113 protein-coding genes (2 of these 113 cut by a window edge) are annotated in these 115343 nt (G+C 45.7%); 63 read left to right on the top strand and 50 right to left on the bottom strand.

Annotated features, from left to right (window positions below):
• From H3V14_RS07185 to H3V14_RS07195, 3 genes are all read left to right on the top strand, one after another.
• On the top strand, positions 1–297 hold the final stretch of the coding sequence (locus tag H3V14_RS07185; protein WP_198227627.1) for a putative FMN-dependent luciferase-like monooxygenase. Its footprint begins 714 nt before the window's first position; 297 of the gene's 1011 nt are visible here — the last part of the coding sequence; its start codon lies off the left edge, out of view; the stop codon is at positions 295–297.
• Between the two features lie 42 nt (positions 298–339).
• Positions 340–924 (top strand): CMD domain protein, encoded by a 585-nt coding sequence (locus H3V14_RS07190; protein WP_198227629.1) that lies wholly within the window; start codon positions 340–342, stop codon positions 922–924.
• 68 nt (positions 925–992) lie between these two features.
• Entirely contained in the window at positions 993–1601 is a 609-nt protein-coding gene (locus tag H3V14_RS07195) for an alkylhydroperoxidase domain protein (RefSeq protein WP_198227631.1), read from the top strand.
• A 23-nt stretch (positions 1602–1624) separates the two neighbouring features.
• Here the strand turns inward: H3V14_RS07195 and H3V14_RS07200 are convergent, their stop codons facing one another.
• The 6 genes from H3V14_RS07200 to H3V14_RS07225 all read right to left on the bottom strand — a co-directional run bounded on the left by H3V14_RS07200 (position 1625) and on the right by H3V14_RS07225 (position 8229).
• Positions 1625–2410 carry a heme ABC transporter ATP-binding protein gene (locus H3V14_RS07200; protein ID WP_198227633.1) on the bottom strand — a complete coding sequence of 262 codons (786 nt, stop codon included), beginning with the start codon at positions 2408–2410 and terminating at the stop codon, positions 1625–1627.
• A complete protein-coding gene (locus H3V14_RS07205) occupies positions 2407–3486 on the bottom strand; it encodes an iron ABC transporter permease (protein ID WP_198227635.1) in 1080 nt (359 codons plus the stop codon). The genes H3V14_RS07200 and H3V14_RS07205 overlap by 4 nt, the downstream gene beginning before the upstream one ends.
• A 136-nt stretch (positions 3487–3622) precedes the next feature.
• Positions 3623–4555 (bottom strand): hemin ABC transporter substrate-binding protein, encoded by a 933-nt coding sequence (locus H3V14_RS07210; RefSeq protein ID WP_198227637.1) that lies wholly within the window; start codon positions 4553–4555, stop codon positions 3623–3625.
• Between the two features lie 21 nt (positions 4556–4576).
• Positions 4577–5620, bottom strand: a complete 1044-nt coding sequence (locus H3V14_RS07215; RefSeq protein ID WP_198227639.1) for a hemin-degrading factor — start codon at positions 5618–5620, stop codon at positions 4577–4579.
• Between the two features lie 14 nt (positions 5621–5634).
• A complete protein-coding gene (hemP, locus tag H3V14_RS07220; RefSeq protein WP_246785104.1) occupies positions 5635–5766 on the bottom strand; it encodes a hemin uptake protein HemP in 132 nt (43 codons plus the stop codon).
• A gap of 243 nt (positions 5767–6009) precedes the next feature.
• Entirely contained in the window at positions 6010–8229 is a 2220-nt protein-coding gene (locus tag H3V14_RS07225; protein WP_198227643.1) for a TonB-dependent hemoglobin/transferrin/lactoferrin family receptor, read from the bottom strand.
• Between the two features lie 107 nt (positions 8230–8336).
• Here H3V14_RS07225 and H3V14_RS07230 point away from each other — a divergent pair, with 107 nt between their 5' ends.
• Positions 8337–8510, top strand: a complete 174-nt coding sequence (locus H3V14_RS07230; RefSeq protein ID WP_178391789.1) for a hypothetical protein — start codon at positions 8337–8339, stop codon at positions 8508–8510.
• A 114-nt stretch (positions 8511–8624) separates the two neighbouring features.
• Positions 8625–9305: a BON domain-containing protein gene (locus tag H3V14_RS07235; protein WP_198227645.1), complete on the top strand. Its 681-nt coding sequence runs from the start codon at positions 8625–8627 to the stop codon at positions 9303–9305.
• Positions 9306–9864: 559 nt separating this feature from the next.
• On the opposite strand, the gene H3V14_RS07240 is transcribed toward H3V14_RS07235, so the two are convergent.
• A complete protein-coding gene (locus H3V14_RS07240; RefSeq protein WP_198227862.1) occupies positions 9865–11970 on the bottom strand; it encodes a lytic transglycosylase domain-containing protein in 2106 nt (701 codons plus the stop codon).
• 288 nt (positions 11971–12258) lie between these two features.
• Between H3V14_RS07240 and dapA the strand changes: the two genes are divergently transcribed.
• Entirely contained in the window at positions 12259–13143 is an 885-nt protein-coding gene (dapA, locus tag H3V14_RS07245) for a 4-hydroxy-tetrahydrodipicolinate synthase (protein ID WP_075914710.1), read from the top strand.
• Positions 13144–13164: 21 nt separating this feature from the next.
• Positions 13165–13641, top strand: a complete 477-nt coding sequence (gene smpB / locus H3V14_RS07250) for an SsrA-binding protein SmpB (protein ID WP_198213167.1) — start codon at positions 13165–13167, stop codon at positions 13639–13641.
• A 415-nt stretch (positions 13642–14056) separates the two neighbouring features.
• On the opposite strand, the gene H3V14_RS07255 is transcribed toward smpB, so the two are convergent.
• Together H3V14_RS07255 and H3V14_RS07260 are read right to left on the bottom strand one after the other, a co-directional pair.
• Positions 14057–14737, bottom strand: a complete 681-nt coding sequence (locus H3V14_RS07255; RefSeq protein ID WP_198213159.1) for a uracil-DNA glycosylase — start codon at positions 14735–14737, stop codon at positions 14057–14059.
• On the bottom strand, positions 14737–15330 hold the full coding sequence (locus tag H3V14_RS07260) for an NYN domain-containing protein (RefSeq protein WP_198213157.1): 594 nt from the start codon (positions 15328–15330) through the stop codon (positions 14737–14739). The genes H3V14_RS07255 and H3V14_RS07260 overlap by 1 nt, the downstream gene beginning before the upstream one ends.
• A gap of 196 nt (positions 15331–15526) precedes the next feature.
• Between H3V14_RS07260 and rpoZ the strand changes: the two genes are divergently transcribed.
• The 5 genes from rpoZ to hemN all read left to right on the top strand — a co-directional run bounded on the left by rpoZ (position 15527) and on the right by hemN (position 21223).
• On the top strand, positions 15527–15931 hold the full coding sequence (gene rpoZ, locus H3V14_RS07265) for a DNA-directed RNA polymerase subunit omega (protein ID WP_075914951.1): 405 nt from the start codon (positions 15527–15529) through the stop codon (positions 15929–15931).
• A gap of 134 nt (positions 15932–16065) precedes the next feature.
• Complete coding sequence (locus H3V14_RS07270; protein WP_075870081.1) at positions 16066–18294, top strand: bifunctional (p)ppGpp synthetase/guanosine-3',5'-bis(diphosphate) 3'-pyrophosphohydrolase; 2229 nt, start codon at positions 16066–16068, stop codon at positions 18292–18294.
• Positions 18295–18400: 106 nt separating this feature from the next.
• Positions 18401–18979, top strand: coding sequence for an orotate phosphoribosyltransferase (gene pyrE / locus H3V14_RS07275; RefSeq protein WP_198213155.1), 579 nt, complete (start codon positions 18401–18403; stop codon positions 18977–18979).
• 160 nt (positions 18980–19139) lie between these two features.
• Complete coding sequence (locus H3V14_RS07280; protein ID WP_198227647.1) at positions 19140–19817, top strand: helix-turn-helix domain-containing protein; 678 nt, start codon at positions 19140–19142, stop codon at positions 19815–19817.
• Positions 19818–19888: 71 nt separating this feature from the next.
• Positions 19889–21223, top strand: coding sequence for an oxygen-independent coproporphyrinogen III oxidase (hemN, locus tag H3V14_RS07285; protein WP_198227649.1), 1335 nt, complete (start codon positions 19889–19891; stop codon positions 21221–21223).
• Positions 21224–21286: 63 nt separating this feature from the next.
• Here hemN and H3V14_RS07290 read toward each other — a convergent pair whose 3' ends face one another.
• On the bottom strand, positions 21287–22483 hold the full coding sequence (locus H3V14_RS07290) for an MFS transporter (RefSeq protein ID WP_198220618.1): 1197 nt from the start codon (positions 22481–22483) through the stop codon (positions 21287–21289).
• A 175-nt stretch (positions 22484–22658) separates the two neighbouring features.
• Here H3V14_RS07290 and H3V14_RS07295 point away from each other — a divergent pair, with 175 nt between their 5' ends.
• From H3V14_RS07295 to panB, 8 genes are all read left to right on the top strand, one after another.
• Positions 22659–23264, top strand: a complete 606-nt coding sequence (locus tag H3V14_RS07295) for a DUF2062 domain-containing protein (protein WP_198213147.1) — start codon at positions 22659–22661, stop codon at positions 23262–23264.
• A gap of 2 nt (positions 23265–23266) precedes the next feature.
• Positions 23267–23677: a holo-ACP synthase gene (gene acpS / locus H3V14_RS07300; protein WP_198213145.1), complete on the top strand. Its 411-nt coding sequence runs from the start codon at positions 23267–23269 to the stop codon at positions 23675–23677.
• A gap of 101 nt (positions 23678–23778) precedes the next feature.
• A complete protein-coding gene (lepB, locus tag H3V14_RS07305) occupies positions 23779–24561 on the top strand; it encodes a signal peptidase I (RefSeq protein WP_371809448.1) in 783 nt (260 codons plus the stop codon).
• Between the two features lie 8 nt (positions 24562–24569).
• On the top strand, positions 24570–25277 hold the full coding sequence (rnc, locus tag H3V14_RS07310; protein ID WP_075870076.1) for a ribonuclease III: 708 nt from the start codon (positions 24570–24572) through the stop codon (positions 25275–25277).
• Positions 25270–26175 (top strand): GTPase Era, encoded by a 906-nt coding sequence (era, locus tag H3V14_RS07315; protein ID WP_198213142.1) that lies wholly within the window; start codon positions 25270–25272, stop codon positions 26173–26175. Before rnc ends, era begins: the two co-directional genes overlap by 8 nt.
• A gap of 2 nt (positions 26176–26177) precedes the next feature.
• Positions 26178–26912, top strand: a complete 735-nt coding sequence (gene recO / locus H3V14_RS07320) for a DNA repair protein RecO (RefSeq protein WP_198227653.1) — start codon at positions 26178–26180, stop codon at positions 26910–26912.
• 634 nt (positions 26913–27546) lie between these two features.
• On the top strand, positions 27547–28035 hold the full coding sequence (locus H3V14_RS07325; RefSeq protein WP_075870399.1) for a heme-binding protein: 489 nt from the start codon (positions 27547–27549) through the stop codon (positions 28033–28035).
• Between the two features lie 930 nt (positions 28036–28965).
• Positions 28966–29787, top strand: a complete 822-nt coding sequence (gene panB, locus H3V14_RS07330) for a 3-methyl-2-oxobutanoate hydroxymethyltransferase (RefSeq protein WP_198227655.1) — start codon at positions 28966–28968, stop codon at positions 29785–29787.
• A gap of 72 nt (positions 29788–29859) precedes the next feature.
• Here the strand turns inward: panB and H3V14_RS07335 are convergent, their stop codons facing one another.
• The 3 genes from H3V14_RS07335 to H3V14_RS07345 are packed head-to-tail and all read right to left on the bottom strand — an operon-like array spanning position 29860 to position 31871.
• Positions 29860–30375: a tyrosine phosphatase family protein gene (locus tag H3V14_RS07335; protein ID WP_075870070.1), complete on the bottom strand. Its 516-nt coding sequence runs from the start codon at positions 30373–30375 to the stop codon at positions 29860–29862.
• Positions 30375–30995 carry an HD family hydrolase gene (locus H3V14_RS07340; RefSeq protein ID WP_075870069.1) on the bottom strand — a complete coding sequence of 207 codons (621 nt, stop codon included), beginning with the start codon at positions 30993–30995 and terminating at the stop codon, positions 30375–30377. Before H3V14_RS07340 ends, H3V14_RS07335 begins: the two co-directional genes overlap by 1 nt.
• Entirely contained in the window at positions 30996–31871 is an 876-nt protein-coding gene (locus tag H3V14_RS07345; protein ID WP_198213130.1) for a folate-binding protein YgfZ, read from the bottom strand.
• Between the two features lie 65 nt (positions 31872–31936).
• Between H3V14_RS07345 and H3V14_RS07350 the strand changes: the two genes are divergently transcribed.
• Entirely contained in the window at positions 31937–33274 is a 1338-nt protein-coding gene (locus tag H3V14_RS07350) for a dihydroorotase (protein ID WP_198227657.1), read from the top strand.
• A 9-nt stretch (positions 33275–33283) separates the two neighbouring features.
• Positions 33284–33988 carry an HAD family hydrolase gene (locus tag H3V14_RS07355; protein ID WP_198227659.1) on the top strand — a complete coding sequence of 235 codons (705 nt, stop codon included), beginning with the start codon at positions 33284–33286 and terminating at the stop codon, positions 33986–33988.
• Between the two features lie 94 nt (positions 33989–34082).
• Here the strand turns inward: H3V14_RS07355 and H3V14_RS07360 are convergent, their stop codons facing one another.
• From H3V14_RS07360 to H3V14_RS07370, 3 genes are all read right to left on the bottom strand, one after another.
• Entirely contained in the window at positions 34083–34751 is a 669-nt protein-coding gene (locus H3V14_RS07360) for a hypothetical protein (protein WP_198213124.1), read from the bottom strand.
• Between the two features lie 14 nt (positions 34752–34765).
• Complete coding sequence (locus tag H3V14_RS07365) at positions 34766–35023, bottom strand: hypothetical protein (RefSeq protein WP_075870065.1); 258 nt, start codon at positions 35021–35023, stop codon at positions 34766–34768.
• Between the two features lie 83 nt (positions 35024–35106).
• A complete protein-coding gene (locus tag H3V14_RS07370) occupies positions 35107–35478 on the bottom strand; it encodes a TIGR02301 family protein (RefSeq protein ID WP_198227661.1) in 372 nt (123 codons plus the stop codon).
• Positions 35479–35830: 352 nt separating this feature from the next.
• On the opposite strand from H3V14_RS07370, the gene H3V14_RS07375 reads away from it, so the two are divergent.
• From H3V14_RS07375 to rarD, 4 genes are all read left to right on the top strand, one after another.
• Positions 35831–36622, top strand: a complete 792-nt coding sequence (locus H3V14_RS07375; protein ID WP_198227663.1) for an SOS response-associated peptidase — start codon at positions 35831–35833, stop codon at positions 36620–36622.
• A gap of 102 nt (positions 36623–36724) precedes the next feature.
• Positions 36725–38230 (top strand): cysteine--tRNA ligase, encoded by a 1506-nt coding sequence (cysS, locus tag H3V14_RS07380; protein ID WP_198227665.1) that lies wholly within the window; start codon positions 36725–36727, stop codon positions 38228–38230.
• A gap of 45 nt (positions 38231–38275) precedes the next feature.
• Complete coding sequence (locus H3V14_RS07385; protein ID WP_075870061.1) at positions 38276–38944, top strand: DUF421 domain-containing protein; 669 nt, start codon at positions 38276–38278, stop codon at positions 38942–38944.
• Positions 38945–38982: 38 nt separating this feature from the next.
• Positions 38983–39945: an EamA family transporter RarD gene (rarD, locus tag H3V14_RS07390; RefSeq protein ID WP_371809449.1), complete on the top strand. Its 963-nt coding sequence runs from the start codon at positions 38983–38985 to the stop codon at positions 39943–39945.
• A gap of 107 nt (positions 39946–40052) precedes the next feature.
• On the opposite strand, the gene H3V14_RS07395 is transcribed toward rarD, so the two are convergent.
• Positions 40053–40610, bottom strand: a complete 558-nt coding sequence (locus H3V14_RS07395) for a TIGR00730 family Rossman fold protein (RefSeq protein ID WP_198227669.1) — start codon at positions 40608–40610, stop codon at positions 40053–40055.
• 150 nt (positions 40611–40760) lie between these two features.
• On the opposite strand from H3V14_RS07395, the gene H3V14_RS07400 reads away from it, so the two are divergent.
• The 4 genes from H3V14_RS07400 (at position 40761) to pssA (ending at position 45331) form a co-directional block, all read left to right on the top strand.
• On the top strand, positions 40761–41768 hold the full coding sequence (locus tag H3V14_RS07400; RefSeq protein WP_198227671.1) for a LysM peptidoglycan-binding domain-containing protein: 1008 nt from the start codon (positions 40761–40763) through the stop codon (positions 41766–41768).
• On the top strand, positions 41765–43645 hold the full coding sequence (locus H3V14_RS07405) for an ABC transporter ATP-binding protein/permease (protein WP_198227673.1): 1881 nt from the start codon (positions 41765–41767) through the stop codon (positions 43643–43645). The genes H3V14_RS07400 and H3V14_RS07405 overlap by 4 nt, the downstream gene beginning before the upstream one ends.
• A gap of 120 nt (positions 43646–43765) precedes the next feature.
• Positions 43766–44464 carry a phosphatidylserine decarboxylase gene (locus H3V14_RS07410; protein ID WP_198227864.1) on the top strand — a complete coding sequence of 233 codons (699 nt, stop codon included), beginning with the start codon at positions 43766–43768 and terminating at the stop codon, positions 44462–44464.
• Positions 44465–44470: 6 nt separating this feature from the next.
• Complete coding sequence (pssA, locus tag H3V14_RS07415; RefSeq protein ID WP_198227675.1) at positions 44471–45331, top strand: CDP-diacylglycerol--serine O-phosphatidyltransferase; 861 nt, start codon at positions 44471–44473, stop codon at positions 45329–45331.
• Positions 45332–45767: 436 nt separating this feature from the next.
• On the opposite strand, the gene H3V14_RS07420 is transcribed toward pssA, so the two are convergent.
• The 10 genes from H3V14_RS07420 to rpsF form a co-directional block, all read right to left on the bottom strand.
• Positions 45768–46520, bottom strand: coding sequence for an SDR family NAD(P)-dependent oxidoreductase (locus H3V14_RS07420; RefSeq protein WP_075915877.1), 753 nt, complete (start codon positions 46518–46520; stop codon positions 45768–45770).
• Positions 46520–48010: an amidophosphoribosyltransferase gene (purF, locus tag H3V14_RS07425; protein ID WP_198213106.1), complete on the bottom strand. Its 1491-nt coding sequence runs from the start codon at positions 48008–48010 to the stop codon at positions 46520–46522. Before purF ends, H3V14_RS07420 begins: the two co-directional genes overlap by 1 nt.
• 89 nt (positions 48011–48099) lie before the next feature.
• Positions 48100–48678, bottom strand: coding sequence for a CvpA family protein (locus H3V14_RS07430; protein WP_075870054.1), 579 nt, complete (start codon positions 48676–48678; stop codon positions 48100–48102).
• Positions 48679–48817: 139 nt separating this feature from the next.
• Positions 48818–50218 (bottom strand): DNA repair protein RadA, encoded by a 1401-nt coding sequence (gene radA / locus H3V14_RS07435; RefSeq protein ID WP_198227677.1) that lies wholly within the window; start codon positions 50216–50218, stop codon positions 48818–48820.
• Positions 50219–50223: 5 nt separating this feature from the next.
• A complete protein-coding gene (locus tag H3V14_RS07440; protein ID WP_075915873.1) occupies positions 50224–51726 on the bottom strand; it encodes a replicative DNA helicase in 1503 nt (500 codons plus the stop codon).
• Between the two features lie 379 nt (positions 51727–52105).
• Positions 52106–53464, bottom strand: a complete 1359-nt coding sequence (locus H3V14_RS07445; protein WP_198227679.1) for a cyclopropane-fatty-acyl-phospholipid synthase family protein — start codon at positions 53462–53464, stop codon at positions 52106–52108.
• 247 nt (positions 53465–53711) lie between these two features.
• Positions 53712–54320, bottom strand: a complete 609-nt coding sequence (gene rplI, locus H3V14_RS07450) for a 50S ribosomal protein L9 (RefSeq protein WP_075870050.1) — start codon at positions 54318–54320, stop codon at positions 53712–53714.
• A 22-nt stretch (positions 54321–54342) separates the two neighbouring features.
• Positions 54343–55323 (bottom strand): DUF2232 domain-containing protein, encoded by a 981-nt coding sequence (locus H3V14_RS07455; RefSeq protein WP_198227681.1) that lies wholly within the window; start codon positions 55321–55323, stop codon positions 54343–54345.
• 118 nt (positions 55324–55441) lie between these two features.
• On the bottom strand, positions 55442–55690 hold the full coding sequence (rpsR, locus tag H3V14_RS07460) for a 30S ribosomal protein S18 (protein WP_075870048.1): 249 nt from the start codon (positions 55688–55690) through the stop codon (positions 55442–55444).
• Complete coding sequence (gene rpsF, locus H3V14_RS07465; RefSeq protein ID WP_075870047.1) at positions 55690–56100, bottom strand: 30S ribosomal protein S6; 411 nt, start codon at positions 56098–56100, stop codon at positions 55690–55692. The genes rpsR and rpsF overlap by 1 nt, the downstream gene beginning before the upstream one ends.
• Before the next feature lie 339 nt (positions 56101–56439).
• Between rpsF and H3V14_RS07470 the strand changes: the two genes are divergently transcribed.
• From H3V14_RS07470 to gmk, 8 genes are all read left to right on the top strand, one after another.
• Complete coding sequence (locus tag H3V14_RS07470) at positions 56440–57024, top strand: undecaprenyl-diphosphatase (RefSeq protein WP_198227683.1); 585 nt, start codon at positions 56440–56442, stop codon at positions 57022–57024.
• Between the two features lie 83 nt (positions 57025–57107).
• Complete coding sequence (fabD, locus tag H3V14_RS07475) at positions 57108–58052, top strand: ACP S-malonyltransferase (protein WP_198227685.1); 945 nt, start codon at positions 57108–57110, stop codon at positions 58050–58052.
• Between the two features lie 15 nt (positions 58053–58067).
• Positions 58068–58805, top strand: a complete 738-nt coding sequence (gene fabG, locus H3V14_RS07480; protein ID WP_198227687.1) for a 3-oxoacyl-[acyl-carrier-protein] reductase — start codon at positions 58068–58070, stop codon at positions 58803–58805.
• 352 nt (positions 58806–59157) lie between these two features.
• Positions 59158–59394, top strand: a complete 237-nt coding sequence (locus H3V14_RS07485) for an acyl carrier protein (RefSeq protein ID WP_075870044.1) — start codon at positions 59158–59160, stop codon at positions 59392–59394.
• A gap of 110 nt (positions 59395–59504) precedes the next feature.
• Positions 59505–60767: a beta-ketoacyl-ACP synthase II gene (gene fabF / locus H3V14_RS07490; protein ID WP_198227689.1), complete on the top strand. Its 1263-nt coding sequence runs from the start codon at positions 59505–59507 to the stop codon at positions 60765–60767.
• Positions 60768–61143: 376 nt separating this feature from the next.
• Positions 61144–62346 (top strand): endolytic transglycosylase MltG, encoded by a 1203-nt coding sequence (mltG, locus tag H3V14_RS07495; protein ID WP_371809456.1) that lies wholly within the window; start codon positions 61144–61146, stop codon positions 62344–62346.
• A 619-nt stretch (positions 62347–62965) separates the two neighbouring features.
• On the top strand, positions 62966–63838 hold the full coding sequence (locus tag H3V14_RS07500; protein WP_198227868.1) for a YicC/YloC family endoribonuclease: 873 nt from the start codon (positions 62966–62968) through the stop codon (positions 63836–63838).
• A 124-nt stretch (positions 63839–63962) separates the two neighbouring features.
• A complete protein-coding gene (gene gmk, locus H3V14_RS07505; protein WP_246713053.1) occupies positions 63963–64568 on the top strand; it encodes a guanylate kinase in 606 nt (201 codons plus the stop codon).
• A gap of 241 nt (positions 64569–64809) precedes the next feature.
• Here gmk and rsmA read toward each other — a convergent pair whose 3' ends face one another.
• The 6 genes from rsmA to lptF all read right to left on the bottom strand — a co-directional run bounded on the left by rsmA (position 64810) and on the right by lptF (position 72371).
• Positions 64810–65646, bottom strand: coding sequence for a 16S rRNA (adenine(1518)-N(6)/adenine(1519)-N(6))-dimethyltransferase RsmA (gene rsmA / locus H3V14_RS07510; protein ID WP_198227693.1), 837 nt, complete (start codon positions 65644–65646; stop codon positions 64810–64812).
• Entirely contained in the window at positions 65636–66649 is a 1014-nt protein-coding gene (gene pdxA, locus H3V14_RS07515; protein ID WP_198227695.1) for a 4-hydroxythreonine-4-phosphate dehydrogenase PdxA, read from the bottom strand. The genes rsmA and pdxA overlap by 11 nt, the downstream gene beginning before the upstream one ends.
• Positions 66649–67620 (bottom strand): peptidylprolyl isomerase, encoded by a 972-nt coding sequence (locus H3V14_RS07520; RefSeq protein ID WP_075870037.1) that lies wholly within the window; start codon positions 67618–67620, stop codon positions 66649–66651. Before H3V14_RS07520 ends, pdxA begins: the two co-directional genes overlap by 1 nt.
• Positions 67621–67728: 108 nt before the next feature.
• Positions 67729–70092 carry an LPS-assembly protein LptD gene (locus H3V14_RS07525; RefSeq protein WP_371809450.1) on the bottom strand — a complete coding sequence of 788 codons (2364 nt, stop codon included), beginning with the start codon at positions 70090–70092 and terminating at the stop codon, positions 67729–67731.
• Entirely contained in the window at positions 70093–71184 is a 1092-nt protein-coding gene (gene lptG, locus H3V14_RS07530; RefSeq protein ID WP_198227697.1) for an LPS export ABC transporter permease LptG, read from the bottom strand. It lies immediately after the preceding gene.
• Positions 71181–72371 carry an LPS export ABC transporter permease LptF gene (lptF, locus tag H3V14_RS07535; protein WP_198213080.1) on the bottom strand — a complete coding sequence of 397 codons (1191 nt, stop codon included), beginning with the start codon at positions 72369–72371 and terminating at the stop codon, positions 71181–71183. The genes lptG and lptF overlap by 4 nt, the downstream gene beginning before the upstream one ends.
• A 344-nt stretch (positions 72372–72715) precedes the next feature.
• Between lptF and H3V14_RS07540 the strand changes: the two genes are divergently transcribed.
• Genes H3V14_RS07540 through H3V14_RS07555 form a run of 4 tightly spaced genes read left to right on the top strand, consistent with a single transcriptional unit; the run spans position 72716 to position 75078 of the window.
• Positions 72716–74203, top strand: a complete 1488-nt coding sequence (locus H3V14_RS07540) for a leucyl aminopeptidase (protein ID WP_198227699.1) — start codon at positions 72716–72718, stop codon at positions 74201–74203.
• Position 74204: 1 nt separating this feature from the next.
• The gene (locus H3V14_RS07545) at positions 74205–74654 is read left to right on the top strand and encodes a DNA polymerase III subunit chi (protein WP_198227701.1); all 450 of its coding nucleotides are present in this window, start codon (positions 74205–74207) and stop codon (positions 74652–74654) included.
• Positions 74654–74818 carry a hypothetical protein gene (locus H3V14_RS07550; RefSeq protein WP_178391784.1) on the top strand — a complete coding sequence of 55 codons (165 nt, stop codon included), beginning with the start codon at positions 74654–74656 and terminating at the stop codon, positions 74816–74818. Before H3V14_RS07545 ends, H3V14_RS07550 begins: the two co-directional genes overlap by 1 nt.
• Positions 74815–75078 carry a hypothetical protein gene (locus H3V14_RS07555; RefSeq protein WP_143238515.1) on the top strand — a complete coding sequence of 88 codons (264 nt, stop codon included), beginning with the start codon at positions 74815–74817 and terminating at the stop codon, positions 75076–75078. The genes H3V14_RS07550 and H3V14_RS07555 overlap by 4 nt, the downstream gene beginning before the upstream one ends.
• A gap of 12 nt (positions 75079–75090) precedes the next feature.
• On the opposite strand, the gene H3V14_RS07560 is transcribed toward H3V14_RS07555, so the two are convergent.
• Together H3V14_RS07560 and H3V14_RS07565 are read right to left on the bottom strand one after the other, a co-directional pair.
• A complete protein-coding gene (locus H3V14_RS07560; protein ID WP_198213074.1) occupies positions 75091–76380 on the bottom strand; it encodes an MFS transporter in 1290 nt (429 codons plus the stop codon).
• 590 nt (positions 76381–76970) lie between these two features.
• Positions 76971–78857 (bottom strand): ABC-F family ATP-binding cassette domain-containing protein, encoded by a 1887-nt coding sequence (locus H3V14_RS07565; protein WP_198227871.1) that lies wholly within the window; start codon positions 78855–78857, stop codon positions 76971–76973.
• 217 nt (positions 78858–79074) lie between these two features.
• Between H3V14_RS07565 and ndk the strand changes: the two genes are divergently transcribed.
• Complete coding sequence (gene ndk / locus H3V14_RS07570; RefSeq protein WP_075870029.1) at positions 79075–79497, top strand: nucleoside-diphosphate kinase; 423 nt, start codon at positions 79075–79077, stop codon at positions 79495–79497.
• Positions 79498–79634: 137 nt separating this feature from the next.
• Here the strand turns inward: ndk and H3V14_RS07575 are convergent, their stop codons facing one another.
• The 9 genes from H3V14_RS07575 to H3V14_RS07615 form a co-directional block, all read right to left on the bottom strand.
• Positions 79635–80489 carry a YbaY family lipoprotein gene (locus H3V14_RS07575; protein ID WP_198227703.1) on the bottom strand — a complete coding sequence of 285 codons (855 nt, stop codon included), beginning with the start codon at positions 80487–80489 and terminating at the stop codon, positions 79635–79637.
• Positions 80490–80735: 246 nt separating this feature from the next.
• Positions 80736–81221: a molybdenum cofactor biosynthesis protein MoaE gene (locus tag H3V14_RS07580; protein WP_198227705.1), complete on the bottom strand. Its 486-nt coding sequence runs from the start codon at positions 81219–81221 to the stop codon at positions 80736–80738.
• 3 nt (positions 81222–81224) lie between these two features.
• A complete protein-coding gene (moaD, locus tag H3V14_RS07585; RefSeq protein ID WP_075870026.1) occupies positions 81225–81476 on the bottom strand; it encodes a molybdopterin converting factor subunit 1 in 252 nt (83 codons plus the stop codon).
• A 9-nt stretch (positions 81477–81485) separates the two neighbouring features.
• A complete protein-coding gene (gene pgsA, locus H3V14_RS07590; RefSeq protein WP_178391796.1) occupies positions 81486–82070 on the bottom strand; it encodes a CDP-diacylglycerol--glycerol-3-phosphate 3-phosphatidyltransferase in 585 nt (194 codons plus the stop codon).
• A gap of 168 nt (positions 82071–82238) precedes the next feature.
• Entirely contained in the window at positions 82239–84251 is a 2013-nt protein-coding gene (gene uvrC / locus H3V14_RS07595) for an excinuclease ABC subunit UvrC (protein ID WP_198227707.1), read from the bottom strand.
• Between the two features lie 2 nt (positions 84252–84253).
• Positions 84254–85018: an SDR family oxidoreductase gene (locus H3V14_RS07600; RefSeq protein WP_198227709.1), complete on the bottom strand. Its 765-nt coding sequence runs from the start codon at positions 85016–85018 to the stop codon at positions 84254–84256.
• Between the two features lie 994 nt (positions 85019–86012).
• Positions 86013–86498, bottom strand: a complete 486-nt coding sequence (locus tag H3V14_RS07605) for a hypothetical protein (protein ID WP_198227711.1) — start codon at positions 86496–86498, stop codon at positions 86013–86015.
• Positions 86499–86559: 61 nt separating this feature from the next.
• Positions 86560–87417: a 23S rRNA (adenine(2030)-N(6))-methyltransferase RlmJ gene (locus tag H3V14_RS07610; protein ID WP_198227713.1), complete on the bottom strand. Its 858-nt coding sequence runs from the start codon at positions 87415–87417 to the stop codon at positions 86560–86562.
• A 25-nt stretch (positions 87418–87442) separates the two neighbouring features.
• Positions 87443–88207 (bottom strand): L,D-transpeptidase, encoded by a 765-nt coding sequence (locus H3V14_RS07615; protein ID WP_198227715.1) that lies wholly within the window; start codon positions 88205–88207, stop codon positions 87443–87445.
• Between the two features lie 285 nt (positions 88208–88492).
• On the opposite strand from H3V14_RS07615, the gene H3V14_RS07620 reads away from it, so the two are divergent.
• The 12 genes from H3V14_RS07620 (at position 88493) to H3V14_RS07675 (ending at position 100573) form a co-directional block, all read left to right on the top strand.
• Positions 88493–89344 (top strand): DMT family transporter, encoded by an 852-nt coding sequence (locus H3V14_RS07620; RefSeq protein ID WP_198227717.1) that lies wholly within the window; start codon positions 88493–88495, stop codon positions 89342–89344.
• A 53-nt stretch (positions 89345–89397) separates the two neighbouring features.
• On the top strand, positions 89398–91563 hold the full coding sequence (locus tag H3V14_RS07625) for a molybdopterin oxidoreductase family protein (RefSeq protein WP_198227719.1): 2166 nt from the start codon (positions 89398–89400) through the stop codon (positions 91561–91563).
• 45 nt (positions 91564–91608) lie between these two features.
• Positions 91609–92625, top strand: a complete 1017-nt coding sequence (gene nagZ, locus H3V14_RS07630) for a beta-N-acetylhexosaminidase (protein WP_198227721.1) — start codon at positions 91609–91611, stop codon at positions 92623–92625.
• A gap of 81 nt (positions 92626–92706) precedes the next feature.
• On the top strand, positions 92707–93525 hold the full coding sequence (locus H3V14_RS07635; protein WP_198227873.1) for a ScpA family protein: 819 nt from the start codon (positions 92707–92709) through the stop codon (positions 93523–93525).
• Between the two features lies 1 nt (position 93526).
• A complete protein-coding gene (scpB, locus tag H3V14_RS07640; RefSeq protein ID WP_198227723.1) occupies positions 93527–94231 on the top strand; it encodes an SMC-Scp complex subunit ScpB in 705 nt (234 codons plus the stop codon).
• Between the two features lie 114 nt (positions 94232–94345).
• Positions 94346–94675 carry a twin-arginine translocase TatA/TatE family subunit gene (locus H3V14_RS07645; protein ID WP_075870016.1) on the top strand — a complete coding sequence of 110 codons (330 nt, stop codon included), beginning with the start codon at positions 94346–94348 and terminating at the stop codon, positions 94673–94675.
• Positions 94676–94738: 63 nt separating this feature from the next.
• Positions 94739–95509 carry a Sec-independent protein translocase protein TatB gene (tatB, locus tag H3V14_RS07650; protein WP_075870015.1) on the top strand — a complete coding sequence of 257 codons (771 nt, stop codon included), beginning with the start codon at positions 94739–94741 and terminating at the stop codon, positions 95507–95509.
• A 21-nt stretch (positions 95510–95530) separates the two neighbouring features.
• A complete protein-coding gene (gene tatC / locus H3V14_RS07655) occupies positions 95531–96328 on the top strand; it encodes a twin-arginine translocase subunit TatC (protein WP_075870014.1) in 798 nt (265 codons plus the stop codon).
• A gap of 61 nt (positions 96329–96389) precedes the next feature.
• Positions 96390–97667, top strand: a complete 1278-nt coding sequence (gene serS, locus H3V14_RS07660) for a serine--tRNA ligase (RefSeq protein ID WP_198227725.1) — start codon at positions 96390–96392, stop codon at positions 97665–97667.
• A gap of 21 nt (positions 97668–97688) precedes the next feature.
• Entirely contained in the window at positions 97689–98453 is a 765-nt protein-coding gene (surE, locus tag H3V14_RS07665) for a 5'/3'-nucleotidase SurE (protein ID WP_198227727.1), read from the top strand.
• Positions 98454–98457: 4 nt separating this feature from the next.
• The gene (locus tag H3V14_RS07670; protein ID WP_075914666.1) at positions 98458–99117 is read left to right on the top strand and encodes a protein-L-isoaspartate(D-aspartate) O-methyltransferase; all 660 of its coding nucleotides are present in this window, start codon (positions 98458–98460) and stop codon (positions 99115–99117) included.
• Positions 99118–99379: 262 nt separating this feature from the next.
• Complete coding sequence (locus H3V14_RS07675; protein WP_198227729.1) at positions 99380–100573, top strand: peptidoglycan DD-metalloendopeptidase family protein; 1194 nt, start codon at positions 99380–99382, stop codon at positions 100571–100573.
• Positions 100574–100649: 76 nt separating this feature from the next.
• Here H3V14_RS07675 and H3V14_RS07680 read toward each other — a convergent pair whose 3' ends face one another.
• Positions 100650–101513 (bottom strand): ATP-binding protein, encoded by an 864-nt coding sequence (locus H3V14_RS07680; protein WP_198227731.1) that lies wholly within the window; start codon positions 101511–101513, stop codon positions 100650–100652.
• 244 nt (positions 101514–101757) lie between these two features.
• Between H3V14_RS07680 and yajC the strand changes: the two genes are divergently transcribed.
• The 4 genes from yajC to H3V14_RS07700 all read left to right on the top strand — a co-directional run bounded on the left by yajC (position 101758) and on the right by H3V14_RS07700 (position 106043).
• Positions 101758–102294 carry a preprotein translocase subunit YajC gene (gene yajC / locus H3V14_RS07685; RefSeq protein ID WP_198227733.1) on the top strand — a complete coding sequence of 179 codons (537 nt, stop codon included), beginning with the start codon at positions 101758–101760 and terminating at the stop codon, positions 102292–102294.
• Between the two features lie 268 nt (positions 102295–102562).
• Positions 102563–104809: a protein translocase subunit SecD gene (gene secD, locus H3V14_RS07690; protein ID WP_198227735.1), complete on the top strand. Its 2247-nt coding sequence runs from the start codon at positions 102563–102565 to the stop codon at positions 104807–104809.
• On the top strand, positions 104809–105195 hold the full coding sequence (locus H3V14_RS07695; RefSeq protein ID WP_075915818.1) for an Mth938-like domain-containing protein: 387 nt from the start codon (positions 104809–104811) through the stop codon (positions 105193–105195). Before secD ends, H3V14_RS07695 begins: the two co-directional genes overlap by 1 nt.
• The gene (locus tag H3V14_RS07700) at positions 105192–106043 is read left to right on the top strand and encodes a squalene/phytoene synthase family protein (protein WP_198227737.1); all 852 of its coding nucleotides are present in this window, start codon (positions 105192–105194) and stop codon (positions 106041–106043) included. Before H3V14_RS07695 ends, H3V14_RS07700 begins: the two co-directional genes overlap by 4 nt.
• Before the next feature lie 107 nt (positions 106044–106150).
• On the opposite strand, the gene glp is transcribed toward H3V14_RS07700, so the two are convergent.
• Genes glp through H3V14_RS07725 form a run of 5 tightly spaced genes read right to left on the bottom strand, consistent with a single transcriptional unit; the run spans position 106151 to position 111572 of the window.
• Entirely contained in the window at positions 106151–107377 is a 1227-nt protein-coding gene (gene glp / locus H3V14_RS07705; protein WP_198227739.1) for a gephyrin-like molybdotransferase Glp, read from the bottom strand.
• Entirely contained in the window at positions 107358–107861 is a 504-nt protein-coding gene (gene moaC / locus H3V14_RS07710; RefSeq protein ID WP_198227741.1) for a cyclic pyranopterin monophosphate synthase MoaC, read from the bottom strand. Before moaC ends, glp begins: the two co-directional genes overlap by 20 nt.
• A 1-nt stretch (position 107862) precedes the next feature.
• The gene (gene trpC / locus H3V14_RS07715; RefSeq protein ID WP_198227875.1) at positions 107863–108657 is read right to left on the bottom strand and encodes an indole-3-glycerol phosphate synthase TrpC; all 795 of its coding nucleotides are present in this window, start codon (positions 108655–108657) and stop codon (positions 107863–107865) included.
• Entirely contained in the window at positions 108647–109675 is a 1029-nt protein-coding gene (gene trpD, locus H3V14_RS07720) for an anthranilate phosphoribosyltransferase (RefSeq protein WP_198227743.1), read from the bottom strand. The genes trpC and trpD overlap by 11 nt, the downstream gene beginning before the upstream one ends.
• A 7-nt stretch (positions 109676–109682) precedes the next feature.
• The gene (locus tag H3V14_RS07725; protein ID WP_198227745.1) at positions 109683–111572 is read right to left on the bottom strand and encodes a peptidylprolyl isomerase; all 1890 of its coding nucleotides are present in this window, start codon (positions 111570–111572) and stop codon (positions 109683–109685) included.
• Between the two features lie 161 nt (positions 111573–111733).
• Between H3V14_RS07725 and tpiA the strand changes: the two genes are divergently transcribed.
• The 4 genes from tpiA to H3V14_RS07745 form a co-directional block, all read left to right on the top strand.
• A complete protein-coding gene (tpiA, locus tag H3V14_RS07730; RefSeq protein ID WP_198227747.1) occupies positions 111734–112498 on the top strand; it encodes a triose-phosphate isomerase in 765 nt (254 codons plus the stop codon).
• Positions 112499–112580: 82 nt separating this feature from the next.
• Positions 112581–113063: a preprotein translocase subunit SecG gene (secG, locus tag H3V14_RS07735; protein WP_198227749.1), complete on the top strand. Its 483-nt coding sequence runs from the start codon at positions 112581–112583 to the stop codon at positions 113061–113063.
• Positions 113064–113795: 732 nt separating this feature from the next.
• Positions 113796–114437 (top strand): L,D-transpeptidase, encoded by a 642-nt coding sequence (locus H3V14_RS07740; RefSeq protein WP_198227751.1) that lies wholly within the window; start codon positions 113796–113798, stop codon positions 114435–114437.
• Positions 114438–114705: 268 nt separating this feature from the next.
• Positions 114706–115343, top strand: the start of a protein-coding gene (locus H3V14_RS07745) for a CTP synthase (protein WP_075870389.1). It continues 991 nt past the right edge of the window; 638 of the gene's 1629 nt are visible here — the first part of the coding sequence; the start codon lies at positions 114706–114708; the stop codon falls past the right edge of the window.

The following is a 115343-nucleotide window of genomic DNA, read 5'->3' on the forward strand; positions in this document are numbered from 1 at the left end:
CATGCTCTCGAGTTAGCTGAAAAAGGATTAAAAAAGGCTGCCAAACGGTTAGGTAAAGCCTTATCGAACAAGAAAAGCGACACCCTTGAAGATCTTATTGTTGCGTTTGACCAACATGTCGGAACGCCGGAAGATGTGATTGCATCGCTGAAGAAAGATACCTCGCTTAATCGTGCAACAGATGTCGTTTTTCAGGTGCACTCCGTTGATCCGCCGCACGAAGATATCATGAAATCGTTAGAACTCACGGCAAAAGAAATTGCGCCTGCATTAGGCTTGAAACTTGCCACACATTGAAACAGGATTTGCCAGGCGAATATTCGCTGTAAGGAACTAAAAATGTCCCAGCTTGATGTCATCAATAAGCTTGTTGGCTCGCCATTGGAGCTACGCAAACGTCGGCCAATTACGAAAGATCAGGCTCAAAAGAGTTATGAAGCGCTGTTTTTAAACGTCAAAGATGGCGACTTTTCTTTGCAAGGTCGCTTTGCAATTGCAACTTTTGTTTCCCGATTGCATGGCTTTGAAAAAGCTATCAAATTTTATGAAAATGAATTGAAAAAACTGCAACCGGATTGGGCGGACGTTATTCAGGAGGCAGCCGATTCTGCGAAAAGCACAGGGCCATTTGGCAGTTATCCTGATGGTCCGCTTACCAAAGAAAATACTTCCGGAAAAACGTGGAATGCTGACGCTAAAGTAAAGAATTTTTTGGGAGAAAAATTGGCAGCCGCATTGACGCATAGTCATCTTCTTGTTTTTCACCCGCGGGATTGTGAGGCACACCATCTCGAAGCATTGAAACAAGCCGGTTGGAGCAATGATGAAATCGTTACTCTTTCACAACTGGTTGCTTTTTTGAGCTTCCAGTTGAGACTTGCTCTGGGGCTAAAAGCACTGGCGGCGAATAAAAAAACAAATTAACGGCAACTTTTAAGCTTTGTTGAAAAGCTGCATAATAACCCACTTTTATAATCGGGAATTGAACGAGAATGAACACAAAATCCGTTAATTCGACCAAGAAAAGTAGAAGACCTAATGTCTTTACGCGCGAAAACCTCGATTGGATTGCTTGGATCGAACCGGTTGCGGAAGACAGTTTGAGCGAACGTCAACGCGGGGCTTTAGTCGAACCGGCTCGTGCAAAATCGGATTATTTCCGTTTGCTGGCGCGCGATCCCGATATATTGGAAGCGCGAACAAGGACAGATAAAGATATTTTTTATAATACTGTGGATGGCTTGCCCCGTGCCGAGCGGGAACTTGCGGCCGCTGCAACATCGCGCTTTAACGGCTGCATTTATTGTGCTTCTGTTCATGCCAGACATGCGGCTGTTTATTCAAAAAAACCGGCTGATGTTGACGAACTCCTCGATAAGGGGATCTCTGCCGATTTAGGAGAACGCTGGAACGCCATTGTTTCTGCTGCATCAACACTCAGTCAAACACCGCCAGTCTTCGGACAAACAGAAGTCGACGCGCTTCGTGCCGCCGGTCTTGATGATGATGAAATTTTCGATGTTATCCACGCTGTCAGTTTTTTTAATTGGGCCAACCGTTTGATGTTATCACTGGGCGAACCGGAACTTGAGCAAAAATAACATGTCTGAAGTTCATACTTCGATCATAAACAAGCCGATTGAGGGAGAACAAAAGGCACACCCTCGGCAGGTATTTTGCCAACGGTGAGCTTGCAATGATAGATTTCACGCAGCATGGGTGTGGTCAAGACTGCTGCTGGCGAACCTTCTTTGATAATATGTCCATGGTCCATGACAATAATTTTGTCACTATAATGGGCGGCCAAATTGAGATCATGCAAAATAGCAATAACGCCGCCACCCGCTTTTGAAAAATCGCGTGCAATATCCATAACAGCGAGTTGATGATAGATATCCAGACTTGCGACCGGTTCATCCAGAAATAACCAGCGTGGAATACCATTGAAAACCGGTTCCCAAATCTGGCACATTACGCGGGCAAGCTGCACACGAGCCTGTTCCCCACCAGATAATTCATGATAAAATCGTCCTTCATAGCCTGCCAAATCGACCTTCTCTAACGCCATTTCAGGCAGTCTCTTCTTAATAAAGTCGGGATCAAGACTGTTTGAAAGACCGAGCGCTACGACTTCTCTGACAAGGAAGGGAAAACTCACATCGGTTGATTGTTGAAGGACCGCTCTTACCAATGCCATTTCAGACGGTTTTTTTCGGGCTATGTCTTCGCCGTTAATTGTTATTTTTCCACTATAGGAAAGTTCGCCGCTTAAGGCTTTGATAAGTGTGGTTTTTCCCGAACCGTTGGTTCCGATAATCGTGGTTACATGTCCAGCTTGTGCCTTGAAGTTCAGGCTGTGCAATATAAGGCTTTTTCCGAGGGTGAGTTCGAGATTTTCGGTTTCGATCATGGGTTAAGTGTTCCACGTTGTTTAAGCAAAATCCACAGGAAGAAAGGACCTCCGATCAAAGCGGTGATGATGCCGATTGGAAGTTCGGCCGGTGCCACAATGATGCGCGAAACAGTATCGGTTATAATCAGCATGGAAGCACCGAGAAGTGCCGAACAAGGTATGAGAAAACGATGATCGGGGCCGATTGTGAGGCGCAAGATATGAGGCACGATAATTCCGATAAAACCAATGTTGCCACTTACAGATACAGCACCACCACACATGAAAGCGACAAGAAAAATTGTTAAATATTTCAAGCGTTGAACCTCGAACCCCAGATGTCCGGCAACAGCTTCATCAAGCGATAAGGCGTTCATTCCGCGTGAAAGAAATGGCGCAATAACAAGACCGGTTAGAATGAAGGGGCAGGCGATTGCAACACGTGACCATGTGGCACCGGCGAGTGAACCAAGGTTCCAGAAAGTTATATCTCGCAATTGGTTATCATTGGCAATGAAGATGAGGAATCCCAATATGGCCGCACATAAGGCGCTCAATGCAATTCCGGCAAGTAACATCGTGGCAACCGATGTCCGGTTATTTCTGGTTGCGATAAAATACAAAATAATGGTTGTTATCAAGCCGCTGGTAAAGGCGCCGGTGACAATCGTGAAACTTCCAAAGAAGCTTATAAAAAACGGCGGCAACAGGGATGAACCGACAATGATGATAACGGCTCCCAAAGCGGATCCGGATGATACGCCCATGATTCCCGGATCGGCGAGAGGGTTACGGAATAAACCTTGCATAAGCACGCCGGAGATAGCGAGTGCAGAACCAACCAATGCAGCAAGAATAACGCGTGGTGGCCGGATGTTGACGAGCACCAGATAATCACGTGATCTGGAACTCTCTAAAAAGCCATTTCGAATAACCGATTTTAAAAAATCGGAAATTGAAACGTCATAAGCTCCAAAAACCAGACCGCAATATACGGACGTGAAAAACAGTGCGAGGAGTAAAAATATGGCTATTTTTCCCCGAATGCTGCGATCACCTTCGACCGGATGATATGAAAACAATGTCGCTACCATGTTGTTTTGCTTATGCGTGCCTGTTCAGATAAAAAGAACGCGAAAAAGAATGAAACAGGTTTTAAGCCAATCAACCACACCGGTAAGGTTTACGTGGCGGAAGTACCTCTCCGCTTTACAATCCGGCATCATTTCGTCACTCGCTTGTATAGAGAGTTTGAATGACTTCACGTATGGCAATCGGCGTTCTTGGACCGAAGCCTAATAGATAAAGTCCGTCCATTTGTTTGATTGCCCTCTTTTTAAAAGCCGGTGTCGTCTCGATCGCAGGTATTTTATTTATATCGTCGACTGTTGTGTTCGTAGCGGAATGAGCCATCAATAAAATCAGATCCGGTCGGGCGCCGATGATGGCTTCATCGGTAAGAAGCTTATAGCCGTTAAAGCCGTCAATGGCATTTGTTGCGCCCGCCAGTTTGATGATACCATCAGCGGCTGTATTCTTTCCCGCTGCCATGAGACGCCCATTTTGTATTGTCAAAACAAAAAGGATGCGTTTCGTGTGGGGTAAATCTTTTAACAGCGCATCGTTTTTTGCAAACTCTTCATCAACAGTTGCTATCAACTGTTGCGCTTTTTCTTGTTTGTGCAACGCATGACCGATTTTTAAAATCTTTTCGTTAATTCCTTCCCTTGTAAAATGTTCAGCGACTTCAACCATCGGTACACCGGCATTTTCCAGAATTTCGATTGTCGAAGCGGGGCCACTCTGCTGATCGAGCAAAATGGCTTCGGGACGAAGAGACAAAATGCCTTCGGGCGATAAATTTCGCATGTAACCGACATCAGGCAGGTTTTGTGCCTCTGCCGGATAGGTGCTTGTCGTATCGCGGGCGATTAACCGGTCACCCGCGCCTAAAGCATAAACAATTTCTGTCAATGTTCCGCCGATTGATATGATCTTTGCGCCTTCGGGAAATTCATCGACCGGATTGGCTACCGCCTTCGCCGGAAAAAGCGCGATGAAAAGTGTTGTTAAAAACCACAGAACAATGTCTGGTCGATCAGGCCGAAAAATATCCGGCCAAACAGAACGCGCGTCATCGTTATCAACGAAAACATATTTCATCAGCATCAATTTCCATGATTGTTATGCGACTGCCATTTCCGGCGCAGGAGGAAGCTCGCTTAACAAACTGCGCCAATCCTCACGCTCCTGTTCGCCGGCACTCCGTTTTCCGAAAAATTGAATAATCATTTCGCCATTCTGGTCGAAAACTTCCAATGAACTGACATAACCGTCGCTGGTCGGTTTGCGTACATTCCAGATGCGTGAAATTCCCGATGTGAGCAGGTGCAGGTGAAATTTTTCGTCCAGAATATTGAACCAGCCGTCAATTTTTTTGAGTTTTTCAATTTTTCCGGTAAAAATCTGGATGCATCCCTTATTACCGACGAAACACATAATAGGAACTTCCCGTTCGGCAGCATTTTGCAGAAGAATTTCGACTGAATCGCCACGCACTTCATTGGCGAATTCGCTCCCAACAAGCTTCACTGCGTCGTGTCGGCCAATTTTAAGTTCTTTCAAAATGTCATGAAGCTGGTGAACGTCGGTCATTTGCCGCCAGCGATTGCGGAATTCTTCAATATCCGCATTGTGTATCGGCGAATTATTATAGGGTGTCGCTCGTAAAACCCGCAATTTTTCCTTCGTCGCATCAACCTTTAAAAAAGCGACAAGTTTATTCCATTCGTCAAGATCGGTTGTTGGTTCGGGATAGAGTTTGAAAACAGCCTCGCCATAAGCATCGAAAAACTGTAGGCTATCCACAATCCTGTCACGGACAGGCATGGTGCATACGAATGCAAATTTCCAATTGTTTTGGAAAATACGAAGATCAATTTGGCCAAGCGTCATAGAAACGTCGCTTCCGGGGAAAACATTCTGGAAATGGCCTTTCTTTTCACTCACCGCATATTCATTGCGGGTAAGAGCCATTACTTCGCCAAGCTTATGGGCGTTTTCTAGCAATAGTGGAACATCGATTTTGAGCCTTTGCGCTTTACCGGTCGGAATGAAAGCTTCAACCAGTTCGGCTTCCGAAATACCTATAGATTTTACAAATTCTCTATCCCGTAAATCCTTATCTTGCTCACGCAATGAAAGGATAGTTCCGCTCTCCAGTGTCATGGGTGTCCGCCTTTCTATTTATTCAGAATAAGTTTGCCAAAACGGGTGATTTTCAGCCGATAAACAGCCCCCTCATGATGGATCAATACTTCCTTTTTCGCGCCGAATAACGCTTTGCTTTCAATCATCATGAGAGATTGCCTCATCGGGTCTCTTAATTGCAATTCAAGGTTTCTCTGCATTCGTTTTTACCTGTCATCCATAAACATGATAATTTTTATCATGTTTTATAAAATGGCAATACACTTTTTCGTATAGTCAGAAAATGGAAGTTTCATTTTGTGTTCATGTCACAGCTCTTTCAGCTATTTTTAGAAGCCAAATTGTTAAAAGCGGTTACCTCGTAAGTCGGTCCGTTCAATCCAGCCCGCGCTCTATCGGGGATTGCGTTAGAATTTTTGTGTGAAGGAGATTTTGAATGTGCGTCCGGGCTGACTATAATAATCTTTCGGCGAAGCTGGCGCCGAAGGAAGATCGACTGCATTCCAATAACGCTTGTCAAAGAGATTATAGATACCGGCTTGTAATCTGGGGCCTTTTTTGCCAAGTGGTTGCCACCATCCGGTAAGGTCAACGAGTGTATAACCCGGAGTTTTGGCAAAATCGGAGTTTTCTTCAACTTTGTTGCGCTTTGCTGCTGCCGTCAAAGAAACATCCGATCCCCATTGTTCACGTGCATACCCCACACCGATGATCCCTTTCAGCGCTGGTATGGAATTGAGATGCTCATCATTGTCGGTGTCTTTTCCTTCAGCGTAGGCGAGAGCGGCATTGGTGTGCCAACCGTTTGAAAAAACAATATGTCCTTTTGCCTCGATACCGGAGATGCGAACGTGAGCGCGATTGATATAATTCAAGCGTTGAAGCATGAATTCACGGTTTGCACCCAAATCGATTTCATCAATAAAATTGCGGTAATAATTCGAGAAAAGGCTAATGGATCCTCCAAGATCATCATTGCCGAGCTTTGCCCCTATATCGTAACCGTTACTGGTTTCGGGTTTGAGATCGGGATTGCCGCGGGTATAATAAAAACCCGGATTGGTATAGTTCAGATAAAGCTCGGTAACGCTGGGAGCACGAAATGCCTGTGCCCATTGTGCGTAAAGCGTTACATCGTTTAATGCATCCCATTCGGCTCTAAGTTTTGGCGACAAGTGTGACCGGCTGTTATTTGGCGGATAGCCCTCGAAGCCTGCACTATGTTCATAAGCATAAGTGTCTTGCGGACGATGATCATACCAATCGTAACGTAATCCGGGTGTCAATCTCAAACGGTTAGCGAGAAAACCAATTTCATCTTCGGCAGTCAAACCGAAAATCGTGCTATTTGTATCCGGAGAATCCGATTGGTTGATGTGCATGAATTTGCACGCCATGAAAGGCCCTTTAAACGGCGGGGGAGGGCAGTTATCCTCGCCTTCAGCATATTGTTGGAATTTTGAAGATGACGCTTCGGTTGCTAAACGCAATGCATGTGTTGTCGACCCTGCTTCAAGTTTTTTCAGTCCGGCAATATTGACACCATAATCAGTGTCGCGAATTAGATTGTCCCGCATATAATAACCTTTTGGGATGGATATGCGGTCGGATTCCGATTTTTCATCGGTGCGTTGCCGTTGCCAGTAAACAATTCCATGTGCTTCATCAAGGAAGCCGCCTCCATTATAGTCGTAAGACAGAGAGAGACGCTCACGGCGTTTTTCATCGTCTTCTGTTCCCGAACCTGGGCGGTAGGTGGATGTTGACAAATTGTAGGTATCAATGTCTTTGGAAAGATTGAAACGCTCGGCAGTAAAACCAACCCGTTGGCTGCCGTCGATGTGTTGATATAGTTTGAAAAGCAAATTATCCTGATCGAATGTTGTCGGGTTCATATCGACACGGTTTGCACCATATCCTCCTCCAATGCCGTTGTTTTCACGCTGTTTCCCGCGCTTATAGCCACCCTGGAACAAGGCGTAAGTCTGTTGTGCACGCGTTGCGAATGCTTCGTTGATACGCCAACTGCGATCGGTTGAATCATAACTGCCTTTTGTCAGGCTTGCCCAATTCTTGTCAGTTGTCAAAAGGTCTTCAGGATCAAGTGTGCGTAGTGCAACGACACCGCCTAATGCTCCCGAACCGTAGAGGCTTGAATCGGCTCCATGAATAATATCCAAAGTTGAAAGCGATGAAAAATCGAATAGCGATATGCCATTTTTGACTTGTCGCGATCCGTCATAAAGCCACGGAAGACGAATACCGTCGATTGTTGTCAGTACGCGGTTCTGGTCGAGCCCCCTGATATTAAAACTGTCGCTTGAAGAATTATAGTTGATAGCAGGATCAAGCCGATCAATATCATGAACATCGTCAACCTGTTTGTCGGCTATGTCTTTGGCCGTTTTACGCTCGGTTAAAATAGTAGGACTATTGAGTTTCAATAATTCGGATTTCGATTTAACGATGACGGGATTAAGCTGCGTTTCACTATTTTCTGCCTCCTGCGCAAAAACCGACATAGGAATCACGATTGTCAGGGGAACCGCGATTGTCAGGGGAATTGCTATTGCCAGCCCTCCCGATGCAGCACATGTTTTCAGTCTCGTCCCGATCTTAAGCAGCATTACCTCGTCCCTCGCTTTTAAGAATAATATGCATATGGAAAAAGCGCCTGGCTTGCTGGATTTTTAACCGGCTGGCTGAGCAGAATTTTCAACGCCCCGAACGTTGATTGGCTGCTTATACAAAACATGATAAAAATAATCAAGAAAAACCTGTGCAGGACAGAAAACCTGAGCAAGACGGATTGGCGACGATTGGCTGCACTTATCTGCTATGCCGTAAAGATGTGGAATATGCGGGTCTCACCCAAAAAAGGCGGGAACTTGGCAAAAAGGTTTTATAAACGGGTTTGGTTTATCTTCAGGAGCGATTAACGCGGAAAGAGACGAAAAGTCATTGTATGCAAAAACCGGTTTGATTAAAACAAACGGTATCCCAATCATCATAGGAAATGTTGATGTTCATTCGTAAATTTTTCTGGCCATCACTTACAGTGATTGTTTTTATAGTCGTCATGGGGCTTTGGTTCGGAATAGGTGGGCAGGAAAGGCATCTTTCCATTGAGTTGAACGAACTTGGGGATGAAACAAATTGGCTTTCCTATGATGTGGACGGTTTTAATGTCACTTTGCACGGTTATGCCCCCGACAAAGCGGCACGTGACAATATAGTCGCAAAAGTAAAAGCACTTAAACATGTTCAAAATGTTGAATCCGATATTGTCATTCTTTCAGAGCAAAAAAACGATTATCTTATGTTCATCGTCGACGAAGACGGAATTACCGTACGGGGAACCATTCCGGTAGGTTTTGCACGGTTCAACTTGACCAATCTTATTTCGGCACAAAAGCCCGGAATGATGGTTTATGACGAAATGGATACCGGAGCCGTTATGCCGGAAAAATTCCAACGGGCCTTTACTTTCTTTTTGAAGGTTTTGCCGATGATGAACACCGGTGTCATAGCAGTGAAAGGTAATAAACTCACCCTTGATAGGGTTACTCTTTACAAGCTTAAAAATTCACCGGATGAAGATAAAAGCTTGAAATTGCCCGAAAACTATCAAATTGACGCAGCATGTATCTGGGACAAACCGAATGGAGGTTATTGGCAAAATTCCTGTGCCGAGGCGAATTGAATTTCGGTGGTTGCGTCAAAAGCCGACGCAAGGAGCGGACGCGGACGGGATTATTGCTGATGATAAATGATTGCTTTTGAAAAAACGAAAGTAAGTCAATGAGATTTAAAAAAGCCGATGAAGTATATCGGTTCTATTTTTAATAGTTAATATTTTGAAGACATGACGGCGGTAAACCGTTATCGAGTTGGCTACTCTTTCTACAGGATGAGCCGAATAATCGTTATAGCTTATGTATTTACGTTTCTTCATATTCCGTACTGTCCTATGTTGCCGGACTTTGGACAAACAACAACGATGGAACATATAGAACTAATTCTGAAGCTTATTCACCTTTTACAAAAGCATCGTTTACGCTGTCATACAGGGTAAATTGGAGAAATTATGGATATTATATATTGATTAGAGTAAAATCGTTAATATTATCCTTTTATAAAATAGTATTTAATAATATATATAATATATTAACATAGTTATATGTAATAAAATTATTTAAAGAAATTAACTCTTATAGAAATTTTACATTATAAAAACTAAAAATTGTAAAATATTTCACTTTTCAACCGTGACGGCCGGCGGTCAGGTCAACATTGATATCGGCAGTGCCGGTAAGGCGTGCTTTATAAACCTGATAGTTTTCCATGACACGCATGACATAGTCGCGCGTTTCCGAGTAAGGAATACGCTCAACCCAGTCGACAACCCAATCGACGGATTGCCCGCGCGGGTCGCCATAACGGCTGATCCATTCATTGGCGCGTCGCCCACCAGCATTATAACCGATAAATGTCAGGATATAGGAACCGTTGAAACGGTCAAGTTGCTCACCCAGAAAATGGGCGCCCAAAGTGGCATTATATCCGGCATCGGTTGCCAATTTTTCCGGCTGCCATTTGATCGAATTTTTGTTTGCAACGGCTTTTGCTGTTGTTGGCAGAAGTTGCAGCATACCCTTGGCACCCGCACCTGAAACCGCATCGGTTTTAAATTCGCTTTCTTGCCGTGCAATGGCATAGGCAAGTGCCTTGCCGGAAGCAGAAATATTGGCTGTTTCGGGAATTGCGCCGACAGGGTGGGAGAGGGAGCCTACATCCATACCCCTGATGACCGCGCTTTTGCCAATCTTCAGGCTCGTATAATGGTCACCTTTACGCTCTGCCATAACGGCGAGCATAGCAAGTTCACCGGGGCTATCAAGCTCTTCTCCGAGTTCACGATAAAGGACGCCTGCACGATCGGAATATCCTATCGCTTCAAGCCTCTTTATAGCCATGACCGGTTCGCGTGATTCAAAGCGCTGACGATCGCTTGCTGTCGGCTTCGGATAGGGAATTTCGAGCCTCTGTTCACCAAGCCGGGCTGCGGCAAGCTGCCCGTAAAAGGTAGTGCCATAATGGGCGGCACGGCGAAAATATTGAATAGCGTTGCTACGATTTCCCTGTGCTTCGGCCGTTCTACCCATCCAATAAAACCCGCGCGAAGCTGAAACCGGTCGTGACGAGATTTGCACAATGCGGGAAAAGTGTTGCATTGCCGTTTTATTATCACCCAGAAACCGGAGAGCATACCAGCCAGCATGAAATTCGGCGTCGGCCGCCAAGGTCGGACTTTCGGCCGAATGGGCTGCTACCAGTTGATAGGCGATTTTCGGCTTGTTTTCATCAAGCATTTCGCGTGATAAAACGCGCCGTTCAATCCACCAGGCATCCGGATCAACCAGCGTAAGAGCATCTTTTGGCGCCTTTAACATAAGTTTTGCCGCATCATCACATTGCCCCGAGCGGCGCAAATATTGAATTTGGGCAAAAAGATAAAGTGAATCTTTGCGGAAACTTTTATCAACCGCTGCAAGTTTTTGGCGGGCGTTAGAGTCATTATTGGCAACAGCCGCAAAACCTGCATAAAGAGATTGGGCATTCGCCAATTTTGCTACACGTTCGGCAGAAGAAATACGATTGGCATAAAGCATGGCGCGCATGCGTTGAAGATGATCTGCCGGAAGCAATGCCGACCCTGCTTTTTTCAATACCAGTTGTTCTTCCTGTGCATTGAGTTTCGCTTTATACCACCATGGTGCAAGAATTTGCCGTGCGCGTGCCGTTTGGCCCGTTTCCACCAATGCACCGCCAAGCGCTGCCATGCCTTGTGCTGTTACAGGAGTATAATTGCCAAAGCCGCTGATAATTGCTTGAGGGGAGTTCATTTCACTGGCAAGAGCACGTTCGGAATTGCGGCGCATTGCTGTCATGCCGGGCCAGTCGTGCAATTCTTGTGCTGCGTTGAATATTTCGGAACTGGGAATGCCGGGTACGCCCGACACGCCGATTGCCCAAGTCAGAATATGACGATCAAGGCTATTTCTCGGCATGTTATTGCGAATGGAAATGGCACTTGCTGCTTGTTTGCTATAAAGCGCATCAAGACCCGATTTAAGACTTCCATTAACAACGACACTGTTGGTGCGCGGGATTGCGTTCGTTACAATTGCGTCGGATTTGAGCGGTGCAACGGCTTTAGGCGTTGACGCAAAAGGACGGGCTAACGGTATAGGGGCATTGGTGTGAGAGGATGCTGCATGACTATCAGCAATCGACGTGAGCATACTCGTTGCCACGAAGAAAGAAACAGTCGTTTTTGCCAGAACACCTGACGAATATTTACGCATCATACTTTAAAAAGCCCATTTATGAATGTTTTTGTCTAAAATAACCTCTAACCGTGAAAGACGGGTTAACAAGTTATCGTTACCCAATTCCGACATGCTTGAACATTTTGTTCAATCCGATTCCTGGTTGAATACGTCATTCTTAAAAAGAAAGATTCACCTTTCATACTGAAGACGGGCGAGCAGTGTAAAATCGACTTGCGTCAATTGGATGGCGATACTATGGTCTTAAAGGCATATTGAAGGGGCGATTGCCTTAATACTGAATATATAATCAGGGAGTTTACCATGCTCAAGGGAGCACTGACCGCACTCATTACACCTTTCGACAAAAACGGCAATGTAGCCGAGAAAACATTATGTGATCTTGTCGAATGGCAGGTCAAACAGGGCATTAACGGTCTTGTCCCCGTTGGAACAACCGGTGAATCGCCGACGCTCAGCTATCAGGAACATAAACGTGTCATTGAACTTTGTGTTCGTCAGGTTGCCAAACGCGTTCCGGTTATTGCCGGTGCGGGTTCCAACAGCACTAAGGAAGCAGTCGAACTTGCCGAATTTGCAGAAAAAGCCGGTGCGGACGCTGTTCTTGTTGTCACTCCTTATTATAACAAGCCGAACCAGAGAGGGATGTATGAGCATTTTTCGACGGTTGCAAAAGCGATCTCGATTCCCTTGATCATATACAACATTCCTGGGCGTTCTGTTGTTGATATGACTGCCGATACAATGGCAAAGCTGCATCACGACTTCGAAAACATTATCGGCGTCAAAGACGCTACAGGCAAAATTGAACGTGCAAGTGAACAACGCAGAAAATGCGGCAAAGATTTTGTCCAGCTTTCAGGCGATGATAGCACAGCTTTGGGCTTCAACGCGCAAGGTGGCGTAGGGTGCATTTCTGTCACTTCCAATATTGCCCCGAAACAATGTGCAGAACTTTTTCAGGCTTGCCGTGAAAACAATTTTGCCAAAGCACTGGAATTGAATGACCGGTTGATGCCGCTTAACCGCGCGTTGTTTCTTGAACCAAGCCCTGCCGGTGTAAAGTATGCAGCCGAAAAACTCGGTATTTGCACCAGCGTTGTGCGCTCGCCGATTGTTCCTATTGAAGATGAAACAAAACACATTATTGACGCTGCATTGAAACATGCAGGCCTTGTCAACGATTAATAGCCGTCTATCTGGTACTTTATGAATAAAAAGAACAATTCTTCGGCCTACAAGGTTGTCGCAGATAACCGCAAAGCGCGTTTCAATTACGAAATTCTTGATACATTGGAGGCCGGAGTGGTTTTGCAGGGCACCGAGGTTAAATCGCTGCGTGCCCATCACGGAAATATCGCTGAAAGCTATGCGAGTTTTGAAAACGGCGAGTTCTGGCTGATCAATTCCTATATACCGGAATACAAACAGGGAAATAGATTTAATCATGACCCGCGTCGCTTGCGCAAGCTTCTGGTGTCCAAGCATGAAATGTCACGTTGGGCAAATGCTGTCGCGCGTGAAGGCATGACCATTGTTCCGTTAAAGCTTTATTTTAATGAACGGGGAAGGGTGAAGCTTGAAATAGCGCTTGCTCGGGGGAAAAAGATTCACGACAAACGCGAAACGGAAAAGAAACGTGACTGGAATCGTGAAAAAGCACGCCTCATGCGTGAACGCGGTTAACGTTCTCTATAACTCGAAAATTTATCTGATGCGCTTATTTGTTGTTTGATGCGCTTCTGTAAAAAGTTTTCATTCATAGCTTTTCGTTTTTTAGACAGAAATCAATCCGCCCTTGAAAAAAAGATTAACTAACAAGAAACGGATGCCGGAAGAAAAAATGCCGGAAGAAAACGGCCATTGGACAAGCAAAAAACTTTTATGAGCGGACGCAATCGGCAGCAGGCAAGATGACACTTTAGCCTGAAACAGCCAAAGGATGTGCTCATATTTAAAAAGCGATTTCGTCTTATCTAAAGATCAGGCTTGTCCTCAAAAAATTGCCTCTCCGACGTTCCAGAGTAGGAAGATCGGTAGCGGACAAACAGCGTTTACGTTAACACAAAGCAGATCAATTATATTCGATCATTAAATCAGACTAGTTTTGATCAAGATAATCGCGTACTGCCGAAAAAATTTCATGAAACATCATCTCGGTCAGTCGGCCGGTATTGGTGTTATATCTTGAACAATGATAACTTGGAAAAATGCGCAAATGTCCGATATCTGTGACCTTGCCATGTCCAAAGGGGTGCTGCGCAATTTTCGCACCAAGTGCGCGGACGGTTGATTGATGGGCAATTGATCCCAACGTGACAACCGCTTGCAGTTTTGGCAAATTTTCAAGAAGCGGGGCAAAAAATTGACGGCATTGGTTGATTTCCGCACCAATCGGCTTGTTTTCAGGCGGAACACAGCGCACAGCATTAACGATTGTCGCGTCAATGAGTTCAAGGCTATCGTCCGGCCTAGCCTCGAACACACCGCGGGCGAATCCATATTTCTTCAAGGTCGAATATAAAAGATCGCCGGCATAGTCGCCGGTAAAGGGACGACCTGTGCGGTTTGCCCCCCTTAAACCGGGTGCCAAACCGACAACGAGAAGGCGCGTTGCATTGGCACCGCCGATCGGAAAAAACGGTTTGACTGGTCCGTTATGCCAAAGCGGCTCTTTATTGCGCCATTCTTCGCGAAAATCATGAAGTCTTGGGCATAAGCTACAATTTTGCGGCGGCTCGGGGCATGGTTCAAGAAACGCTTTATTGGAATGCTGGAGCATCAGTAAAATTCGTCGTCACCATTGTCATCGTCACTACCGAAAGGGTATTCTTTTTGCGGTTTATCCGACGGTGCGCGTCCAATTTCCGGTTTCAAGGTTGTAAGGTCAATGAAATGATCGGCCTGTCGTCTCAATTCGTCAGATATCATAGCCGGCTGGGTTGTCAGCGTCGAGACAACACTTACCTTGCGACCTCGTCTTTGGAGCGCTTCAACAAGTGACCGAAAATCGCCATCGCCGGAAAATATCACAAAATGGTCGACTGTGTCTGATAACTCCATCGCATCGACGGCAAGTTCGATATCCATATTCCCCTTGACCTTGCGTCGCCCGGCAGGATCGGTAAATTCCCGCGCATTCTTGGTGATAACACGGTAGCCGTTATAATCCAGCCAGTCGATCAAGGGGCGGATTGACGAATATTCCTGATCCTCGATCAGAGCTGTATAGTAATAAGCTCTAAGTAGATATCCGCGCTTCTGGAATGCCTTTAAAAGTTTCCGGTAATCAATATCAAAACCCAGTGTTTTGGACGTTGCGTAAAGGTTTGCGCCGTCTATAAAAAGGGCTATTTTTTCTCTCGGGTCAAACATCGTCTTATATCCATTTTACCATAAAGGCTTAATTTACAAATTATTACCGTTAGATATGTCAGCTCTTACGGCTCTTGCCAAGATAGGAATATGGAAAAATTATCAATCACATGCGGTTTTTCTTGTTTTTTCATTTCAAATTGTATATGCCAAATGCAAATCCATCAATTTACGAACTCTGAGGAAAGGGGCATCTATGGCCCGCGTTACGGTTGAAGATTGTATTGATAAGGTTGATAACCGCTTTGAACTGGTGCTTCTGGCAGCTCATCGGGCGCGCCAGATATCGCAAGGCGCTGAAATCACAATTGATCGAGACAATGACAAGAATCCGGTTGTGGCTCTGCGCGAAATTGCTGACGAGACATTGTCACCGGCAGATCTCAAGGAAGATCTGATCCATTCATTGCAAAAGCATGTTGAAGTTGACGAACCCGAGCCGGAGCCTGCTCTCATCGGTCACAGTGATGAAACCGACGACGTATTCGGTTCCGAGACCAAGAAACCGGATGAAAAAGTTTCATTCGACCATATGTCGGAAGATGAACTTCTTGCCGGTATTGAAGGCTTGGTAGCGCCGGAAAAAAATGACGATTATTGATTGAATAATCAGCTTTCTGATTCTTTTTATGCGCTGCTGATGAGGTAGCGCATATTTTTTGTGATTTTGCTTGTTGTATCGTTTTTTCGGTTACATGATAAGCATACTGTTTGATTAAAAGGGAGTATGCCTAAATGATGCGTCAGTACGAGCTTGTCGAGCGTGTCCAACGTTACAAGCCTGACTGCAATGAGGCATTGCTCAACAAAGCTTATGTTTACGCCATGCAGAAGCATGGTTCGCAAAAGCGTGCTACCGGCGATCCGTATTTTTCCCACCCTTTGGAAGTGGCTGCAATCCTCACAGATATGCACCTTGATGAAGCAACCATTGCTGTTGCTCTCCTTCATGATACGATTGAAGATACCACAGCAACGCGCGCAGAAATCGACCAGCTTTTTGGCCCTGAAATAGGTAAGCTGGTCGAAGGGCTGACGAAACTAAAGAAGCTTGATCTAGTTTCCAAAAAGGCTATACAAGCGGAAAACTTGAGGAAGCTCCTCATCGCTATATCGGAAGATGTCCGCGTTCTTTTGGTCAAGCTTGCCGACCGGCTGCACAATATGCGCACGCTTGGTGTTATGCGCGAGGAAAAGCGCCGTCGTATTGCCGAAGAAACAATGGATATTTATGCTCCGCTTGCCGGCCGCATGGGTATGCAGGATATGCGCGAAGAGCTTGAGGATCGCGCCTTTTTTTATCTTAACCCCGAAGCTTATCGTGCAGTTACCGATCGACTGGCCGATCTTTCCGAACGCAATCGCGACCTGTTGTCGACGATTGAGAAAGATTTGACCAAGCTTTTTGCCGAACACGGAATAAAAGCCTATGTCAAAAGCAGGCAGAAAAAACCCTATTCGGTTTTTCGAAAGATGGAAACCAAAGCGCTGTCGTTCGAGCAACTATCGGATATTTATGGTTTCCGCGTCATAGTTGACAGCGTTGCAGATTGTTACCGTGCTTTGGGCATTATCCATACAACCTGGCCGATGGTTCCCGGAAGGTTTAAAGACTATATCTCAATTCCCAAACAGAACGATTATCGTTCGATCCATACCACCATTGTCGGGCCATCAAGACAGCGTGTCGAATTACAAATCAGAACACGGGAAATGGACGAAGTAGCCGAATATGGTGTGGCAGCTCATTCGATTTACAAAGATCGCGGTTCCAATAATTCTCCAAGCAAACTCGAAAACGAAACCAATGCCTATGCATGGTTGCGCCAAACGATACAGTCATTATCCGAAGGCGATAATCCGGAAGAGTTTCTGGAACATACGAAACTCGAATTGTTTCAGGATCAGGTTTTCTGCTTTACCCCAAAGGGGCGCCTCATTGCTTTGCCTAAAGGCGCAACGCCGATTGATTTTGCTTATGCTGTCCATACAGATGTTGGCGATTCCTGCGTCGGCGTAAAAATCAATGGACGCATCATGCCGCTTATGACAACGCTCACAAATGGTGATGAAGTCGAAATAATCCGTTCTAAAGCCCAAGTACCACCGGCTGCTTGGGAATCGCTTGTTGTCACAGGTAAGGCACGCGCTGCAATCAGAAGGGCAACGCGGGTAGCCGTGCGAAAACAATATTCGGGATTGGGAACACGTATATTGGAACGCACCTTCGAGAGGGCAGGAAAACAATTTTCCAAAGACGAACTTAAAAAAGTACTTCCCCGTTTGGCTCGTCTTGATGTGGACGATGTTCTAGCTGCCGTCGGGCGTGGTGAACTGCCTTCTTCGGATGTTGTTAAAGCAGTCTACCCCGATTATCAGGATAATCGCGCGCAACAAAAATCCTCAATCGGCCCGCATGAAGAAGGGTGGTTCAATATACAGAACGCTCAAGGTATGCTGTTTAAAGTGCCGGAAGGTGATAAATCCAAGCCCGTTGGTCCTTATCAGGAAGACCATGCTTTGCCAATTCGTGGTACACATGGCGATGTTCCGGTGCGTTTTGCGCCGGAAGGGGCAGTCCCTGGTGACAGAATTGTCGGTATTATGCAACCAGGAGCCGGTATCGTCATTTATCCTATACAATCACCGGCTTTGAAAGCTTTTGATGACCAACCTGAGCGCTGGATTGATGTGCGCTGGGATATTGATGCGGCAATGACAGAACGTTTTCCTGCCCGCATTACTGTTCTTGCCATCAATTCACCCGGGTCATTGGCAGAGGTTTCGCAGGCCATCGCAAGCAATGATGCCAATATTCAAAATCTGTCGATGGTCAGGACCGCTCCGGATTTTACAGAAATGATTATCGATCTTGAAGTTTGGGATTTAAAACACTTGAACAGAATTCTCACTCAACTAAAAGAAACAGCATCGGTAAGTACAGCTGAACGTGTGAATGGTTGAGTGATCCGCTTTCGGGCGGATGGTTCGGGTGAATGGAAATTGTCGGAATTTAACCGACTTGATTATGTATGGCGGGCTCTCCCGCTTGAATGACTGAGGTTTATTTATGAATACACAAGATGTGCTGGATATCTTTAAAAAAGCGGGTGCAATACTGGAAGGCCATTTTATTCTGACTTCCGGTCGCCATAGCGGAATCTATATGCAGAAGGCAAAGGTCTTTATGCATGCCGATATGACCGAAAAATTGTGTCGCGCTCTTGCCGACAAAATACGCGAAAATGTTAAAGGTAAAATAGATTATGTTGTAGGGCCGGCGATTGGTGGGCTTATCCCTTCATATGAAACATCCCGTCATCTTGGCGTGCCATCTATCTGGGTCGAGCGTGAAAATGGAAAATTCAGGCTGCGCCGGTTCGATATTCCTAAGGGCTCGCGGGTCGTGATTGTTGAGGATATTGTGACAACAGGCCTTTCCATACGGGAAACCATCGAGGCAATGAAAGAAGCAGGTGCCAATATAGTGGCCGCCGCCTGTATCGTTGATCGTTCAGCGGGAAAAGTTGATGTTGGTGTGCCTCTCATTCCACTTGCCGAATATGCTGTTCCCTCTTACCCGGCCGATCAGATTCCGCCGGAATTGGCAAAGATTCCTGCGGTCAAGCCGGGCAGCAGAAATATATAGTTGCCTTCTTAAACTTGCGCCTTATTTCAAATATTGCAGTTGAACAAAGCGGGAAAATTCAACACTATCATTCATGGAAGAAGATTTGACCTTAAAGACTGACAAATTTTGTCCTGATTGCTCTGCTAATATAAAGGATACCGAACGGTGCCAAATGTGTATGGTGCACGATTTGGCCATGTGTGCTCCGCTGCACGATGAAGATCTGGCCGAATTAGACCATCTTAAAACTCGGGAAATTTTTTCGTCTGGTGCAACACTTTTTCATGAGGGGAGAAAGCGCGAAAAAATTTATACGATTGTATCCGGCGCTGTGAGACTTGTGAAAACTCTCAATGATGGTCGCCGGTGTATTACCGGATTTGCGTTTGCCGGTGATTTTTTGGGATTTGTGGAAGCCGGTACGCATATTCTAACGGCTGAAGCGATTACGCCGGTTGTTGCCTGTGCTTTTGATCGAGATATGATTGAAGACTATTTTTTTGAGCATTCCGAAGTTCGTGATCGTGTTCTTGATATGGCAAAAAATGCGCTGCAACGCTCCTATGAAAACCAGCTTATTTTGAGCAGGTTATCACCGGTCGAAAAATTGGCACGTTTCCTCTATGATTTGATCGAGCGCATGGAGAATAACCGGTTACGGGCATCACCTCTTGCGTTACCGATGAATAGAACCGACATTGCCGATCATCTCGGTTTGACAATAGAAACGGTAAGTCGTTGTTTTTCCAAACTTAGAGTGCAAGGTGTCATCAAGCTTGTTTCGGTCAATCAAGTTGAAGTTGTCGATAAATCACAGTTGAAGCAGGTGGCCGCGATTACCTGCGAGGTTGCATAATGGCCCACCGGTGACTATGTGTTTAAAAATGTAGAATTTTAAATTCCGCTCAAAACATGGAAGGATATAAGATGAAAACGGAAACATTGTTGCATTACGCGACATTGGCAGTTCCCCGTTATACGTCATATCCGACAGCGGCAGATTTTGTTGCTGTTACCGATGAACAGCGAGCAGATTGGCTTGGCAAGATCAAGCCTGATCAAGCGGTGTCACTTTATATCCATGTTCCATATTGCCGGCAGCTTTGCTATTATTGCGGTTGCCACGCAAAAGCCACGAAGAAGGATGACGCAATTGTCGGCTATGCCGAAAGTGTCATTAAGGATATCAGACTTCAAGCACAGCATTTAAAAGGAAAATCTCGGGTTGTGCATCTTCATTGGGGCGGTGGTACGCCTTCTATCCTGCCACGCCAATCGTTTCTTTCCATTATGGAAACACTGCACGAGTTCTTCGAATTCGATAAAAAAGCCGAACATGCGATAGAGCTTGATCCCCGCACTGTCACGCATGATCTGGTCAAGACTTTGCTGGAAATAGGTGTTAATCGTACAAGCCTCGGCGTTCAGGATGTTAATCCTCAGGTTCAGAAGGCAATTGGCCGTATCCAGCCTGCAGCCATCGTTAAAAGATCTGTAGATTATCTGCGTGAGGCAGGGCTCGAACATATCAATTTCGATCTGATTTATGGTCTTCCGCTTCAAACGATCGAGACGCTCAATGATACGTGTCGCACTATCGGCGAATATCATCCCAATCGTATTGCCTGTTATGGCTATGCACATTTGCCGAAAAGACGCGCCAACCAGCGGTTGATTGATGCGGCATTGCTGCCCGGGCCACTTGAACGTTTCTATCAAGCGGCGGCCGTTGAAAAAAATCTGGTTGATATGGGGTATATTCCGATCGGAATTGATCATTTTGCGCTTCCTGACGACCATTTGGCAATTGCCGCAAAGGAACATCATCTACATCGGAATTTTCAGGGCTATACCGATGATGATTGTCCGGTTCTAATCGGCTTTGGCTGTTCTTCGATATCCGAATTCCGTGACGGCTTTGCCCAAACTGTTGCCGGTATTGCCGAATATCGCCGGACAATTGATGCAAATAAAATGGCAACTGTGCGCGGTATTGCAACCAATGATGATGACCGGCTTCGCGCCAGTATGATTGCCAAACTTATGTGTGACTTCAAACTGGATCTTTCGAAGTTCGGAGGGAAAGCAAAATTTCAAAGTGCTCTTGAGCATCTTAAGCCGATTATTGCTGACGGTCTTGCCACCGAACACGATGGTATTATTGAGATGACCGAGGAAGGGCGGCCTTTTGTGCGCGCGGTTGCAAGTCTGTTCGATGCCTATAGACAACAGAATCTGGCACAATTCAGTGCCGCCGTGTGATCTCACTTGCCTGTCAACCGGAAACCCTTTTTCGATTTTCTGATTTAAAATTTTACGTCCGGGTCAAGCGTGACCGGTGCGCAACTTTGGCAAAAATACCGCTATAAGACCAAGTGCCGGCATATAGGAGCAGATTTCAAACATGGTCTGCGAACCGACAAGATCCATTATCCGGCCAAGTCCGGCTGACGAGAGTGCTCCTATGCCAAATGATAATCCGAAAAAAAGCCCTGCAACAGTCCCAACTTTTCCTGGCATCAGTTCTTGAGCAAAAACAACGATTGCCGGAAATGCGGAAGCCAATATCATGCCGATGATGACTGTGAGAATTGCAGTAAGAGGCAAGTTGACATAGGGCAGAATGACCGTAAAAGGAAAGACACCCAGAATTGATACCCAGATAACGGTTCTGGCACCGATACGGTCACCTATCGGACCACCGAAAATGGTGCCAATGGCAATTCCTCCAAGATAGAGGAACAGCAAAAGCTGGGCTTGATGAAGGCTGACGCCGAATTTTTCCATTGTGTAGAACATATAATAGTTCTGCATGCTGGCCATGTAGACATATTTGGCAAACATCAGGCCGACAAGAACAAACAAGGCATTGCGCACTTGGGCTTTTGGAAGGTGATGCGTGTTTGCAGATGTTTTCTTCGTCAAACGTCTTTTGAGATTATTGGCATACCAATGACTGACAAAGATCAGAATAATAATGCCAAAAAACGCTAGAATTGATAGCCAACCAATCCGTTGTTGCTGGCTTATAAAAACTGCGGCAATGACCGGTCCTATGGCCGCGCCGCAATTTCCGCCGACCTGGAATATCGATTGCGCCACACCATATTTTCCGCCTGAAGCAAGGCGCGCAACCCTTGATGCTTCCGGATGGAAGATTGAAGAACCGAGCCCGACAAAGGCTGATCCGATCAACAATATGTAATAATGATGTGCATTGGCAAGCAGAAGAAGGCCGACCATGGTCGAGGCCGAAGCAAATGGCAAAGAATAGGGACTCGGCTTTTTATCGGTATAAAAGCCGATAACCGGTTGCAAAACCGAACCGGTCATTTGATAAACGGCGGTGATAATTCCGATCTGGAGAAAGGTCAGGCCATAGTTTTCGCGCAAGATCGGGTAGATTGCCGGAAGCATCGATTGCATGACATCGTTGAGAAAATGTCCACAACTCACAGCGAAGATTATGGAAATAAAAGTAGTTTCCGCTTGTCGATTCGCATCGTTGTTCGTTATGCTCATGGCTTCCTCACTCCGGTGGGAAACAATTTTTTAACTTTGAAAATAATAGCCAGCAAGCTAAAAATCTTTAAGGTAAAGTGATTGTGTTGTCGGATAGAAGCGAATTTTTCAGGTTAGGATCGTAATTTGAATATTAAAGATTGTCTCGTTGTGTTCGGGCGTTTATGAAGACAAAATGCTTTTTCGCCGACGGAAACCTGTAACTTTCTTGGAACGGATACGCTTGTGGTTGTGGCCACGGCGGTCGTTTTCGCGTTCTTTGAAATATTATGGAAAACGCCTGTTACGCATCTCTGCAACACCTCATCAGGTGGCATTGGGGCTTGCCATCGGGGTTCTTGCTGCAAGTTCGCCACTGTTCGGTTTTCATATTGTTCTGGCAGGCATCGTGACATGGCTTCTGCGTGGCAATGTTGCAGCAGCAATTCTTGGTACCATGCTTTCTAACCCGTTGACATTCTTGCCGATTGTTATGCTTGATTACAAGCTCGGACATTTCTGTTTTGCTCTTTTCGGTAATGTCGATGCAATACCACTTGCCGAAATACGGGCAATGTTTGAAGGCCTTTCGGCTTCACAAGCTTGGGGGATTCTGCTTGAAGCATGGGATACAGTGATGAAACCCATTCTTTTCGGTGGTTTGATCCTCGGATTGTTTTTGGGAAGTTTCGCCTATATTTGTGCTTATCGGGCGACAGCCCGCTTTCAAAAACACAGGCAGGAAAAAATGGCAGAAAAGGTTCGCATGCGTTTGAAAAAAGACCAGAAACAAGGCGCTTGAAAGTGATTATTGGCATTGGCAACGATATGATCGATATCCGGAGGGTTGAAAAAGTACTCGAGCGCCATGGCGAGCGTTTTATCGGTCGTATTTTTACCCCTATAGAACAAAAAAAATCGGAAGGGAGAAAAAATCGCGTTGCTTCCTATGCAAAAAGGTTTGCTGCAAAAGAGGCTTGCGCCAAAGCGCTTGGCACCGGTGTCTCGCGTGGTGTCTGGTGGAAGGATATGGGGGTTGTCAATTTGGCGGGTGGAAAACCCACAATGGAACTCACCAACAATGCAAAACAATTTCTTGAACGATTAACACCTCAAGGACACAAAGCTGTCATACATTTGACGATTACTGATGATTTTCCTTGGGCTCAAGCATTCGTTATTATTGAAGCGGTTTCTCTTGGAAAAACAGCCTGAAGCTTATACCGATAGTTGAATTCATGAACGATAGAGCGTGCTTTGTGACAAAGGCAAAACTGTAATAGCAAAACTGAAATGGCAAAACGGAAATGAATGAAATGGAAAATACTACTGTTTCCCCCAAATCCCCTAAGAGCGGGGGTGTTGGTGAATTTATCTCTATTGTCATACAGGCGCTCATTATTGCAGTGCTGTTCCAGACAATTCTTTTTCAGCCCTTCACAATACCTTCCGGCTCCATGCGGCCAACATTGCTAGTCGGCGATTATCTTTTTGTTTCCAAATATGCCTATGGCTATTCGCGCTACTCCATACCGTTTTCGCCCGATCTTTTTTCCGGACGCATTTTGGGCAGCGAGCCCAAGCGGGGCGATATCATTGTGTTCCGCCCGCCAAACAGAATAAACGACTATTATATCAAGCGGCTCGTCGGCCTTCCCGGTGACAGGATACAGGTTCGTGACGGTACGCTTTACATTAATGATGAAGCTGTACCGCGAAAGCTCGTCGGACAGATTACCGATGCTGATGTTACCGAGGTTCAAAGACCTGTCGATGTCTATCGTGAAACCATGCCGAACGGCGTGACTTATAATACGCTTGATATGGAATTTTATCCCGAACTTGATGACACTAAAGTTTTCGAAGTGCCTGAAGGTTATTACTTTATGATGGGCGATAACCGCGATCGTTCGGATGATAGCAGAATGAATGTCGGCTATGTCCCTTACGAAAATCTTGTAGGCCGTGCCAATCTTATTTTCTTTTCGATAGGAAATGGTGCGACCGCATGGAAAATCTGGCGTTGGCCAGTAGATATACGGTGGAACAGATTGTTTTCGTCTGTAAATACGATCAAATATTTTCCACCTGATAAATAGGTATGAAGATGAACCAACAAAAAGTCGAAAAACTGGAAAAATCGACAGGCCATAAGTTTCTGAACGAAGAGCGTTTAAGACGCGCACTGACCCATTCGAGTGTTCAGGATCAGACACATGGCAATTATGAACGGTTGGAGTTTTTGGGCGATAGAGTATTGGGGCTTCTCGTCTCCGAAATGCTTTTCGGTTTTTATCCCCGCGCGAGCGAAGGCGAGCTTTCTGTGAGATTGAACGGTTTGGTCAATGCCGCAACTTGTGCAGAAATTGCACAGGAAATCGGCTTGCCCGATATTGTTTATGTCGGTGCGGAAATGAAAAATCTTGATGAACGGCGTTTGGCAAATATGCATGCCGATGTTGTCGAAGCGCTTATCGCAGCAATGTATCTTGATGGTGGACTGGACGCAGTCCGTCCGTTTATCCGCCGTTATTGGGAAGAGCGTGCCAGACAATCGGGAGCAGCCCGAAGAGACGCAAAAACAGAATTGCAGGAATGGGCGCACACGCAAAATGGCGCCCAACCGCAATATCGCGTTGTAAAACGCCATGGACCTGACCATGACCCGATTTTTGATATAGAAGTGCGTGTCTCGGGATTTGCACCGGAAACGGGGCGTGGCCGTTCCAAGCGCGAGGCGGAGCGCCATGCAGCAGAAAAACTCCTTGTGCGCGAAGGCGTATGGAAAGACACCGAAAGCCAGAATAATGAATAATGATAATAAAACACATTCCGGTTTTGTTGCCTTGATCGGTGCTCCGAATGTCGGCAAATCCACTCTTGTCAACCGGTTGGTGGGGACAAAAGTTTCCATTGTTACCCATAAAGTGCAAACAACACGTGCACTTATTCGCGGTATCATCACTCACAACAATACCCAGATTGTGCTTGTCGATACACCGGGTATCTTTACCCCTAAAAGGCGACTTGATCGGGCAATGGTCACAACCGCATGGAGTGGTGCGAAAGATGCCGATATGGTCCTTGTCCTTGTGGATGCGGCAAAGGGACTGGATGAAGAAACCGAAGAGGTTTTTGCGTCTCTTTCCAAGGTAAAACAGGAAAAGATACTGGTTATCAACAAAGTGGATTCTGTGCCGCGTCCTTCACTTCTCGAACTTGCGAAGAAGTTGAATGAGGGCCAGCAATTTTCCGAAACGTTCATGATTTCGGCATTGAAGGGCACCGGCTGCGATGACCTTCTCGATTATCTGGCAAAAAAGCTACCCGAGGGGCCATGGTATTATCCGGAAGATCAGATATCGGATATGCCGATGCGTCAATTGGCAGCAGAAATTACCCGCGAAAAACTTTATATGCGACTGCATAACGAATTGCCCTATGCTTCCACGGTAGAAACCGAAAGCTGGGAAGAAAGGCCCGACGGCTCTGTAAAAATCAACCAGATCATCTATGTCGAACGCGAGGGGCAGAAAAAGATTGTTCTGGGCACAAAAGGCGAGACGATCAAAGCAATAGGACAGGCAGCGCGAAAAGAGCTAATGGAAATCCTCGAACAAAAGGTACATCTTTTTTTATTTGTCAAGGTACGCGACCATTGGAGCGACGATCCGGAACGCTATCGCGAAATGGGATTGGACTATTCAAATTAACGATGGAATGGAAAGAACAGGCGTTTATTCTTGGTACCAGACAACATGGTGAAACGAGCGCCATAGTTGAAGTGATGACCCGTTCGCACGGTCGTCATATGGGATTGGTCAAAGGTGGAAGATCCCGCAAGATGAGCGCTGTTCTCCAGCCTGGAAACAAAGTCATTGCCGACTGGTGGGCAAGGCTCGATGAACATCTCGGTATTTTTAAAATCGAGCCGGTTGATTTCAATGCTTCCCGTATGATGTTGGAACCGCATGCGCTATATGCGTTGCAATTGGCGGCAGCTCATATCAGACTTCTTCCTGAACGCGACCCTTATCCCGCACTTTATGATATATTAGAGCTTCTGATCAACAATATCGACGACGAGCTTATTACCGGCGAATTGATGGTGAGATTCGAAATAAAATTGTTGGAGGCTGTGGGGTTCGGCCTTGATCTGTCAAAATGTGGCGCAACAGGAAAACGCGACAACCTCAAATATGTCTCTCCGAAATCGGCACGGGCTATTTGTGCCGAGGCAGGAGAACCATGGAAAGACAAATTATTGCCGCTTCCGGAATTTTTGTTAAAAAGTTCCGAGCGACCAGAAAATTTTGAAGATATCAAACAAGGCTTTCTTTTAACCGGATATTTTTTAACCCGTAATGTCTGGAATGCCCGCGGAATTGAACCACCGGAAGTTCGCGCCAGTTTTGTCGAAACTCTTTCCCGCTTTTTTCATAAAGGTTGAAAGATAAATCTGTACACTTTCAAGTGTTCATAGACCGTTTGATCACGCGGAACTCAGCACGGGCTATAATAGTCTTGTATCGATTGCCATCCTCATTTTGTATGAAATATTGGAACGAAAGCGAGAATGCCAAAATTCGGGTAGAGAAAATTTGTCTGACCAATGCCTGTCCAATCATGAGCGACTCAAAAAAAGATGGTATCCGAACGTTTGTAGGCTCGTCTTTTCCAATTGGCGGGAATAGTTTTTCAATTTGTTGTCATTTTTGTTTCTGGTAATTTCTTAATTTAATAATATTAATTATAAAAATAATATGTTATTAAATTTTAATAATTTAAATATAACTAAAATAGCTTTTAATATCAATCAATGAAATTAATAAATATTAAAAAATATATATATAATTTAAAATTAAATTAAAATAATTATAGTTAATATTTTTTAATATACCCATATTCACATTATATATATCTATTTTTAAGTTAAAAATACTGACAAATTCACATTTCGAATTTGATAAAAACCATCATAAATAATCCGAAATTAGTTGTCGTGTTTTCCGAGCTTTCTGTTGCAAGAAACTGCTTTCCGATTATCATTATGGACAATGAACATCACTCTAATGGATAAACCAATGAAAAAAACGTCGAGAAAATTAATCTGTTTGGCATTTGTAGCATCTATCTTTTCTTCAGCCGCAATAGCCGAGTATACGACATCCATGCTCTCTCTTGACGATGCGCGCAGCCTGATTGCCAAAGGGCATACGTCGGCTGATACATTGAAAGTTAATGTCTGTATGGCTGTTGTTGATCCGAGTGGTAGCCTCATTACATTCGACCGCATGGATCGTGCACCTTATGGTTGTGTCGATGCTGCGATAGCAAAGGCAAAATCGGCGGCACTTTTCAGAGTGAAAACATCAGTCAATATGCAACGCGTCAATGGGGATGAACCGGCCATTGCAAATACACCTCATATGGTTCCACTCGGCGGTGGAGTACCTGTTACGAATAACGATGTTGTTGTGGGGGCTGTCGGTGTAAGCGGTGCGACAAACGCAATGGAAGTCAAGATTGCAGAAGCAATGGTTGCGGGCTACGGCGTTGTTCCTACGAAATAGATTCCGTCTTTGTTCATGTCAGAACGATTTTGGCAAATTTTAAGACGGTCAAAAAGCGCTAGCAGTTGGGCCGCTCGAAGGCCATTGGTAGCGCTTTGTCTCGGCTGGAGCTTGATTCCAGGACAAAAATCGGCAGTTGCACCGTTGTTTGATTGATTCCATATCGTAATGGCCGGACTGCCGAGATCTCTTGGAGGAAATCCATCCGCAGGGTATGAGTGCAATTCTTGCGTCATCGAACCGGCTCGTCATGAGCGATGTCTATAGAGCTTATGCAATCGTTTTTTAAATTGCTTATCTTCTATACTGTTTTCAATTTTGTTCTTGCACAGTACTTTTAAGAACCCAAGGGTGAACAAACGCAATAGTTGCAGATGTATTGTTTTTATTCCGCCACCTATGAAATTGAAAAACTGGTATGTTGCCTGACATACCGTCGTTTTTATTATTGCAGTATAAAAATAATCGTGAAGAAAAATATACAAATTTACCAGCCAAAATTTATTGCCTTGTGTCAGAAGGATTAGAACGGGCTGGTGTGATGCGGTTGTTTCAGAGACGTTGGCATTTCTTTCTGGCACGTGCAGCCGATTTTTACAGCAAATAGAAGAAACGGTCAGTCTTACCTTTCAAAACAGTCAATTGAAACACCTTCAGACGGACGGGTGCGCAGCAAATGTTTTTGAAATAATGAATGTCGTTTAAAAGGCAGGAGAGCTTCAGTAGAGCAAAAAATAAAGACGTTCATCATACAATTTCAGTCAATCGCCACCGTAAACAATCGTTAGATTTTAAATTTCAATTTTTATCGCCCCGACGCAGAAAAACAAGGAAGATCGGATTGAAAAGTCTGTTATCGCCTCGTTGACCAAGTGTTTTGCTTCTGTCAGATTTATACACCGATAGTCTATTCAAAAAGGGTGACGAAGAGTGAGCAGCTACAATAAGGAAACGCGCGTAACAGTACCGGAAATCAGGGCGAAAAAAGGTGGCAAACCAATTGTTTCATTAACTGCCTATTCCTCATTTGGCGCACGCATTGCCGACCCCTGTTGTGATTTTCTGCTTGTGGGTGATAGCGTGGGGACAGTGGTTTATGGTTTTGAAACAACTTTGCCAGTCACTGTCGATATGATGATCCTCCACGGACAAGCAGTGATGCGTGGTTCGAAGCATGCTCTTGTGGTCGTTGATATGCCGTTTGGTTCTTACGAAAAAAGTCCCGAGCACGCTTTTTCAAATGCTTCTCGCATCCTCGCCGAGACCGGTTGTGGTGCAGTCAAAATCGAGGGCGGCGCCGAAATGGCAAAGACGGTGCGCTTTTTGTCACGTCGCGGAATCCCTGTTATGGGGCATGTCGGCTTGATGGAGCAATCGGTGAGAAATCTCGGCGGATTTAAAATTCAAGGCTGTCATCAAAGTGACTGGCCACGTATTGAAAGTGATGCATCTGCCATCGCCGAAGCAGGTGCTTTTGCTATTGTTGTTGAAGGTGTCGTCGAACCTCTGGCGGCAAAACTCACACGTGATCTGTTTATCCCGACGATTGGAATAGGGGCTTCCAACCAATGTGACGGGCAACTTCTTGTGACGGAAGACATGCTTGGCTTTGGCGAAATTGTTCCGAAGTTTGTTCGCCGTTATTCCAATCTCGAAGAGCAAATGGCTGAAGCTATCAACCATTATGCAAACGACGTGAAAACACGTTTATTTCCCGGGGAAAACGAGACTTATTCAAAGCCTGACGAATAATTTACTTTTCTATTGATAACAGTAAGCGTGAAAAAAGCTAATTTTGAAGGATATATTGCCCATCCGGAGCGATTAAGCCTCGACGGGTAGGATGAAAGGCGTTCCTTCAAATGCTTCGGCACCACGGCCGATATCGAAAATAGCAGAACTCATACGCCCGCCACGATCAAGGATTTTGTCGGCAAGCTCGACCATTAATTTGTTAGGTGTGGCGGTTGGCGAATTTTTTCTCAAAAGTCGGGCAATTGCGGCTTCAGTTTTTTTCTGTTCAAGAGCGCAGGCAATGACAAAAGCTGCTGCAGTTGACCGTGAAATCCCCATATAGCAGTTTATAAGGAGCGGATAGGAACGGTTCCAGTTTTTAGCAATTTCAAGAAGTTTATAAATTTCGGTTTCACTCGGGGCAATAAGCCCTTCCTGAGGCTCGTTAATGTCATTGAATTCAAGAAAATAATGGCGATTTTCTGCAATCATAGCAGGGCGTTCCATAGGCGTGCCCTTGTTCATCAAAGTGATGAGTTCGCGTGGTTGGTAGCGTATTGCAGTCTCTGCGAGTTTCGAAAGCGGGGAAACAACAAGATATGCCATCACTGGGCTCTTTCTTTTTCAATAGCATTGAAACGGGCTAAAAACGAGCCTTCAATTTGGGGTGTAGGTCGCGCGACAAGATCAAGTCCTTGCGGTTTTATCGTTTCCGGCTCGCCGAAATACCGGATTGCTTCTTCCTTGCTGAATCCGGCAAGAGTGCTTGCTTCAAAATAGGCTGCTATTCGATCGGCTTGTTTTAATTGTTTGACGATTTTTGCCCGAAGTTCGGTCGGAAGGCCGAAGCGGATGCGGATAGCATCTTCGAGCCTTTTTTCAATTACCTCATAGCTGCCACCCATAACCGCTTTAAAAGGAGAAATCATATCGCCAATGACGTATTCGGGGGCGTCGTGGAGGAGTGCGAGTTGCTTTTCATCAGCCGCGGCATCGGGAAATAAGCGACGGTACAGTTTCTCGACCAGCAAAGAATGTTGGGCAACCGAATAGGCATATTCACCTTTTGTTTGTCCGTTCCAACGGGCGACACGCGCAAGACCGTGAGCAATGTCAGTAATTTCGACATCAAGAGGAGAGGGATTTATGAGGTCAAGCCTGCGTCCCGACAACATACGTTGCCATGCACGTGCTTCTCCTGTCCTTGTTATTTCGGCGTCAGCCATTTATTCACCTTCCGACACATCTTCCGGAAAACCGTAATTCATATTGGGTGCAATTGTCAGAGTGACCGGCACATTTTCCACGAAAAAAGGAACGTTTTTGTCAATGCCGGCCTTTACCTTGTCAATCCGCACAATTGCCGAGGCGTGTTTGCCGATGACTGTACCAAGATTGCCAATTGTTTTTCCCTCACATTCAATAGAGCCTGTGGCAGGGAGATTGTCTTCACCTTCGACGACCAACATCCTGCGGCGAATAGTGCCTCTATGGTGCATACGGGAAACCACTTCCTGACCGATATAACAGCCTTTTTTATAGGAAATGGCACCGGTTTGATCAAAATTGATATCGTGCGGGAACACCTCGCCAATTTTGAAATCTTTTCCACTTTCGGCAATTCCATATTTTATGCGCAGAAGATCCCACTGATCGGACGAGCTTTGCAAAAAGGGGAGGGCGGTTATGTTTTTCCCGTAAAAGCGGGTGACTTTTTCTTCTGCTGGAAAACGTTTATCGGCAAAACTTGAATCACTTTCTGAAGTAAGTGAATCATTTTGCCAAGAAATCCCTATAACCGATTCAGGAGCCTCACTAATTTCGACTTTCGACCGCAAACGATAAAGGGTTAGGCGTTTTTTGAAACTGTCGGCAAGGTCGGCCGAAATATCAATGACGAAACCGTCGTCAATACGACCGATCAGAAAGTCGAAAATCACCTTCCCTTGCGGCGACAGCAGCGCACCGGCCACCATTTCTCCGGCACCTATTTTTTCAACATCGGTGGTGATCAACCGTTCCAGAAAATGCGTTCTATCTTCGCCTGTAATCGTCAATACACGGCGGTTTTCGAGGGTGAGCGAGCAGTGATTTTCGACCATTTTCCTTGCCTTTCTTCTCGCATTTACGTAATCGGTATAGTTATGGGCTGCAAGGAGCAAAAGTAATGTCGAGAACATTTGATAAGATTTTTAAAGGTGGAACAGTTGTCAATCATGACGGTATTGGTCAAAGGGACATTGGCATTGTTAATGGACGCATCGCTGAAATAGGCGATCTATCAGCTTGTTCGGCTGGTGAAACGGTTGACTGCAAGGGACTTCATATTCTGCCCGGTATAATTGATAGTCAGGTGCATTTTCGTGAACCAGGTGGCGAATATAAAGAAGATCTTGAAACCGGTTCGCGTTCTGCTGTATTGGGCGGCGTAACCTCGGTTTTTGAAATGCCGAATACCAATCCATTGACAACAAGCGAGGCAGCCCTTGCCGACAAAGTGAAACGCGGCTACCACCGGATGCATTGCGACTTTGCTTTCTGGGTCGGTGGAACACATGAAAATGCCCGCGATGTGGGCGAACTTGAACGTTTACCAGGTGCTGCCGGTATAAAGGTATTTATGGGGTCATCAACGGGTAATCTGCTTGTTGCGGATGACGAAGGCGTTACAGAAATTCTGAAACACACCCGTCGTCGGGCGGCATTCCACTCGGAAGATGAAGCACGGCTTAATGAGCGCAAATATTTGCGTGTCGAAGGTGACCCAACATCCCATCCGGTCTGGCGTGACGTGGAAGCAGCACTCCGTTGCACAAAAAGGCTCGTGAAAATTGCACATAAAACCGGTGCACGCATTCACGTTCTTCATGTTTCGACAGCCGAGGAAATCGAGTTTCTCAAAGACCATAAGGATGTTGCCACTCTTGAAGCAACGCAACATCACCTGACTTTGACAGCTGATGATTATGCCCGCCTTGGTACACTCATCCAGATGAACCCGCCAATCCGTGAAAGCCGCCATCGTGCCGGTATATGGTATGGCATTAGACAAGGCATTATTGACGTTCTCGGTTCCGACCATGCACCACACACATTGGAAGAAAAACTGAAAACTTATCCGGCTTCTCCTTCCGGTATGACCGGTGTGCAGACCACAGCAGCCATTATGCTTGACCATGTCAACGCTGGCAGGCTTTCGCTGGAACGCTTTGTCGATCTTACTTCTCATGGTCCCAATCGTGTTTTCGGTATCAGCCGGAAGGGGCGCATTGCGGCCGGATATGATGCCGATCTGACAATTGTCGATTTGAAGCGTGAAGAAATTATCCGCAACGAACAAATCGGTTCCAAGGCGGGTTGGACACCTTATGACGGCAAGAAGGTCAAGGGGTGGCCGGTTGGCACGATCATTCGCGGGAAAACTGTTATGTGGCAGGGTGAAATCGTTACACCATCGACCGGCGAGCCGATCGAATTTCTGGAATGCCTACATCACACAAATTGATGCGTCAAAATGAGCATCAAAACTGTCGGTCTTGATGCCGATGATACGCTTTGGCATAACGAGAAAACATTTCGGGAGGCTGAACAATATTTTGTTCAGCTTCTTGGGAGTTGTGCCGATAAAGAAATAATTGAAAGCACACTTTTTTTGACAATTGCGCGTAACCTTGGTCTTTATGGTTACGGTTTCAAGTCATTCACACTTTCAATGATCGAAACAGCAAGCCGCGTTTATAACGAGGCTATCCCGTCTTCAAAGATGAAAGAGATAATTTCGCTTGGCCAATCCTTGATGGATAAACCGGTAAATTTGATCGGCGGCGTCGTTGAAGTGCTTGAAGCTCTCCATAAAAATTACCGTCTTCTACTGATAAGCAAAGGCGACCTCGTGGAACAAGGCCGTAAGCTCGAAAAATCGGGATTAAAAAGCTATTTTGATGCCATTGAAATTGTCAGCTATAAAGACAAAACCGTTTATGAAGAACTGTTAAAACGCAATAGAGTGAATAAGAACGAATTTGCAATGGTCGGTAATTCGTTGAAATCGGATGTTCTGCCCGCTCTCGAAGCAGGCGCATTTGCAGTCTACATACCTTACGATATTACCTGGGTTCATGAAATGGCAGATGAACCGGATGATAATGGCCGCTATTTCAAGGTCGAAAAGCTCTCCGATCTTCCTGAACTTTTAAAGACAATCAATCGGAAATCCTAAAAGCAATGATCACTAATGAATGGAACGGTGAGTTTTGTGAAATTGAAGCGCGCCATTTTAAAATAATCACTGTTCAAGTAATTGATGAAAACGACTAGTCACCGGTGATGAAAAACCGCCATTTGCCATCGGGCGTAATGCCAATTCTGAAAAAAGAATATGTGCCGATTTCTTTCATTTCTTCAAGGTCACCGGCCGTCATAATCTGGAACAACTCGACAAGCTGGGGCTTTGTAAGCTTATCAATTGGCATGGCAACGAAATAGGGCCAGACGTAAATTTCCTCGTCGTCTTCCTCGTCAAGATGCACATAACCGGAATTGAGAAGGTCAATCATGATAGCCATGGTTTCAAGGCCATCACCATCGCCGGAAAGCTTTTTGATATAATCGATCGGATCTCTGACATTATCTGAAACGGAAAGTTGCGTCGGGTCACTACTTGTGCCCAACAATGGTTTCAGATTGTTGACGTCACCACTTTTTGCCGCATCAATAATTTTTTGTCGCATCAGTTTTACTGGCGCGGGCAGTTTTTCAATGTCGTATTCCACCTTTGGCGGGGTATCATTGCTGTTTGCACTTTTGCTTTTCTTTGCTTCCGGTAATGGAATAGGGTTAGCAGCGTCATCGACTTTCGGTACGTCGGTGTGCACTTTTAAAGTGTCATCAGTTAAATCGGTTGATGCGACGTTGACAGAATTGGCAACAGGTGAATAAAGTGACAAAGCCCCCAAGAGCAAGCAAAAAACAAATGATTTCAATGAAATAAAATCCTTTATTGAATCGTTTTATGATCGCTAAGTTCACCCATTACCACTTTGTCGCGCATATGGGATAAAAAATCGAGCACCTGTTTTTCGTTACGCGCTTTTAACAAATATTTAAGCGCGGTATCAAAAGCAGCTTCGGCGAGGATTTCAGGTTCAATACCATTGGAAATACCGCCGACCCACGCTTCCGATTGAAATTCATGGGCTACATGTTTTTGTTCTTCAGCAATAATGGCCGAAAGATCAGTATTCGATTGGCTCATCAATGAACTCGTTTTATCTGTGCTGTTCAGGACGCCACATTATCATAATTTTGTTCGCTGTCAGTCTTAATAGTCAAAAAAGGTTAATTGCCGTAACGGTTCAAAAGTTCATGTGAAAGGGCTGTTCCTTCCTTGATATAACGGCGGTCAGCATCAACGGCTGCTTTTGTGCATGTATGATAATTATCTGAAAAAGCACGATAGGCATCGTTAAAAGCTGCATAGAGGCGGGCACGACGCGTTGGCGCGGGATTTTCGGCTTTGATCAGCTCTTCCATCTTGTCACGCCATAAAGGCGTTTTCTGACCGCATAGATTGCGCAAGTAATGAAGTGAACCGAGTATTTCGGCAAGCCGCAACATTTTCGCATCATATTGGGGTACCTGCTCGGCACCGGCTGGTATCGGAGTCAAAAGAAAAGCCATAATGACGAGGTTTTTCAAATACTTGTGCATGTTATCGGACTCATTTTGTTATTCAGACAAAAAGCTATCGTGATAAGGATATTTCTATAGGTCTTTTCAAAGCTTATAAGCAATGCCAAAACGTAACCGGAAATTTTGAAATGCCGGAGTTTTCGTCGATCAAGTCCTTCAGCATATATTTTGTTTTTGGTGGCTGAACCGGCTATGGTGGTCATACATTTCCTGACTTATCCAGCGAAGAAAGATTGGTCTTTTGTTGTTACGACACATATTTTTCGGTGATGGTAAGAACGTTCAGGCGATAGCAATTGCCATTTTCCGTTTGGAAAAGCCGGTTTTTTGATCGCAACAACTTTAAACTGATGAACTAAGAAGGATAGCTATGTGTGGGCGCTATGAGCTTGATGCCTCGAAAAACGAGGTTGCCAATGCTTTTGATGCTTGGATAGAAGAAGATTTCCCGAAACGCTATAATATTGCGCCGACGCAACCGATTTTGGTAATCAAGGCCCCTGAAGCCTATCGCGATACTTTGTCGAACAAACCCAAACATGATGCCTTGCTGGTACGCTGGGGGTTTATTCCGGGCTGGACGAAAAATCCTGATCAATGGCCGCTAACATTCAATATACGTTCCGAAACAGTGGCGGTGAAAAAGTCGTTTACGAATGCGCTTCGCCATCGCCGTGTCATTATTCCGGCGACAGGTTTCTATGAATGGAAAAAACAGTCTCGCGGTAGGTCACAACCTTTTTACGCTTCATTTGATGATCATTCTATCATCGGTTTTGCCGGCCTTATGGAAAACTGGAATGGTCGCGAAGGCTCGCAGATTGATACCGCTGCTATTTTGACAACAGAAGCAAAATCGCCACTTGCAGGAATCCACCACCGTATGCCTGTCATTGTCAGGCGGGAGGATATTGATAGATGGCTTGATTGCCGGAATTTTCGCCCTGCCGATGTTATGGATATTTTAAAAAATACACCAGCCGAACACCTTCATGTTTATCCTGTGTCCGATAAAATCAATAATGCTGCTTATTCAAGGAGCGATGTGAAAGAAAGGATAAATCCTGTCGAAGATTCCGGCGACAAAGCTCAACAGCAAAACAATAAGGATCAAAAACGGGGGAAAAGTCCAAAGAATATAGACCAGTTTGATCTTTTCTAAATGCGTCACTGGAATATTTAAGGATAATTAGGGTAAATGCCTTAACTGTTTTTGAATAGCTTGCCAAAGTTTTGGCCTTACCCGACAGACGAAAGACGATTGATGACCAATTTGCATTTTTATAACACGTTGACGAGAACAAAAGAGGATTTTCATCCGATAGACGCCAATAAAGTGCGCCTTTATGTTTGCGGCCCTACAGTTTATGACTATGCCCATATCGGCAATGCGCGTCCGGTCGTGGTCTTTGACGTTTTGTTCAGGTTATTGCGTCATGTCTATGGCAAAGATCATGTCATCTATGCCCGTAACATTACCGATGTGGATGACAAAATCAACGCACGCGCTGTGCGCGATTATCCGGATGTTCCGTTAAACGATGCCATCCGCATTCTGACAGATAAAACCAACAAGCAGTTTCAGGAAGACGTGGCAGCGCTTGGCTGCTTATCTCCTACAACGCAGCCCCGTGCAACAGATAATCTTGATAATATGCGCGCAATGATTGAACGTCTGATCGAGCGTGGTCATGCCTATGTCGCCGAAGATCATGTGCTGTTTTCTGTTTCCAGTATGGGAAATCATCCCCGTTATGGTGCCTTGGCACACCGATCGCTTGACGAAATGTTGGCAGGTGCCCGTGTTGATGTCGCTGCCTATAAGCGGGACGAAATGGATTTTGTTTTGTGGAAGCCCTCAAAAGAGGGGGAACCGGGTTGGACTTCTCCTGCCGGAATTAAAGTCAAAGGGCGTCCTGGTTGGCACATTGAATGTTCCGCAATGTCTATGGCAAAATTGTTGGTGCCTTTTGGTGGGGGGCTTCAATGTGATAATCCGGAAAATAATATTTTCGATATTCATGGTGGCGGAATCGATCTGGTTTTTCCCCATCATGAAAACGAGATTGCTCAAAGCTGTTCGGCCTTTGGAACAGAGCGCATGGCAAATTTGTGGATGCATAACGGTTTTCTTCAGGTCGAAGGGCAGAAAATGTCCAAAAGTCTGGGCAATTTCATCACCATTCATGATGTGTTGGAAACCAGCCTTGATGAAATTTCTTCGCAAAATGACGAAAAATTGCGCAACCAATGGGTGGGCTTGAGTGCGCGCCTTTCCATGTTGCAAACGCATTATCGCGAACCGTTAAACTGGACAGCCCAGCGCCTTGCGGAATCAAGTAGCGAACTCTATCGCTGGTATGAACTGTTGCGTCAGCAAAAAATTCGTTCATCGGATAGAACACCGGCAAGTGAGGAAGTTGTCGATGCTCTGGGAGAGGATCTCAATTGCTGGAGTGCCATCACCTATTTACGCCAATATTATAAATCGCAGGATGCTAAAGCACTCAAATCCGGCATGGAGCTCATGGGGTTGTTGCATGATGATTGGCTGGATGACGAAGACTGTTCACTGTTTAATAGACAAAGCGGAATAGATAGCGAGTATGTCGAGAGCCAAATTGCCAAACGCTTGTCATTTATCAAAGACAAAAACTGGGCTGAGGCCGATCGGATCAGAGACGAGCTTGGGAAGAAAAACATATTGCTGAGGGACGAAAAAAATCCGCAAACAGGCGAACGCGTGACACATTGGGAAATCAAACATTAATCCCGCCAGAATTCGCCACTGGCAATGATGAAGAAGGTGTAACGAATGGATTACCTTTTGGGTTATGGCTATGTGGCACTCAAACTTTTTATAGGACTTGCAGTATTTTTGCTGGTACTGAGAACAAGTGGTCGTGGAAGTCTCAGTCAAATGACGCCGACCGATTTGATCAGCAATTTTGTGATGGGCGGTATTATAGGCGGTGTCATCTATAATCCGAAAATCACTGTTATCCAGTTATTGATTGTTTTGATTATCTGGCAGCTACTCGTCATCGGTTTGAATTATCTCCGTCGTCATTCGGTATTTTTTCATAATCTTGTAGCGGGTGGTGATGTTGCATTGGTGCTTGACGGAAAATTCCAGATGGATGAAATCAAACGGCTCAATATCGATGTCAACGACTTTGCAACCATGCTTAGAATCAAGGGCTGTGCACTTCATGAAGTTGCTTTCGCGCGTCTTGAATCGAATGGAAGTCTCTCGGTTATCCGCAAGGAAGAAGGAAAAAATGCAACGCTTGTCGTCAAGAATGGCAGCATTGTTGATGGCAGTCTTGACGAAATAGGTAAAGATGAAGCCTGGCTTGAAGAGCAATTAAAGAAGAAAAAAGTTGCCATTGACGATATCTATGCCGCCGAATGGTACGAGGAAAAAAGCCGGAATGGCAGAACGCGTACTGGACTTTTTATTGTCAGAGGGACAACTTCCTGATTTTTATGAGAATCGAAAAGAGCGGGACCGTTTGACAAATGCTTATGAAAAAGCCTGTTTTGAAAGAGAGCAAGATATTTCCGGCCAATATTTCAGGCTTTTCCGCGGCACTTGGTGCTTATGTCATTTGGGGCATCTTTCCGCTTTATATGAAGGCAGTAGCTCATATTCCGGTCATGGAAGTGGTTGTTTATCGCGTTTTGTGGTCGCTTCCTATCGCACTTGGCATCATTATTGTGATCGGGCACATGCATGCCCTTCGGGATGCATTAATGCAACCGAAAATGGTGGCTATGGCGTTCCTCACATCGGCGCTGATTACGGCCAATTGGAGCATTTACATTTGGGCGATCGCTAATAACCACGCTGTTGATGCAGCGCTCGGTTATTATATAAATCCTTTGGTCAATGTCATGCTGGCACTTGTTTTTCTACATGAACGCTTGAATCCATGGCAATGGTTTTCAATTGCACTCGCTTTTGTCGCTGTTTTCATTTTGACAATAAACGCTGGTGGCCTACCTTGGGTCGCAATATTATTACCGGTGACTTTCGGATTTTATGCTTTTTTCAGGAAGTCTTTGCCCATTGGACCTACCGAAGGGTTTGCACTTGAAACATTGATTATGACCATACCGGCGCTTATTGGATGTGGATATTTTATAGCAACGGGCGAGGATTATTTCTTCCACAGTACATGGGAAGATGCGGGATTGCTCGTTTTGGCCGGTCCCTTTACTGCAATTCCGTTTATTCTGTTTGCGGTCGGTGCCAAGATGCTGAATTTGACGACATTGGGGCTCATGCAATATCTGACGCCGACATTTCTATTTTTGATCGCAATTTTTGTTTTTCACGAGCCCTTTTCGCCAGTGCAACTCTTTGCCTTTTCATTGATCTGGTTGGGCCTCATCATTTATACCGCAGCGAGCCTTTCAATGAAAAAACAAAGACAAACAAAAGAAACTATTATCGAACTTAAAAAAGTTTCTGAAAAATAAGATATATCAAGACGCTGATAGATTTTAGAAAATCCACAGACAATAAGTGTTTTCGAATCGATACGTAGAGATCGAAATCCTCTAAAGGGTTACATTCAAATCAGGCTTTAATTTTTCGAGAGAGCGGTGACAATTTTTTCTATATTGTCAATCACAAGCGGCTTAAGCCTGTGGTCGGAGTGGATGAAGCCTTGTCTTGCCATATGGTCGAGAAGAGCAATCAACGGGTTATAAAAGCCATCTATGTTTGCAAAGGCTATCGGCTTTGTATGCCGTCCAAGTTGCGCCCATGTCATGATCTCGACAATTTCTTCCAGTGTTCCAATGCCGCCGGGTAGGGCAAGGAAAGCATCGGAGCGATCGAACATCAGTCGTTTGCGCTGATGCATTGTTTCGGTAACAATGAACTCGTCAAAGAGTTCATCATTTTTATTCTTGGCTTCCTTTTTGATAAGGAAATCCGGAATAATGCCGACGACCTTTCCACCATTGCTTTTTACAGCACGGGCGACTGTGCCCATAATACCGCTCGTTCCACCACCATAAACAAGCGTAATGCCGGCTTGAGCCAGCAATTGTCCAAGCTGGTTAGCGGATTGGACATAATCAGGATTGTTCCCCGTAGAAGAACCACAATAAACACAGATAGAATTGATTTTTGTCATAGGTGATGTTTTGCCGTTTAATGAAATTCCCGTCAAGGAAAATTGGAAGATTGAGGAAAAGGATCAATTAAACGGGTTTGGTATTCCGTTTGTGTGGCAAATGGAATAGGACATAAAAAGTTTTTTATTGTGCTTTAAACAGGATTGTTCATGGCATTCTTTTTGTTGATGAAAAAATTTGCCGTAACTTTGACGCTTGCGTTTATAGCGGCGTTTGTTTTGTTTGTCGGCACTCTTCATGCTGACGAATTGAAAAATTCCGTTCAACACGAACAACTTGAAAGTCCGAGTTTCGAGAGTTTTATGTTGAATGATGAAAACTATGCAGTCATCGTCGGCAAGGCTCCCGCAAATGCCAAAGTCGAACTTATCGACGGAGCACGAAAACTTAGCGAGACAAATGCAGATGAAAAAGGCAGCTTTACACTGACATTGGAAAAAATCCTCGGTAAAGGACAATATCATTTTGTCTTGAGGGCAACAGATCAGTCAGGAAAATCATTCACGTCGCTTGAAACAGTAACGGTCATTATTTCCCATAAGGGCGAAAACGGGATGACCGCTTTTATGAATGATCCGGCAGGCCCCTCGCGCTTTATTTCCGGGGCGCCAGCCATTATCAAGATAGGTAAAAAAACCGATAAAAATTTTGATGTAACCAGAATAACTTATAAAAACAGTATTTTGACAATTAGCGGGCAGGCTGAAAAGGATATGCAAGTCATTGCAACGCTTGGAAATATGCGCCTTGGAAGTGACAAGATTAATGATAGGGGAAGTTTTTCACTTTCCCGCTTTGTGTCGCTCTTTTCGGGTGACCATGTTTTTCGTGTTGATCTATTTAATGACAGTGGCGAAAATGTCGGTTCGTTAGCCATACCTTTTCGTATCGACGAGCGTTATCGTCCGGTCAATCAGCTTTATCGTGACGGCAAACCAGTAAAAACCGTTACTGTTGAAAAGGGGGATAGTTTATCGTCTATTGCTGAAAAATTTTACGGTTCGAGCCGCTATAGAGAAGCAATATACTCGGCTAATTCGGACGCTTTAAAAAATCGTGACCATGTCACAATCGGTCAGGAATTGATTTTGCCCGAGATAGACAACCTGCAAAAATCGAAAGCAACAACTGCTCAGACTGATTTGAAAGAAAAATGACAAAACCAAACAGAGCAAAAACCGTTTCGGCCGATTCCGGAAATACATTTCGTACTATCCTCAATCTTTGGCCTTATATGTGGCCATCCGATAGGCCGGACCTGAAGCTGCGCGTTTTATGGGCAGTTCTCTATCTCGTTTTGTCTAAACTGGTTTTGATTTCGGTTCCGTATTTTTTCAAATATGCCACGAATGCTTTAAATGTCGATTATACACCACCTTCCTGGCTGCCAGCAATCTTTGCTGCACCGTTTATGATGGTTCTTGCCTATAATGTGGCACGAATTTTACAGGCTGGCTTAAACCAGTTACGTGACGCTTTGTTTGCGACGGTCGGTCAGCATGCTGTCAGGAGATTGGCCTACCAGACTTTCGTTCACATGCATGAACTGTCTTTGCGGTTTCATCTTGAAAGGCGAACCGGCGGTTTATCACGTGTGATAGAACGCGGGACAAAAGGTATAGAAGCGATTGTCCGCTTTTCAATATTGAATACAGCGCCGACCGTTCTGGAGTTCGCTCTCACTGCGCTGGTGGTCTATATCAGTTACGGTTGGCATTATATGAGCGTTGTCGCAATTACAGTCGGCCTCTATACATGGTTTACGATCAAGGCAAGCAATTGGCGCATTTCAATTCGCCGTCAGATGAATGAGTCCGATACCGAAGCAAATACGAGGGCAATCGACTCGCTTTTAAATTACGAGACGGTGAAATATTTCGGTAATGAAGACCTTGAGGCAAAACGCTTTGACAGCTCCATGGCGGGCTATGAAAAGGCAGCCATAAAAACCTGGATTTCATTGGGGTGGCTGAATTTCGGTCAGGCAGTCATATTCGGCGCCGGCATGGCAGTGATGATGTTGATGTCGGCATATGAAGTCATGCATGGCACGCAAACGCTTGGAGATTTTGTTTTCATCAATGCACTGCTTATGCAACTTTCAATACCGCTCAATTTTATCGGTTCGATTTATCGCGAAGTGCGCCAAGGTTTGACAGATATTGAAGCGATGTTTGATCTTCTGGATGTCAAACAGGAAGTGACTGATGCACCCGATGCAAAACCTCTCATCGTCAAAGAAGGCGAAATTCGCTTCAATCATGTCGAATTTTCTTACGATACAAACCGGCAAATCCTAAAAGATATAGATTTTTCAGTACCGGCCGGAAAAACCGTTGCCATAGTCGGCCCTTCAGGGGCGGGAAAATCGACAATTTCTCGGCTATTATTCCGCTTTTATGACGTCCAAAAAGGTTCGATTACGATTGATGGACAGGATATCCGTTCTGTTACCCAGAAAAGTTTGCGTCATGCAATCGGCATGGTGCCACAGGATACAGTGCTTTTTAATGATACAATCGCCTATAATATTCGCTATGGCCGTCCGGATGCATCGGATGAAGAAGTAAAAAAAGCGGCTGAAATGGCGCAAATAGGGGATTTTATCGCACAATTGCCAGATGGCTATCAGTCCATGGTCGGAGAACGCGGATTAAAGCTTTCAGGGGGCGAAAAACAACGTGTTGCTATTGCCCGTACGATTCTCAAAGCTCCACCGATCCTGATACTTGATGAGGCAACATCCGCACTTGATACGGCAACGGAACTTGAAATCCAGTATGCACTTGATGTTGTGAGCCGCGGACGCACGACTTTGGTTGTCGCTCACAGGCTTTCCACAATCATCGGTGCGGATGAAATTCTGGTGTTAAAAGGTGGACAGATTATCGAACGCGGCAAACATGATGAATTGCTCGCCAAAGATGGCCTTTATGCTTCAATGTGGCACAAACAGCTTGAAGCTTCCAAGGCAGAAGAACAATTGCGCAAAATTCGAGAGGAAGATGAATTGGGCATTGTCTCCCATCATTGACAACTATCTTGCAGACAACGATGAAACAAACTATCGCTTTTTTCACATTGATTGGATAAATAGGAACCGGCTTCGTGTTGAACGGGTGGGTACGGTGTAAGATAAATGGGGTATACACGTATGAGCATTGTGAGATCGGTTCGTAACGGTTTTGCGCCCATCCATAAGGAAGGGTACCCGTTTATCGTCGGCTTCTTCATTGTGTCTCTTGTGCTCGGCTGGATATGGGATCCGCTTTTCTGGTTCGGTCTGGTTCTCACTATCTGGTGCATCTATTTTTTCCGCGATCCGGAACGGGTCACACCGATTGATATGAACCTCGTTATGAGTCCTGCTGATGGCCGCATTTCGTTTGTCGGTATGTTTATGCCGCCAAAGGAACTTGGCTTGGGCAACGAAGAAATGATGCGTGTATCGGTGTTCATGGACATATTTTCTTGCCACATCAACCGCATTCCGATGGATGGCGTCGTAAAATCGATTGTCTACCGTCCAGGAAAGTTCGGCAATGCGGAACTCGACAAGGCAAGCGATCATAACGAGAGAAACAGCCTTGTCATTGAAACAGCCCATGGCGATATCGGCGTTGTACAAGTGGCTGGTCTTGTTGCCCGTCGCATAGTATGCTGGTCGAAAGAAAATGAACCTGTGGTCGCAGGCAAACGGTTCGGTCTTATCCGCTTTGGCTCCAGACTTGATGTTTATCTGCCTGCTCATGTAAAATTACGGGTAGCAATCGGGCAGAAGGCTATTGCCGGTGAAACTGTTTTTGCTTCATTTGACAAAAGTGCGACCATAACAGACTTTAGACTGGATTAGATTTTAATGGAGAGTTCTTCGCCTTTTTCTTCTTTTGACCCCGAGGGACACAAAAATGATGATATGAAGCCTCGCCGGTCAATTTCGATACGCTTTGTTCTTCCCAACGTCATAACGATTCTGGCGATATGCGCAGGTGTAAGCAGTATACGTCTGGCGTTTGAACACCGTTTTGAAACGGCGATTTTAATGGTTTTGCTTGCTGCTGTACTTGATGGTGTCGATGGGCGGTTGGCGCGTCTTATGGGCGGTGGTTCGTCATTCGGGGCACAGATGGACTCCTTGGCCGATGTGGTAAACTTCGGTGTCGCGCCGGCATTGATTGTCTATTCTTTTCTTCTCAATCAGGCTCATCAGGTAGGCTGGATAGCGGCACTTGTTTACTGCATAGCCTGTTGTTTGCGGCTTGCCCGTTTCAATGTCATGATTGATAACAAGCATATTCCGCGCTGGCAGAGAGAGTATTTTGTCGGTGTACCCGCTCCTGCCGGAGCGTTGTTGGTATTGCTACCGATATATCTTGGCTGCCTCGGTCTTGAACCGGGCGCCGGCTGGGCTTTGGTTTTCAGCCTTTATACGGTTGTTATCGCTTTTCTTCTCATTAGCCGTCTGCCTGTTTGGAACGGTAAAACAGTCGGTCAGCAATTGCGCCGCGATGTCGTTATACCCGGTATGCTTGTTGTTGTGATCTATGTCGGCTTTCTTGCTACTTACACGTGGCAGGTACTACTCGTTACGGCAATCGGCTATATGGTATTTTTGCCATTCAGCTTGATCGCCTATCAAAAACGTTCGGTTCGAGAAGCTGCAAAAATAACAGACGGTGTCGAAATGCCGGATGAAAACGAACAGGAAGACAAAGATTAGACTTCTGAGTCTCTTGCTGCCTGAAAACAGGCGTAAAAATTCTTGAGTCTCCGTGCTCTAATTGAAATCTCGGCGGAGTAAGCCGGATTTCGAGAACCAGAATGAAAAGTCGTTCTTCAAACCTGAAGCGCTTGCTGATATCTTAAAGCGCTTTCCAGAATTTTGTGGCCCTTTCAGTCGTCAAAGTTCATGTGAGCGTGTCTCTATCTGTTCGGCATGACTTCTATTGTCATAAATAAAATGCCTTGGAAATCTATGCCCTAGTTCAAGAATTTCGGGACCTAAATCAAATAAAGCGGCGCCGTTTCAGCGATAGATCATGTGCCACTGACACCGAAAATATTGAACGGTCTGCACCAGAAAAACGTGCAGACCGTTTTTTTAAGATAATCCTTCAGAAAAACCGCACGTCATTTTACTGCGCAGTACGGTTTTCCTAGTCGGGAACATGATAGATAAGAAAACGATTTTTACGGGCATCGAAAAACCGGCCCGTCTCTTCAAGATCGGGGGAAGCGAGCTGAACAATCTTGGCCGCAATTTCCTCGGCAGATGGCAATGTGTTCGGATCCTCTCCAGGCATGGCTTGCGCACGCATAGCGGTGCGTGTTGCACCCGGACTTGCCATATTCACTTTAACAGAGGTGTTCTTCAACTCGTCAGCCCAACAGCGCCCCAACACTTCAAAAGCAGCTTTTGAAGCCGCATAAGGCCCCCAAAAAGCTCTTGGTTTATGCACAACGCCGGAAGAAAAAAGAATTGCGCGCGCACAATCCGACTTTTTTAAAAGCGGTTCGACAGCACGGATCAGGCGCCACTGGCTGATAACGTTGATTTCAAACACATCTTCAAATGTCTTGGCTTCAACATGAGCAACCGGCGAAATGGAGCCCAAAACACCGGCATTGGCAACCAGAATATCAAGTTTATGCCAGCGTTCGTTAATCTCGTTTCCCAATCTGTCGATGGCTTCCATATCATGAAGATCAAGTGGCACCAATGTTGCAGTGGACCCTGCTTTGACGATTTTGTCATCAAGTTCCTCCAAGCCGCCGATAGTACGGGCAACGGCAATGATGTGAGCACCGCGTTTGGCAAGTTCCAGCGCGAGATGGTAACCGATACCCCGTGAAGCACCGGTTACGAGGGCGACGCGCCCTTTAAGGTCGAATGAGAGCATATTTTCCATCATCCCCCGCAATTCAACACAGAGAGCTTATGAACATTATCGGCATTTTCTTCATCAACCAGCCGTGTCGGATAATCGCCGGTGAAATAATGGTCGGTAAATTGGGGATCGGCATTATTCCTGACCTCACCTCCAACGGCCATATAAAGTCCGTCGAGAGACAAAAATTGTAACGAGTCTGCACCAATAAATTCACACATGGATTTCAAATCAGGAAATTGATTGGCTAGAAGTTTTGATGCTTCAGGAGTATCAATGCCGTAAAAATCGGGATAAAAGATCATTGGACTTGCGACGCGTATATGGACTTCTTTGGCTCCAGCTTCACGTAGCATCTGTACGATTTTGATTGACGTTGTGCCGCGAACAATCGAGTCGTCAATCAGGATAACGCGTTTTCCTTCAATAACCGGGCGATTTGCCGAGTGTTTAAGTTTAACGCCGAAGGCGCGGATTTGTTGTGTCGGTTCGATGAATGTCCGGCCGACATAATGGTTACGAATAATACCAAGTTCGAATGGAATGCCGCTTTGTTGAGCGTAACCGAGTGCCGCCGGTGTGCCTCCGTCGGGAACAGGGACAACGACATCGCCATCACAAGGGGCTTCTTTGGCGAGATAAATTCCCATATTTTTGCGTGCATTGTAGACGCTACGTCCGCCCATGATTGAATCCGGACGGGCAAAATAGACATATTCGAAAAGGCAAAGTTTTTCCGGTTTTTTATCTTTTGGCTTGATCGTTTTGATTGTGACTTCTCCGTCTTTTTGGAGCTGACAGATAATAACCTCGCCATTTTCGACGTCACGGATATATTTGGCGCCGATAATATCAAGCGCGCAGGTTTCCGAGCAGAATATAGGTTTGCCATCAAGTTCACCCATGACGAGCGGCCGGATGCCGACGGGGTCGCGAGCAGCAATAAGCTTTGAACGGGTCATCGCAATCATTGCAAAGCCACCCTCGATCTGGCGAATGGCATCGACAAAACGTTCGGATGATTTTGCATGACGCGAGCGAGCAATGAGATGAAGGACAACTTCCGAATCTGATGTCGATTGGCAAATTGCACCTGATGCAATGAGCTGGCGGCGTATTGTGAGCCCGTTGGTAAGGTTGCCATTATGGGCAATGGCAATGCCGCCCACTTCAAGTTCGGCAAAGAGAGGCTGGACATTGCGCAACGCCGTTTCACCCGTTGTCGAATAACGTGTGTGACCGATCGCACGGTTACCAGGAAGATTGGCCAAGGTTTGCGGGTTGGTGTAATGGTCGCCAACAAGCCCCATATGCTTTTCCTGATGGAAAACGTGTCCATCATAAGAAACGATGCCGGCTGCTTCCTGTCCACGATGTTGCAAGGCATGGAGGCCAAGTGCTGTTAATGTCGCCGCATCGTCATGTCCGAGAATTCCGAAGACACCACATTCTTCATGTAACGTGTCATCATCGGAATAAAAATCCGGCTCACCTAAGACCTCATTCATCATTTCGACCATCCTGTTGAGATATAAATATACTCTTTATCAAATCACCCAATATAGGCAAAAATGGGTGGCATTATGCCACCCATTTAAATTCAGTCACCCGGTTGAGCCGGACTATCGCCAACACCGCTATCGGTATTGGACGGTTCATCTTTTTTCAGAACGCTCGAGGCTTTGTCAAAAACCCAATCCGGATCTTTGGGTAACAATTCCCAAATCTGGTTGCTCAAAGAATCAAGCATCGGTTTGGTTTTTGCGTCCTTGAGCCAGGGCGCCTGATCTTCCGGTTTGATTAGCTGGTTAACAAGCAACATGGCGATAACCATGATAAAAATTCCGCGCACAACACCGAAGATAAATCCCACTGTGCGATCGAGCGCACCAATTCGGCTATCTATAATCACGTCGGCAATTTTCATTGTGATGATTGAAACAATGATGAAAACAACAACAAAGATGATTGCCAGACTGGCAATGAGTGCAATGGTCTTATTGGAAAGATAGGATTCCACAAAGGGCAGGAGGTTCTTATAAAGAAGCACAGCCGCAATAGCCGCAATGACCCATGATGCCAACGATAACACTTCCCGCGAAAAGCCACGCACCATGGCCAGAAAGGCAGAAAAGAGGATTACTACAATAACCAGGCCATCAAGGGCTGTCATGAACATCAGGCTTGTCCTTAAGTTCGCTTCAATCGGCAAAATATAATGACAGTTTCGTCAATTATGTCTTCAATGCCAGTTTGCAAAACCAATATCAATATTTCCTGCACTTTAAAAGTATTAAGCCAGCCTTTTGTCCACAAACTCAATTCTGTGTTGAAGGCGAAGGCCGCCTTTTTCCGGAAGCAATTGCTGCAACAAGTTCAGGCAAGTCTGCAAAGCTTCTCTGCCTGAAAGACGGCGATTTGATGGTTTCGGTTGTGCCTGATGGCAGAATTGCACCTTTAAATCCGAGTTTGTCTGCTTCTTTCAATCTTTGACCGGAATGGGCAACCGCACGCACCGCTCCCGATAGACTGACTTCACCGAAAAAAACATAATTCGGCGGCAGCGCAATTCCGGCAAGGGAAGAAACAAGCGCTGCTGCTACTGCAACATCGGCTGCAGGCTCCGAAATGCGATATCCGCCAGCAACGTTGAGATAAACATCATGCTGCCCGAAACGCACGCCGCAATGGGCTTCAAGAACCGCGAGAATCATAGAAAGCCGGTTGCTATCCCATCCAACCACGGCCCGTCTTGGTGTCCCGAGCGAAGTCGGTGCAACGAGTGCCTGTATTTCAACAAGGACAGGACGTGTCCCTTCCATGCCCGCGAAAACCGCTGCACCGGGCGCATTGCTATTGCGTTCACCCAGAAATAACTCGGAAGGATTGTTAACTTCTCTCAATCCATGATCCGACATTTCAAAAACACCGATCTCATCTGTCGGACCGAAGCGATTTTTCACAGTTCTTAAAATTCTATACTGGTGTCCGCCTTCACCCTCAAAATAAAGCACGCCGTCGACCATATGTTCGACAACACGAGGGCCGGCGATTTGTCCATCTTTTGTGACATGACCAACCAGTACAACGGCGGCGCCCGTTTTCTTGGCAAAACGTATCATCGCCTGTGCTCCGGTTCTCACCTGTGTGACTGTTCCGGGAGAAGAATCGACCGCTTCAGACCAAAGTGTCTGTATGGAATCGATAATGACCAGATCAGGCTTTTTTGCATTTGTAAGCGTTGCGAGAATATCTTCGACATTGGTTTCGGCAGCAAGCTCGACAGCCGAATTGGCAGCCCCTAAACGTTGCGCACGCAAACGGATTTGAGCAACTGCTTCTTCGCCGGAAACATATATAACGTGATAACCTTGGTGCGAAAGCGCTGCTGCGGCCTGCGTCAAAAGTGTCGATTTTCCGATGCCCGGATCACCACCCACAAGCAGTGCCGACCCCCTCACAAAGCCACCGCCAGTAACACGATCAAGTTCGGCAATTCCCGATTTTATCCGTGGAGCATCTTCAATAGCTCCCGAAAGCGATGTAAGGGCGACAACACGCCCCTTACGGCTGCTTTTGGCGGGTCCGCCGCCAATGCCACCGCTGGTTCCTTCTTCGACAATGGTGTTCCATTCGCCGCATGCATCGCATTTTCCGGCCCATTGAGAATAGACTGTGCCGCAATTTTGACAGACAAACTGGGTGCGTATTTTTGCCATTACAATCAGCCGAATTGCTCTGGTAGCTTGTCACTCTCGGCGAGATCCGAAAAGCGGGTATATTCGGCCTGAAACGCCAATCTTACAGTTCCCGTCGGTCCATGACGCTGTTTTGCCACAATCACCTCGGCCTTACCGAAGACTTCTTCCATCTCGGCTTGCCATTTCATGTGTTCTTCACTGCCAAGCTTGGGCTCTTTGTTTTTGATATAATATTCATCGCGATAAACAAACAGCACAACATCGGCATCCTGCTCGATAGAACCGGATTCACGAAGATCGGAAAGTTGCGGGCGTTTGTCATCACGTGCTTCAACCTGACGGGAAAGCTGCGACAAAGCAATGATCGGTATATTGAGCTCTTTGGCAAGCGACTTCAAACCGGTCGTGATTTCAGTAATTTCCTGAACACGGTTTTCCGACGCACGCTTCGAAACACCGGTCATCAATTGAACATAGTCAATCACCAGAACGTCGAGGCCATGCTGGCGTTTAAGCCGTCGCGCGCGGGCTGAAAGCTGCGCAATCGAAATGCCACCTGTCTGGTCGATATAAAGTGGCGCCTTCTGCAATCTTGTCATCGAATGGAGGAGTTTGGCAAACTGGTCTTCGGTAATATCACCGCGGCGGATTTTGGAAGACGATACTTCCGCCTGCTCGGAAATAATACGTGTTGCCAATTGTTCGGATGACATTTCAAGCGAGAAGAAACCGACGATTCCACCTTCATTCTCTTCTGCCGGAAGGTTGTTTTCTTTCGCTTTGATATAAGCATTGGCAATATTGAAAGCGATATTGGTTGCAAGTGAAGTTTTACCCATACCCGGACGACCGGCAAGGATGATAAGGTCGGAACGTTGCAACCCCCCCATTTGCTCGTCGAGTTTCTTGAGCTGTGTAGGAATGCCGGAGAGGCGGGAAGTGCGTTTTTTTGCAGCTCCCGCCATATCAATGGCTTTTTTCACAGCATCATCGAAACTTTCAAAGCCTCCACCATATTTACCGGTTTCGGCAAGTGTGAACAATTTTTGCTCGACATTTTCGATCTGTTTCGAAGGAGTAAGATCAATCGGTGCATCATATGCGGTATTGACGATCTCGTTTCCAAGATCAATCAAAGAGCGACGTGTATAAAGATCATAAATGGCACGGCCATAATCTTCTGCATTGATGATGGTGACAGCTTCTGTCGCCATGCGAACAACATAGGTATAAACCGTCATATCGCCGATTTTTTCATCAGCCGGAATAAACGGCTTGATTGTGACCGGATTCGCAAGCTTGCCGTTTTTGATCATCTCGCTCAGAACAGCGAAAATTGTTTGATGTAAAGGCTCGAAAAAATGTTCAGGCTTCAAAAAATCGGACACGCGGTCAAGCGCGTCATTATTGATAAGAATTGCACCGAGGAGAGCCTGTTCCGCTTCTATATTATGTGGAACCTGCCTGAACGGAAGTGCCTCGTCACCATTGGTTTGTCCGATGTTAAGAACTTTTGCTTCTGACATTAGTCTTTTGCTGCTCGCCTGAATTTTGTTTAATTGGAAAACTCGTCTACTTTACCCCATTGTGGGTAGTGATCGCCACTTTTTTTTCTGTTCCCTTGCATTTTTACCTGTTTCCCTCGTTCATCCCCGTTCAACACGTGGAAAAAGATAAGAAAAAGCACTGAACGCCACTATTAAAAACCATAAGGCTTGCTTGATGACCGGAAACGGCATTCGGAAGACCAAGAAATAGCCTGCGCTTCAAGGAAAAATAGCGGTCTATGAGAAGAAAAAATGCCGCATGCTTATGTACACACAGCATTTTTTTGATTTAACATGGGGGGTGGAGATAGTACAAGGAAAGTGGCTTAAAAAGTCTGCTTTTTTGCAGCCACATGACCTATTTCTTTTCTTCTTTCGACACTTTGGTTTTTCCGTGTGATTTTACCGGTTCCGGAGCAGATGCACCGCTCGTCTTTTTTGTTGTTCCGGCAGTTTTCTTTTCATCTTTCCGGATTGCTTCTATATTCGGGTCAGCGTCAATTTTTTTAAGTCTGGCTTCTTCTTCGATAATGTAATCGCGAGTCAAGGGAACAGCATCCTGCTTGTGGGCAAGCTGTATCTGGAAAACCATCATACCCTGCCAGCGGAAAGCGCTTTCGGATGCTGCGAGGTAGAATTCCCACATACGGCAAAAACGTTCGTCATAGAGTGCTTTTGCCTCGTCCCAGTGGGCGAGGAAAGCTTCGCGCCAAGCCTTTAATGTTTCGGCATAATGCAACCGTAATATCTCGATATCGGTAATGACAAGGCCACTTTTTTCAATGACCGGTATAACTTCCGATAATGATGGAATATAGCCACCGGGGAAAATATATTTGGCAATCCACGGATTCGTTGCCCCCGGTTCGCCCGAGCGGCCGATTGAATGGAGAACGAAGCGGCCATCGGGTTTCAACAATCTTTTGACATGGTCGAAATATTCTTTGTAATGGCCGATCCCGACATGCTCGAACATACCCACGGAAACGATTTTATCGAAGGCATCATTCAGTTTGCGATAGTCAAGAAGCAAAAATTTGGCTTTATCCTGAAGTCCCATATCTTCGGCGCGCTGGTTGGCAATGCCATGTTGCTCATGGGAAAGCGTAACACCTGTAACATTTGCACCGAGAACCCGTGCAAAATAAAGCCCCAATCCGCCCCAACCGCAGCCGATATCAAGGAGCTTTTCACCTTGCTTGACTTGAAGCTTGGCCGCAAGATGCCGTTTTTTGGCAAGTTGTGCTTCGGCAAGGCTGACATTTGGATTTTCAAAATAACCACATGAATATTGACGATCAGGATCAAGAAACATCTCGTAAAGTTTGCCTGACAGATCGTAATGATGTTCGACGTTTTTTGCAGAACGACGCAACGTATTCATCTGGACGAATCGTTTTGTCGCTGTGCGGATGAAATAGAACGCTTTCATCCACAATTCATTTTCTGCAATCGGACCGGTACTTTCAAAAATTGTTTCGAGTAGTGAATAAATATCACCTTTTATAAAAGTAAACCCGCCATCCATATAGGCTTCGCCCAGTTTCAATGCAGGGTCGAGCGCTACTTCGCGTTCCCATTTTGCCGATGTAAAGCGAATTTGAATCGGTGTGCCAGTCTGATCACCGAATTGGTATGTGACCCCGCGTGAATCGGTAATTGTCAGATTACCTTTGGTAATAATGTGGCTGGCAGCCGTCTTCAACAAAGCAAACATCTATCGAGTCCCATCTTTCATTCAATAATTCGGCCGCATGTTTACCCACAGAGGAGTGTCTAAATCAGCTCTCGAAAGTCTATTTCAACCGATGCACCGTTTATAGTGCCCATTTGTTAAAAAAACACCCGACCTTGAAGATCGGGTGTGTTCATTTTTTTTTGACATGTCAAGAAACAACTGTTCCAAACTACTGGGGCAGTGCGTCGCACTCGCAAGTCTTAACTTGTGAACCGACGCAAAAAGCTTATTCAGCTTCCTTTTCTTCAGCCTGTTCCTCGGCCTTTTTCTCTGCTTCGTGTTCGGCACCTTCTTCGTCAAAGACTTCTTCTGCCAAAGGCTGTTCTTCAATTCCGTAAATAGCCTCGATCGAAGTCAAATCCTCGCCGGCAGCCTGACGTTCGGCTTCTTCAGCAGAACGGGCAATATTGATGGTCACATTAACCTGTACTTCCGGGTGGAGATTGACAGCCACATTGTGAAGGCCGATCGACTTGATCGGGTGGTTAAGTTCAACTTGTGTACGAATGATTGAAAACCCGTCAGCGGTAATAACATCGGCAATATCACGTGTCGAAACCGAACCGTATAGCTGGCCTGTTTCACCGGCAGAGCGGATAACTACGAATGTCTTGCCGTCAAGCTTGTCAGCAACCTGTTGGGCTTCGCTCTTGCGTTCAAGATTGCGTGCTTCGAGCTGTGCTCTCTCATTCTCGAATTTCTTTTTGTTGGCCTCGTTGGCACGCAAAGCTTTTCCCTGCGGGAAAAGGAAGTTGCGGGCAAAACCATCCTTTACAGAAACGGTGTCGCCCATTTGCCCCAAGCGGGCAATGCGTTCAAGAAGAATAACATCCATTTTAAATTCCTTTCAGCTGCTTTTATTGTTTTGTTTCGCCGCTTTTGCGGCTTTCTTGAATAGTCGTCCAGATCCCCATCAAAAGCAGAATGAGTGATACCGGTAAGGTGAATACGAAAGTGAAAAGGGCAATGTAGACAAATCCGAGGATGAAAATACGTCCACTCATGTCGCGAGTAAGGTTGTGCAAATAGGCAAGTCCTGTCATTGAGATTGCCAAAGTAAAGGTTGTGTTGAAGACCGATGCACACAGATTGAGAAACGTACCGAGCTTAAAAAAAGTGGCACCAAAGGCGACAATAAAAATTACCAGCGCGGGTATTGGTAGACGGAATTTTTTCGGCCAGTCGTCGCGCGGGCGTGCAAGCCGTTTCATGCGTTGCGCACCGACAAGCGAAAAATACAAATTCCCGATTAGAAAAAGCACTCCATAAGTGGCCAGACTGCTTGACAACAAGGGAACGATATTGGTTACCAGAAAATCATGGAAGGTGACGATGTCGGCTTCCGATGCCGAATTGGTCTCGCGTAAGGAATTTGCAACAAAATTGGCAACTTCGCCCGCAATAATCGGTGTCGTCGGGTTGTTATGCAATATTGTGCCGATAATAACACAAATGATCGAGATAAAGCCTGTCAGTAAAAATATAACCGACGACAGCGGATACCATTGAACTGTGTGTCCTTCTTTATCTGTTTCGGCAAGTCCGAGAAGCCAGGAGCCATAAACAGCCGGAAGAAAAAACAGCAAGGCAAAACCGAGACCGATATAGAGATTTTGTGCAAATACCAGAACGATTGTTGCTGTGATAAGAGAAATGATACTGGCAGTCGTGCCCCAGCCGAATGCAACGATAAAAATCGGCAGAGTCATGAAGCAACCGAGTAGGAGTGCAAGTGGCGGAAAAACCAGAAAAAAACTCATAATAGCTGTTGCAAGGACGGCAGCAAAGAGCCCGCCTAAAATACCCGCCGGAAACGTACTGGATTTTTTTTGCAACATTTGATCGCTGTCCTGCCTTTTTGCAGTTAGGGGCTGAAATAACCGCTCCAACTCCGGTTTTATTTAATCCTGCACCGAAAGCAGGAAAAGCAGCCGGCCTAGCCGGCTGCCTGAATTCTTACTTGACGACATAAGGCAGAAGGCCGAGGAAACGGGCGCGCTTGATCGCTTTTGCCAATTCGCGCTGCTTTTTCTGGCTCACTGCAGTAATGCGTGAAGGAACAATCTTGCCGCGCTCTGAAATATAGCGCTGAAGAAGCTTTACATCTTTATAGTCGATCTTTGGTGCGTTAGGACCTGAAAAAGGGCAAGTCTTGCGGCGACGATGGAAAGGACGACGGGTTGGAATCTGGCTAATATCAACCATTATTCATCTCCTTCATTGTTTGAATCATCGCGTGAGCGACGTGGACGACGCGGACGATCTTCATCCTTGCCGTAACGGTCGTCACGATCGCGGCGAGAAAGCATAGCCGACTGGCCTTCTTCAAGCTCGTGAACGCGAACTGTCATGTAACGCAAAATATCTTCGTTGATGCGCATCTGGCGTTCGACTTCTGCAATTGCAGCTGCCGGAGCATCAATATTCATCAATGTATAATAGGCTTTGCGATTCTTGCGAATGCGATAGGTAAGTGTGCGCAAACCCCAATTTTCAATGCGCCCGACTTTGCCACCGTTGGCTTCAATGACGCCCTTGTAAAGTTCTACAAGTTGGTCGACCTGTTGCGGTGCAATATCTTGTCGGGCAAGGAACACATGTTCATAAAGAGCCATTGTTTTGCCTTTCTTCTGTTAATCTTTGTCGACTTTCGGCGCAGAGCCTCTGCGACTTGCCTATTCGGTCGAACCGAAGAAGAAAGGACGCGTGTTTCGAGACATTCGAGAGCGGAGACACGGGAGGCTTGAAACATTAATATTTCCTGCCGCTTTTAAAAGCGACCCTCCGTTCAACCCCCGGCCAAATGTCGACAATGAACGGGCGGTGTTTACAGGTTATTTGGAAAAATAGCAAGTGAGGAAAGCAACTAAAATATGTTTTTGGGTTGGAAGAACGATGCTGTCGATATATGAGTGATGAAAATGCAAACAGCCAATTTTCGGAGTTCTGGCAAAATGGCTTTTCTGGAAAATATCGACATTCTCATTTTCAATTTCTTCGCCGCGACCCCACAAACATCAACGCTGGTTGCATATTTCGGAATCGGATGTGCGAAATTTCTCATCTATTTTATTCCCTTTCATCTCATTATGTTATGGTTTCTAGGTGGGCGGGGTGAAAGACAAGCGGCACTTTCCATCGTAATTTCCGTTGCCATAGCGCTGATTTTCAGTTTTATTATAGGACATCTTTGTTATCGACCGCGCCCTTTTGTGGCAGGAATCGTCAAAGCTCTTATCGAGCACAAGGAAAATGCTTCCTTCCCGAGCAATCATGCTTTGATTTTCACAATCTATGTTTTTTCATTATATTGGTATCGTTATAAACAAGTCGCACGCTTTGCACTTGTCCTAGGGGTACTCACTTGTTGGGGGCGCATCTTTACAGGCGTACATTATCCTTCCGACATCCTTGGAGGGGTTGTTCTGGGACTTGTTATTTCCGTGCTTGTTATCCGTTTTCTTGTACCGTTTGTACCGAAGTTTGTTTATGAGCTCCCTTATTCACCGAAAGGCAGGGGAACAGATTTACAAGCCTAATCCATGATGTTCGGCTTGACTTTATGCTGTTTTATAGGTCAAGACCTCCTAATCTTTGTTTTTAAGCCAGGGAGTATACTCTAATGGTTTGTGCATTTACGTTTCCCGGTCAGGGAAGTCAGACAGTTGGTATGGGCAAGGCCCTTTCGGATCAATTTTCTGAAGCGCGGTCAGTTTTTGAAGAAGTCGATGATGCTTTGGGCGAAAAACTCTCGTCGGTTATGTTTGAAGGGCCGGAAGATGTTTTGACATTGACCGCCAATGCGCAACCGGCGTTGATGGCTGTTTCGATGGCTGTTATCAGAGTGCTTGAGAAAAATGGCCTTGATCTTAAGAACAAGGTTTCATTTGTTGCCGGACATTCTCTTGGTGAATATTCAGCTCTTTGTGCTGCAGGTACCTTTAGCCTTGCCGACACTGCGCGGCTACTTAGAATTCGTGGAAATGCTATGCAAGAAGCAGTTGCTGTAGGCGAGGGTGCTATGGCGGCAATTATCGGTCTTGAAGAAAACATTGTTGCAGAAATTTGTAGTTCGGTTCTTGGAGAAGGTGTTTGCGAGATTGCCAATGATAATGGCGGCGGGCAACTTGTTATTTCAGGAGCGACAAAAGCCGTTAATGCAGCGGTAAAACTTGCAACAGAAAAGGGCGCAAAGAGGGCCATTCTGCTTTCTGTTTCAGCTCCGTTCCATTCAAGTTTGATGCAGCCAGCTGCCGAAGCCATGCATGATGCTCTTCTGGATGTAAATAAACTTGCACCTAGTGTGCCGGTTGTTCCCAATATTTCTGTGAAACCGGAAACCGATCCGGATAAGATCATCGAACTGCTGGTTCGTCAGGTGACAGGTCGGGTTAGGTGGCGCGAAACTGTGGAATGGTTTGCTGCACATAATGTCGACACACTTTTTGAAATCGGTAGTGGAAAAGTTCTGACCGGGCTTGCAAGGCGAATCGACCGGAATTTGACCGGCCTGACCGTCGGAACAGCAGACGAGATAGAAAATGCCTTGAAGGCACTTGGCGTATAATTGAGGAATTTGACGATGTTTGATTTGAAAGGGCGTAAGGCACTTGTAACCGGCGCAACCGGCGGCATAGGAGAAGCGATAGCTCGCGGGTTGCATGAACAAGGTGCAATAGTTGGACTTCATGGCACACGCGAGGAAAAGTTAAAAGCTTTGGCTCATGACCTTGGCGATAATTGCTTTATCTTTCCGGCAGATCTTTCCAAACGCCAAGAAGTAGCAGCATTGGCCGAAAAAGCAGAAAGCACGCTCGATGGCGTGGATATTCTGGTCAATAATGCCGGAATTACCCGCGATGGTCTTTTTGTTCGTATGAGTGATCGCGATTGGGATGATGTGTTGGCCGTTAATCTATCAGCCGTATTTTTTCTGACTCGAGCTTTGACACATCCGATGATGCGCCGTCGCTATGGCCGCATTATCAATATTTCCTCTATTGTCGGTGTTACCGGCAATCCCGGTCAAACCAATTATTGTGCAACGAAAGCCGGTGTCATAGGTTTTTCGAAGTCTCTCGCTCAAGAAATTGCCAGCCGCAATGTGACGGTCAATTGCATTGCTCCGGGTTTTATTGAGTCGGCTATGACGGACAAACTCAATGACAAACAAAAGGAAGCCATCATGTCTGCTATTCCGATGAAGCGGATAGGGACAACTAAAGATGTGGCAGCTGCCGCTATTTATCTTGCAAGCGACGAGGCGGCCTTCGTCACCGGCCAGACATTGCACGTCAATGGCGGAATGGCAATGATATGACAAAAATATCCGTAAAGACTCGGGATTGAAGTTTTTACTGATGATAAAAATTGCGGCGTTGTCTTCTAAATTTTGTGCGTTGTGAGCGTTAACTTTAGAAAAAGGACACTATTTCGGCACAAAATGAAGAGAAACACGCGAATTATGGTAAAATATCTTTGCGTCTTGGCGTCGAGCATGGTAATTGGCGCCTTTAAGGCCGGTGAGTAAAACCGGTTGATCCCGTTATGGGATATCCACAGGGTGTGTTTGAAAACCTAAAAATGATAGGTGTAAATGCATCTATTGCTTGATTAGATGAGCCCGTGCCGCTAACCAAGGCAGGGAAAACAACAAAAGTCGAGGATCCGACATGAGTGATACAGCAGAACGCGTCAAGAAAATCGTCATCGAACATCTTGGTGTTGATGCAAATAAAGTAACCGAAAACGCAAGTTTCATTGACGATCTTGGTGCCGATAGTCTTGACACCGTAGAATTGGTCATGGCTTTTGAAGAAGAATTCGGTGTAGAAATTCCGGATGACGCAGCCGAAACGATTTTGACCGTTGGCGATGCCGTCAAGTTTATTGATAAGGCTTCGGCCTGATTGACCGCGGAGGCAGAAACTGGAAAAGGTTTTTGTCTCCTTTTATTTGTTTTACTCGTGAATGAACGGGTATTTTCGGGTTTAAAGTTGAACGATTGGGATTTGGAAGTATGAGACGTGTCGTCATTACCGGTTTGGGATTGGTTTCTCCACTGGCCGGCGACGTGGAACATAGCTGGAAACGGCTTCTTGAAGGCAAAAGCGGCGTTCGTCGTGTTACCGAGTTTGAAGTCGATGATCTTCCATGCCAGATAGCAGGCCGTATTCCATTAGGTGACGGCAGCAATGGTACATTCAATGCCGATCTTCATATGGAACTCAAAGAGCAGCGCAAAGTCGATCCGTTCATTCTTTACGCGATGGGAGCTGCCGACGAGGCGCTCGACGACGCCGGTTGGCATCCGACAAGTGATGAAGACCAGATTCGCACCGGCGTTATGATCGGTTCGGGTATTGGCGGTGTCGAGGGCATTGTCGAAGCCGGATATACGTTGCGCGACAAAGGGCCAAGGCGCATTTCGCCATTTTTTATTCCCGGTCGTCTTATCAATCTCGCATCGGGTTACGTTTCGATAAAGCATCAGTTGCGCGGGCCTAATCATGCAGTCGTTACTGCGTGTTCTACCGGTTCACATGCGATTGGTGATGCTTCCCGTCTGATCGCGCTTGATGATGCCGATGTTATGCTTGCCGGCGGGACCGAATCTCCTGTCAATCGTATTTCGTTAGCGGGATTTGCTGCGTGCAAGGCACTTTCTACAGGCCGCAACAATGACCCTGAACATGCCTCGCGTCCATATGATGTTGATCGCGACGGATTTGTAATGGGTGAAGGTTCTGCCATTGTCGTTTTGGAAGAACTTGAACACGCCAAAAAACGCGGTGCAAAAATTTATGCCGAAGTTGTCGGCTACGGTTTGTCCGGTGATGCCCACCATATAACGGCGCCATCCGAAAGTGGAGAGGGGGCCGAACGGTGTATGCGCGCAGCCATTAAACGCGCCAGAATTGATCCGTCCGAAATTGACTATATCAATGCACATGGGACTTCGACCATGGCTGACACGATCGAGCTTGCGGCTGTCGAACGTGTCATGGGTGAAAATGCTTCAAAAGTATCGATGTCATCGACAAAATCGTCGATTGGCCATCTTTTGGGCGCAGCCGGTGCAGCGGAAGCTATTTTTAGTGTTCTTGCAATACGTGATAATATAGCACCGGCGACAATCAATCTTGATCATCCCTCTGTCGAGACGAAGATAGATCTTGTTCCGCATAAGCCGCGGGAACGCAAGATTGACACTGTTTTGTCCAACTCATTCGGATTTGGTGGAACCAATGCATCCTTGATTATGCGGCGTTTTTCAAAATAATACACAATCTTGAGAAAAGTTCACCTTTTCTCCAAGTTCTGCAAATTTTGCCGCAATTTTGCGATAAGCGGTAGAAACCGGAAATTTATAGCAAACGGGATGTGTGCTTATGTCTGACGAAGAAAAAAAGATGACATCCGACAGGACTGAGTCTTTGACATCGAAGTCAGAAATAAAGCCGTCAGAGCCTGATGAACCAATAGCGTCGTCAGAGGAAAATTCTCCACTACCTGAAGCCTCTCCATTATCGGAAAATACAGATAAAAATGCAGCGTCAGACAGAGAAAAGTCTGTCGGCCAAGCCGCTTTGCAAAGCGATCGGGACGAAAAAGAAGAGGGAGGTAGAGCAACCTCCGAAGTCCTGAAATCATCATCTCTGCCAGAGGCTGAAGCAGCGGGTCAAAATCCTTCGATTTTGCAAAATAGCGTACCTCGTGTCTTAGACGATCAATCGGTACAGAATAATCAACAATCCACTCCGGTCGGAAATGACAAAGTTCCGGAAGAGCCGGATGATACAAATGGAGCAGACGGAAAAGCAGACGCAAAAAAAATAAAAGTCAAGCCGAGTCGGTCAAAGGTTGCCCGCAACCCTTTGATTATTCTTGGTAATTTTTTCCTTATGCTGTTGATAGTCATCATTCTGGCAATCACGATACCGATATATGTCGGAAAGAATATGTTTGTTGCGACCGGTCCCCAATCGAACGAACAAGTGGTTCTTATCAATCAGGGGGCCGGTATCAGGGAAATTGCTTCAATTCTTGAAAAACAAGGCTTTATAAGATCGGCAGATATTTTTGTTTACGGTGTTGGCTATCAGGATAAGGCAAGGCTTCTGAAGGCTGGTGAATATGCCATACCTGCACATGCTTCAATGAAGGATATCATGGATATTCTGGTGGAGGGAAAGTCGATCGAGCATGCGTTCACAGTGCCTGAAGGACTTACCGTCGCACAGGTTTTCGACCGTCTGGCAGCAAATGATGTTCTGGTAGGCGATTTACCAAAAGTTTTACCGCCAGAAGGAAGCTTAATGGCCAACACTGTCAATTTTATTCGCGGAACGACTCGCGAACAGATTGTCAAACGTTTACATGACGGGCAACAAAAACTGGTTGCTGATATCTGGGCGAAACGTGCTCCCGATTTACCAATAAAAAATATCAACGAGTTCGTAACACTCGCATCAATTGTTGAAAAAGAAACCGGTATTGCAACCGAACGACCACAAGTGGCCGCCGTTTTTTATAATAGGCTTGCCAAGAATATGCGTCTGCAATCGGATCCGACGGTTATTTACGGCTTGTTCGGGGGAAAAGGCAAACCTTCAGATCGGCCGATTTATCAATCTGATCTTGATAAAGACACGCCTTACAATACTTATAAAATAAACGGTCTTCCTCCCACGCCGATTGCCAATCCCGGACGGGACGCCCTCGAAGCGGTGGCCAACCCGCCGAAGAGCGACGCGCTATATTTCGTGGCAGATGGTACAGGCGGACATGTTTTCTCCAAAACGCTGGACGAACATAATGCAAATGTGCGTAAATGGCGCGCGATGCAGAAAAATGACTGATTGGTTTTAACCGGTTCCGGATATTTAAAATTAAGCCGGAAAATAGGTACTTATCGGCGCTTGCTTCAAATTGACGACTGTGTTCCAGTCGTTTTTTATTTTCCATAAAAAGTTATAAACGTAGGGGTGCTGTTTCGAATCGGCAGTTTATACACGTTTGGGGTTATGTTTTTTTGATGCAATCGGCTGCAATTTTTCGAACGCGTTTTTGATCTTTCCTATTTTTGTACAGTCCGGTTGAACCGTTGATGTTCGGCGGCAGGCGGATGAATTGCCTTGTTTATATTTGATGTTATAAAAGCGGCACTTTAACCGGAACAGTGTTAAAAAATGACAGCAATCAAATAAACAAACTATCGGGAAATATACACTACGCACGCAGTGTCTGGTCGCGATTGTTTGCAGATTATGGTCATTAACAGGTTGTCGACACGTGCTATTGAATTCAAAATTCCGGCCATTTCAGTTAATAGGGAACTGCTAGAATGAGAGTCTATGAATTTTTGAAGAGCATTGACGGTTGGGGTAGAAAGTCGATTCCGCCAATCGATTTGACGTCAAACAATTCCGCCAAGGGTTAAGCCCTATTTTTTACAGGAGTTTTTTTACATTGCAGAGTATGACAGGATTTGCCAGAGCGAGTGTGTCGACGGAAAGTGCCACTATTGTATGGGAAACTCGCTCGGTTAATGGCAGAAATCTTGATTTGAGATTTCGTTCGAACATTGCCATTGATGCTATCGAATATGAATTGAAGAAGAAGGCGGGAGATATTTTTTCACGGGGAAATATAAATTGCTTGCTTAATGTTTCTTTTTCGGCTGGAAGCAGTCACCCTCGTATCAATCAGGATTACCTTGATTGGGCTTTGAAATTTTCAAACGAACTGGAACAAGCTTATGGCATTCAGAAACCGACTATCGACGGATTGTTAGGAATAAAGGGCATCGTCGAATACGGAACGCCGGAAAACGAAACCATCGAAAATACCGATTTGAAGCTTGCGATTATCAAGGGGTTCGACGTTGCCCTTCACGATTTGACATTTGCCCGCGAAAAAGAAGGAGCAACACTCAATAAAATTCTGTCTGGACAAATCGATACAATCGAAACATTGGTAAGTAGAGCCAGAAACGATCCGTCACGTTCGCGCGAAGCGATAAAGGAGCGACTGAAAACGCAGGTATCTGCACTCCTTGACTCCAGTGATAAACTCGATGACCAACGGTTGGAAATGGAAGCGGTCCTTCTGGTAACCAAAGTAGATATTCAGGAAGAACTAGACCGGCTTGACGGACACATCGAAGCAGCAAGATATTTGCTTGGATTGAATGAACCTGTTGGTCGTCGATTGGACTTTCTGGCTCAGGAATTTAATCGCGAAGCCAATACACTATGCTCCAAGGCGCATACAGCTTCCCTTTCGGCCGCAGGTCTGTCATTAAAGGCGGTGATTGACCAGTTCAGAGAACAAATTCAGAATGTCGAATAGACTGATGTTTTGAAATTTTGTGCCCTGATGGGGTCACGAAAAATTTGAAGGACAATGTATAATGAAAAACACCTCTGAACGTGAACGCAATTTAAAGAACGCGGGCAAAAGACGCGGAGTGTTAATGGTAATTTCATCCCCATCGGGAGCAGGAAAATCCACATTGTCACGTTTATTGCTGGAAGATGGTCATCTCGGCTTGTCGATCAGTGTGACGACGCGTGAACGCCGGTCAAGCGAGATAAACGGCGTTCATTATCATTTTATTAGCAAAGAAGAATTCGAGCGTAAGCGCGATAACGATGAATTGATCGAGTGGGCGGAAGTCCACGGTCATTACTACGGTACTTTGCGTGAAACAGTGGATAAAGCTTTGGCAGCGGGGCGCGATATGCTCTTCGATATCGACTATCAGGGTGCACAGCAATTGCAGGAGAAGATGCCTGATGACGTTGTTTCCATTTTTATTCTTCCGCCGTCAATGAAAGAATTGAAGTCGCGCTTGAATAGACGAGCCGAAGATGCGCCGGATGTTATCGACCTCAGGCTTCATAACGCTCGTGGCGAGATAGAACATTATAAATCTTATGACTATGTGATTATCAATGAAGATTTGGAGCAGTCTTTTTCGCTTATTAAAACGATTCATCTAGCCGAAGCGATGAAACGGCGGCGCTGTCTCTACATTGATTCGTTTGTGGACGGATTGCTACAGGAAAAACTTGAATAGTTTTTTTCACGTTTAATAAGCACAAGCAAAAAAGTTGATCGGTGGCTCTTTGAACGACCAACGAGAAAAACTTATGTGAGCTATTTTTGTTTCATGCGATAAAATTTAGGAAAACTCGAACGAACGTATCGGACAATAAATATTGGTTGCTAAACCAACAAACACAAATCTTGACGGCAATATTAGACTTTTTGTTCCGCCACTGTTTAAAAGTTTTAACGTTCAGATCTTAATTTGTTACTCACTGTCGAACTTCAATTGCTTGAGCCAGAGAGACGAATTCCTCTACATCTAGCGTTTCTGCGCGGCGGGTGCCATCAATTCCGGTTTGTTCCAATAGAGCTTCTCCACCAAGCGATTTGAGACTTTGACGGAGCATTTTTCGTCTTTGTCCGAATGCCGCTTTGGTAACCTTTTCGAGGCTCTTTATTGTGCAGGGCAGGGGATTATCATTGGGAATAATGTGAACGACCGATGACGTTACCTTCGGTGGCGGTGTGAAGGCTTGCCGCGGAACATCAAAGGCAATCCGCGCATGTGTGCGCCAGCCGGCAAGAACTGCCAGACGACCGTAATGTGGCGTACCTGGAAGTGCTACAATGCGTTGCGCAACCTCTTTTTGGAACATCAGCGTCATGGATTCATAAAAAGGTGGCCAAGGCTCAATCGTAAGCCAGCGGATTAAAAGTTCGGTACCGATATTATAGGGAAGATTGGCGACGATCGCAGGTTTTTTCCCGCTTTTGAAAAGGCTTTCAAAATCTTGCTCTAGGGCATCCCCTGATATGATTTTGAGTCTTTCGGGATACACATTGGAAATTTCGTCAAGTGCAGCAAGGCAGCGTGTATCACGTTCAATAACTGTAACGGTAGCGCCTTTTGAAAGTAGGGCACGTGTGAGTCCTCCTGGGCCAGGCCCGATTTCCAATACGTCTCTGCCCTTTAGATCACCGGCCTGACGGGCAATTTTCGCGGTTAAATTAAGGTCAAATAGGAAATTCTGGCCAAGAGATTTTTTTGCACTGAGACCAAAAGTTTCTATAACTTCTCGCAGAGGTGGAAGAGAATCAATTGACATGATGGTGAGAATTTTTAGCGAGGTTATCGGCAAGTGTTAATGCAGCGATAAAACTTTCCGGCGAAGCTATTCCCTTTCCGGCTATGTCGAATGCCGTTCCGTGGTCGGGAGAGGTCCGGATAAACGGAAGCCCCAAAGTAACATTGACAGTGTCGTCAAAGCCGATTGTTTTAACAGGTATTAACGCTTGATCATGATACATACACAAAGCGACATCGTAATTTTTGCGTGCACGTGCATTGAACATAGTGTCAGAAGGAAGTGGACCAATCACCTTTATTCCACGAGAACGCAAAATATCCATCGCCGGTTTTATGACGGTTTTTTCCTCAATCCCCATAGCTCCGCCTTCACCGGCATGCGGATTAAGACCGGCTATTGCAAGTCGCGGATTTTTTATCGCAAACCGTTCGGATAAGTCATAGGCGACGATAATTGCTGTTTCGACCAGCAATTCTTTGGTCAAAGTGCGAGGAACTTTCTCTATCGCAATATGGACTGTGACCGGAATGGTTTTTAATTGCGGGCCCGCAAGCATCATAACGGGTTGATAGTGTTTATCATTGAGCTTTTCCGCTAGATCGGCCAAAAACTCTGTGTGTCCCGGAAAGTGAAAACCCGCATCGTAAAGAATTTTTTTAGCTATTGGACACGTGACTAACGCTGATGCCTTTTTATCATGGACATAATGGACGCCACGTTCAATCGCTTCAATAATTCCGGCAGCGTTTTTTGATGAAGGTTGGCCGGGCACGGCCGATTGACGGTTATATAACGGAACAATGGGAAAAGAATCTTCAAATTCTTCCGACACATCGTCTCCTTCGACGATTGCCGTACGAACATCCATATTCAATAACGAAATAGTTTTTTCGACAATGTCGGCATCGGCCAGAACAAAGAAAGCCGGTACACAGCGTGAATGGCGTTGTTGCCAAGCTTTCAGCGCAATTTCCAATCCTATTCCGGCAGGATCACCACTGCTAACGGCAAGCGAAGACATCAAGGATTTTCAATGCGGGCCTTTTCCCGCAATTCCTTGACATATTTCGCACTCAAATCTTCAGCCTTTTTATCACCGGATTTCTCGTTATCCTGAATGGTGAAGACCAATTGTGCAACCTTATCATCCGAAACTTTTTTAATGTTGCATACAGCAAGGGCTTCAACACCTCTCGGCGTTTCTTGTGGCGGGGTCATGCGACCGGCTGGTGTTGCCTTGACGGACTTTTCCCATTCTTCCGGTAATTGGGGCTCGAGAACCCGACCGAGATTGCGGATTGTAACATCAATCATACCGGTTGCTTGCTGTTTAAGGTTCGCACAACCGGAAAATTTCGACCGGAAGAGTTCTGCATCCTGTTTGCGTTTTCCTAATATCGCACTACGTCGATTATTAGGAACGACGAAAATCACCTGTTGCAATTCATATTCGTTGGCAGTCGGTTTCACGCCACCATTTTTGAGCATACGCTGTACCGCCTCCTGTTCGGTGATTATTCCACCTTCGGCACGGTAACGGGCACTTACAAGACGCCCCCAGCCCATCTGGACCCGGATATAATTTTTAAAATGGTCAGCGGTTACACCAGCTTTTCCAAGCATATCTGTGAGTTGGGCCACCGTCATATGATTACGCTCGGCAAAGCCGTTGAAAGCTTTGTTGACCTCATCGTCGCTAACATCAATATTCCGCTTTTTCATTTCGACGCGTTTAAGCATCTCTTCGATGAGTTCATCTTTGGCTTGCGAAGTTAAATTACCGGTCTTCCTCTGTAATTTCAGGAAGGCAGCGCGCCTTTGAATATCATAATTGGTAATTGCGTTACCATTGACAATGACGGCGACAGCTGTTTGAGCCGAAGCTTCTGCCTGCGGTGCTCTTGGTGCACAAAAGGCATTGCTGTGTAAAAAAGTTACGCCCATGAGCGACGCGATACATAATGCCAATGAGCTATTTTTCATGTTTTTCATTGTTCTAAGCTTCCGCTTTTCGCCAAATATTCTCAATAAATAATCTTTTATCGTTCTTATCACAACAACAGCAATTCACCAAAAGCTACGTGCTTTGGCATCAAACTGTTACATGGCTTTGCCAATGTCCGCCACAGTACGGAAGGATAACAAGAATCCGAATTTATGACTTGGTTCATTTTCCCAAGGATTGCGTGTTTGTTGGTACCCAAGGTTAAACCCGAAACATTCGTCAAGATAATTCAAACCTGTGCCCAATCTCACGAATGTATCGGAAACAAGGTCGTAACTCGAATTGGCATGAATCGACCAATGATCGGTAAATTTATAGTTGCCATAGAGACTGACTTCTTGACGATCCTGCGCATAACCATAATCCGGCTGGCTTTCGATATAAGCATATTGTGAAGAAAGCGATACCCGTTTCCACGTTTGTGAAGCCTCTACCTCGCCACGCCGGATTGAACCCGTTTCATCATCAAAACGACCGCGCGAGGCAATGGCAAAGCCATGTTCATTACTTGCACCGATCATCGCAACATAGTCGGAACGTGCACTTTCAAGTCCGGAATCGGACCCAACACTGACAAAATCTTTTGCATTGAAAGAATTTTTGCCGAAAAGCTGGAAGGATTGGCCAGCCAAGCCATAGAGTGACCATCCATTATTAAAGTTACCCGAATATCTCAGACCGACATTCGAACGTGTTCCGCCTTCTGCACGGTCATAACCGGAAAACTTGTCGCGTTCAAACAATGTTGTGGCATCAAAGACAAAGCTTTGAGCATCTTCGTTGGGAAGGCGACCGGTATATTGTTCATTATTGCGAATGAAAATCTGCGCAATAGGCTCGATGACATGGGTGGAATTACCGGCGGTAAAGAGCAGAGGATAACGCAAATCCAGTCCAGCGGTCGCAATGCCACGGAACGCACCGGATTCGATATCCATCTTGCTATAGCTGCCATCTGCCATATAGCCACCATATTCACCGTGGGCATCGGTACCGATACCATCACCGCGCAAAGCCAGAATTGGGGTGAATACCAAGCCACCTTGACTGATCAGACTTCTTTTCCATTCAACATCGGAGGTTAACCGGAAATCGGTACCGGACATACCTGCGAGTCTGGCCGTATTAAGCGGACGTCCTTGCCAATCTGCAAAGGCAAAATCGGCTTTGTCGCGATAGATCGATTGCAAATTCGTGTGGAACGTAAACTCGCCGCCATAAACTGCCTCGTCAGGAGTAAATGAATAGTCGATGCGCGGAAGAACCCATGGTTGGCGTGTGTAACGTTCCGAAGGATTGTCTTTAAGCATCGAATCCTGCACTTCGAAATGATAAAAACGCATATCGAAGTAGTTACGTCCGGCTAAACCATTCAAATAGATCTGCGAACGGAATACATCGTTTTTGTAACCTTCAAGATCATAGGTGCGGCTGAAATTTCTATCCGATTGGGCTAAAATATTCCAACCATAGGTCCAGCTCGAATTGATCCGGAAATCGCCTTTGGTCGCAACCATATAACGATTGTCATTGACGCTATCGATTGAATCATGATCGAAGTCATCAGGGTTTACCTGATAAATATGGGCAAAACGGATATTATAACTACCTGTTTCGAGACGGTGGCGCCATTCACCTTCTGTCAATAGCCCCTGATTGGTATAGCCGGTGGCCGAAAGTGTAAAATCATAGTTAGGCGCCAGATTCCAGAAATACGAATTGCGAATCCCCAATCCAAGATCATTTGTATAGACAAAATTAGGCGTTAAAACACCGGTTTTGCGTTTAACTGTGGGATCGGGCATTTCGAAGACAGGAAACCACGCAACCGGCATACCGAAAAATTCGAAATGGCTATTTTCGAACCGCATTGTTTTGGTTGCGCCGTTCCAGATGATTTTCTTGGCTTTTATCTGCCATAAGACATCACGATCGGGTTTATAATAGCAAGGCTCGCAGGCAGTATAAGCACCCCGGTTGAATACGGTCATTTGACCGCCACTACGCTCGGCACTCACCGCTGCAAAACGCGTGTTATCAGGTGTTTCAGCTCTTAGAGAATTGACAAAGCCTTCCCCCAAGTCATCTGTCATATCAATTTGCTGGGAATAATATTTGCTGCCGTCAGGTTGAACAACTTCAACATCGCCTTCTGCCAGAACGCGATTCGTTTTTTGGTTATAGACAACTTTGCGGGCGACGATTCGGTTACCATCATATTCGATCTGCACATTACCCTGAGCCGTGACCGTATTGGCGTCACGATCATAGACAAGTTCGTCTGCTGAAAGCAACATACGTGCATTGGGATCAGTTTTATGAGTGGCAGTCATGGCACTGAAGTCTTGGGCCGAAGCAACGTAATACGTGCTTAGTCCCAAAGAGCACCCCAATGCGGTTCCGAGTGCCAAAGCCCTGAGGCTGTTTGAAATTTTCATTCCACTTGTCAATTGTCTCACCTAGCCATCCTCTTTATGCAACAAAAAGGATATACCAAAAAATAACGCAATAACAACCGGCACCCAAGCAGCAATGACAGGGGGCACGTAAGCCGCCTTGCCAAAAGCTTGCACAAGAACCGTAACTACATAAAGCACGAACCCGGCAATGATTCCACCCAAAATCATTGTACGTGATTGACCAAACCTTACAAATTTTAATGTAACAGTTGCTGCGATCAATGTCATCGCAATAAGAAGAGCAGGAAGTGCAATCAGAGATTGCAACTGCATATCGAAGGAATTGGCAGAATATCCGAACGATCTTGCGATCTCTATTTTTCTGGGCAAATCGTAAAAAGGAATACTCGCTGGATCAGCTAATTTTTCTTCAACAAATTCCGGTCTCAGATTCGTCGGAACTTTTAATTCAGTATAGTTTTCAGGCTCATGGCTGGCTCTATAGCGGGCTCCGCTTTCGAGCACCCAATAGCCGTGTGTAAGATGCGCGCGTGTGGCGTTGAGCCAATCTTTGATTGTCTCGTCGTCATTATATTCGACGAAGGTTGCGTCCAACAATGTCAAGCCGCCATCAGCTGTGGCCTTTGTACCTATGGTTGTAACACCATAATCGGTTCGCTGCGTTAACCATGGAATACGTTCGTTGTCCACAGTTGTCTCGATGTTCTTACCTTTCCATTCGGAAAGTATTTTTTCCGATTGTGATGTTCCCCAGGCAGCAATGGGGTTGACGACGATAACTCCGAAAAGACCGAATAAAAAAGCACCGAAACATAAAGGCGTGAGAAACTGCCACGCCGAAACGCCAATGGAACGGGTGACAACAAGCTCCATTTTCCTGTTCAGCGCAATCAATGTTGCCATGGCCGAAAACAACGCAACAAACGGGAACAATTGTTGCATATTAAACGGAATGCGCAGCGCCGATATGGCAAGTGCACCGAATGGTGAATAACCGGGTAATCCCGCAAGCCGCCCTGCGTTGATTGTGAAGTCAATAAGCAGAGAAAGAATAAAAATTCCCAGCAAGAAATAGATAGTCGTTTTCACATATCTGAGAAAGAAATAGCGTCCTAATGTCCAACCAATCATGATGCACCTCCGTTTACATCAGATTGTTTGTGACGAAATATTTTGTTCCTTAGCCTCTTTATGGCAGTCGACAGTTTGTCGCCAAATTGATCGGGAAGCGTCATTTTACGATTCGTTATAAACAGGAACGCGATAAAAGCGCAAATTCCGATCGGCAATATATAAAGAAGCGGAATATATCCAAGGTCATTGTCTGCGCGGTCGCCGAAGAAATATCCCACAGCATAAACCACCAGAGAAAGTGAAATTGCCGAAAATGATGCGGAAATGCGTGCCTGACGTTGTGAACGTGCGTCACCGGCTACAGCCAAAGCAATCAAAGCAAAAACAATCGGGTAAAGCCAATCGGTAAAGCGGCGATGTAACTCGGCGGTATATTGCAATGGCCGTCTCTGATAGTAGGTATCGTTGGCATCAGGATGGAAAAGATAAACAAGGGGCCGATCCTTCGGGAAAATCGTTGGCGTTCCATCGCTTGCAGTAAAATCGCTAAGATTGAACGTGTAAGAACCGAATTTTATGATCGACACACTCCCTGCTTTATTGTCACGCCTTTGTACTTCACCATTATTCAGGACTAGAAAATCTCCATTGTCATTGCTGACAACCGAACCATTGACCGCATAATAGTAAAGATCTGTCGCAGGATCGCGCTGATCGGCAATAAACAGCCTACCAATTGTTCCATCGTCATGACGTTCGCCAATCTCCATATAAAGATTGTCCGTTAATTCGCGAAAATTTCCTTCTTGTATGAATACATTGATGAGGTCGGAATGTGTGGTGGCCATCATTTGACGCATTGTGATGCGCGCTTGCGGACTGACAAAGTTGGTAATGATAAATGAACAAACGGCTGCCAAAACTGCAAGTATCAGCACCGGTTTCCATACTGTACTGCGAGGTGCACCCGAAGCATTGATAACAACCAGTTCCGAATCCTGATTCATTGTTGACAAAGTTTGAGCTATCGCAATGACCAGCGCAAAAGGAATAACAAGCGGAATGACCGAGGGAATGAACAGGGAAGAAAACTGCAAAATGGTGAAAACCGTTTGCCCGCTTGTTGTCAGAAAGTTGATTCTCGACAGAACTTGCACGGTCCAGCTTATACCGACAGCGGCAAGAAGGACTGCTGCAAACAGAACGAAAACGCGCCGAAGGATGTATAGTTCAATAATGCGCATTGGTGGAAAATACATCCTCACTATCAAAATTCATGACATCAACGATTCCGGGAAGCGGGATTTCCTTGTTATGCCGTTTTATTCCTATTTTCTCTCAAATATCACGACGACTCTAACAAGAGGCAAAAAAAAATAGTTAACCGCTTCTTAACATTTTTCTTTTGCCACAAGTGGTAGTTAAGTTGCAAGATGATAAAAGACATCTTGCAGTGTCGGTGACAAAAAAATAGATTTTAGTGCTGACAGGTCACACTACGCTTATAAGTTCGATTTTTTTAAAAGCTGAATAATCGGATTTTCCTGACTGTCAAATTTTATACCGCCAATTGGCAGGAGTTTTTTGAATGCAAAAAGATATTTTGATTGAAAGCAGTACTGTTTCTGCGCCGAAAAAAGCGACTGTTCTTGTACTTGTCAACGACAAAAGGAAAACGACTTTTGAAGTCGAAAAAATGATCGGAAAAGCCTTGATCGAACGGATAATATCGGTGCGGGGCTTCAAAGGCGAGAAGCTTGAAATTGCAGACGAAGTTTGTGACGGCAAGAAAGGTTTTGATCGTTTGGTTCTTCTTGGTATTGGCGATACCGAAAGTCTTTCAGGTGATGATTGGGTAAAAATAGGCGGTGCGGCCTTCGCATCACTCAAAGATACCGATGGCGCTGACATTTATCTCACTGTTGCCGGTGAAAAATTAAAAGACGAAAATATTCTTGATTTCGTTTTAGGATTGCGCCTGCGCAATTACACATTTGATGAATATAAAACCGCTTCAACATTAAAAGAAACAAAATCGAAGCCTGTAAAGTTCATGATCCAGCTTGAGGATGCAAAAGCCGGTAAAGCGCTCTTTGAAAGGGCCAATTCGCTTGCTGATTCAGTTCTTCTGGCACGTGACCTCGTCAATCAGCCTGCCAATATTTTGGGAACCAAGGATTTTGTCAAGGAAGTCGAGAAGCTTGAAAAGATCGGTGTTAAAGTCGAGATTCTTGACGAAAAAGATATGAAAAAATTGGGCATGGGGGCACTGCTTGGCGTGGCACGCGGCTCTAAACGTCCACCTTATCTTGCGATTATGCAGTGGCTAGGTGGAAAAGCCAAAGATAGGCCACTGGCATTTGTCGGAAAAGGTGTGGTTTTCGATTCTGGTGGTATCTCGTTAAAATCTAGTTCAGGTATGGAAGGGATGAAAGGGGATATGGGCGGTGCTGCAGCCGTTACCGGCCTTTTGAAAGCAGTCGCGTCCCGAAAGGCAAAAGCCAATGTCGTCGGTGTTATCGGCCTCGTCGAGAATATGCCTGATGCAAACGCACAACGTCCGGGTGATATTGTCGTATCGATGTCGGGACAGACAATTGAAGTTGTCAACACAGATGCCGAAGGGCGTCTGGTCCTTTCGGATGCGTTATTTTACACCAAGGAACGTTTCAAACCGCAAATAATGGTTGATCTTGCAACATTGACCGGTGCCATTATGGTGGCTCTCGGCAGTGAACATGCAGGACTTTTCAGTAATCAGGATGAATTGGCTCGCCATCTCCTGAATGCCGGGCTTGAAACCGGAGAAAAACTTTGGCGGATGCCATTGAGCAAGACATATGACAAGCTTGTAGATTCAAAAGTTGCAGATATGAGAAATAGTTGCGGTCGCCATGCAGGTTCCATTACGGCAGCGCAATTTCTGCAACGTTTTGTGGGCGAAACCAATTGGGCTCATCTTGATATAGCAGGTACTGCAATGGAAGCGCCCTTGAACGAATACAACCAGTCCTGGGCATCCGGTTTCGGTGTTCGTTTGCTTGATCGGCTGATCAGCGACAACTACGAGGCCTGAAGTGGCAGAAATCCTTTTCTACCATTTGACCCAATCCATGCTTGACGACGCCCTGCCGGGGCTCGTCGAGCGTTCATTGGCGCGGCAGTGGAAAGTAACCATTCAATTTATGACCGATGAACGGCGCGATGCGATGGATTCCTATCTTTGGGTCTATTCCGACGATTCATTTATCGGACACGGAACGGAACGGGATAAATATCCTGAATTGCAGCCGGTTTATCTCACGTTGGGCGAAGAAAATCCGAACGATTCGCAAGTGCGATTTATGGTTGAAGGGGCAAACTGTTCCAACCCGGAAAAATATGAACGCCTTGTTGTGATGTTTGATGGTCGTGATCCGGAACTTCTTGCGGAAGCGCGAAAACAATGGAAATCCTATAAAGAACAAAATCATCAATTGACCTATTGGCAACAAACCGAAGACCGTCGTTGGGAGAAAAAAGCCTGATGCGTATAACTCCCGTTATTTTGATTTTTATTGGTCTTGCAGGTCTGATCTATCCTGAAAAATTTATCGAGGGTGGTTCGGGAGGCGGACGGTGGGTCTTTGTCATCATCATCGCGCTTGGCGTTTGGACAATTTTACGAGCGTCGAGAAAAAATCGCGAATGATGAACTTCAGGCGATTATCACTTCTTATCTGGGCTGTTCTTGCGGGAGTTCTTATCACTTCATGGATCGGTTCAACGCGCTTGTTGTCAGGCACTTTTCATATCGAAAATATTACCTTTGCCGCCAATGTTATTTTTATCTTTACAACAGTTCTGGCGGCAATTTTACTTCATCTGGTTTTACCGAAGGTTATGCCAAAAAAAATAGCAGTGATAACGTTTTTGCTACCACTGCTTGTTTTACTAGCTTTGCTTGTTTGAACTCGCGTTTCCTCAACGGGAAATTTCTTTATCGGTAAAACCGACAAAACAGGTGAGAGAGATAAACGAACACAATAGCAGATAATAGCCGATATAGGCGGTGCCAAAGTTTTGGACGAGTGTCTCGGCGATATAGGGAGCAAATGAAGCTCCAACAATGCCGGCGAGGTTGAATGTCATTGATGCGCCGGTATACCGTATCGTCGTGGGGAAGGGGGAGGCAAGTGCCGCACCGATTGGTCCGTAGGTTAGGCCCATAAGACCGAGGCCGACCGCCGAGAGAATAAAACTTCCGAACACACCTGCATCAAGAAGATAGGGCATGGAAAAAGAGAACAGCCCGATAAATATTGTGACCCATATCATCAAAGTGCGGCGACCGATACGGTCGGATATTTTTCCAGAAAAAGGTATAAGAAGACCGAAGAAGACGGCACCGACCATCTGGATTTCGAGAGCTTGGCCGAAAGTGAGGTTAAGATGGTGGGTTGAATAGGATAACAAATATGCACTGCACAGGTAGAACAACACAAATGTCGTCATGCCTGCAAAACTGCCGAGGAAAAGTGCACGCGGATATTTAACGAACACATCAATCAGGGGGACTTTTACACGCTCAGCGTGTTCAACTGCCTTTTTGAATTCCGGCGTTTCACTAATCGACAATCTTACCCAAAGACCAATGATGACCAGAATGATGGAAGCGATGAATGGGATACGCCATCCCCATTCAAAACGTTGGCTTTCACTCAAAAAATTCCACATGAACCAAAATGTACCGGCAGAAAGGATTAATCCCGCAGGCGCACCAAGTTGCGGAAACATAGCATACCAGCCGCGTTTTTCCTTAGGAGCATTCTCTGTTGCCAGCAAAACGGCACCGCCCCATTCACCGCCCAATCCAAGGCCTTGGCCGAAGCGGCAAAGTGTAAGCAAAAGGGGGGCATACCAGCCGATTGTTTCATAAGTCGGTAGAAAACCGATGAGAACAGTTGAAATGCCCATTGTCAAAAGCGCAGCAACCAACGTCACTTTTCGCCCCAATTTATCACCATAATGCCCGAAAATAATCGAGCCTAAAGGGCGAGCAAAAAACGCTGCCGAAAAAATGGCAAAAGAACTTAAAAGTGCGACTGTCGGATCGCCTTTCGGGAAAAACAGCACTGGAAAAAGAAGTGCTGCTGCCGTTGCAAATACATAGAAGTCGAAAAATTCGATTGTTGTGCCAATCATGCTGGCAAGCAAAATCTGTGTAATCGAATTTTGATGATCGATATTTCGCTCAATAGTGACCGTTGACATGAATAGAAAATCTCCGCCCAAAAATCGTAATGATATTTTAAAAATAGTTTATAACGATTATAAAAATTTCAGAACGCTGTCGAGTCCGGTTCACTAAAATTCTCGTGAATAATGTATGACGACTTATTCAGATAGAAAAAAGAGTAAAATGAAAACTTTGCCTATTGGTGTTTTTACGATATTTGAATGAAAATAAAAACAGGCTGGTGTCTAGAATAAAAATAGTAAAACGATATATTTTTAAAAATATAATCCTGATGAAATAATTTTTAAAAAATATTTATATGCGGATTATATATTACAGATATGTCTGATAAATTTATATTATATCGTAATACAATATAAACTATTAGAAAATTATTTTTAAATAAATTTTTTATAAAATGGATATAGATAATAATAAAAAAAGAATTTTACGGAAATTATAACAACTTTAAAATAGTAGTCCGCGGACAAAGTAGGTCGGGATAACAGCAAATTGCCTCACACGGTGTTCATTAAAGGTCAATAAACCAAGGCATTCGTCATGAATGTGCGGGAGAAAATCGTGGCTATTCAAAGCAATTATCTATAAAGTCCTTATATAGCTTTTATTGGATGGCATCCTCATATTCGGCACTCATTTTAAGCCACCGACTTTCGGCATCTTCAAGTCGGCCTGCAGCATCGGCACGTTCTTTTGCAAGTTCGGCACCTTTATCAGGAGACTTTGAAAAAAGATCCGGCGCAGCAAGTTCGTTATCAAGACGAGCAATCAGTTTTTGTAACCGGTCTATTAGTGCCTCTGTATCGGTGATTTGTTTTTTAAGTGGAGCCAATCCGGCACGTTTTTCAGCGTTGGCTTTGCGTTGTTCATTTTTCGATTTCTGGGGAGCTGCGCGTTTTTCTTCCTTAACGGTGGCTCGTGATTTCGGGAGCCCCAATATGTCGTTACGATAATCATCCATATCACCTTCATAGGGATGCACAGTTCCGTTACGCACAAGCCAAAGCCGGTCTGCTGTCGCTTCGATAAGGTGTCGGTCGTGAGCAATCAGAATGACTGCTCCCTCGAAGTCGTTGAGCGCCATAACAAGCGATTCACGGCTATCAATGTCGAGGTGATTGGTCGGCTCGTCAAGAATAAGCAGATTCGGGCCTTCGAATGTGGCAAGCCCCATGAGCAAACGGGCTTTTTCCCCGCCGGACAGCTCTTTGGCTTTTGTCATCATCTTTTCGGTTGATAACCCCATGCGTGCCACAGCAGCGCGGATTTTTGCTTCCGGTTCCTTCGGCATCAGTCTGCGCACATGTTCGATCGGGTTTTCCTCCGGTCTCAAATCGTCAAGCTGATGCTGGGCGAAGAATGCTACTTTCAGATTGGGTGAGACTGTCATCGTTCCAGTCTCTGCTTTAAGACGGCCAGCCAGCAATTTTGCAAGGGTAGATTTTCCGTTACCGTTTGCCCCGAGAAGCGCAATCCGGTCATCATTGTCTATCCTTAGGTCAAGGCCTTTCAATACAGGTTTTCCCGGCTCATATCCGACATCGACTTTTGACAGCGCAATGATTGGTGATGCAGCTGTCTTTTCCGCCGAGGGAAATGAAAAAGGTTGCACATGTTCATCCTGCCAAACGCTGATAGGTTTCAGCTTCTCCAATGCTTTCAACCGTGATTGCGCTTGTCTTGCTTTGGTCGCTTTGGCACGGAAACGGCGGACAAAATCTTCCATATGTTTGCGATGGGCTTCCTGTTTGGCTGCCTGCTTCTGCTGGAGTTCTTTTGTTTGAGCATGTTGGCGTTCGAATTGGTCATAATTTCCGCGCCAGAGAGTGAGTTTTTTGTTTTCAAGATGTAGGATCGAGGTTGTTGCGCTGTTCAACAGTTCCCGATCGTGACTGATAACAATGACCGAATAGGGGTAACGACGTACATATTCAATAAGCCAGAGTGTACCTTCAAGATCCAGATAGTTTGTCGGTTCGTCAAGCAAAAGAAGGTCGGGTTCGGAAAATAGAACCGCTGCAAGCGCGACACGCATGCGCCAACCGCCAGAAAAAGACGAAGCGGGGCGCTGTTGTGCTTCTGCATCAAATCCCAGTCCTGATAAAATGCTAGCGGCACGTGCTTCGGCAGAATGCGCACCGATGTCGCTAAGACGCGTATGGATTGCAGCAATTCTCATCGGGTCGGTTGCCGTTTCAGCTTCCTTTAACAATCGAGCCCGTTCTTTGTCTGCTGCGAGAACTATTGAAATGAGCGAATCCTCGGTTCCGGGGGCTTCTTGTGCGACTTGACCAATGCGGGTATCTTTCGGAATGGTAACATCGCCGGTTTCAGGAGCGAGTTCCCCCATAATGACGCGAAAAAGCGTTGACTTGCCAGCTCCATTATGGCCGACAAAGCCGGTTTTTGCTCCGGTAGGAAGCGTGGCGCTGGAATGGTCAATCAGAAGACGTCCAGCGAGCCGGACTGTGATATCGTTCAAAATCAACATGACGTCAGGCTTTTGCATAGGTTTTACAGTGAACGCAAGCAAAATCGTTTCAATTGCCGGTTAAAAATCCTGTTATTACGACAGTAAAATAATCACGGCTGAAAAATGATAGAATAATGGAAAAAATGTATCTCGGCGGGAAACGGGTTTCACTTGGCAAAAGCCGGTTATACGGTTATAGAGACGCAACTGAAAATATATTTATGAAGGTGGCAAAATGGCTATAGAACGCACTTTTTCAATGATTAAACCTGATGCAACACGCCGTAACCTTACGGGTGCTATCACAAAAATGCTTGAGGAGGCGGGCTTGCGGGTTGTTGCTTCCAAGCGCGTATGGATGAGCTTACGGGAAGCAGAAGGCTTTTATGCTGTCCATAAAGACCGCCCGTTTTTTGGTGAATTGACTGAATTCATGTCATCCGGCCCCACCATTGTTCAGGTGCTTGAAGGTGAAAATGCGATTGCAAAAAATCGTGAAATTATGGGCGCCACAAATCCTGCCGATGCCGCGGAAGGCACAATTCGCAAAACTTTTGCTTTGTCTATTGGTGAAAACTCCGTTCACGGCTCGGATTCACCAAAAACAGCCAAGGAAGAGATCGCCTACTGGTTTTCCGGTACAGAAATTGTTGGCTGATCAAAGTTTAAGACATCAATAGAATTGAAAAGCCCGGTCAAAAACCGGGCTTTTTGTTTCATCAGGATACTTTTTTAATTGCAAATATTCATTCGCGTAATTTATTGGCTTTGGTTATTTTATCTATCTTCAATAAGTCAAAGTTCCGGCACAAGGCGAGCAACATAGTTGCCATTTTCATCCTTTAAAATAAGGCGTCCCAAATCGTCGAACATGTAAGCCTTTGCCTTTGCAAGCATTTCAATAAAGCGGTTTTCCTGTTGGGAAATGGCTTCTGCACATGCCATAAAAGTCATTGCAGGCGGGTCAAAAGCAATAGCCTCTGCATCACTGTCGATGAAGACGGATGTCGTATATCGGTTACAACCGCCGCTACCTGTTATCCGGTATTTTGGTAGGCCTGCAGCTTTTTTGTCTTCAGCCTTGTCTTCAATCGCAAGGGTCAGATGCGAGTTATCAATTACTCCGGTTCCGAACATATCCTCCACTTTCCACTCGTGGCCGGCAATTGTTGTTGAAACCGGTTTCGGCGTTGTTGTCGATTGGCTGACCATGCCCAAAACGAGTTCGTAATGGGCATTTTTATCTTCCGGAGTGATCGGCTTTCTTTCGTCGCTTACGAACCACAAAATATCACCGACGGCGATGCGCGCCTGAAGAGCATATTTGTGCTGGAGATTGATATTGGCCGGGTCAACCGGAAGGTCAAATTCTATAGGCACCGAACCATCCGGTTGTTGCGAAATTTCCGCCACAACTGGAAATGGCCCATCTGGATTTGTCACATCAACGAGTTGAATAATAAGATAGGCGTGTTGGGGAAGCTCGATGCGCTGCAGATAGGTGACATCGCCATGAATAGTCAATTTTTCTGATGCAGCACTATAGGCGGGAACGATGGTGTTCATCATAACCGCCGGTAATGCGACAAGATAAACGCCCGCCAATGCCGTCGCGCCAAATGTAAAAGCCGCAAAGATATTTCGTTTCATAAATCGATGTTACCCTTGTTGAAAATGGATAGTTCAATGGACAAAACCGCATTTAACGGAACCTTTTTGCCAGTTGACCGAGCTTCAACACTCCTTTTTATAAGTATGTCGTTTTTTCCGGAAAAAAATAAGGCATTTTCCAACACGATCCCCTGAAATCTGTGGTTAAATTTTGATTATTCCAACGATCGGATGTTTTATAAAAACAATAAGCTCACAAAAATGTGCCCTTTTGTGAATTTGCTATCATTTTGTTTTTTCTTCATCTTGTGATTTTTTTTGCCATCTCGCTTTTGTAAGAACATCCGTCTTTTTTGCTTCAACCCAGTTTTGCGGCGTACCATCGACGAGATGTTCTTTTTTCCAGAACGGAGCTTCGGTTTTCAGAAAATCCATAATAAAGTTTGCAGCATCAAAAGCTTCCCGCCGGTGAGGGGAGGCGGTGACAACCAGAACAATCTGTTCGCCAACCTTGATTGTCCCGAAACGGTGAATGACGGTAACTCCATTTAATGACCACCGTTTCGAAGCATCGTTAACAATCTCTTTAATGCGTTTTTCGGCCATTCCGGGGTAATGCTCGATTTCAAGAGCAGAAAGGCGCCCACCTTCGCTCCGGCATAATCCACAGAATGCAACAATACCGCCGATTGATGGTGAAAGGCTGCGGATATGCTCTACCTCTCTTCCCATATCAAAATCTTGCGGCTGGACAGCAATTTTGCATTTCATGGTTCAACCACCCGTCATTGGCGGAAAGAGTGCAATTTCATGTGCTTTTCCAATGAGGCTATCATGGTCGACATGTTCTTCGTCGATAGCCACGCGGATGAGCTCCGGCTTTTCCAGAGCAAAAGCATAATTTTCCCCGAGAGTTTTGAGATAGGAGAGAAGATCGTCGACTGTTTTGACGTTTTCCGGCAATTCAAGAGTTTCTTCTCCGCGACCGATACGTTCGCGAACCCAGGCAAAATATTGTAATTTCATGCGTATCCTTTAATCAATCACGTGTTTAAGACCTGCACGGAAGTAATCCCAGCCAGTCCATAAAGTAAGAATAGCGGCGACCCACAACATGACAAGTCCGAATTCGGTTGCATAAGGAATAACTTTGTCACCGGCAGGGCCGGCAAGCAGAAAAACAATGGAAAACATTTGAACTGTCGTTTTCCATTTTGCGAGCCTCGAAACCGGCACGCTTACTTTGAGCGAGGCCAAATATTCACGCAATCCTGAAACGAGAATTTCTCGACAGAGAATGATAATTGCAGCCCAGAGAGCCCAACCGGCGATTGTACCATCGGCAGCAAGCAAGAGAAGGCAAGCCGAGACAAGAAGTTTATCGGCAATCGGGTCGAGCATACGACCGATGTTCGAGGTCTGTTTCCAGATGCGAGCAAGATAGCCGTCGAAAAAGTCTGTAATGGAGGCAACCACAAATATGACAACCGCCCACCACCTTGCGGTGTCGGTCGATTGCAGACGGCCTTCCACAAAAAAGCACAAGACAACAAGCGGAACAGCAATAATGCGTGCATATGTAAGGATATTTGGCAACGATAAAGTATGGTTTTTCATTATGCCGTAATCAATCCTTTTAACGTCTTAGGGCTGCTTAAAATAAAAAGCAAAGCGGCCGATCGGGTGAACTTTAAAAAAGGCAATCAAACATGCCATTTCCAACGAAGGGCATATTTGTTGAATCAAGATCCTTATATAAATTAGCGATAGAATCGGCAGAAACAAGCATTATCTTTCATTAAAATAATCATGGATTTGTTGTGCTGTTGCCGCCGATATTCCTTCGACTTTCATTAAATCTTCCACTGCTGCACCGGCAACGGCTTTTGCAGTTCCGAAATGGCCAAGCAAAGCACGTTTACGCGCCGGACCGATGCCTTCGACTTCGTCGAGCGGATTTTTCATCATTTCTTTTTTACGTTTTATGCGGTGGGTACCGATGGCAAATCGGTGTGCTTCATCACGCAGGCGTTCAAGAAAATAAAGCACAGGGTCGCGCGGTGGTAACATAAAAGGTGGACGACCGGAGATAAAGAATCGTTCTCTTCCTGCCTCGCGATCAACACCTTTTGCAACGCCGATAGCAGTGACAACATCATCGATGCCTAGTTCTCTCAGCATTTCGTGCACGACTGTCATCTGGCCTTCGCCGCCGTCAATCAGTATAATATCGGGCCAGGCCGGAAAACTGTCGTCATTGCCAGCAGTATCATCGGCTTGAGGAGCCGGTATACCATGTTCTTTGATGAGCCTTTTGAACCGCCGGTCGATAACCTCCTTCATCATACCGAAGTCATCCCCCGGTGTAATATCGGTCGAGCGGATATTGAATTTTCTATATTGATTCTTGATGAAACCTTCGCGACCGGCAACGATCATGCCGCCCACCGCATTCGTTCCCATGATATGCGAGTTATCATAAACCTCGATACGGCGGGGTACTTTTTCAAGGCCGAAGGTTTCAGCAACCCCTTGCAACAATTTGTCCTGTGTCGAAGTTTCAGCGAGCCTACGTCCCAAAGCTTCACGTGCATTGGTTAGCGCATGTTCAACCAGTGACTTTCTTTCACCTCTTTGCGGCACAGAAATTGTGACTTTCCGCTCGGCTTTTTCGGAAAGGGCTGTGGCAAGCAATTCTTCCTCTTCGACATGGTCAGAAAGCAGAATAAGTTTCGGGACCGGTTTGTCATCATAAAATTGGGCAAGGAAAGCTCCGAGCACTTCGGGAGCAGAAATTGAAGGGTCAGCTTTGGGAAAATAGGAACGATTTCCCCAATTCTGTCCGGTTCTGAAGAAGAATACCTGAATGCACGTCATTCCGCCCTGCTGGGCGATAGCAAAAACATCCGCTTCTTCAACTGTTTGCGGGTTGATTTCCTGATGCCCCTGAATATGGGACAGGGCCGACAAACGATCGCGATAGACGGCAGCCCTTTCAAAGTCGAGTTTGTCGGCCGCTTCCCGCATGATTTTTGCCATATTGTCTTGAATAGCCTGACTTTTTCCCGAAAGAAATGCTTCCGCCTCGTCAACAAGTTTCATGTAATCGGCGTCGCTGATTTCATGTGTGCAAGGCGCTGAACACCTTTTGATCTGATAGAGCAGGCAGGGTCTCGTACGTGATTCCATGACAGAATCTGTGCATGTTCTGAGTAAAAACGCCCTTTGCATGGCGTTGATTGTTCTTGTGACTGCACCGGCAGACGCAAAGGGTCCAAAATAATCACCTTTACGAGACCTTGCACCACGATGTTTATAGATAGCAGGAGCGCGCGTATCGCGCGTAATGATAATATAGGGAAAGCTTTTATCATCGCGAAGCAGAACATTAAAGCGCGGGCGCAACCGCTTGATAAGATTGGCTTCCAGAAGAAGAGCTTCGGTTTCTGTGCTGGTGACCACAAATTCCATGTAATGGGTGGCTCGTATCATGCGCGCAATACGGTTGTTGTGCCCATGCCCACGCGCGTAATTCGACACGCGTTTTTTTAAATTCCGCGCTTTGCCGACATAAAGAACGTTACCATCCTTGTCGAACATCCGGTAAACACCCGGTTTATTCGGCAAATTTTTTACAAATTCCTGAATGAGCGGTGCACCGGTGAGCTTCAGATCATCATTTTTGAAGCCACCCTTATCCCAGATAATATCAGGGGTGAGCGACGCCGAATTGTGATCTTCATCCGATTTCGCTTCCTGATTTTTAGCGGCCTCAGTGTTTTGTTCGTTCAAGGATTTCATAATTATTCAATTCGTCCTGCAATATCGGGCGTTTGCCACATAAGATGCTGGCCGCCATCTAAAGCAATCATTTGTCCGGTTATTGACGTTTGCCACCAAAAATAACGTATAGTTGCGCCAAATTCGGACAATTCCGGTCCGTGTTCAAGCAAAACAGAACGCGCCTGTCTTAAAAAATCTTCTTCTTTCTGCCTTGGACTTTTTAGTGTTGGTCCCGGACCAATAGCATTGACACGGATACGCGGTGCAAGTGCCTGAGCCAGAGTTTTGGTCAATGTCCAGAGTGATGACTTGGATAAGGTATATGACAAAAAATTGGGATTAAGCTTTAAAACGCGCTGGTCAATAATATTGACAATTAATCCTTTCAAATTGTCCGGCAACAGAAAAAACATGCGGTCAGCCAAGAGAGCAGGGGTTTTCAGATGGATTGAAAAATGTTTATCCCAGACATCCATATCAAGTGCGCCAATGTGGTCATCAAGAAACAGAGAGGCATTGTTGACAAGGATTTCAACCGGCTGTCCCATCTTCTCAGTCACCGTTTCCAAAAGGCCTTTGCCATGCGTTTCCAAAAGATCGGATTGGAAAGACAAAGCTTTGGCTCCGGAAGCTTCGAGTTTGTGCACGAGCGCGTCGGCTTCATTTTTCCCTTCATTATAATGAATCGCGAGATCGAAACCATGTTTTGCCAAATCAAGCGCCATTGCGGCGCCTAAACGTTTGGCACCGCCTGTAATCAGAACAACAGGACGCCTCTTTTCCATTTGATCAAACAGTTTCCGTTGACAATTTTTTGTAACGCCCGAACTCTCGACAAGTTCGAACCTTTACAATCCAAAATGGCGATATTTTCTGCTGAAATCAAGGTTTGTAAAATCACAAAAAATCACGCTTCCGCATGGAGAAAAGAATATTCGACTATATGTCTCAAAATGCGTCCATAGCACATTGATCTAGATGGAATGCTGCTTTAATCAACAGATGAAGGCATAACTAAAGCGACTTGGAAAATGGCCCCTCATAAAACTAGGTCAAAAGGCTCGAAAAAAGCTCACCTGACTGCTTGCAAAGCATTGTTTTTGCATCCAAAATGATCTGACGGTCAGCTGCATCCATTTTTGTCTCGGTTTCTGTAGATTGGCTGTTGTCAAATAGATATTTTTTAAATGAGATTTCTTGTAAAAGCTCTTTCCAAATAAAATAGCATTTTTTGAGTGAAACCTGTTCCATAAGCTGAAATCAACAACTCCGGATTGCGATTGCATCTGGATGAGTGAGTTTATACGACGAACATCTATTTTTTAGGAGTGATGCCCTTCTTATTCATCCGGATAAAATTTATCCTGTTCTCGTTGAAGCAAATCCTCAATGCCGAATTTTTGGCTAAAGGAAATACTTCTTAACAAGATTGCAGAATTAATCGCTTAAAAACCGGCCATACGACGTGGCATTCCATTTTCGCTTTCTGAGGTGGCTATAAAAGTGATGTTGCTTACCGTGGCAGAGTTGTTGAAATTACTATACCGGTAGGTATCAATCTCCTTGATTTCACCTGAAAACTGCTTCTAACCGGAAATTATTGCATTAGTAGTGATTGCAATGGCTTGTAAATGAAAGGGCCAGCCCCACGAATTTGCCAAAAGCTATTACTTCAATGTCAGCCGAAAACTATCTTATCCGCTCTCGATAATCTTGAGACCAAGCAATAAAAAATCGATAACGCATTGGAAATGAAAAGATAAATGGCTAGCTTATCTATTATTTGACAGCCCGACAGTTACCGTCCTGAATTCGCCATTTGTCGAAACCTTCAACACAGAATTCGACATTATAGCCACTCACACCGGTGAAGCCTTGGCCGTATTCTACCATATAATAAAGAGGATAACTTGATCCGTCATTCATAACTGCTGTAGCGCGACAAAATTGACGGGGGATATTAAGCTTTGTTGCCGGATTTTCACCCCGTGCCATCGTTATATCTTTAACTTGTTCGATACGAACGTCCGGTAACCTCGGAACATTACGAACTTCGTGACGGAACTTGTAACCAATTTCCCATAAAGTACGTTTATAACCACACACTCCGGCATCGTTGACTGAAGAAGCTTGCGAACGATGGGCTAATGATGCCGCCAAATCGGCTGCTGTTGCAGAATTCACGCAGGCATAGAAGCCAAGCCCGAAAACCGAGAAAGACAAAACTTTGCGAAAACTTGCGTTAAAGAACGATGACTTTTGCATGATTATTCCACATTGACCATTTCTGGGCTCAATATGTTTCATTGTCTCAAATCCGTCAAGGTCAAACAGCTTCACCATTTATCCATTCGTTGATTAATTGTGCATGTTTGTCCACGCCAAGGCGCTCAAGCAAAAATGCTTTGAGCTTGTTCATTTCTTGGGGCAACACATAAGGTGGATTGACAATAATCATACCACACCCGTCGAGTCCCGACATTTCCGAGCGTTGTTTAATTCTAAGCTCCAGTCGCAAGATTTTCGGTATCGAAGTGCTTTTCAACTCGTTCATGAACCAATTGAGTTCATTATAATGTTTGACGGGATACCAGAGAGCGTAGATTCCGCCGGAAAAGCGCTTGTATGCTTTCTCGAGACCTTCAATAAGCCGTTCGAATTCGTCTGTTTTTTCAAATGGCGGATCAACCACGATGAGTCCGCGCTTTTCTTTTGGTGGTACGTGGGCACCAAGCGCAAGATATCCATCAAGATGGATGATACGGGCCTGATAATCGCCGGCAAAATTATTAGCCAATTTCCTATAATCAGCTTCATGGAGCTCTATTGCCGTTAACCGGTCCTGTTTTCTCAAGAGCTTCCGTTCGAGGTAAGGTGAACCCGGATAGCGGGTCAATTCGCCTTTTTCGCCATTAAGTCCAATGACCACATCAAGCCACGGCTTGATGAGCAATTCGATTTCGGATTGAACCGGCCGATCAAGGATGCGTCCGATACCATCAATCCATTCACCGGTTTTTTGTGCCTCATCCGAAGAAAGGTCATAAACGCCGATCCCTGCATGTGTATCGATCACACGGAAAGCATGGTCTTTCTTTTTCAAGTATTCGATGATGCGGGCGATAATGATGTGTTTGAACACATCGGCAAAATTGCCCGCATGATAGATATGACGATAATTCATTATTTTGTTCTAACCGTTTCTGATATCAGCCGAGGCCGATTTTATGCGGCAAAACAACAGCACGGGTTCCCACCGGCACACGACTATAAAGATCGATAATATCCTGATTGAGAAAACGGATACATCCCGAAGATACCCGCTTGCCGATTGACCAGGGTTCGACTGTTCCATGCAAACGGAAAAGTGTGTCTGTTCCGCCCCTATAAAGATAAAGGGCGCGAGCACCCAGCGGATTGCCGGGGCCACCTTTCATGCCATCAGTCAGATGGCCATATCTTTGAGGCTGCTTTTGTACCATGCTTGAAGTCGGATGCCATGTTGGCCATACCGCTTTGCGACCGATTATTGCTTCCCCCTGAAAATCGGCAGCGGCCGACCGCGCAACACCGACGCCGTAGCGCATGGCGCGTCCTTCCGAAAGCACAAAATAGCAGAAAAAGTTGGTTGGATCGACGACAATAGTTCCAGGCTTATAAGGCATATGGAACGCCACTTCATGGCGCAAATATTCCGGATTGATGCGGCTTGTATCAACAGCGTTCACTGGGAAACCGTTATCGGTCGTAGCCGCATACATGGATGCGTATTTTTCGTTTACCGGATATTCGCCGTAACTAACCCTCTTCTTTTTGGGCGTAACCTTCGGCTTTGCCTTGTGTCGCCTTATAACATAGGTCGTTGTCGTTACCGGCTCGCCGGTATCAATCGGAACCATTTTGGGTAAAGGATGGCGAAAAGTACAACCGGCAAGGAAAAGCGGTGCCGAGAGAAGGAAAAAGCGTCTGTTCATTTTAAAGATCTCGATAGCCCGGACAGACCGTAAGATTATTAAGCAAATTTTGGTCCGTCGTAATTGGAAAAAGCAAATATCCTTCAATAGGTTTGATGAGCAGATAAAAGAAAATGGACATCGACTCTTTTCTGCAAATCAATTTTTGTGTGGGAAGCTTTTAACACAAAATTAACCTGACTTGATAGAGGTCTTTGAATCTGGTTTTCTAATTTTTTTGAATTAACTCGGATTTCTATTCATAAACTTCCCCTTTATCGGCTTGTTGACCGGAAAGTATGCCATATGTCGGGCGTGATGGTTTTACTTGTGCTTTTGGCGGCATTGATGCACGCACTGTGGAGCGTGGTTTTGAAATTAACCGGTGATGCGAAGACCAATATTACGGTTTTCATGGCGGGTTCTTCTATCCTCGCGCTTGCAGGTATTCCTTTTCAATCCTTGCCGTCACTTGCAAGCCTGCCGTTTTTGCTCATTTCAGTCTTTGTGCAGGTCGTCTATATGATGCTTGTCGGAATCGTTTATCAAAAAGGCGATGTTAGCCAGTCTTATCCGGTGATGCGCGGTGTAGCACCGCTTTTCGTTGCACTCTTTAGCGGGCCTATTCTCGGCGAAAAATTATCAATCGTAGCTTGGTGCGGTGTTATTCTTATCTCGTCGGGAGTACTGACCTTGGCGCTTGAAGCGGTTAGACGCAGCGATAAAATTGGGCCCTCCATCATTCCACTTTCTTTGCTCACGGCTGCTTTTATAACTTTATACACTCTGCTTGACGGGATAGGCGTCAGACTATCGGGTGCACCGGTTTCCTATATTTTATGGATATTTTTTCTGATCGGCTGGGTGAAAGTTGTTTTTGAACTTTTCAATCATAAAACACGTCAACCATTTTTGAGCCACTTTCAACGCTATTGGTTTATCGGTCTTGTTGGCGGATTTTTGTCGCTCGGATCTTATGGCCTTGCACTTTGGACAATGACAAAGTTGCCTGTAGCGCTGGTTGCCGCTTTGCGCGAAAGCGCGATAGTCTTTGCTGTTATTTTATCCTATCTCGTTTTGCGTGAACATGTGAGCCTCTCGCGTTTTATTGCCTCGATCATCATTGTTATTGGCGTCATTGCTGTAAGACTAGCCTGAAAATTGTAAAATTGCTAAATACATCCGTTTTCATTGATTGAGTCGGAATTGCCATGAGCAACGTAGTAATTGGTCATACAGCCTGTCCCCATGATTGTCCTTCAACCTGTGCACTTGATGTGGAATTATTGTCCCCAACAAAAATAGGTCGGATTAGGGGAGCAAAAGACAACACTTACACAGCAGGCGTTATCTGTGCAAAAGTCGCCCGTTACAGCGAGCGCGTACACAATCCGGCAAGATTGTTGAAACCACTTGTCAGAAAGGGTCCCAAGGGCGAGGGTAATTGGCAGGAAGTCTCATGGTCTGATGCACTCGACCTCATAGCCGAAAATTTTCAAAAGGCAGAGAAAAAATACGATTCAACCACTATATGGCCGTATTTTTTTGCCGGAACTATGGGGCTCGTGCAGCGCGATTCTATTAATCGTTTGCGGCATGCAGGAAAATATTCCGGACAATTTTCGACATTTTGTACCAATACCGCAGCAACCGGTTATTTTGCCGGTACCGGCAGGATTGCGGGTGTTGACCCGCGGGAAATGGAAAAATCCGATCTTGTGGTGATCTGGGGTACCAATGCGGCAAGTACTCAAGTCAATGTTATGACCCATGTCACCAGAGCACGCAAAGACCATCATGCACGCATTGTTGCTATTGATGTTTTCGAGAGTGCGACGGTGCGTCAGGCCGATCTCGGCTTGATTTTAAGACCGGGAACCGACGCAGCCTTGGCCTGTGCTGTGATGCATATATTGTTTCGGGATGGTTTTGCCGATTGGAATTATCTGGAACGCTATAGCGATGACCCGCACGGGCTTGAGCGCCACTTGAAAACAAAAACGCCGCAATGGGCGGCTGAAATTACCGGTCTATCTGTTGAAGAAATAGAAACCTTTGCCCATTGGGTCGGCACAACCAAACGCACTTTCTTCCGGCTGGGATACGGTTTTACGAGACAACGTAACGGCGCGGTTGCAATGCATGCTGCACTTTCGGTGCCCACAGTTACGGGAGCATGGCAATATGAAGGTGGCGGCGCATTCTATTCCAACGCTTCGATATTTGCTCTTAACAAAAATGAAGTTGAAGGAACGGCTTTCGCTGATCCGAAAATTCGTTCGCTTGATCAATCGAAAATCGGCAGAATCCTGCTTGGTGATAAAGAAACACTTTATGGTGGCCCGCCCGTAACCGTTTTGTTTATCCAGAACACCAATCCGGCAAATGTTGCGCCCGAACAGCGGTTGATCCACAAAGGTTTGGCACGCGAGGACCTTTTCACCGTGGTTCATGAGCAATTTATGACAGATACGGCTAAAATGGCCGACGTCGTTCTGCCTGCAACAATGTTTCTGGAACATGACGATATTTATCGGGCTGGTGGCCAACAACATATTCTATTAGGGCCGAAATTGATTGAACCTCCAACCGGACCGAAGCCCAATCTCTATGTTATAAACGAATTGGCAAAACGGCTCGGATTTGGTCATATGGCGGGGTTTGACAAGACAGCTATTGAACTTATCGATAATATGTTGAGAGCGTCACACCGCGGGACTTATGAAGAACTTAAGGAAAAACGCTGGCTTGACGTTCAGCCGTCTTTTGAACGCGCCCATTTTCTGAACGGTTTTGCCTGGCCTGACAGGAAATTTCTTTTCAAGGCACAATGGACCGGTTATAAAGCTCCCGATACGCCCCCGGATACAATGGGCTATCAAGGGCCGTATGATGAAATGCCCGAATTTCCCGATCAGTGGGATGTTATTGAAAAAGCGGATGAAAAACATCCGTTCAAACTTGTAACATCGCCCGCACATAATTTTCTGAATTCGACATTTTCGGAATCGCCGACATCTTTATTGAAAGAAGTGCGCCCAACGCTCATGATCCATCCCGATGATGCGGCAATGTATGATATAAAGGATGGTGACCTTGTCGAGATAGGTAATCAACGCGGTAGTGTGGCGCTTCATGCAAAATTGTTTAAAGGCTTGAAAAGACATGTTGTGGTCTCTCAAGGATTGTTTGCCAATTCAAGTTTTGTTTGGGGAGAAGGGATAAATGTTTTGACCGGAGCAGATTCACCAGCGCCTAATGGTGGACTTGCGGTACACGACATAAAAGTCTGGGTGAAAAAGCTTGATAAATCCGTTAGGACACACGGATCAGAAAGTCACGTAAAACACTCGAAAAATGATATAGAGTCGTTATAATCAATTTCGGAAAGGCGCCTCGAGACGGCGAAACAGTTAAGTAATATGCAAAATATGAAAGCTATGATTGTTGGTGTATCAGGCCTTAGCCTAACGGCGGCCGAAAAAGATTTTATAGCAGAAAACCAGCCTTGGGCTTTCATTCTTTTTGCAAGGAATATCGGTTCGGCCGACGAGGTTAAACAATTGACTGCTTCGCTTGTTTCGGCAAGTGGTCGCGACGATGTATTTATTTTTATCGATCAGGAGGGTGGACGTGTTCAAAGGCTGCGTGCGCCGCTAGCGCCTGATTATCCGCCGGCAGCAACATTGGGTGAACTCTACAAAAAGAATAAAGCAAAAGGATTGCGTGCAACTTTTATCATGTCACGTCTGCACGCATTTGATCTGCGCCGGTTGGGGATAAATGCCGACTGCCTGCCGCTTCTAGACGTGCCGATTGAAGGAGCAGATAATGTTATTGGTACGCGTGCCTATGGCAATGACTATAAAACCGTCATAGCGTTGGGACGCGCAGCTGCGGAAGGTTTGAAAGCAGGCGGTGTCCTGCCTGTAATGAAGCATATTCCCGGTCACGGTCGTGCATTATGCGACACCCATAAGAGCCTCGCACGTGTCGATGCATCATTAGAGACTTTACGCCGTAACGATTTTGCCCCGTTCGAAGCATTATCCGATCTGCCGGTGGCAATGACTGCCCATGTTGTTTATGAAAGCGTCGACCCGGAAAAACCGGCAACCTTGTCAAAAAAGGTAGTGGACGAAATCATTCGTAAAGAGATTGACTTTGATGGCTTGTTGATGACGGACGATTTATCAATGAAGGCGCTTTCAGGCGATTTGCGCGATCTGGCAAAAGGGGCGTTCGAAGCCGGATGCGATCTTGTTTTACACTGCAATGGCGAAATAGAGGAAATGCAAAAAATTGCTGCAGCAACGCCTTGGCTTGAAGGCAAATCACTTGAGCGAGCGCAATATGCGACAAATTGGGTGACTGAACCGGATAAAGCTGACGAAAAGGCGTTGCGGGAGGAATTTCAAAAACTCCTTGCTATCGGCTAGAGGGAACCGGATTTGGCACAAAACGACAAAAAATCCAATGCGAACGGAAAAAACCTGAACGGACACCATGCTCAAAAGGCTATGGAACCGATTTGGGAAGAAGAACACGGCGTTAGCGAGCCAACATTGGTTATCGACGTTCAGGGGTTCGAAGGTCCGCTTGATCTTCTGTTACAACTCGCACGGAACCAGAAAGTCGATTTGGCGCATATATCAATTGTCGAACTTGTCCAGCAATATCTTGATTTTGTAAAAACAGTGCATGAATTGAGACTCGATCTTGCCGCCGACTATCTGGTGATGGCGGCTTGGCTTGCTTATCTCAAATCCCGTCTGCTTGTGCCGCAACTCTCGGATGATGAAGGTGAAAGTGGCGAAGAGCTGGCTGGATTATTACAATTCCGTTTGCAGAGGCTTGAAGCCATGCGGGAAGCGGCGGGACAGCTTGTAAACCGTAACCGTTTGGGACGGGACATTTTCAAGCGCGCCAATCCGGAAATGGTGGTAGTTGAAAAAAAGCATCTATATGACGTTTCTCTCTACGATCTGTTGATGGCTTATGCCGGTTTGCGTCAAAGGCAGGCGGTCAAACGCGTTGAAGTGGGAAAGCGGGAAGTCTGGTCACTAAAGGCCGCGCGTGCAATATTGGTGCGGTTGATGGGCGAAGCAAAAGATTGGCAGGCGTTGGACAAGTTTTTATTTGCTTTTATTCCGACCGCCCATGAACGTCGCACAGCTTTAGCGAGCACTTTTGCGGCAAGTCTTGAAATGGTCAGAGAAAAGCAGCTTGATATTCAACAGGCTGCGCCATTCGCCCCGATTTATCTTCGTGCGCACAAAAAGGCTGAGGGGCGGAACACCATAAATATCGGGGGCGGGGCAAAGCCCGAAAGCAATTAAGATGGCTGAACAAAAAAACGCAGAAAAAAATAGAAATGGCGAGCTCAACATAACGCCCGAACTTGTCCGTATGGCTGAAGCAATCGTTTTTGCGTCAAGTGAACCTGTGACCGACCGAGCCGTTGAAGAACGACTTCCTAAAGGCGCCAATATTGCAGCGATTATGGATGTTCTCAAACAGGATTATCAAAAACGCGGCGTTAATCTTCATAAAGTGGGAAATGCTTACGCTTTCCGTACAGCACCCGATCTTTCCTTTCTTTTGAATAGACAAGAAGAAAGGTCAAGGAAACTTTCCCGTGCTGCTTTGGAAGTTTTGGCAATTATTGCCTATCATCAACCGATAACACGTGCGGAACTAGAAGACGTCAGAGGCGTTGAAACATCGAAAGGTACGTTGGATGTGTTGATGGAAGCAGGTTGGGTGAAAATTCGTGGAAGGAGACGCGTTCCGGGACGACCGGTCACATACGGGACAACTCTTGCTTTTCTTGATGAATTCAGTCTGCCGGAAATTTCGGACTTACCGGGGATGGAAGAATTGAAAGGTGCAGGTCTTCTATCTTCAAGATTACCGGCCAATTTCCGTATGCCATCACCAACAGCCGATCCGGATATTCTGACCGATGAAGAAGAACCGCTTGAAGATATCAATTTGGAACAATTAGGACTTTTAAGTCCACTTGATCGGGAAGAAAAATCTTAAAATCACCTTGTTTGGGAATAAAAAATGTAAATACACGTGGTTGTGTTTAAAAGACTTGAAAAAAGTGTCTAAAAGTACACATTAAGACAGTTCCAGCATCGAAGAGAGTACATAATGGGAAATTTCCTTTCACCAGTTCACCTTATAGTGATCCTACTCATCATTCTTGTCCTATTCGGTCGTGGTAAAATTTCGGAATTTATGGGAGATTTTGCCAAAGGTATCAAGAGTTTCAAAAAAGGCTTGAAAGAGGACGATGAAGAGGTTGAATCTCAACAACCTGCCGAGCGGCCTGAAATCAAAACCATTGATGTTAAACCGGAAGAAACAATTGAACCGGTGAAGCAGGTTGCAAACACGAGAAAATCAACCGCAAAAAAAGCCGCACCACGTGCATCCAAGCCAAAAGCCAAAACGACGCAACGTAAAACAACAAAATCGTAATATTTTCTTGTTGTCAGAGCTTTTCTTGCGAAAGCCTTTCTTGTCGGAAAGGGTCTTTGAATAATGTTCGGAATTGATGGACCGGAATTTATTGTCATCCTTATCGTGCTGATTGTTGTGGTCGGCCCGAAAGACTTGCCAAAAATGCTGAAAGCTATTGGCAAGGCAACTGCGCGCATGCGCACGACAGCAAACGAATTCCGTCGCCAATTCGACGAAGCTATGCATGAAGCCGAGCTTGATGATTTGCAAAAGACCCTCACCGACGTCAAAGACCTTGATCCCCGCAAGAAGCTAACGGAAATATTCGATCCTATTCGCGATGTTGCAAAGGATGTGAAAGCGAGTATCGAGGTTAGTCAGGAGGACGATAAGCAGTCGAAGCCGCAAGATTCTGCTTCAGAGCAAGCGGCTGATAAGTCTTCTAGTAATAAAGATAACGAAACATCGGCAAATCATTCGTCATCTGCTGACGTCACGTCAAGTACCGTGAGAATAGTTGATGACGAAAAGTTCCAATCAGCAACGGTTTCGACAGCCTCTGCAGGAGGTGATAGCGTGGCAACGGAGGAACATCCGGCAACGCCAACATCCTTTGAAGTGAAAGAAGGAAAGCCGACAGCTGAAGAAGCGTCTAAGGGCAAGATAACAACAAAACAAACTGCGGCGTTGAAACCCAAAACGGCAACAAAACGTAAAGTATCAGCGACAGCAAAGTCGTCATCTCCGGAAAAGACCGCTTCAGTAGGGGCTATGAAAGCTCCTGCACAAAACCAGAAAACTGTAAAACGGGCTGCTTCACGGGTTAAAAAGACAACCGTTGCCGACGTTTGAATGAAATAGGAAAAAATCATCGTGCATGAGGATGAAGACGAAGTCGAAGCAAGCTCGGCGCCGCTACTGGATCATTTGATCGAGTTGCGACATCGGATTATCGTATCTTTGATTGCATTTGCTATTGCCTTTATTATCTGCTTTTTCGTCAAAGATTACATCCTGAACTTTCTGTTGTGGCCCTATCAATGGGCAATGAAAATCTCCGGCGGCAATCCTGACAGCATCCGTTTGCAATCAACGCAGGTCTGGGAAACATTTCTGACAAAAATGAAGCTCGCAGCTTTTGGCGGTGTCATTTTGTCATTTCCGTATCTTGCGTTCCAATTATACAGCTTTATTGCGCCGGGGCTCTATCGCAATGAGAGGCGCGCTTTTTTGCCATTTCTCATCAGCGCGCCGATATTATTTCTTTTGGGCGGAGCATTTGTTTATTGTGTGCTTGCACCGATGATGTTGTGGTTTTCGCTGTCACAGCAATTGTTGCCTGATTCTCATTTGAAAGTTGAATTTATTGCACGTATCTCGGATTATCTGAGCTTCATGCAGTCTTTCATTCTGATATTCGGCCTTATTTTCCAGCTTCCTCTTGTTACGAGCCTGTTGACAAAAGCCGGTCTTATAACGTCGAAAATGCTTGTCTCGAAACGAAAATGGGCAATTCTGATTGCTGTTGTTGTTGCTGCAATGGTAACACCTTCCGATTTCTTTACGATGTTCGGCGTCGCTCTTCCGACAATTCTGCTTTATGAAGTTTCTATTATCGTTTCACGCTGGATTGAAAAGAAACAGGCAAAAGAAAATAACAAGGCTTCCTGATCAGTCCATTGTGGTTTAAGAAAAGAAATAGAATTAAAAAAATTTGTACAGGAATATCTTGATGCTTGATATCAAATGGATTCGGGAAAATCCGCAGAAACTCGACGAAGCTTTGGCAAAACGCAATGCCGAACCGCAGGCAGAGAAATTGATAGCGCTTGATCTTGAGCGTCGTAACCACGTTTCTCACGTGCAAGTTGCACAGGAAAGACGTAACGCCGCTTCAAAAGAAATTGCACAGGCTATGGCATCCGGTGATAAAGAACGGGCCGAAGCTTTGAAGTCGGAAGTGTCCGAGCTCAAAACATTTCTTTCAACTGCAGAAGCAAAAGGTAAAGATCTGACAGCTGCCCTTGATGACGCACTGTCCCGTATTCCTAATATTCCGCTTGACGATGTGCCGGTAGGGCGCGACGAAAATGACAATGTCGAACGTTATAAGGTGGGCACACCGCCATCTTTCCCGTTCGAACCCAAACAACATTTCGAAATCGGTGAAAAATTAGGCCAAATGGATTTTGATCGCGCAGTCAAACTTTCCGGCGCGCGTTTCACGGTACTGTCGGGACAGCTTGCCCGGCTCGAAAGAGCACTTGGCCAATTCATGATTGATGTCCACACTCTGGAACATGGTTATCGCGAAGTTTCAGTTCCTGTTCTCGTTCGTGAAAGCGCGCTTTTCGGTACTGCCCAATTGCCAAAATTTGCCGAAGACTTGTTTGAGACAACTGATGGAAGGTGGCTTATTCCTACAGCAGAAGTGCCTCTGACAAATCTTGTTGCAGGCGACATTCTGGATGCAAAAAAACTTCCGATTCGCGTCACGGCATTGACCCCATGCTTCCGTTCCGAAGCCGGTGCTGCCGGTCGTGATACGCGCGGTATGTTGCGTCAGCACCAGTTCTGGAAAGTGGAAATGGTGTCTATTACCGATGAAGACAGTTCTTTGGATGAATTGGAACGCATGACCGGCTGCGCTGAAGATATTTTAAAACGTCTGGGTCTTCCGTTCCGCACAATTACTTTGTGTACCGGCGATATGGGATTTAGTTCCCGAAAAACATATGACCTCGAAGTATGGCTTCCTGGACAAAATACTTATCGGGAAATTTCAAGCTGCTCGGTATGTGGCGATTTTCAGGCTCGGCGCATGAATACGCGTTACCGCAAGGAAGGTGAAAAATCGCCGCGCTTTGTTCATACTCTGAATGGCTCGGGCGTTGCCGTCGGGCGCTGTCTCATTGCAGTAATGGAAAATTATCAGCAAAAAGATGGCTCTGTGGTCATACCGGAAGTTCTACGCCCCTATATGGGCGGGCAGGACCGGATTGAAGCATAAAAAATTTCAGGAAACTTCAATATGCGTATTTTGCTAACCAATGATGACGGTATTCATGCGGAAGGGTTGAAAGTTCTTGAACAGATCGCCCGTAAACTCTCTGATGATGTCTGGGTTGTCGCTCCGGAAGAAGATCAAAGTGGTGTTTCGCATTCATTAACAATTTCAGAGCCATTACGTTTGCGTCAAATCGATGAAAAACATTTTGCTTTGAAAGGTACTCCCACCGATTGTGTTATTATGGCCGTCAAGCACATTATGTCGGAAGCGCCCGATCTTGTTCTTTCGGGCGTTAATGCCGGTGGCAATCTTGCCGACGATGTGAGCTATTCGGGTACAGTTTCGGGTGCGGTAGAGGGGATGATGCAAGGCATCCGTTCGATTGCCTTGTCGCAAGAATTTGTCCACGCAACCAATTGTCAAAATGTGCCTTGGAACACCGTATTGTCTCTGGCTCCGGATATTTTGAAAAATCTTGTAAAAGTTCCGCTTCCTGAGGGTGTTTTCTTGAATGTGAATTTCCCTGCCTGTCATGTTGACGAAGTCACCGGTTTGTCTGTTGCGCCCCTTGGTAACCGTGGCCACGAGATACTCATTGACAAGCGCGCAGATGGTCGGGGTTTCCCTTATTACTGGATGTATTTCAGCAGGGGAAAAGGCAAGAATAAAGAAACGACAGATATCGATGTTCTTCAGAATAAGGCTGTTTCGGTTACGCCTGTCCAACTTGACCTGACGGCTCATGGCTTCCTTGCCGAGTTGGCGACTGCATTAGGGAGAAACTAGGCTGATGCAATCAATGCCCCCTTTGTCAGAGCGAGAGGAATTGATTAATCTTGTCCTCAAAATGCGGGGTAGGGGGCTTGATGATATGGCTTTGTTTGCAGCCCTTGAGCGCACATCGCGTCGGGACTTTGTTTCGGCGCCTTTTACCGAAAGTGCCTATGAAAACAAAGTTATCCCGATAGAATGTGGCGAATACATCGAAAGGCTTGAGGAACAATTATATATTATTTCTGCTCTCGCGCTCGAAAAGAAACATCGCGTACTCGAAATCGGAACCGGTTCGGGATTTACCGCAGCGTTGATTGCAAGGCTTGCGGGCCGTGTGACAACAGTCGAAAGATATAAAACTTTATGCGACATTGCCCGCCAAAGATTTCACGCCCTCGAAATAGATAATATTGTTTTGCGTCAGATGGATGGTAGCCGTGCTTTGTCAGGCTCTGGCCCTTATGACCGGATCTTGGTATGGCCGTCATCCAATCGTGATCCACAAGAATTTCTCGAACTCTTGGCGTCAAATGGCGTGCTTATCGAAGCTATCGGACCGGACGAAGGCGAACAGATGGTGGTGCGTTACCGCAAGACGGGAAGCAGGTTCGAGAGAATGGATATGTTCAGGGTTCGTTACCAACCTTTTATTGAAGGTGTTGCCGCAATTTTGTAGAAGCTAAAAAACGATTTATAAAAAAAGTGATAATAGCGGCTTCAAAGCACCCTATCAGTAACGCCTGTCTGCCAATACCAACTTGCGTGTTTGCTCGCTTAAAACCATATATATATCGTGGTTTCAATATAATCGCGTGGAAAATTCCGGTTTTCTTGTCGGGGGCAATATTTTTTTTAACCTTAATCGAAATTTTAACCGTCGGGTAACATTAACACGATTTAATGCCTTTAGTTGAGTATCGGGTAAATGGACAAAAAACATGCGTTTGAAAATAATGAGTAAAGCTTCGCACCGCTATCTTCGAACAGCGGCATTGTTCATCCTAGCTGGTTTCGCCACAGGATGCAGTTCCGGTACCCAACGTTTTACAGACAGTTTCTATACTGGCGCAACCGCTAATCAGCAACAGGCAATCAATAAACAAGCCGGTTATCAGCAGATGCCGCAAACGACAGGTTCTATTCAAAGTAGCGATCTGCCGCCGGTAGCTGGTCAACCTTCCTATCAGGCGGCCCAGTCACAGCCGCAACCTAGTTATGGTGCTTCTTCGCAGCCTACACAGGTTGCTTCTGCCGGTCAGGTTATGGGGACACCGCCTCATAATCTCGGTCAGATGTCGTCATCGTCTTCCTCGACCGCCTCACAATCTGCATCTAAGAAAAATGGCAGCTATATCGTTCAAAGCGGTGACACTCTCTACAGTGTTTCTCGTAAAACCGGCGTAAGTGTCGATTCGCTTAAAAGTGCCAATGGCTTGAGCAATGGTGCAATCCGTGTCGGGCAATCTTTGATCGTTCCGGGTGGTCATAACACTGAAGTCGCTGCCGCAACTCCATCTGCTGCAACCGCGAAAACTGCCACACCTGCAGCATTACCTGAAACAAAACAGGTGACAACGCCGACAAAGACCGCGGCGGCAAGCCAGCCGGCTGCAACCCAGTCGGCAGCAGAGCCCACCAAAACCGCACAGAATGAACCGGCAAAACCGGCCGCCGAACCCGCTGTCGCAAAAGGCAGTGATACGACGATGAATCAGGCTGAAAATGTAGCCGTTGTAGCACCTCAGGCGACAGGCATTTCCAAAATGCGTTGGCCTGCACAGGGACGCATTCTTTCAAGCTTCGGCCAAAAAGAAGGCTCAAGCACCAATGACGGTATTGATATTATGGCACCGGAAGGATCGTCTGTTAAAGCGGCCGAAAACGGTGTTGTTATTTATGCCGGAGATGGTTTGAAAGAATTCGGTAATACCGTGCTTATCCGCCATGAAAACAATATTGTTACTGTCTACGGGCACAATAGCAAAATTCTCGTCCAACGCGGCCAGAAGGTCCGCCGCGGTGACGAGATCGCAAAATCCGGTATGTCAGGCAATGCGTCGACACCGCGTGTCCATTTTGAAGTGCGCAAGAATTCAAGCCCTGTTAATCCGATCAAATATCTGGAAAACTGATAGCGTCCACAGTCCGAAGTTCATGCGAAAGCCGGTTTTTTACCGGCTTTTTTGTTATTCGTATGAGACGTTACGTTTAGTCGAGTTTCTTGCCCAATCTTCCGGCAAGTCCCATAATAAACTGCCAAGCTACGCGTCCCGAACGGTTTCCACGAGTAGTTGCCCATTCGAGCGCATCATGGTGGATTTTATCAAGCGGTTCATCAAGCCCGTAATGACGGACATAACCGTCTATCATATCAAGATATTCGTCTTGTCCACATTTATGGAAACCAAGCCATAAGCCGAATCGGTCGGAAAGCGAGACTTTTTCTTCAATGGCTTCGGATGGGTTAACGGCCGTTGACGATTCATTGTCAATCATCTCGCGAGGCATTAAATGGCGACGGTTCGATGTTGCATAAAAAACAACATTTTCGGGGCGTCCTTCGACACCACCGTCGAGGGCTGCCTTGAGTGATTTATAGGACGTATCATCCTGATCAAAAGACAAATCATCACAAAAAATAATAGATCTATAAGGCGTTTTTCTAAGTTCGCTCAAGAGTACGGGAAGTGTACCGATATCTTCACGATGAATTTCAATAAGTTTCAATGGAAGTTTACCGGCATTTTCTTTGTTAATTTTGGCTTGAACAGATTTTACAAGTGAAGATTTGCCCATGCCTCGCGCTCCCCAGAGAAGAACATTGTTGGCAGGCAAGCCATTTGCAAATTGACGGGTATTTTCAATAAGTGCGTCGCGGGCTTGCTCGACGCCCTTGATGAGATCAATGTCAATCCGGTTGACATGTTTGACGGGATTAAGAGTGAGCTTTTCCGGGTTCCACACAAAACAATCGCATTGGTCCATATCAAGGGGTTTAATTTCCGGGGGAGCCATGCGCGATAATATGGCAATTAATTGATCCAGTTTGTGGTCTAAATTTTCGTTGGTCATTTCAACTTTCCGCCATTATATGAACGCATATCTTTAGCATGAGCGCGGATAAATCCAAAATTTTTCTTCTTGAAAGCTTTGTCGGTTGCGTTATCAAGGGCAAAGCTTTAATGCCTAGAATTGAATGTTGACCGCTAGAAGCGGTTGAAAGAGCAACATGCTCTTAAATGTCAAGTTTGACTTATCTATTGAACGAAATTGTCCAAAACGGGTGATGCCCGCTATCAAAGCTAGGAGATAGTTAATGTTTATTACCAACGCTTATGCACAGGCCGCTGGTGGTTCGACAGGGGAAGTGTCAACTTTGATGACGTTTGCACCTTTTATTTTAATTTTCGTCATCATGTATTTTCTCATCATCCGGCCGCAGCGCAACCAGATGAAAAAGCGTCAGGAAATGCTTAATGCCATTCGTCGGGGCGATACAGTCGTTACCGAAGGCGGTCTTATCGGTCGCGTTACGAAAGTTGTTGGTGATGCGAACGGTGAAGTGGAAGTCGAAATTGCGGAAAATACCCGCGTTCGCGTATTGCGGTCTAAAATCCTGACTGTCGAGGTCAAGGGTGAGCCGGTTAGCGAACAAAAGTCCAAGCCTGCGATTAAAGCCGGAAAAAGTAAAAACAAGAAAAAGCAATCCGATAATAGTGCAAAGTCCGGCAATGATGAGGTTGCGCAAATTGCTGCACCTGACGAGGCTACTAGCGAAAACGATACTACTAAAGTCGAAAAAGACGGAAAAAAGGCCGAAGCCGAAGCAGCCAAGGAAAAGACAGGAGCTTGACCGAATAGAAAACGGGTGTTTGACGTTTTTTTCAAGTTTGATAAAGATGATTCCCGTTAAACGGGAATCATTGATTCTTGTAAGATGGGAAAATTTTTGATTGTCCCATTGAAAATTGCCGATTGAGCCTTTTATTGGAATTAAGGTTGCTCATACTTGCAAAGTTTATCTCTAGCAGGGACGAGTGTATTGGCACCGATAATAGCATGGGCAATGGTAATTGTGTTTTTCGGGACGCATAATTTGATATAAAATCGGGAGCCTTCTTATGCTTTATTTTCCTCGCTGGAAACGGCTTCTGGTCTGGCTGGTTGTGATTATCGGCGTCGTCGTGGCTCTGCCTAATATATTACCGCAGGCTCTTCTTAACCAGTTGCCGACAGTCTATTCGAAGCTTCATTTGCCAATGGGCGTCGATTTGCAAGGTGGCTCCCGCCTTGTGGTCCAATTACCGAAAAGTGAAATCGCTGAGCGTGATGCGACGATAGACGTCATGAAAAGACGGCTCGATATCGGGGCTGCAGGTTTTGAAGACTATTCCATTGCCAAACAAAGCCGCGATAAAATCCGTATAGAGGTGCCGGGACTTTTTGATGTCCAGCTGCTTAAAGATATCGTAAGCGTAACTGCCCGTTTTTCACTTTATGAAGAAGACACGTCCGTTTCTGTAAACGATGTGGTTATGGGCAAAGTTGCCCGTCCGGAAGGCACAATCGTTACCTATTCAATGGATGATCCGCCAGTAAGTTATTTGTTGAAAGATCATCCATTTCTGACCAATGACAATATTGCCGGCGCTTATGCAGAAAAAAACGCCAATACAGACGGTTCGCTATTAACTGTCGCACTGGATAGCGAAGGACAACAAAAACTCTCCGACTTTACCCGAAAAAATCCTGACAAACGGCTTATCATTGTGTTTGACAATGAAGTGCTGGCAGCAATGAGATTTCCGGTGCCAATCGACGATGGCTATATTCGGGTAGGGCCATTGCCGGATGATGTAGCCCATAATCTCGAGACTGTTTTGACAACAGGACCACTCCCGACGGATTTGACTTTTATTGAAGAGAGAACAGTGGGGGGTGATCTCGGATCGGCTTATGCAAAAGCCGGTCTGCATGCTGCTTTTGGTGCTCTTGTTATCGTTGCCGTTTTCATGGTTTTGTCGTACGGCCTTTTGGGGCTAACTGCCGATGTTGCATTGGCTGCCAATTTGATGATGCTGGTTGCAGTTTTAAGTCTTGTTGGCACACCGTTGACGCTTGCCGGATTTGCAGGCCTCGTTCTCATCATTGGCGTGTCGGTCGATGCCAATATTCTGATTTACGAGCGCGTACGCGAGGCAAGACGCAACAATTATTCGGTAACCCAAGCTGTTGAAGCGGGTTTTTCGGGTGCTATGAGCACGATTGTTGATGCCAACGTTACAACTTTCATTGCAGCACTGGTTTTGTTCATGTTGGGTACCGGCCCCATTCACGGGTTTGCACTGACAGTTACAATCGGCATTTTGACGTCGCTTTTTACGACTTTTACGTTTACGCGGATGATGATCAGCTGGTGGATCCGGACATTTCATCCTCGTGAAATACCACAACGTATCATTCGTATTATTTCGCCTAACACAAGTATCCGCTTTATGAAACTTGGAAAAATAACATTGGCATTGTCCACGGTTCTGATTATTTTGACTGGCGGCCTCTATGTGACGGCCGGAGTAAATTACGGGATCGATTTTGCCGGAGGGTCGTTGGCCGTTCTCGAAGCTAAAAACGGCAAGGCCGATATTTATGACATTGCCTCGCGGGTCAATGATCTCAACATCGGTGGTGTCAATGTTTCGCCGACCAAAAGACCTTCGGAAGCCGAATTGACAATTGCAAGTCAAGAGAATGGTGAAGATGCCGAACAAACAGTCGCAGTAAAACTTCGGGGCGAATTCGGCAGTGATTACACTTTGCAGCGTCTTGATATTGTTGGTCCGACCGTTTCATCAGAATTGAGCCGTGTCAGTGCACTTGCCATTTTCGTATCTTTGCTTGCCATATTCATTTATGTTTTATGGCGTTTCCGTTGGCAATTTGCAATCGGAGCCGTTTTGACGACAGTTCATGATATTATCATTCTTGTCGGCATATTTCTGCTCTTCCAATGGCAGTTCAATCTTTGGAGCATCGCTGCTCTCCTTGCAATTATCGGTTATTCTTTGAACGATACGATTGTTGTTTACGATCGGATCCGTTCGCTCCTCAAAAAACGTGGCAATATCGATATGCGCAGTCTTGTCGATATTGCGATCAACCGGACACTATCGCGCACAATTTTAACTTCTCTTGCAACTCTGCTTGCGCATATTCCGCTTTATTATTTTGGTGGGGCGGATATGAAAGATTTTGCATCGGTTCTCCTCATTGGTATAATCATCGGCACATACTCTTCCATATTTATAGCCGGCCCAATGCTTGTGCTTTTGAAAGTCAAGCCGAAGCAGACCGGCATTGAAGGTTCATAATGTCTGATGCAATCAAAATGAGGGAAGCGCATTATCCCGGACGTGCGCCTATCGATGCTTATGGAAATGGCGGATTTCGCTTTGCCGATATGTCCCATCGGGGTTCGATCGTCTGTGTTCCGTCGGGAATATACGGGCTTGATATGGAAGCTCCTCTGCCCACGATGGACGATATAAAACACGTTCTTGATGAAGCCGATAAAATCGAAGTATTTCTTGTCGGTACTGGAGAGAATTTGTTGCGGTTGCCGGAAGATATGAGAACAGTTTTACATAAAAAACACATATCGACCGATACGATGAGTACCGGTGCTGCTGTTCGAACGTTTAATGTCCTCTTGGCGGAAGATCGTGCGGTTGCCGCACTTCTTTATGCAGTTGAATGAATAAAGATGGCGCCTACTGCTTCGAACTTTTAAAAGATAGCGATAGAGATCGCTATCTCTCCATCCTGTTTGCACCACAGAAATATCGTGCAGGGCTCGCGAGCCTTTTTGCTTTTAATGTCGAGATCAATCGTATTACGGAAACTGTGCACGAACCGATGATCGGTGAAATCCGTTTGCGATGGTGGCGTGATGCAATAGAAGCCGACAAAACGGGCGAGGGCAATCCCGTTTTAAGTGCGTTGCTTTCTACAATTCATCAATATGCATTACCGAAATCGGCGTTATTACGTTATTGCGATGCACGTATATTCGACTTTTATGACGATCAAATGCCTGACGTAACAAGCCTTGAAGGCTATTGCGGTGAAACCGCAAGCATGCTTTTGGAACTTTCCTGTCAAATTCTTGATAAAAATGCTTCGTCATTGACAGCGGAAGCATCCGGACACGGTGGAATGGCAGATTTTATGTGCCGGCTCTTACGTTCGCTTCCTTTGTTAAAGGCAAATGGACGCCAATATTTTCCGCAAAATATTGTTGAAGCAACGGCAGAGGATTTCCTTGTCGCTGCGCCTCATGATGAATTAGAAAAGCAAAAAAAACTTTTAAACGCAGCAATCGAACTTGATAAAAAACATTATCGGGAATTCTATCAACATTATAAAACTTTGCCGGTGAGCGTGCGGTCGGTTTTTCTTCCTCTGGCAATCATACCGGAGGCGCTACGAAAAATTGAAAAGAAAGACACACTGGCATTCAAGGAATGTGTCACACCTTCGCCGCTTCGCCATTATCTTGCTATTACAAAAGCAGCTATAACCGGACGCATGCCGAAAATATTATAGGCCCGCACCCTCGGGAATGGAAATGCATGTATAGTTCTCGATTTCAAATGATAGGCCGCGTCATTACCCCCATTCAACGGGGCAGCGACACGACCGCGCCGAAAATATTATAAGCCAGCGCCGTCGGGAATGAAAATGCGGCATGGCTCTCCAACTTGAAGCGGCGTACCGTTTTCTTCACGAATAATGAGACAATCAGCATTGGCCATGAGGCGTATCAAGGATGAATCCTGACTCCGCACCGGCGTGACCCATCTTTCGCCTTTTGCGTTAACGCTGAGGTTGGCACGGACAAAATGTCGTCTCGGGCCATTTTCCGGCAGCGGAACGGCAAGAAGCGCGTCTTCAATGTGAGGGCGGTAAGTTCTTCCTGAAAGTTTTTCCAATATTGGCACCAGAAAAATGTGACCGCAAACCATGCTTGAAACAGGGTTTCCGGGAAGGCCCAAAACCAGCATTTTATGGTCATGCGGCAAAACTCCGAACATGAGGGGCTTGCCGGGACGCATTGCAACTTTCCAGAAGTCGAGTTTCATACCTTCCGATTTCAACACCGTTTGTACGAGGTCATATTTGCCGACAGAAACACCACCACTGGTGACAAGAAGATCAACTTTCTCTTCTTTCGCACGGTTAATCTTTTCGCGGATTGATGCTTCATTGTCGCGGGCGATGCCGAGATCGACAATATCGCAATGATGAGCCCGTATCAGATAGTTAAGACCATAGGAATTAGAGCATACGATTTGGTCTTTTCCGGGTATCTCTCCGGCTTCTACGAGTTCGTTCCCCGTCGCCAACACAGCAATTTTCGGGCGTCTGACGACTTTTATCGCTCCATGGCCGGTTGACGCGCAAAGTGCCAAGGCCGAAGGCGTCATGATGCGCCCTTTTTTAAGGACGCTATCTCCTTTCTCGAAATTTCCGCCTCTTGGACGAATATTGGCATTTTGTTCGGGCGCTTTAGTAAAGGAGACAGTGTCACCGTCAATAACGGCATTTTCCTGAATGATTATAGTATCGGCGTCGTCAGGAACAGGAGCGCCGGTAAATATCCGGATAGCTTCTTCTTTGCCGATTTTCCCGTCATAGCCTTTGCCGGCCGCAGCTTCTCCGACAACATGGAATTTCGCTTCTTTCCGGTAATCCTGAAATCGTATTGCAAAACCGTCCATCGCAGAAGAACGGAAAGGTGGTTCAGTCAATTCGGCAATGACATCCTGAGCCAGAACTTGCGCCTGTCCGACCTTGGTTAGAGGCGTAAGCACGCTTTCAAGTGTGTCCGTTGCGGCAAGTAAACGGTTTAAAGATTCGTCAACATTGATGAGAGGCATTGTTTTCTTCTCGCTTCCATGTGCCAGATTTTCCTCCCCGCTTTTCCAATAAACAGATATTGCTGATGACCATGCTTTTATCCAGAGCTTTTGCCATATCGTAAATTGTCAAACACGTAATCGATACAGCAGTCAAAGCTTCCATCTCGACACCGGTCTTGCCGTTAAGACCTACGGTTGCAGTAATCTGATAGCCCGGTAAATCGTGATCGGCGGTGATGTCGACAGCAATTTTTGTAAGCATGAGCGGATGGCATAGCGGAATAAGTTCCGATGTTTTTTTTGCTCCCATAATACCCGCTATTCTGGCAGTGGCCAAAACATCACCTTTGGGTGCGTTGCCATTCTCGATTGCTTCGAGAGTGTCTCTTGCCATTTTTATAGAACCGTGGGCAATAGCTATCCGGTCGGTTTCGTGTTTTCCCCCGACATCAACCATGTGTGCTTCACCTTTGGCATTCACATGGGTTAGTTTATCGCTCATTTTATAGTCCTAGTAAGGTTCTCGTCGCCTTTGCAACATCGTTCTGCCGCATCAGACTTTCTCCGATCAGGAATGAACGGATATTGCTTTTTTCCAATCTTTTCAAATCGTCATGGGTAAAAATACCGCTTTCTCCCACCAACAGGCGATCATGAGGAACCATATGGGAGAGCCTTTCCGAATTCGCAAGGTCAACTTCGAAATTGCGCAAATTGCGGTTATTGACCCCGATAAGCGGCGATTTAAGTTTTAATGCCCGTTCGACTTCAGCTTCATTATGGGTTTCAATGAGAACATCCATACCAAGTTCAAATGCAGTATCTTCCAGCGCTTTGGCCAAATTATCATCAACTGCCGCAAGAATAATAAGAATGCAATCAGCGCCCCATGCGCGCGCTTCATAGACCTGATAGGTGTCGAAGAGAAAATCCTTCCTCAATGCCGGAAGCTTACAGGCATTGTGTGCTGCACGTAAAAATTCCGGAGAGCCCTGAAAAGACGGGGTATCGGTTAGAACCGAAAGACAGGCTGCCCCACCTTCCTCATAAGCTTTAGCAAGTGCCGGCGGGTCGAAATCTTCTCTAATAAGCCCTTTAGACGGGCTCGCTTTCTTGATTTCGGCAATCAAACCGAAAAGGTCTTTATCTTCCTTGGCTTTCAGTGCTTTATAAAAACCGCGTGGTTTATCGGCTTTTGCAGCCAATTTTTTTAATTTTTCGAGTGGCAAAGCATCTTTGGCTTTGTCTATTTCCTTAAGTTTATAGGATTCAATTTTCTTTAAAATATCACTCATTATTCTCACCAAGGTCGTTCGAAACCTTTATCAAATGTTCCAGCTTTTCTTTAGCTTTACCTTGATCAATGCTTTGCTCGGCAATTTTGACACCTTGCTTCAATGTGTCGGCTTTTCCGGCAATGATGAAAGCTGCGGCAGAGTTCAAAAGAACAATATCACGATAAGCACCATGTTGCCCTTCAAGAACCGCTCGCAATGCCTTTGCATTATATTGCGGATCGCCACCTTTGAGCTTTGCCATTGTAACACGCTTCAAACCGGCATCCTCGGGTGTAACCGTAAAAGTTGTGAGAACACCGTCTTTAAGCGCGGCAACTTCTGTTTCACCCGCTGTTGTGAGTTCATCCATACCGCTACCATGAACAACCCATAATGATTTTGAACCAAGTCCTTGAAGCACTTTGGCAATCGGAACCACCCATTTGGGTGAAAAGACGCCGATCAACTGGTTGGTAACGCCGGCAGGATTGGAAAGTGGCCCAAGTATATTGAAGATTGTACGTGTGCCGAGTTCGACGCGCGCAGGCCCCACATGACGCATAGCCGAGTGATGGGTCGGTGCAAACATGAAACCAATTCCCACTTCACGGATACAGCGGCCGATCATTTCCGGAGTGGCATCAATATTCACTCCAAGGGCTGCCAAAGCGTCGGCAGCACCCGATTTTGACGATAATGCACGGTTGCCGTGTTTACCCACCGGTACTCCGGCACCGGCAACAACAAAAGCGGTAGCGGTTGAAACATTGTAAGAACCCGACTGGTCACCGCCCGTGCCGACAATATCGACTGCTCCATCCACTGAATCGACCCGCAGCATTTTCTTGCGCATGGAAGCCACGGCACCGGTAATTTCGTCAAGGGTTTCACCGCGAACGCGAAGCGACATTAAAAAACCGCCAATTTGGGCTGGTGTCGCTTGCCCGGACATCATGATTGTGAAGGCTTCTTCAGCTTCATCTTTTGTAAGTGAAGCACCTGTTGCAACCTTGTTTATGAAAGGTTTTAGGTCACTCATAATATCCTCACTGCAGACTGTTTGTTATTGTTTTAAGGTTTTGTGTATCGGCTTTGACAGGTGCCATTTCATTGGCAAGTTGCAGCATTTCCATACGCAAATCGGTAGCCATCATAGCATCTATGTTTTCTTTTATATCAGGCTCCAAAGAGTTCGCATCTGTGTTGAGAGGCTGGACAGATTCGGTTACGAGATAGACAATACGTTGATTGCTGTTGGATGCTTTCGACACACCTGTGTGTCCTTTTGGACCGGAGAATGCAGCATTGACGCCATCTGCTCCGAGCACTTCATCCGAACCACCGCGCTTGAGCCCATGAGCCGTCTTTTTGGTAACTCCCAGCTCTTTTGCGAGATCATCAAGCGTTTTATGGTTGTTCAATTCGGTTTCGAGTTGCGAAGCTTTATCATCAAGCACCTTTTGCAGCTCATCAGCCTTCCATCCTCCAATAACCTTGTCTTTGACCTCATCCAATGCCTTGTCGCGAGCATTGATAACCTTGTCAACGCGATACCAGAGATAACCGCCACCCTGTATGGCGATAGGGTCGAGATCGGCACCTTCCGCAGCCTGGAAAATTCCGTCAACCAGAATAGATTGTTGTGGAAGGTCGGCAACAGCTTGACCGTCAGGTGCTTGCGCCTTGGAATCGACTGTAATTTTTCTGAGCTTCAACTTATATTGTTGAGCGAGTTCATCCAGCGAAACACCTTCAAAGCGGGCATTTTCAATGGCGTCATGGTCGTCGCGCATGGCTTTTGCCGCATTGTTTTTGGCTAAGGTCTCACGAATATTTTGTTCGGCTTTTTCAAAGGGGATGGGCCCTTGCGGTGTAATGTTAACGACACGCATGATGACGGGTCCTTCAAGGTCATTAATCACATCGCTGACTTTATTCAAGTCCAGACCGAAAATGTCAGACGCAATGGTCGAGCTGAAACCTGTCTTCGGGGCAGGGCCTTTGGTGATATCTTTGAGTGTTTTGTGTTCGGAATTGACGAGTTCTTCGAACGTCATACCTTTTCCGAGCTTTGCAGAAGCGTTATCGGCTTCTTCTCTGGTTTTGAAACGCAGAATTTCGACGGTGCGCTCTTCCGGGGAAACAAACCGTGAAGCATTGGCGGTGTAATATTCTTTGGCTTCGTCAGTCGAGACATCGGCAGGTTTAATCAAGCTTTCCGGCGTCATTTCCATAAGTGTGACCTGACGATATTCAGGAGCGTGAAATTCGCTGAGATGACTATCAAACCATTTTTGTAGGTCGTCAGCTGTCGGTTCTTTGACCTTTCCGGCCTCTTTAGGGGAAATGACAAGATAATCGACCGAACGTGTTTCTCCCCTATAATTTTTGAGCGCAGCATAAAATGCATCGGGAGCTTTCATGCCGTCGGTCGATGGATAAATAATCTGGTCACGCACTTCTTTACCTGCAAAATAGTCGACAAAGTCAGCTTCACGAATATTGAGCTGGCGCAGATAGCTGTTGAAAAGATTACGATCGAAATGTCCTTCCTGCTGGAAGAATCGGTCAGCACCGATGGCGCGGGCAATGCCATCCTTTGAAACGCCGACTTTCATAAGTCGGGCTTGTTCATCAAGAAGCACGTCCTGCTGGAGTTGAGCCAATACCAATTGCGGAATGCCGTATTGTTGTGCCTCACCCTCCGAAAGCAGCCGTGGCAGACGATTGGCCACCGAAAAACGCATTGTTTGGTCGCGCAAAGCAAGTTTGTAAGTATCTGCCTTAATTGTCGATTTTCCTGAAATGAATAAATCGTGTCCGCTGGTTTTTCTTAATTCCGGCACACCCCATAAAAGCACAAAGCATAGAACAAGCAGACCAAGGAAAACCTTGGCTACCCAAGAATTGACAGCACTTCGTATTGTATCAAGCATCGGCTAATTCCGTTTTAATTGGCTTCATTTCAGCAAAAAGCTCTGTTAGGATGTGCAACAAAGGCGCACAATATGCAAGGTTTAAGACTTGCTTTAGTGAGGCAATTTGTTACTTAAGGCTATTAATGCGTAGTTTTTAAGACTTTTATTGAGGAAAAATCATGACGCCTAATGTTAGACCGCTTGTTGCAGGAAATTGGAAAATGAATGGGACCGGCGAATCTCTGACCGAGTTGCGGGCTATATCGGCCGGAGTTAACTCGGATCTCGGGCGTTTGTTCGAAGCCCTCATTTGTGTGCCTGCGACACTCTTGTCTCGAGCTGCGGCAAGTCTTGATGGCGAAAAATTGTTGCTGGGTGGCGAGGATTGCCACACGGCCGACTCTGGTGCACATACCGGCGATATTTCTGCACCAATGCTTAAAGAAGCAGGTGCAAGTTACGTCATTGTCGGCCATTCGGAAAGACGTAATGATCATCATGAGTCCGATGAACTTGTTAGACAGAAAGCCGAAGCTGCATGGCGTGCCGGATTGGTTGCCATCATTTGTGTGGGCGAAAAACTTGATGAACGTGAGAATGGTAAAACGCTCGATGTTATCGGAAAGCAATTGACGGGCTCGGTTCCTGATGGAGCAACGCCGCAAAATACGGTTATAGCCTATGAGCCTGTCTGGGCAATTGGCACTGGTAAAACTCCGACGGCCGCTAATGTCGGTGAAGTGCATAAATTTATGCGTGATAAACTTGCTACCCGTTTCGCACAGTCGGGAAAACAATTTCGTCTTCTTTATGGCGGTTCGGTTAAACCGAACAATGCGGTCGAGTTGTTAGGAGTAGATAATGTTGATGGTGCACTGGTTGGCGGCGCAAGCTTGAAAGCAAGTGATTTTTTGGCAATTTGTGGTGCTTATCGCAAATTATAGGCAAAGTTTTTCGCCTACACCCCTTGGAATATCTGTGATTTACGTGTAAACAGCCGCGAACAGTAACATTAGAGCAGAGCTTATGCAGACAGTATTGATTGTCATCCATCTTTTAATTGTCATTGCACTTGTCGGCGTTGTGTTAATACAGCGTTCTGAAGGCGGTGGTCTCGGTATTGGTGGCGGCTCGGGCTTTATGACGGCGCGCGGCACAAAAAATGCTTTGACGCGTTTGACAGCGATTCTTGCAATCTGCTTTTTTGCGACATCTATTGCTCTTGTTGTGTTGGACAGTGTTTCCAATCCGGCTGCCGATATTATCAACCGTATTCCGGTAAATGATACCAAAACACCTGCAACACCAACAACACCGGTTGGAACTGCTCCTTCAACTGAGACAGGTAAAACTCCTGCTGATAATTCCAAACAACCGACTGTTTATGAACAGTTGGGCGGCAAGGATGAAAAAGGTGGCCAAACGAATTCGGGAACAACCGGCAGTGCAGCACCTACAGAACAAAGTCCGGTTCCACAACAACCTGAAAATCCTGTCCCGAATAATTAATTCGCTGGAACTTGTAGGTTTCGAAGTTTTACAAGTCAAATCAATTCAATACGTAAAAGGGCGTTGATCAACGCCCTTTTTTGATGGAGGCAGCTTCACTTTTTTAATGCCTATAATCTCGGCTTCAGTTTTGACCATCTTCTTTTTTTGCTAATATAGATTTCCAGCTATTAGTCAAAAAAATTCATGATGTTAACATGAGATCGTGAGACTTTGTTTTGTTGTGACTGCAAACGTTTATGGCGAAGATTCCAAACGGGTTTTTAAAAATCCTTTGATGTGCAAAACACTCGCAGGTGGATCTACTGAAGTCGGGCAGGTCAAGAGAGGCCAAGATCCGAAGGATCAACAGCAACGAAGACAAGCCGTCAATACAAAATGACTGCCTTAACAAACTGAACCTGAGCTAATGGAATTTGCAGGGATTGATTATTTGATACCACCGGTTTTCCCGCAGGTTGATGGCAAAAACTCAAGTTAAATTCATTTGAATTTTCTGTTGTTTTCAACCGGATATCGCAGCGGGACATCAATGTGCCGTTTTCAAACCAATGACGGTTAATTCTTAACAATGTGTTGCATTGCTGCCATAGCAGTTAATCATCTTTTATTTCAATCCTTGAAAAAGATTGAGAAGATACAATTTTGGTCGTATGAAAATGAAACATATTGCAAAGAGCTTTTCCTATTGCAAAAGAACCTTTCGAACTTTCGTCACGGAATGAACTTGAAATGATCCACCGTTTAATGATCGCCGGTCTATCCGGCTTGTTCTTTTTGTCAGGTAATGTAGCCTTTTCGGAAGAAATTGCTTATAACTCTGATAATCTTGATGCGGATAATGCGCAGGTCGCTTCGGTTGCTCCTGTCGGACATATACAGATTCCATCTGTGAAGAGCTACAATGTACCGGAGAAATATCGGCCTCAAACAGTATCGTTTTCGGGTTATAAACCGGGAACAATTGTTATCGACCCTAAGAACTATTTCCTTTATCTGATTGAAACACCGACCACTGCAAGACGTTATGGAATTGCTGTCGGAAGAATCGGCCTTCAGTTTAAAGGAACGGCCAATATTCGTTTCAAACGTGAATGGCCACGCTGGATTCCGACCAAAGATATGGTTAAACGCAGCCCCGAACATTATGCAAAATTTGCTAATGGAATGGACGGTGGGCCCGGCAATCCGCTTGGCGCACGTGCGTTGTATCTCTGGCAAGGTGACAAAGATACCTATATTCGTATTCACGGAACTGTACAGCCTTGGACCATCGGTTCCTCCGCCTCGAACGGTTGTTTCCGTATGATCAATGATGATGTTCTGGATCTTTATGATCGTGTTGATGTCGGCACAGAAGTTGTTGTGCTGTAAGGTCAGCAATAACAAGTTTTTGAAAGCCCCGTTAATGACGGGGTTTTTTGTTGAATAATCACAAATAGTTAGCTCGGATTTAAGAATCATTTTATCAACTTTTCTTCAACCATTTTGTTAAGTTTCTTGTTGTCGTTGGTGAAGTAGGGCGATTCACCCTTTATCCGAATTCGAAAAAAGCCGAGGTCAAAAAAGTTTCAAAAAATTTCGCGTAAAACATCATTTTTTGCTGGAAGAATCATCAATGAACGGTTATCTCCATAAGCCCATGGCACGATATGTTTTTATTACTGGTGGCGTGGTTTCTTCCCTTGGAAAAGGCATTGCCGCAGCAGCTTTGGCTGCTTTGTTACAGGCTCGCGGGTACCGTGTAAGGATCCGCAAGCTTGACCCCTATCTTAACGTCGATCCGGGCACAATGTCGCCTTATCAGCACGGAGAAGTCTTCGTGACAGATGACGGCGCCGAGACTGATCTTGATCTTGGACATTACGAGCGTTTTACCGGTCGTTCGGCAAACAAGCAGGATAATATTACAACTGGTCGTATCTACCGTAATATTATCGAGCGTGAGCGCCGTGGCGATTACCTGGGTGCAACGGTTCAAGTCATTCCGCACGTTACTGATGAAATCAAAAATTTCATCATGGAAGGGAATGAAAATTATGATTTTGTCCTATGCGAGATTGGCGGCACAGTCGGCGATATTGAAGCAATGCCGTTTTTGGAAGCGATAAGGCAGCTTCATAACGAATTGCCTCCCCATACAACGGTTTATATGCATCTGACATTGATGCCCTATATTCCCGCTGCTGGAGAATTGAAAACCAAGCCCACTCAACATTCGGTAAGGGAACTACAATCTGTCGGTATTGCACCGGATATTTTGTTGGTACGTGCCGATCG

Origin of the sequence: Bartonella sp. W8151, assembly GCF_016100385.1 — a bacterium.
In the GTDB taxonomy this organism is placed as follows: Bacteria; Pseudomonadota; Alphaproteobacteria; order Rhizobiales; family Rhizobiaceae; genus Bartonella; species Bartonella apis.

Coding starts and splice junctions, on each gene's coding strand:
- H3V14_RS07190 (WP_198227629.1), top strand. CDS start 340: ATGTCCCAGCTTGATGTCATCAATAAGCTTGTTGGCTCGCCATTGGAG.
- H3V14_RS07195 (WP_198227631.1), top strand. CDS start 993: ATGAACACAAAATCCGTTAATTCGACCAAGAAAAGTAGAAGACCTAAT.
- H3V14_RS07200 (WP_198227633.1), bottom strand. CDS start 2,410: ATGATCGAAACCGAAAATCTCGAACTCACCCTCGGAAAAAGCCTTATA.
- H3V14_RS07205 (WP_198227635.1), bottom strand. CDS start 3,486: ATGGTAGCGACATTGTTTTCATATCATCCGGTCGAAGGTGATCGCAGC.
- H3V14_RS07210 (WP_198227637.1), bottom strand. CDS start 4,555: ATGAAATATGTTTTCGTTGATAACGATGACGCGCGTTCTGTTTGGCCG.
- H3V14_RS07215 (WP_198227639.1), bottom strand. CDS start 5,620: ATGACACTGGAGAGCGGAACTATCCTTTCATTGCGTGAGCAAGATAAG.
- hemP (WP_246785104.1), bottom strand. CDS start 5,766: ATGAGGCAATCTCTCATGATGATTGAAAGCAAAGCGTTATTCGGCGCG.
- H3V14_RS07225 (WP_198227643.1), bottom strand. CDS start 8,229: ATGCTGCTTAAGATCGGGACGAGACTGAAAACATGTGCTGCATCGGGA.
- H3V14_RS07235 (WP_198227645.1), top strand. CDS start 8,625: ATGTTCATTCGTAAATTTTTCTGGCCATCACTTACAGTGATTGTTTTT.
- H3V14_RS07240 (WP_198227862.1), bottom strand. CDS start 11,970: ATGCGTAAATATTCGTCAGGTGTTCTGGCAAAAACGACTGTTTCTTTC.
- dapA (WP_075914710.1), top strand. CDS start 12,259: ATGCTCAAGGGAGCACTGACCGCACTCATTACACCTTTCGACAAAAAC.
- smpB (WP_198213167.1), top strand. CDS start 13,165: ATGAATAAAAAGAACAATTCTTCGGCCTACAAGGTTGTCGCAGATAAC.
- H3V14_RS07255 (WP_198213159.1), bottom strand. CDS start 14,737: ATGCTCCAGCATTCCAATAAAGCGTTTCTTGAACCATGCCCCGAGCCG.
- H3V14_RS07260 (WP_198213157.1), bottom strand. CDS start 15,330: ATGTTTGACCCGAGAGAAAAAATAGCCCTTTTTATAGACGGCGCAAAC.
- rpoZ (WP_075914951.1), top strand. CDS start 15,527: ATGGCCCGCGTTACGGTTGAAGATTGTATTGATAAGGTTGATAACCGC.
- H3V14_RS07270 (WP_075870081.1), top strand. CDS start 16,066: ATGATGCGTCAGTACGAGCTTGTCGAGCGTGTCCAACGTTACAAGCCT.
- pyrE (WP_198213155.1), top strand. CDS start 18,401: ATGAATACACAAGATGTGCTGGATATCTTTAAAAAAGCGGGTGCAATA.
- H3V14_RS07280 (WP_198227647.1), top strand. CDS start 19,140: ATGGTGCACGATTTGGCCATGTGTGCTCCGCTGCACGATGAAGATCTG.
- hemN (WP_198227649.1), top strand. CDS start 19,889: ATGAAAACGGAAACATTGTTGCATTACGCGACATTGGCAGTTCCCCGT.
- H3V14_RS07290 (WP_198220618.1), bottom strand. CDS start 22,483: ATGAGCATAACGAACAACGATGCGAATCGACAAGCGGAAACTACTTTT.
- H3V14_RS07295 (WP_198213147.1), top strand. CDS start 22,659: ATGCTTTTTCGCCGACGGAAACCTGTAACTTTCTTGGAACGGATACGC.
- lepB (WP_371809448.1), top strand. CDS start 23,779: ATGGAAAATACTACTGTTTCCCCCAAATCCCCTAAGAGCGGGGGTGTT.
- rnc (WP_075870076.1), top strand. CDS start 24,570: ATGAACCAACAAAAAGTCGAAAAACTGGAAAAATCGACAGGCCATAAG.
- era (WP_198213142.1), top strand. CDS start 25,270: ATGAATAATGATAATAAAACACATTCCGGTTTTGTTGCCTTGATCGGT.
- recO (WP_198227653.1), top strand. CDS start 26,178: ATGGAATGGAAAGAACAGGCGTTTATTCTTGGTACCAGACAACATGGT.
- H3V14_RS07325 (WP_075870399.1), top strand. CDS start 27,547: ATGAAAAAAACGTCGAGAAAATTAATCTGTTTGGCATTTGTAGCATCT.
- H3V14_RS07335 (WP_075870070.1), bottom strand. CDS start 30,375: ATGGCATATCTTGTTGTTTCCCCGCTTTCGAAACTCGCAGAGACTGCA.
- H3V14_RS07340 (WP_075870069.1), bottom strand. CDS start 30,995: ATGGCTGACGCCGAAATAACAAGGACAGGAGAAGCACGTGCATGGCAA.
- H3V14_RS07345 (WP_198213130.1), bottom strand. CDS start 31,871: ATGGTCGAAAATCACTGCTCGCTCACCCTCGAAAACCGCCGTGTATTG.
- H3V14_RS07350 (WP_198227657.1), top strand. CDS start 31,937: ATGTCGAGAACATTTGATAAGATTTTTAAAGGTGGAACAGTTGTCAAT.
- H3V14_RS07355 (WP_198227659.1), top strand. CDS start 33,284: ATGAGCATCAAAACTGTCGGTCTTGATGCCGATGATACGCTTTGGCAT.
- H3V14_RS07365 (WP_075870065.1), bottom strand. CDS start 35,023: ATGAGCCAATCGAATACTGATCTTTCGGCCATTATTGCTGAAGAACAA.
- H3V14_RS07370 (WP_198227661.1), bottom strand. CDS start 35,478: ATGCACAAGTATTTGAAAAACCTCGTCATTATGGCTTTTCTTTTGACT.
- H3V14_RS07375 (WP_198227663.1), top strand. CDS start 35,831: ATGTGTGGGCGCTATGAGCTTGATGCCTCGAAAAACGAGGTTGCCAAT.
- cysS (WP_198227665.1), top strand. CDS start 36,725: ATGACCAATTTGCATTTTTATAACACGTTGACGAGAACAAAAGAGGAT.
- H3V14_RS07385 (WP_075870061.1), top strand. CDS start 38,276: ATGGATTACCTTTTGGGTTATGGCTATGTGGCACTCAAACTTTTTATA.
- rarD (WP_371809449.1), top strand. CDS start 38,983: ATGCTTATGAAAAAGCCTGTTTTGAAAGAGAGCAAGATATTTCCGGCC.
- H3V14_RS07395 (WP_198227669.1), bottom strand. CDS start 40,610: ATGACAAAAATCAATTCTATCTGTGTTTATTGTGGTTCTTCTACGGGG.
- H3V14_RS07400 (WP_198227671.1), top strand. CDS start 40,761: ATGGCATTCTTTTTGTTGATGAAAAAATTTGCCGTAACTTTGACGCTT.
- H3V14_RS07405 (WP_198227673.1), top strand. CDS start 41,765: ATGACAAAACCAAACAGAGCAAAAACCGTTTCGGCCGATTCCGGAAAT.
- H3V14_RS07410 (WP_198227864.1), top strand. CDS start 43,766: ATGAGCATTGTGAGATCGGTTCGTAACGGTTTTGCGCCCATCCATAAG.
- pssA (WP_198227675.1), top strand. CDS start 44,471: ATGGAGAGTTCTTCGCCTTTTTCTTCTTTTGACCCCGAGGGACACAAA.
- H3V14_RS07420 (WP_075915877.1), bottom strand. CDS start 46,520: ATGGAAAATATGCTCTCATTCGACCTTAAAGGGCGCGTCGCCCTCGTA.
- purF (WP_198213106.1), bottom strand. CDS start 48,010: ATGATGAATGAGGTCTTAGGTGAGCCGGATTTTTATTCCGATGATGAC.
- H3V14_RS07430 (WP_075870054.1), bottom strand. CDS start 48,678: ATGTTCATGACAGCCCTTGATGGCCTGGTTATTGTAGTAATCCTCTTT.
- radA (WP_198227677.1), bottom strand. CDS start 50,218: ATGGCAAAAATACGCACCCAGTTTGTCTGTCAAAATTGCGGCACAGTC.
- H3V14_RS07440 (WP_075915873.1), bottom strand. CDS start 51,726: ATGTCAGAAGCAAAAGTTCTTAACATCGGACAAACCAATGGTGACGAG.
- H3V14_RS07445 (WP_198227679.1), bottom strand. CDS start 53,464: ATGTTTGCTTTGTTGAAGACGGCTGCCAGCCACATTATTACCAAAGGT.
- rplI (WP_075870050.1), bottom strand. CDS start 54,320: ATGGATGTTATTCTTCTTGAACGCATTGCCCGCTTGGGGCAAATGGGC.
- H3V14_RS07455 (WP_198227681.1), bottom strand. CDS start 55,323: ATGTTGCAAAAAAAATCCAGTACGTTTCCGGCGGGTATTTTAGGCGGG.
- rpsR (WP_075870048.1), bottom strand. CDS start 55,690: ATGGTTGATATTAGCCAGATTCCAACCCGTCGTCCTTTCCATCGTCGC.
- rpsF (WP_075870047.1), bottom strand. CDS start 56,100: ATGGCTCTTTATGAACATGTGTTCCTTGCCCGACAAGATATTGCACCG.
- H3V14_RS07470 (WP_198227683.1), top strand. CDS start 56,440: ATGGCTTTTCTGGAAAATATCGACATTCTCATTTTCAATTTCTTCGCC.
- fabD (WP_198227685.1), top strand. CDS start 57,108: ATGGTTTGTGCATTTACGTTTCCCGGTCAGGGAAGTCAGACAGTTGGT.
- fabG (WP_198227687.1), top strand. CDS start 58,068: ATGTTTGATTTGAAAGGGCGTAAGGCACTTGTAACCGGCGCAACCGGC.
- H3V14_RS07485 (WP_075870044.1), top strand. CDS start 59,158: ATGAGTGATACAGCAGAACGCGTCAAGAAAATCGTCATCGAACATCTT.
- fabF (WP_198227689.1), top strand. CDS start 59,505: ATGAGACGTGTCGTCATTACCGGTTTGGGATTGGTTTCTCCACTGGCC.
- H3V14_RS07500 (WP_198227868.1), top strand. CDS start 62,966: ATGACAGGATTTGCCAGAGCGAGTGTGTCGACGGAAAGTGCCACTATT.
- gmk (WP_246713053.1), top strand. CDS start 63,963: ATGGTAATTTCATCCCCATCGGGAGCAGGAAAATCCACATTGTCACGT.
- rsmA (WP_198227693.1), bottom strand. CDS start 65,646: ATGTCAATTGATTCTCTTCCACCTCTGCGAGAAGTTATAGAAACTTTT.
- pdxA (WP_198227695.1), bottom strand. CDS start 66,649: ATGTCTTCGCTTGCCGTTAGCAGTGGTGATCCTGCCGGAATAGGATTG.
- H3V14_RS07520 (WP_075870037.1), bottom strand. CDS start 67,620: ATGAAAAACATGAAAAATAGCTCATTGGCATTATGTATCGCGTCGCTC.
- lptG (WP_198227697.1), bottom strand. CDS start 71,184: ATGATTGGTTGGACATTAGGACGCTATTTCTTTCTCAGATATGTGAAA.
- lptF (WP_198213080.1), bottom strand. CDS start 72,371: ATGCGCATTATTGAACTATACATCCTTCGGCGCGTTTTCGTTCTGTTT.
- H3V14_RS07540 (WP_198227699.1), top strand. CDS start 72,716: ATGCAAAAAGATATTTTGATTGAAAGCAGTACTGTTTCTGCGCCGAAA.
- H3V14_RS07550 (WP_178391784.1), top strand. CDS start 74,654: ATGCGTATAACTCCCGTTATTTTGATTTTTATTGGTCTTGCAGGTCTG.
- H3V14_RS07555 (WP_143238515.1), top strand. CDS start 74,815: ATGATGAACTTCAGGCGATTATCACTTCTTATCTGGGCTGTTCTTGCG.
- H3V14_RS07560 (WP_198213074.1), bottom strand. CDS start 76,380: ATGTCAACGGTCACTATTGAGCGAAATATCGATCATCAAAATTCGATT.
- H3V14_RS07565 (WP_198227871.1), bottom strand. CDS start 78,857: ATGTTGATTTTGAACGATATCACAGTCCGGCTCGCTGGACGTCTTCTG.
- ndk (WP_075870029.1), top strand. CDS start 79,075: ATGGCTATAGAACGCACTTTTTCAATGATTAAACCTGATGCAACACGC.
- H3V14_RS07575 (WP_198227703.1), bottom strand. CDS start 80,489: ATGAAACGAAATATCTTTGCGGCTTTTACATTTGGCGCGACGGCATTG.
- H3V14_RS07580 (WP_198227705.1), bottom strand. CDS start 81,221: ATGAAATGCAAAATTGCTGTCCAGCCGCAAGATTTTGATATGGGAAGA.
- moaD (WP_075870026.1), bottom strand. CDS start 81,476: ATGAAATTACAATATTTTGCCTGGGTTCGCGAACGTATCGGTCGCGGA.
- uvrC (WP_198227707.1), bottom strand. CDS start 84,251: ATGAAATCCTTGAACGAACAAAACACTGAGGCCGCTAAAAATCAGGAA.
- H3V14_RS07600 (WP_198227709.1), bottom strand. CDS start 85,018: ATGGAAAAGAGGCGTCCTGTTGTTCTGATTACAGGCGGTGCCAAACGT.
- H3V14_RS07605 (WP_198227711.1), bottom strand. CDS start 86,498: ATGCAAAAGTCATCGTTCTTTAACGCAAGTTTTCGCAAAGTTTTGTCT.
- H3V14_RS07610 (WP_198227713.1), bottom strand. CDS start 87,417: ATGAATTATCGTCATATCTATCATGCGGGCAATTTTGCCGATGTGTTC.
- H3V14_RS07615 (WP_198227715.1), bottom strand. CDS start 88,207: ATGAACAGACGCTTTTTCCTTCTCTCGGCACCGCTTTTCCTTGCCGGT.
- H3V14_RS07620 (WP_198227717.1), top strand. CDS start 88,493: ATGTCGGGCGTGATGGTTTTACTTGTGCTTTTGGCGGCATTGATGCAC.
- H3V14_RS07625 (WP_198227719.1), top strand. CDS start 89,398: ATGAGCAACGTAGTAATTGGTCATACAGCCTGTCCCCATGATTGTCCT.
- nagZ (WP_198227721.1), top strand. CDS start 91,609: ATGCAAAATATGAAAGCTATGATTGTTGGTGTATCAGGCCTTAGCCTA.
- H3V14_RS07635 (WP_198227873.1), top strand. CDS start 92,707: ATGGAACCGATTTGGGAAGAAGAACACGGCGTTAGCGAGCCAACATTG.
- scpB (WP_198227723.1), top strand. CDS start 93,527: ATGGCTGAACAAAAAAACGCAGAAAAAAATAGAAATGGCGAGCTCAAC.
- H3V14_RS07645 (WP_075870016.1), top strand. CDS start 94,346: ATGGGAAATTTCCTTTCACCAGTTCACCTTATAGTGATCCTACTCATC.
- tatB (WP_075870015.1), top strand. CDS start 94,739: ATGTTCGGAATTGATGGACCGGAATTTATTGTCATCCTTATCGTGCTG.
- serS (WP_198227725.1), top strand. CDS start 96,390: ATGCTTGATATCAAATGGATTCGGGAAAATCCGCAGAAACTCGACGAA.
- surE (WP_198227727.1), top strand. CDS start 97,689: ATGCGTATTTTGCTAACCAATGATGACGGTATTCATGCGGAAGGGTTG.
- H3V14_RS07670 (WP_075914666.1), top strand. CDS start 98,458: ATGCAATCAATGCCCCCTTTGTCAGAGCGAGAGGAATTGATTAATCTT.
- H3V14_RS07675 (WP_198227729.1), top strand. CDS start 99,380: ATGCGTTTGAAAATAATGAGTAAAGCTTCGCACCGCTATCTTCGAACA.
- H3V14_RS07680 (WP_198227731.1), bottom strand. CDS start 101,513: ATGACCAACGAAAATTTAGACCACAAACTGGATCAATTAATTGCCATA.
- yajC (WP_198227733.1), top strand. CDS start 101,758: ATGTTTATTACCAACGCTTATGCACAGGCCGCTGGTGGTTCGACAGGG.
- secD (WP_198227735.1), top strand. CDS start 102,563: ATGCTTTATTTTCCTCGCTGGAAACGGCTTCTGGTCTGGCTGGTTGTG.
- H3V14_RS07695 (WP_075915818.1), top strand. CDS start 104,809: ATGTCTGATGCAATCAAAATGAGGGAAGCGCATTATCCCGGACGTGCG.
- H3V14_RS07700 (WP_198227737.1), top strand. CDS start 105,192: ATGAATAAAGATGGCGCCTACTGCTTCGAACTTTTAAAAGATAGCGAT.
- glp (WP_198227739.1), bottom strand. CDS start 107,377: ATGCCTCTCATCAATGTTGACGAATCTTTAAACCGTTTACTTGCCGCA.
- moaC (WP_198227741.1), bottom strand. CDS start 107,861: ATGAGCGATAAACTAACCCATGTGAATGCCAAAGGTGAAGCACACATG.
- trpD (WP_198227743.1), bottom strand. CDS start 109,675: ATGAGTGACCTAAAACCTTTCATAAACAAGGTTGCAACAGGTGCTTCA.
- H3V14_RS07725 (WP_198227745.1), bottom strand. CDS start 111,572: ATGCTTGATACAATACGAAGTGCTGTCAATTCTTGGGTAGCCAAGGTT.
- tpiA (WP_198227747.1), top strand. CDS start 111,734: ATGACGCCTAATGTTAGACCGCTTGTTGCAGGAAATTGGAAAATGAAT.
- secG (WP_198227749.1), top strand. CDS start 112,581: ATGCAGACAGTATTGATTGTCATCCATCTTTTAATTGTCATTGCACTT.
- H3V14_RS07740 (WP_198227751.1), top strand. CDS start 113,796: ATGATCCACCGTTTAATGATCGCCGGTCTATCCGGCTTGTTCTTTTTG.